This is a genomic window from Tuberibacillus sp. Marseille-P3662 (genome assembly GCF_900178005.1).
GTDB lineage: Bacteria > Bacillota > Bacilli > Bacillales > Sporolactobacillaceae > Marseille-P3662.
The window spans coordinates 1-115,343 of sequence record NZ_FXBS01000005.1 but is presented as its reverse complement, the minus strand read 5'-3'; the positions used below and the strand labels follow the sequence as shown (position 1 = coordinate 115,343).

The 115,343-nt window shown below is 41.3% G+C and carries 112 protein-coding genes, 6 tRNA genes, 4 rRNA genes, 1 other RNA gene and 1 other annotated feature (1 of these 124 running past the window's edge); of the genes, 88 read left to right on the top strand and 35 right to left on the bottom strand.

The annotated features are described in order from the left end of the window. The 12 genes from B9Y89_RS06665 to B9Y89_RS06610 form a co-directional block, all read right to left on the bottom strand. A protein-coding gene (locus B9Y89_RS06665; protein ID WP_085522458.1) for a YycH family regulatory protein crosses the window boundary here: on the bottom strand, positions 1 to 983 show its 5' portion. It extends 331 nt beyond the left edge of the window; 983 of the gene's 1,314 nt are visible here — the first part of the coding sequence; the start codon lies at positions 981 to 983; its stop codon lies beyond the left edge, outside the window. Further along, positions 973 to 2,808 (bottom strand): cell wall metabolism sensor histidine kinase WalK, encoded by a 1,836-nt coding sequence (walK, locus tag B9Y89_RS06660; protein ID WP_085522457.1) that lies wholly within the window; start codon positions 2,806 to 2,808, stop codon positions 973 to 975. Before walK ends, B9Y89_RS06665 begins: the two co-directional genes overlap by 11 nt. A gap of 7 nt (positions 2,809 to 2,815) precedes the next feature. Beyond that, positions 2,816 to 3,517 (bottom strand): response regulator YycF, encoded by a 702-nt coding sequence (gene yycF, locus B9Y89_RS06655; protein WP_085522456.1) that lies wholly within the window; start codon positions 3,515 to 3,517, stop codon positions 2,816 to 2,818. Between the two features lie 177 nt (positions 3,518 to 3,694). After that, on the bottom strand, positions 3,695 to 5,110 hold the full coding sequence (locus B9Y89_RS06650) for a M23 family metallopeptidase (protein ID WP_176222132.1): 1,416 nt from the start codon (positions 5,108 to 5,110) through the stop codon (positions 3,695 to 3,697). Between the two features lie 214 nt (positions 5,111 to 5,324). Continuing rightward, positions 5,325 to 5,397, bottom strand: a tRNA-Phe gene (locus B9Y89_RS06645). Between the two features lie 312 nt (positions 5,398 to 5,709). Continuing rightward, positions 5,710 to 5,785: transfer RNA gene (locus tag B9Y89_RS06640), tRNA-Asp, on the bottom strand. 18 nt (positions 5,786 to 5,803) lie between these two features. Further along, a tRNA-Met gene (locus B9Y89_RS06635) sits at positions 5,804 to 5,880 on the bottom strand. Between the two features lie 231 nt (positions 5,881 to 6,111). After that, positions 6,112 to 7,401, bottom strand: coding sequence for an adenylosuccinate synthase (locus tag B9Y89_RS06630; RefSeq protein WP_085522454.1), 1,290 nt, complete (start codon positions 7,399 to 7,401; stop codon positions 6,112 to 6,114). Between the two features lie 181 nt (positions 7,402 to 7,582). Further along, the gene (gene dnaB / locus B9Y89_RS06625) at positions 7,583 to 8,950 is read right to left on the bottom strand and encodes a replicative DNA helicase (protein ID WP_085522453.1); all 1,368 of its coding nucleotides are present in this window, start codon (positions 8,948 to 8,950) and stop codon (positions 7,583 to 7,585) included. A 17-nt stretch (positions 8,951 to 8,967) separates the two neighbouring features. Further along, entirely contained in the window at positions 8,968 to 9,411 is a 444-nt protein-coding gene (rplI, locus tag B9Y89_RS06620) for a 50S ribosomal protein L9 (RefSeq protein WP_085522452.1), read from the bottom strand. Then, a complete protein-coding gene (locus B9Y89_RS06615; RefSeq protein WP_085522451.1) occupies positions 9,408 to 11,390 on the bottom strand; it encodes a DHH family phosphoesterase in 1,983 nt (660 codons plus the stop codon). Before B9Y89_RS06615 ends, rplI begins: the two co-directional genes overlap by 4 nt. 15 nt (positions 11,391 to 11,405) lie before the next feature. Continuing rightward, positions 11,406 to 12,338: a YybS family protein gene (locus B9Y89_RS06610; RefSeq protein ID WP_085522450.1), complete on the bottom strand. Its 933-nt coding sequence runs from the start codon at positions 12,336 to 12,338 to the stop codon at positions 11,406 to 11,408. Positions 12,339 to 12,587: 249 nt separating this feature from the next. Here B9Y89_RS06610 and B9Y89_RS06605 point away from each other — a divergent pair, with 249 nt between their 5' ends. Then, the gene (locus tag B9Y89_RS06605) at positions 12,588 to 13,040 is read left to right on the top strand and encodes a chemotaxis protein CheW (protein ID WP_085522449.1); all 453 of its coding nucleotides are present in this window, start codon (positions 12,588 to 12,590) and stop codon (positions 13,038 to 13,040) included. An 86-nt stretch (positions 13,041 to 13,126) separates the two neighbouring features. Here B9Y89_RS06605 and rpsR read toward each other — a convergent pair whose 3' ends face one another. The 7 genes from rpsR to B9Y89_RS06570 all read right to left on the bottom strand — a co-directional run bounded on the left by rpsR (position 13,127) and on the right by B9Y89_RS06570 (position 18,603). Then, positions 13,127 to 13,348 (bottom strand): 30S ribosomal protein S18, encoded by a 222-nt coding sequence (rpsR, locus tag B9Y89_RS06600; RefSeq protein ID WP_085522448.1) that lies wholly within the window; start codon positions 13,346 to 13,348, stop codon positions 13,127 to 13,129. A 38-nt stretch (positions 13,349 to 13,386) separates the two neighbouring features. Then, positions 13,387 to 13,875 (bottom strand): single-stranded DNA-binding protein, encoded by a 489-nt coding sequence (gene ssb / locus B9Y89_RS06595; RefSeq protein ID WP_085522447.1) that lies wholly within the window; start codon positions 13,873 to 13,875, stop codon positions 13,387 to 13,389. Positions 13,876 to 13,893: 18 nt separating this feature from the next. Beyond that, positions 13,894 to 14,187 carry a 30S ribosomal protein S6 gene (gene rpsF / locus B9Y89_RS06590; RefSeq protein WP_085522446.1) on the bottom strand — a complete coding sequence of 98 codons (294 nt, stop codon included), beginning with the start codon at positions 14,185 to 14,187 and terminating at the stop codon, positions 13,894 to 13,896. A 223-nt stretch (positions 14,188 to 14,410) separates the two neighbouring features. Further along, a complete protein-coding gene (gene ychF, locus B9Y89_RS06585) occupies positions 14,411 to 15,511 on the bottom strand; it encodes a redox-regulated ATPase YchF (protein WP_085522445.1) in 1,101 nt (366 codons plus the stop codon). Between the two features lie 128 nt (positions 15,512 to 15,639). Next, complete coding sequence (locus B9Y89_RS06580) at positions 15,640 to 15,858, bottom strand: DUF951 domain-containing protein (protein ID WP_085522444.1); 219 nt, start codon at positions 15,856 to 15,858, stop codon at positions 15,640 to 15,642. A gap of 34 nt (positions 15,859 to 15,892) precedes the next feature. Then, positions 15,893 to 17,275 carry a glycine--tRNA ligase gene (locus tag B9Y89_RS06575; protein ID WP_085522784.1) on the bottom strand — a complete coding sequence of 461 codons (1,383 nt, stop codon included), beginning with the start codon at positions 17,273 to 17,275 and terminating at the stop codon, positions 15,893 to 15,895. A gap of 314 nt (positions 17,276 to 17,589) precedes the next feature. Next, positions 17,590 to 18,603, bottom strand: coding sequence for a YkvI family membrane protein (locus B9Y89_RS06570; RefSeq protein ID WP_085522443.1), 1,014 nt, complete (start codon positions 18,601 to 18,603; stop codon positions 17,590 to 17,592). Positions 18,604 to 18,700: 97 nt separating this feature from the next. Here B9Y89_RS06570 and yyaC point away from each other — a divergent pair, with 97 nt between their 5' ends. Then, complete coding sequence (gene yyaC / locus B9Y89_RS06565; RefSeq protein ID WP_085522442.1) at positions 18,701 to 19,306, top strand: spore protease YyaC; 606 nt, start codon at positions 18,701 to 18,703, stop codon at positions 19,304 to 19,306. A gap of 9 nt (positions 19,307 to 19,315) precedes the next feature. On the opposite strand, the gene B9Y89_RS06560 is transcribed toward yyaC, so the two are convergent. The 12 genes from B9Y89_RS06560 to rpmH form a co-directional block, all read right to left on the bottom strand. Beyond that, entirely contained in the window at positions 19,316 to 20,029 is a 714-nt protein-coding gene (locus tag B9Y89_RS06560) for a DUF554 domain-containing protein (RefSeq protein ID WP_085522441.1), read from the bottom strand. Positions 20,030 to 20,646: 617 nt separating this feature from the next. Beyond that, complete coding sequence (locus B9Y89_RS06555; RefSeq protein ID WP_085522440.1) at positions 20,647 to 21,501, bottom strand: ParB/RepB/Spo0J family partition protein; 855 nt, start codon at positions 21,499 to 21,501, stop codon at positions 20,647 to 20,649. Then, the gene (locus B9Y89_RS06550) at positions 21,498 to 22,256 is read right to left on the bottom strand and encodes a ParA family protein (RefSeq protein WP_085522439.1); all 759 of its coding nucleotides are present in this window, start codon (positions 22,254 to 22,256) and stop codon (positions 21,498 to 21,500) included. The genes B9Y89_RS06555 and B9Y89_RS06550 overlap by 4 nt, the downstream gene beginning before the upstream one ends. A 177-nt stretch (positions 22,257 to 22,433) precedes the next feature. Continuing rightward, entirely contained in the window at positions 22,434 to 23,291 is an 858-nt protein-coding gene (gene noc, locus B9Y89_RS06545) for a nucleoid occlusion protein (protein ID WP_085522438.1), read from the bottom strand. An 84-nt stretch (positions 23,292 to 23,375) separates the two neighbouring features. Next, the gene (gene rsmG, locus B9Y89_RS06540; RefSeq protein ID WP_085522437.1) at positions 23,376 to 24,083 is read right to left on the bottom strand and encodes a 16S rRNA (guanine(527)-N(7))-methyltransferase RsmG; all 708 of its coding nucleotides are present in this window, start codon (positions 24,081 to 24,083) and stop codon (positions 23,376 to 23,378) included. A gap of 14 nt (positions 24,084 to 24,097) precedes the next feature. Then, entirely contained in the window at positions 24,098 to 25,984 is a 1,887-nt protein-coding gene (mnmG, locus tag B9Y89_RS06535) for a tRNA uridine-5-carboxymethylaminomethyl(34) synthesis enzyme MnmG (RefSeq protein WP_085522436.1), read from the bottom strand. A gap of 29 nt (positions 25,985 to 26,013) precedes the next feature. Then, positions 26,014 to 27,390, bottom strand: a complete 1,377-nt coding sequence (gene mnmE / locus B9Y89_RS06530; RefSeq protein ID WP_085522435.1) for a tRNA uridine-5-carboxymethylaminomethyl(34) synthesis GTPase MnmE — start codon at positions 27,388 to 27,390, stop codon at positions 26,014 to 26,016. Between the two features lie 266 nt (positions 27,391 to 27,656). Next, entirely contained in the window at positions 27,657 to 28,286 is a 630-nt protein-coding gene (jag, locus tag B9Y89_RS06525) for an RNA-binding cell elongation regulator Jag/EloR (protein ID WP_085522434.1), read from the bottom strand. Next, entirely contained in the window at positions 28,283 to 29,053 is a 771-nt protein-coding gene (gene spoIIIJ, locus B9Y89_RS06520; protein WP_085522433.1) for a YidC family membrane integrase SpoIIIJ, read from the bottom strand. Before spoIIIJ ends, jag begins: the two co-directional genes overlap by 4 nt. Before the next feature lie 33 nt (positions 29,054 to 29,086). After that, complete coding sequence (gene yidD / locus B9Y89_RS06515; RefSeq protein ID WP_085522432.1) at positions 29,087 to 29,317, bottom strand: membrane protein insertion efficiency factor YidD; 231 nt, start codon at positions 29,315 to 29,317, stop codon at positions 29,087 to 29,089. A gap of 1 nt (position 29,318) precedes the next feature. Beyond that, complete coding sequence (gene rnpA / locus B9Y89_RS06510; protein ID WP_085522431.1) at positions 29,319 to 29,681, bottom strand: ribonuclease P protein component; 363 nt, start codon at positions 29,679 to 29,681, stop codon at positions 29,319 to 29,321. 103 nt (positions 29,682 to 29,784) lie between these two features. Then, on the bottom strand, positions 29,785 to 29,919 hold the full coding sequence (gene rpmH, locus B9Y89_RS06505) for a 50S ribosomal protein L34 (RefSeq protein WP_085522430.1): 135 nt from the start codon (positions 29,917 to 29,919) through the stop codon (positions 29,785 to 29,787). 511 nt (positions 29,920 to 30,430) lie between these two features. Here rpmH and dnaA point away from each other — a divergent pair. The 8 genes from dnaA (at position 30,431) to B9Y89_RS06465 (ending at position 40,462) form a co-directional block, all read left to right on the top strand. Next, on the top strand, positions 30,431 to 31,792 hold the full coding sequence (gene dnaA, locus B9Y89_RS06500; RefSeq protein WP_085522429.1) for a chromosomal replication initiator protein DnaA: 1,362 nt from the start codon (positions 30,431 to 30,433) through the stop codon (positions 31,790 to 31,792). A 180-nt stretch (positions 31,793 to 31,972) separates the two neighbouring features. Further along, on the top strand, positions 31,973 to 33,160 hold the full coding sequence (gene dnaN / locus B9Y89_RS06495; protein WP_085522428.1) for a DNA polymerase III subunit beta: 1,188 nt from the start codon (positions 31,973 to 31,975) through the stop codon (positions 33,158 to 33,160). A gap of 43 nt (positions 33,161 to 33,203) precedes the next feature. Then, positions 33,204 to 33,422 carry a S4 domain-containing protein YaaA gene (gene yaaA, locus B9Y89_RS06490; RefSeq protein ID WP_085522427.1) on the top strand — a complete coding sequence of 73 codons (219 nt, stop codon included), beginning with the start codon at positions 33,204 to 33,206 and terminating at the stop codon, positions 33,420 to 33,422. A 16-nt stretch (positions 33,423 to 33,438) separates the two neighbouring features. Continuing rightward, a complete protein-coding gene (recF, locus tag B9Y89_RS06485) occupies positions 33,439 to 34,560 on the top strand; it encodes a DNA replication/repair protein RecF (RefSeq protein WP_085522426.1) in 1,122 nt (373 codons plus the stop codon). Between the two features lie 10 nt (positions 34,561 to 34,570). Beyond that, positions 34,571 to 34,828, top strand: a complete 258-nt coding sequence (gene remB / locus B9Y89_RS06480) for an extracellular matrix regulator RemB (RefSeq protein WP_085522425.1) — start codon at positions 34,571 to 34,573, stop codon at positions 34,826 to 34,828. A gap of 30 nt (positions 34,829 to 34,858) precedes the next feature. Further along, positions 34,859 to 36,781 (top strand): DNA topoisomerase (ATP-hydrolyzing) subunit B, encoded by a 1,923-nt coding sequence (gene gyrB, locus B9Y89_RS06475; RefSeq protein ID WP_085522424.1) that lies wholly within the window; start codon positions 34,859 to 34,861, stop codon positions 36,779 to 36,781. A 35-nt stretch (positions 36,782 to 36,816) separates the two neighbouring features. Then, positions 36,817 to 39,285, top strand: coding sequence for a DNA gyrase subunit A (gene gyrA, locus B9Y89_RS06470; protein WP_085522423.1), 2,469 nt, complete (start codon positions 36,817 to 36,819; stop codon positions 39,283 to 39,285). Between the two features lie 97 nt (positions 39,286 to 39,382). Further along, a complete protein-coding gene (locus tag B9Y89_RS06465; RefSeq protein WP_085522422.1) occupies positions 39,383 to 40,462 on the top strand; it encodes an HD-GYP domain-containing protein in 1,080 nt (359 codons plus the stop codon). Here the strand turns inward: B9Y89_RS06465 and B9Y89_RS06460 are convergent. Next, the gene (locus B9Y89_RS06460) at positions 40,451 to 41,416 is read right to left on the bottom strand and encodes a YaaC family protein (protein ID WP_085522421.1); all 966 of its coding nucleotides are present in this window, start codon (positions 41,414 to 41,416) and stop codon (positions 40,451 to 40,453) included. The two genes, B9Y89_RS06465 and B9Y89_RS06460, sit on opposite strands and share 12 nt — an antisense overlap. A 124-nt stretch (positions 41,417 to 41,540) precedes the next feature. On the opposite strand from B9Y89_RS06460, the gene guaB reads away from it, so the two are divergent. From guaB to B9Y89_RS06430, 6 genes are all read left to right on the top strand, one after another. Continuing rightward, the gene (gene guaB, locus B9Y89_RS06455; RefSeq protein WP_085522420.1) at positions 41,541 to 42,998 is read left to right on the top strand and encodes an IMP dehydrogenase; all 1,458 of its coding nucleotides are present in this window, start codon (positions 41,541 to 41,543) and stop codon (positions 42,996 to 42,998) included. Positions 42,999 to 43,109: 111 nt separating this feature from the next. Then, on the top strand, positions 43,110 to 44,480 hold the full coding sequence (locus tag B9Y89_RS06450) for a D-alanyl-D-alanine carboxypeptidase family protein (protein WP_085522419.1): 1,371 nt from the start codon (positions 43,110 to 43,112) through the stop codon (positions 44,478 to 44,480). Between the two features lie 153 nt (positions 44,481 to 44,633). Continuing rightward, entirely contained in the window at positions 44,634 to 45,518 is an 885-nt protein-coding gene (gene pdxS / locus B9Y89_RS06445; RefSeq protein WP_085522418.1) for a pyridoxal 5'-phosphate synthase lyase subunit PdxS, read from the top strand. 19 nt (positions 45,519 to 45,537) lie between these two features. Next, complete coding sequence (gene pdxT / locus B9Y89_RS06440; protein ID WP_085522417.1) at positions 45,538 to 46,116, top strand: pyridoxal 5'-phosphate synthase glutaminase subunit PdxT; 579 nt, start codon at positions 45,538 to 45,540, stop codon at positions 46,114 to 46,116. 55 nt (positions 46,117 to 46,171) lie between these two features. Then, positions 46,172 to 46,394 (top strand) — a binding site (T-box leader). Positions 46,395 to 46,445: 51 nt separating this feature from the next. Then, positions 46,446 to 47,726, top strand: coding sequence for a serine--tRNA ligase (gene serS / locus B9Y89_RS06435; RefSeq protein WP_085522416.1), 1,281 nt, complete (start codon positions 46,446 to 46,448; stop codon positions 47,724 to 47,726). A 94-nt stretch (positions 47,727 to 47,820) separates the two neighbouring features. Continuing rightward, positions 47,821 to 47,913, top strand: a tRNA-Ser gene (locus tag B9Y89_RS06430). Positions 47,914 to 47,989: 76 nt separating this feature from the next. Here B9Y89_RS06430 and B9Y89_RS06425 read toward each other — a convergent pair. Next, the gene (locus B9Y89_RS06425; RefSeq protein ID WP_085522415.1) at positions 47,990 to 48,622 is read right to left on the bottom strand and encodes a deoxynucleoside kinase; all 633 of its coding nucleotides are present in this window, start codon (positions 48,620 to 48,622) and stop codon (positions 47,990 to 47,992) included. Positions 48,623 to 48,993: 371 nt separating this feature from the next. Between B9Y89_RS06425 and B9Y89_RS06420 the strand changes: the two genes are divergently transcribed. The 32 genes from B9Y89_RS06420 (at position 48,994) to rsmI (ending at position 76,208) form a co-directional block, all read left to right on the top strand. Further along, positions 48,994 to 49,194 (top strand): cold-shock protein, encoded by a 201-nt coding sequence (locus B9Y89_RS06420; RefSeq protein ID WP_085522414.1) that lies wholly within the window; start codon positions 48,994 to 48,996, stop codon positions 49,192 to 49,194. Between the two features lie 118 nt (positions 49,195 to 49,312). Then, positions 49,313 to 49,385: transfer RNA gene (locus B9Y89_RS06415), tRNA-Arg, on the top strand. A 250-nt stretch (positions 49,386 to 49,635) separates the two neighbouring features. Further along, on the top strand, positions 49,636 to 50,718 hold the full coding sequence (locus B9Y89_RS06410) for a M42 family metallopeptidase (RefSeq protein ID WP_176222131.1): 1,083 nt from the start codon (positions 49,636 to 49,638) through the stop codon (positions 50,716 to 50,718). A gap of 47 nt (positions 50,719 to 50,765) precedes the next feature. Beyond that, on the top strand, positions 50,766 to 52,382 hold the full coding sequence (locus B9Y89_RS06405; protein ID WP_085522412.1) for a sodium:solute symporter family protein: 1,617 nt from the start codon (positions 50,766 to 50,768) through the stop codon (positions 52,380 to 52,382). A 447-nt stretch (positions 52,383 to 52,829) separates the two neighbouring features. After that, a complete protein-coding gene (locus B9Y89_RS06400; protein WP_085522411.1) occupies positions 52,830 to 54,308 on the top strand; it encodes an aldehyde dehydrogenase family protein in 1,479 nt (492 codons plus the stop codon). Positions 54,309 to 54,380: 72 nt separating this feature from the next. Next, positions 54,381 to 54,545: a small acid-soluble spore protein K gene (sspK, locus tag B9Y89_RS06395; protein WP_085522410.1), complete on the top strand. Its 165-nt coding sequence runs from the start codon at positions 54,381 to 54,383 to the stop codon at positions 54,543 to 54,545. Between the two features lie 14 nt (positions 54,546 to 54,559). Next, positions 54,560 to 54,715 (top strand): YpzG family protein, encoded by a 156-nt coding sequence (locus B9Y89_RS06390; RefSeq protein WP_085522409.1) that lies wholly within the window; start codon positions 54,560 to 54,562, stop codon positions 54,713 to 54,715. Between the two features lie 193 nt (positions 54,716 to 54,908). Further along, positions 54,909 to 55,562, top strand: a complete 654-nt coding sequence (locus tag B9Y89_RS06385; RefSeq protein WP_085522408.1) for a Bax inhibitor-1/YccA family protein — start codon at positions 54,909 to 54,911, stop codon at positions 55,560 to 55,562. A 116-nt stretch (positions 55,563 to 55,678) separates the two neighbouring features. Next, positions 55,679 to 56,950, top strand: a complete 1,272-nt coding sequence (gene uraA / locus B9Y89_RS06380) for a uracil permease (protein ID WP_085522407.1) — start codon at positions 55,679 to 55,681, stop codon at positions 56,948 to 56,950. A gap of 159 nt (positions 56,951 to 57,109) precedes the next feature. Then, complete coding sequence (locus B9Y89_RS06375; RefSeq protein WP_085522406.1) at positions 57,110 to 58,576, top strand: hypothetical protein; 1,467 nt, start codon at positions 57,110 to 57,112, stop codon at positions 58,574 to 58,576. Positions 58,577 to 58,583: 7 nt separating this feature from the next. Beyond that, the gene (gene tadA / locus B9Y89_RS06370; protein ID WP_085522405.1) at positions 58,584 to 59,045 is read left to right on the top strand and encodes a tRNA adenosine(34) deaminase TadA; all 462 of its coding nucleotides are present in this window, start codon (positions 58,584 to 58,586) and stop codon (positions 59,043 to 59,045) included. A gap of 110 nt (positions 59,046 to 59,155) precedes the next feature. Next, positions 59,156 to 59,247: transfer RNA gene (locus tag B9Y89_RS06365), tRNA-Ser, on the top strand. 104 nt (positions 59,248 to 59,351) lie between these two features. Beyond that, an RNA gene (gene ffs / locus B9Y89_RS06360) (signal recognition particle sRNA large type) lies at positions 59,352 to 59,616 on the top strand. Between the two features lie 135 nt (positions 59,617 to 59,751). Next, positions 59,752 to 61,497 carry a DNA polymerase III subunit gamma/tau gene (gene dnaX, locus B9Y89_RS06355; RefSeq protein ID WP_085522404.1) on the top strand — a complete coding sequence of 582 codons (1,746 nt, stop codon included), beginning with the start codon at positions 59,752 to 59,754 and terminating at the stop codon, positions 61,495 to 61,497. Between the two features lie 19 nt (positions 61,498 to 61,516). Further along, positions 61,517 to 61,831, top strand: a complete 315-nt coding sequence (locus B9Y89_RS06350; protein WP_085522403.1) for a YbaB/EbfC family nucleoid-associated protein — start codon at positions 61,517 to 61,519, stop codon at positions 61,829 to 61,831. Positions 61,832 to 61,843: 12 nt separating this feature from the next. After that, entirely contained in the window at positions 61,844 to 62,440 is a 597-nt protein-coding gene (gene recR / locus B9Y89_RS06345) for a recombination mediator RecR (RefSeq protein ID WP_085522402.1), read from the top strand. A gap of 15 nt (positions 62,441 to 62,455) precedes the next feature. Continuing rightward, the gene (locus B9Y89_RS06340) at positions 62,456 to 62,671 is read left to right on the top strand and encodes a YaaL family protein (protein ID WP_085522401.1); all 216 of its coding nucleotides are present in this window, start codon (positions 62,456 to 62,458) and stop codon (positions 62,669 to 62,671) included. Between the two features lie 66 nt (positions 62,672 to 62,737). Continuing rightward, complete coding sequence (locus B9Y89_RS06335; RefSeq protein ID WP_085522400.1) at positions 62,738 to 63,004, top strand: pro-sigmaK processing inhibitor BofA family protein; 267 nt, start codon at positions 62,738 to 62,740, stop codon at positions 63,002 to 63,004. A gap of 352 nt (positions 63,005 to 63,356) precedes the next feature. Continuing rightward, positions 63,357 to 64,904, top strand: a 16S ribosomal RNA gene (locus B9Y89_RS06330). A 181-nt stretch (positions 64,905 to 65,085) separates the two neighbouring features. Further along, positions 65,086 to 68,009 (top strand): 23S ribosomal RNA (locus B9Y89_RS06325). A 162-nt stretch (positions 68,010 to 68,171) separates the two neighbouring features. Then, positions 68,172 to 68,287, top strand: a 5S ribosomal RNA gene (gene rrf / locus B9Y89_RS06320). Between the two features lie 544 nt (positions 68,288 to 68,831). Next, positions 68,832 to 69,062: a sigma factor G inhibitor Gin gene (locus B9Y89_RS06315; protein ID WP_085522399.1), complete on the top strand. Its 231-nt coding sequence runs from the start codon at positions 68,832 to 68,834 to the stop codon at positions 69,060 to 69,062. A gap of 55 nt (positions 69,063 to 69,117) precedes the next feature. Then, positions 69,118 to 70,590: an aminotransferase class I/II-fold pyridoxal phosphate-dependent enzyme gene (locus tag B9Y89_RS18990; RefSeq protein WP_085522398.1), complete on the top strand. Its 1,473-nt coding sequence runs from the start codon at positions 69,118 to 69,120 to the stop codon at positions 70,588 to 70,590. After that, positions 70,587 to 71,246: a dTMP kinase gene (gene tmk / locus B9Y89_RS06305; protein ID WP_085522397.1), complete on the top strand. Its 660-nt coding sequence runs from the start codon at positions 70,587 to 70,589 to the stop codon at positions 71,244 to 71,246. Before B9Y89_RS18990 ends, tmk begins: the two co-directional genes overlap by 4 nt. Before the next feature lie 16 nt (positions 71,247 to 71,262). After that, positions 71,263 to 71,592 carry a cyclic-di-AMP receptor gene (locus B9Y89_RS06300; RefSeq protein WP_085522396.1) on the top strand — a complete coding sequence of 110 codons (330 nt, stop codon included), beginning with the start codon at positions 71,263 to 71,265 and terminating at the stop codon, positions 71,590 to 71,592. 18 nt (positions 71,593 to 71,610) lie between these two features. Further along, positions 71,611 to 72,057 (top strand): YaaR family protein, encoded by a 447-nt coding sequence (locus tag B9Y89_RS06295; protein WP_085522395.1) that lies wholly within the window; start codon positions 71,611 to 71,613, stop codon positions 72,055 to 72,057. Between the two features lie 17 nt (positions 72,058 to 72,074). Further along, positions 72,075 to 73,076: a DNA polymerase III subunit delta' gene (gene holB / locus B9Y89_RS06290; RefSeq protein ID WP_085522394.1), complete on the top strand. Its 1,002-nt coding sequence runs from the start codon at positions 72,075 to 72,077 to the stop codon at positions 73,074 to 73,076. Beyond that, positions 73,069 to 73,884, top strand: a complete 816-nt coding sequence (locus B9Y89_RS06285) for a PSP1 domain-containing protein (RefSeq protein ID WP_085522393.1) — start codon at positions 73,069 to 73,071, stop codon at positions 73,882 to 73,884. Before holB ends, B9Y89_RS06285 begins: the two co-directional genes overlap by 8 nt. Positions 73,885 to 73,911: 27 nt before the next feature. Then, positions 73,912 to 74,274 (top strand): DNA replication initiation control protein YabA, encoded by a 363-nt coding sequence (gene yabA, locus B9Y89_RS06280; protein WP_085522392.1) that lies wholly within the window; start codon positions 73,912 to 73,914, stop codon positions 74,272 to 74,274. Positions 74,275 to 74,340: 66 nt separating this feature from the next. Beyond that, a complete protein-coding gene (locus B9Y89_RS06275; RefSeq protein WP_085522391.1) occupies positions 74,341 to 75,081 on the top strand; it encodes a tRNA1(Val) (adenine(37)-N6)-methyltransferase in 741 nt (246 codons plus the stop codon). Further along, positions 75,071 to 75,355, top strand: a complete 285-nt coding sequence (locus B9Y89_RS06270) for a GIY-YIG nuclease family protein (RefSeq protein ID WP_085522390.1) — start codon at positions 75,071 to 75,073, stop codon at positions 75,353 to 75,355. Before B9Y89_RS06275 ends, B9Y89_RS06270 begins: the two co-directional genes overlap by 11 nt. Continuing rightward, positions 75,327 to 76,208 carry a 16S rRNA (cytidine(1402)-2'-O)-methyltransferase gene (rsmI, locus tag B9Y89_RS06265; RefSeq protein ID WP_085522389.1) on the top strand — a complete coding sequence of 294 codons (882 nt, stop codon included), beginning with the start codon at positions 75,327 to 75,329 and terminating at the stop codon, positions 76,206 to 76,208. Before B9Y89_RS06270 ends, rsmI begins: the two co-directional genes overlap by 29 nt. Positions 76,209 to 76,272: 64 nt before the next feature. Here the strand turns inward: rsmI and B9Y89_RS06260 are convergent, their stop codons facing one another. Beyond that, a complete protein-coding gene (locus tag B9Y89_RS06260; RefSeq protein WP_085522388.1) occupies positions 76,273 to 76,551 on the bottom strand; it encodes an AbrB/MazE/SpoVT family DNA-binding domain-containing protein in 279 nt (92 codons plus the stop codon). 292 nt (positions 76,552 to 76,843) lie between these two features. Here B9Y89_RS06260 and metG point away from each other — a divergent pair, with 292 nt between their 5' ends. Further along, positions 76,844 to 78,811, top strand: a complete 1,968-nt coding sequence (gene metG / locus B9Y89_RS06255; protein WP_085522387.1) for a methionine--tRNA ligase — start codon at positions 76,844 to 76,846, stop codon at positions 78,809 to 78,811. 412 nt (positions 78,812 to 79,223) lie between these two features. Next, entirely contained in the window at positions 79,224 to 79,991 is a 768-nt protein-coding gene (locus B9Y89_RS06250; protein ID WP_085522386.1) for a TatD family hydrolase, read from the top strand. Positions 79,992 to 80,005: 14 nt separating this feature from the next. On the opposite strand, the gene B9Y89_RS19325 is transcribed toward B9Y89_RS06250, so the two are convergent. Then, entirely contained in the window at positions 80,006 to 80,134 is a 129-nt protein-coding gene (locus tag B9Y89_RS19325) for a hypothetical protein (RefSeq protein WP_254901201.1), read from the bottom strand. Between the two features lie 39 nt (positions 80,135 to 80,173). Here B9Y89_RS19325 and B9Y89_RS06245 point away from each other — a divergent pair, with 39 nt between their 5' ends. From B9Y89_RS06245 to B9Y89_RS06060, 38 genes are all read left to right on the top strand, one after another. After that, positions 80,174 to 81,352, top strand: a complete 1,179-nt coding sequence (locus B9Y89_RS06245) for a G5 and 3D domain-containing protein (protein WP_085522385.1) — start codon at positions 80,174 to 80,176, stop codon at positions 81,350 to 81,352. Positions 81,353 to 81,490: 138 nt separating this feature from the next. Next, positions 81,491 to 82,057 carry a ribonuclease M5 gene (gene rnmV / locus B9Y89_RS06240; RefSeq protein WP_139822742.1) on the top strand — a complete coding sequence of 189 codons (567 nt, stop codon included), beginning with the start codon at positions 81,491 to 81,493 and terminating at the stop codon, positions 82,055 to 82,057. Further along, on the top strand, positions 82,047 to 82,934 hold the full coding sequence (gene rsmA / locus B9Y89_RS06235; protein ID WP_085522384.1) for a 16S rRNA (adenine(1518)-N(6)/adenine(1519)-N(6))-dimethyltransferase RsmA: 888 nt from the start codon (positions 82,047 to 82,049) through the stop codon (positions 82,932 to 82,934). The genes rnmV and rsmA overlap by 11 nt, the downstream gene beginning before the upstream one ends. An 87-nt stretch (positions 82,935 to 83,021) precedes the next feature. Next, complete coding sequence (gene yabG, locus B9Y89_RS06230; protein ID WP_085522383.1) at positions 83,022 to 83,891, top strand: sporulation peptidase YabG; 870 nt, start codon at positions 83,022 to 83,024, stop codon at positions 83,889 to 83,891. A gap of 169 nt (positions 83,892 to 84,060) precedes the next feature. Further along, complete coding sequence (gene veg / locus B9Y89_RS06225; RefSeq protein ID WP_085522382.1) at positions 84,061 to 84,318, top strand: biofilm formation stimulator Veg; 258 nt, start codon at positions 84,061 to 84,063, stop codon at positions 84,316 to 84,318. A 149-nt stretch (positions 84,319 to 84,467) separates the two neighbouring features. Further along, positions 84,468 to 84,647 carry a small, acid-soluble spore protein, alpha/beta type gene (locus B9Y89_RS06220; protein WP_085522381.1) on the top strand — a complete coding sequence of 60 codons (180 nt, stop codon included), beginning with the start codon at positions 84,468 to 84,470 and terminating at the stop codon, positions 84,645 to 84,647. Positions 84,648 to 84,733: 86 nt separating this feature from the next. Beyond that, complete coding sequence (gene ispE, locus B9Y89_RS06215; protein ID WP_085522782.1) at positions 84,734 to 85,603, top strand: 4-(cytidine 5'-diphospho)-2-C-methyl-D-erythritol kinase; 870 nt, start codon at positions 84,734 to 84,736, stop codon at positions 85,601 to 85,603. A gap of 56 nt (positions 85,604 to 85,659) precedes the next feature. Continuing rightward, positions 85,660 to 86,505 carry a pur operon repressor gene (purR, locus tag B9Y89_RS06210; protein WP_085522380.1) on the top strand — a complete coding sequence of 282 codons (846 nt, stop codon included), beginning with the start codon at positions 85,660 to 85,662 and terminating at the stop codon, positions 86,503 to 86,505. After that, a complete protein-coding gene (locus B9Y89_RS06205) occupies positions 86,486 to 86,860 on the top strand; it encodes a RidA family protein (RefSeq protein ID WP_085522379.1) in 375 nt (124 codons plus the stop codon). The genes purR and B9Y89_RS06205 overlap by 20 nt, the downstream gene beginning before the upstream one ends. Positions 86,861 to 86,969: 109 nt before the next feature. Further along, a complete protein-coding gene (gene spoVG, locus B9Y89_RS06200) occupies positions 86,970 to 87,260 on the top strand; it encodes a septation regulator SpoVG (protein ID WP_085522378.1) in 291 nt (96 codons plus the stop codon). A gap of 116 nt (positions 87,261 to 87,376) precedes the next feature. Continuing rightward, positions 87,377 to 88,753, top strand: a complete 1,377-nt coding sequence (gene glmU, locus B9Y89_RS06195; protein ID WP_085522377.1) for a bifunctional UDP-N-acetylglucosamine diphosphorylase/glucosamine-1-phosphate N-acetyltransferase GlmU — start codon at positions 87,377 to 87,379, stop codon at positions 88,751 to 88,753. Between the two features lie 19 nt (positions 88,754 to 88,772). Continuing rightward, on the top strand, positions 88,773 to 89,723 hold the full coding sequence (locus tag B9Y89_RS06190) for a ribose-phosphate diphosphokinase (protein ID WP_085522376.1): 951 nt from the start codon (positions 88,773 to 88,775) through the stop codon (positions 89,721 to 89,723). Positions 89,724 to 89,923: 200 nt separating this feature from the next. Then, entirely contained in the window at positions 89,924 to 90,571 is a 648-nt protein-coding gene (locus tag B9Y89_RS06185; protein WP_085522375.1) for a 50S ribosomal protein L25/general stress protein Ctc, read from the top strand. 132 nt (positions 90,572 to 90,703) lie between these two features. Further along, positions 90,704 to 91,264, top strand: a complete 561-nt coding sequence (gene pth, locus B9Y89_RS06180; RefSeq protein ID WP_085522374.1) for an aminoacyl-tRNA hydrolase — start codon at positions 90,704 to 90,706, stop codon at positions 91,262 to 91,264. A gap of 64 nt (positions 91,265 to 91,328) precedes the next feature. Next, positions 91,329 to 91,559, top strand: coding sequence for an anti-sigma-F factor Fin family protein (locus B9Y89_RS06175; RefSeq protein ID WP_085522373.1), 231 nt, complete (start codon positions 91,329 to 91,331; stop codon positions 91,557 to 91,559). 54 nt (positions 91,560 to 91,613) lie between these two features. After that, on the top strand, positions 91,614 to 95,177 hold the full coding sequence (mfd, locus tag B9Y89_RS06170; RefSeq protein ID WP_085522372.1) for a transcription-repair coupling factor: 3,564 nt from the start codon (positions 91,614 to 91,616) through the stop codon (positions 95,175 to 95,177). Between the two features lie 119 nt (positions 95,178 to 95,296). Continuing rightward, positions 95,297 to 95,830: a stage V sporulation protein T gene (spoVT, locus tag B9Y89_RS06165; protein ID WP_085522371.1), complete on the top strand. Its 534-nt coding sequence runs from the start codon at positions 95,297 to 95,299 to the stop codon at positions 95,828 to 95,830. Positions 95,831 to 96,274: 444 nt separating this feature from the next. Continuing rightward, complete coding sequence (gene mazG, locus B9Y89_RS06160; RefSeq protein ID WP_085522370.1) at positions 96,275 to 97,753, top strand: bifunctional methyltransferase/pyrophosphohydrolase YabN; 1,479 nt, start codon at positions 96,275 to 96,277, stop codon at positions 97,751 to 97,753. A 96-nt stretch (positions 97,754 to 97,849) separates the two neighbouring features. Next, positions 97,850 to 98,122, top strand: a complete 273-nt coding sequence (locus tag B9Y89_RS06155) for an HU family DNA-binding protein (RefSeq protein WP_085522369.1) — start codon at positions 97,850 to 97,852, stop codon at positions 98,120 to 98,122. Further along, on the top strand, positions 98,122 to 98,382 hold the full coding sequence (locus tag B9Y89_RS06150; RefSeq protein WP_085522368.1) for an RNA-binding S4 domain-containing protein: 261 nt from the start codon (positions 98,122 to 98,124) through the stop codon (positions 98,380 to 98,382). Before B9Y89_RS06155 ends, B9Y89_RS06150 begins: the two co-directional genes overlap by 1 nt. Positions 98,383 to 98,583: 201 nt before the next feature. Further along, positions 98,584 to 98,892 carry a sporulation protein YabP gene (yabP, locus tag B9Y89_RS06145; protein WP_085522367.1) on the top strand — a complete coding sequence of 103 codons (309 nt, stop codon included), beginning with the start codon at positions 98,584 to 98,586 and terminating at the stop codon, positions 98,890 to 98,892. Then, complete coding sequence (gene yabQ / locus B9Y89_RS06140; protein WP_085522366.1) at positions 98,889 to 99,485, top strand: spore cortex biosynthesis protein YabQ; 597 nt, start codon at positions 98,889 to 98,891, stop codon at positions 99,483 to 99,485. The genes yabP and yabQ overlap by 4 nt, the downstream gene beginning before the upstream one ends. 11 nt (positions 99,486 to 99,496) lie before the next feature. Next, positions 99,497 to 99,880, top strand: coding sequence for an FtsB family cell division protein (locus tag B9Y89_RS06135; RefSeq protein WP_085522365.1), 384 nt, complete (start codon positions 99,497 to 99,499; stop codon positions 99,878 to 99,880). Between the two features lie 72 nt (positions 99,881 to 99,952). Beyond that, entirely contained in the window at positions 99,953 to 100,345 is a 393-nt protein-coding gene (locus B9Y89_RS06130) for a S1 domain-containing RNA-binding protein (protein WP_085522364.1), read from the top strand. 316 nt (positions 100,346 to 100,661) lie between these two features. Further along, complete coding sequence (spoIIE, locus tag B9Y89_RS06125) at positions 100,662 to 103,151, top strand: stage II sporulation protein E (RefSeq protein WP_085522363.1); 2,490 nt, start codon at positions 100,662 to 100,664, stop codon at positions 103,149 to 103,151. 90 nt (positions 103,152 to 103,241) lie between these two features. Then, positions 103,242 to 103,976, top strand: a complete 735-nt coding sequence (locus tag B9Y89_RS06120; protein WP_085522362.1) for a VWA domain-containing protein — start codon at positions 103,242 to 103,244, stop codon at positions 103,974 to 103,976. Continuing rightward, complete coding sequence (locus B9Y89_RS06115) at positions 103,942 to 104,895, top strand: serine/threonine protein kinase (protein WP_085522361.1); 954 nt, start codon at positions 103,942 to 103,944, stop codon at positions 104,893 to 104,895. The genes B9Y89_RS06120 and B9Y89_RS06115 overlap by 35 nt, the downstream gene beginning before the upstream one ends. A gap of 49 nt (positions 104,896 to 104,944) precedes the next feature. Next, entirely contained in the window at positions 104,945 to 106,354 is a 1,410-nt protein-coding gene (tilS, locus tag B9Y89_RS06110; protein WP_176222130.1) for a tRNA lysidine(34) synthetase TilS, read from the top strand. A gap of 8 nt (positions 106,355 to 106,362) precedes the next feature. Beyond that, positions 106,363 to 106,902 (top strand): hypoxanthine phosphoribosyltransferase, encoded by a 540-nt coding sequence (hpt, locus tag B9Y89_RS06105; RefSeq protein WP_441351470.1) that lies wholly within the window; start codon positions 106,363 to 106,365, stop codon positions 106,900 to 106,902. Positions 106,903 to 106,974: 72 nt separating this feature from the next. Continuing rightward, on the top strand, positions 106,975 to 108,942 hold the full coding sequence (gene ftsH / locus B9Y89_RS06100; RefSeq protein WP_085522358.1) for an ATP-dependent zinc metalloprotease FtsH: 1,968 nt from the start codon (positions 106,975 to 106,977) through the stop codon (positions 108,940 to 108,942). Between the two features lie 129 nt (positions 108,943 to 109,071). Next, positions 109,072 to 109,965, top strand: a complete 894-nt coding sequence (gene hslO / locus B9Y89_RS06095) for an Hsp33 family molecular chaperone HslO (RefSeq protein WP_085522357.1) — start codon at positions 109,072 to 109,074, stop codon at positions 109,963 to 109,965. 161 nt (positions 109,966 to 110,126) lie between these two features. Continuing rightward, the gene (folP, locus tag B9Y89_RS06090) at positions 110,127 to 110,969 is read left to right on the top strand and encodes a dihydropteroate synthase (RefSeq protein ID WP_085522356.1); all 843 of its coding nucleotides are present in this window, start codon (positions 110,127 to 110,129) and stop codon (positions 110,967 to 110,969) included. A 4-nt stretch (positions 110,970 to 110,973) separates the two neighbouring features. Next, complete coding sequence (gene folB / locus B9Y89_RS06085) at positions 110,974 to 111,342, top strand: dihydroneopterin aldolase (RefSeq protein ID WP_085522355.1); 369 nt, start codon at positions 110,974 to 110,976, stop codon at positions 111,340 to 111,342. Next, positions 111,335 to 111,865: a 2-amino-4-hydroxy-6-hydroxymethyldihydropteridine diphosphokinase gene (gene folK / locus B9Y89_RS06080; RefSeq protein ID WP_085522354.1), complete on the top strand. Its 531-nt coding sequence runs from the start codon at positions 111,335 to 111,337 to the stop codon at positions 111,863 to 111,865. The genes folB and folK overlap by 8 nt, the downstream gene beginning before the upstream one ends. Beyond that, complete coding sequence (locus B9Y89_RS06075) at positions 111,817 to 112,023, top strand: helix-turn-helix domain-containing protein (protein WP_085522353.1); 207 nt, start codon at positions 111,817 to 111,819, stop codon at positions 112,021 to 112,023. Before folK ends, B9Y89_RS06075 begins: the two co-directional genes overlap by 49 nt. A 51-nt stretch (positions 112,024 to 112,074) precedes the next feature. Beyond that, positions 112,075 to 113,061: a tRNA dihydrouridine synthase DusB gene (dusB, locus tag B9Y89_RS06070; RefSeq protein WP_085522352.1), complete on the top strand. Its 987-nt coding sequence runs from the start codon at positions 112,075 to 112,077 to the stop codon at positions 113,059 to 113,061. Between the two features lie 228 nt (positions 113,062 to 113,289). Then, positions 113,290 to 114,771 carry a lysine--tRNA ligase gene (lysS, locus tag B9Y89_RS06065; protein ID WP_441351469.1) on the top strand — a complete coding sequence of 494 codons (1,482 nt, stop codon included), beginning with the start codon at positions 113,290 to 113,292 and terminating at the stop codon, positions 114,769 to 114,771. A gap of 440 nt (positions 114,772 to 115,211) precedes the next feature. Next, positions 115,212 to 115,343 (top strand): 16S ribosomal RNA (locus B9Y89_RS06060); the annotation flags it as partial.

Genomic DNA, 115,343 nt, shown 5'->3' with positions numbered 1-115,343 from the left:
GACTGATAGGCTTCATTCATACTAAATATAGGGTAGTTATCAACATTCATTTGATAACGAACGGTCACCCTATTTTCGTATTTTTCAATACCACTATAGTGAAAATTATCTGTCCAGCCTTTACGACTATTAATATCATTGAAACTCGTTATGAGGTAGTCGCTATCCTCCGAAGTCGAATTCGTTGTTGCATTGACAAAAAACAACGTCTGGTTTTCGGTATATAACAATCGAACCCAGTCTCGCCACTTTCCATTTGTTTGCGTTACCGCATTAGTATTCGGAAATAAATTTCGGATATAATCATTAATTTTGATTTGCTTATAAAGATATTCATAAGCCCTTAACTTCATATCATCAAACTCTGGTACATAGACTGATTGATCCCCTTGAAGTTCCACCTCGGAATAAGGTTTAACCTCACCAGCATCTTTACTCAATAATGCATAATTATCCTGCAAGTTAATTTCGTTCGTTGTGGCATAAAAGGGGCGAACGTTGTTATTTTCCATAAATGCATAAACGACCTTATTTATGGATGCATCGAAATAAATTTTTATACGATCAACCAAGACATTGCCTGAAACAAGCGATTGATCATTCATTTTAAATTTAAACAAAGATTGCAGTGTATTCATGGTTATAGGTGCAGGATAAACGAGCATAATGCCCTTCTTATTATTGATTTGGCCTGAAGGTTGTTTCGGAATCAAACTTAATTTAGGCGTCAAGATCTTTGAATAAAGTTTACTGACAAGCTTTCCCTCTGTCCCATAGACCGATTGACTATCTTTAAAAGACAGTGCTTGATAAGGGTGAAAAACTTGAGACAGTTCCCGTGCTTCCGCAATAGTCGTTTGTTGAGGCTTCGTTGGCTCAATGGTTCTCACATTGCCTTTATAGGACCATAAATTCCACGTTAGCACCGTGCTTAAGATAACTAAAAACGATAGTAAAATCGTCTTACTCGTTTCACGTTTCATTCTCAAGACCCCCTTTTAATAACGGGAGGGTGAATCGAATTGTGGTCCCTTGACCCCATTGACTTTCTGCCCATATGTCGCCATCATGGGCTGCAATTATTTCCTTGGCAATAGCCAAGCCGAGCCCCGTACCGCCAAGTTTTCGCGAACGTGCTTTATCGACACGATAAAAGCGATCAAAAACTTTATCCACATTCTCTTCGGGAATACCGACACCTTCATCACTGATTGATAGGGTCACTTCATGAGAATCCTTTTCCATATCAATAGTGATCGTTCCACCATCAGGGGAGTATTTCATAGCATTAGAAACAATATTATCGATAACTTGGGTGATTTTATCCTTGTCAATGTCAACATAAACGGGTTCATCCCATAAGTTTCGCTCAAAATCAATATGTTGCGTTTTCGACATTTCGAACCGATCAACAATGTGATCTATTAAAACCACTATATCAATTTGAACTTTATGAAATTCAGTATTACTTGCATCCATTTTTGATAATTGGAGTAGATCCTTGACGAGACGTGTCATCCGGTCAACTTCATTCTGAGTGACCCCGAGAAATTTGCCTGCTAATTCTTTATTCTCAATTGCCCCTTCATCAAGGGCTTCCAAATAGCTTTTCATCGTTGTTAAAGGGGTCCTTAGTTCATGAGAAACGTTGGCAACGAATTCACGTCGTTCCATTTCAAGTTGTTGCTGTTCAGTCACATCATGCAAGACTGCAATTAAGCCTGTAATAGCACCATACTCGTTTTTTAGAACTGAAAAGTTGGCCCGGATTAATTGATTTTCATACTTAGTACTAAAATCCAAAATGATAAAATCATCATAATCATACAGGTCATCGACTTCAAATTGATCCTCAATATCTAATACATCAATAATTGAATGATTCTTAGCCTGTTGATGCTTAAGCCTTAATAATTCCTCTGAACGATTATTCATTAAATCTATGGTCCCGTCACGCGTTGTTGCAATGACACCATCTGTCATATAAGTCAGAACAGAACGAAGTCTCCGCCGTTCCGCTTCTGTCTTTGCATTAGCCTCATGTAACTTGTCCGTCATCGCATTAAAAGCAATAGCTAGTTGGCCAATTTCGTCATCATCATTAAATTGGACTTTTCGTGTGAAATCGCCTCTGGATACCGCCAATGTTTGCTGCCGCAAATTACCGAGCGGCCTTGTGATGGTCCGGGCTAATACGACACCCAATACAGCGGTGATTACTAGTGCAATACCTGTCGCTGTTGCCAAAATGCCATTTGTTCGACTTAATTCAGAGTACATGCTTTCCATGGACTTCTCTATATATAGCAACCCATATGTTTCGCCTTCACTCTTTATAGGTTTGGTTAATATGAGTAACCGCTCACCACTATCAGCATCCCGCCTAGAATGAACACTACCTTCCATTGTCAGCCGATCTTTATTAATAATCTGATTAGACGTTGATTTACCGACCATTTCTTTGTTCGAAATGTCAGAGGTTGCTAGTATTTTCCCTTTTTCAGATACGACTTGGATTTCGCCAGAACGAGAACGAATACTCGTATCATCCAATGCATCTTGGACCGCCCGCATTTTTTGTTGCATTGTTGTCTTATCAGATTGTTCCGTTTCCTTAATCGCCTCAGCAACGATATAAACCAGTTGAGTTGCCTGTTGTTTTAAAGATTCTTCAAAGCTAGATCGTGATTGCTCTTTCATCGTACTAGCAAAATAAACGCCAATTAATTGCATGGCAAGTAGAATCAGCAGCGTGTAGATCAAAACAAATTTAAACTGGATGGATTTAAAAAAACCCACTTTTTTCATAAAAACATTACTCCTGATCTGGGTTTCGTAAGTAGTAGCCAACACCCCGACGTGTCACAATCCAGGCTGGACGACTAGGATTATCTTCAACTTTTTCCCTCAATCGGCGAACGGTAACATCAACGGTTCTGACATCACCAAAATAGTCATAACCCCAAACCGTTTGTAACAAATGTTCACGCGTCATCACTTGGCCAATATTTTTGGCTAAGTAATGCAGGAGTTCAAATTCCCGGTGCGTCAGTTCAATGGGTTCGCCGCGCTTGGTCACTTGATAAGCATCAGGGTGGATCGCGAGCGCACCCACAACAATATCTTTTGTGTCATTTTCATGATCATCTTCATTATGGTGCCTGCGCAAATTGGCTTTGACCCGGGCAACAACTTCACGGTTACTGAATGGTTTGGTGACATAGTCATCAGCACCAAGTTCTAATCCTAATACCTTGTCGATCTCGGAATCCTTGGCCGTTAACATAATGACCGGCATGCTATATTTTTTTCGAATTTCCCGGCAAACTTCCATACCGTCTTTTTGTGGTAACATCACATCAAGCAGTATTAGATCAGGTCGTTCCTCTTCCACCTTTTGAATAGCTTCATTTCCGTCATACGCACATATGACGTCATAGCCTTCCTTTTCTAAGTTAAATTCGAGTATATCTGCAATGGGTTGTTCATCATCTACAACAAGAATTTTCTGTTCCACGAGATGATCCCTCCAATTTTAATACATGTCATTCCTCTATTCTATCATACGCATCCTATTAAATGAATTTAACACCCGCAAATATAAAAACATTTACATAAATAGTTCTTGCTCCCAATAAAAAATCCTTCTATATCGTGTGAGTTACAAAGAAAAACCTCTAGAAAAATCTAGAGGTTAACGGTGAACGTAATCAAGTGGATTTTGAGTACTGCCATTTTTGATGACTTCAAAGTGTAAATGGGTTCCTGTTGAATCACCGGATGTACCCATATTAGCTATCGATTGCCCCTTCTTAACCGTTTGTCCGGTGTGAACATCAATGTCTGATAAATGATTGTAGGTTGTCCGGAAGCCGTTATTATGGTCAATCACAATGCGTTTGCCATAACCTCCGCTATTGTATCCAGCCGATACAACCTCACCATTATCAGCAGCTAAAATCGAGGTTCCCATTGTGCCATCGATATCAATCCCTTTATGAAAACTTCCCCACCTTTTACCATAGCCACTCGTGATGGGGCCACCATGAGTCGGCCATCGGAAGTTCCCTGTACCACGTGACGCAATCACTTTTGTACCTTTTTCTATAATCTTCTTACGCGGCTTGGATATTACATCTTTGTTAACAGTTTTCCGTTGAACCGTTTGACCATTAACGACTTTTAATTGATAACGTACTTTTTGTTTGCCTTCTTTACCCGTTTGGACAACTTTTTCTTTCCCTTTATACATATTATCGTTTTGACGAGTCTCTGTTTTATAATCAATTGTTTCTTCTTTCGTTACCTTCTTTTTAAACGTAACGTTAACAAAAGGTTTAGGTTTCTTTACCGTGACTTTGTCACCGATATGTATGAGTTTATTCTCTTGTAATTTTGGATTCAGTTTAAGTAATTCATTAAGACTCAAGTCAAATTTATGAGAAATATCGACTAAAACATCTCCCTCTTTGACCTTATAAGTCGCTTTGGTTAAGTTTCCTTCTAATAAATAGTCGAAGGCTTGATCCGTATCTTTGATCTGTTTAATAGACGCCCGTCCCGATACGGCCTTTAACGGCTGCGAAAACTCAAGTTTTAACAGTTCCGTTCCATCTTCCAATTTAGTTTGACCCTTTTCATGTGCTTTAAGCAATGGCTCAGAGACAAAATGCTTTTTATACTTCTTAACAAGTTCTTTCGCCTTCTTTTCTGATTGAACATAGACAACTTTATCCTCACCAACCTGAACAGCACCGACATCAGCTTTAATGGTGACTTTGTTTTTGAATTGACGAAAAACTTGTTTGTTGTTGGTTTCTGCTTGAAATACTTTTTCCGGAACCAAACTCAATTTTCTTCCAGTTGTAAAATCATATTGTTGATGTTTCTTTTCAGCCTGCTTCACTTTCTTATCTATAAAACTTTTAATTAATTCAGGATTATCCATCGTTCCAATTGATTCATTGCCTAAGTAAACATGATAAACCGTATGTATATCATTATCTTTAGCAAAACTTGTCTGTACGGGAGCAAAAGCAAGAGCAGTTAAAGCAACTGCGCCCAAAGTCCATTTCGCTATCAACTTCTTAATATCATCCGTCTTCCCCATCATCCAATCCTCCCAGAACCTAAGTAGGTCCAAAGCATCATTAACCTTGCCTTTAACAATCTAGCAGTCATGGATTCTTGAAGCAAGACGATTCGACAATTTGTAACACAGATGTAGTATTATCGTAAATATGTCATAAAAAAGGCAACTCCCTAAAGGGCGATCAGTTTTGAGGAACACAAAATTGACGCACTTTGAGTGCGTCAATAATGGATGGCTCGAGACGGAATCGAACCGCCGACACGAGGATTTTCAGTCCACTGCTCTACCGACTGAGCTATCGAGCCATGATATAAGGCTAACCTTGAGTTTATTTATTTTTATCCTTATGGAGGTTCGGAATACAAAAACCGTATTCCTCAATGCTGCCTATTCACGAAGTATCGCTGTATAAAAACTGTCCTTTCCTCTACTAGTATTGCTTCGTAGCGGGCTGCGTCAGGACAACTCGTAGAATATTCGATGGAAGTAACTTAAAAAATTCGGAATACAAAAACCGTATTCCTCAACGTTGCCTATTCACGAAGTATCGCTGAGTGCTCTACCGACTGAGCTATCGAGCCAGACAATTTTGATAGATCTGCGTTAATTTATGTAAATGGCGGGTCTGACGGGAATCGAACCCGCGATCTCCTGCGTGACAGGCAGGCATGTTAACCGCTACACCACAGACCCCTATGTATTTAATAGTTATGGTTGCGGGGGCAGGATTCGAACCTGCGACCTTCGGGTTATGAGCCCGACGAGCTACCGAACTGCTCCACCCCGCGTCGTTTTAAAGATTACAGATGGTGTTGTGTCTCAGAAGTCGTTATTATTTTAACAGCGACGATAAATATCGTACCATTAACTATAAAACTTTGCAAGGTATTCATTCAAATTTTAATCTAGACCTTTATCATTCGTTATTCGAAAATGATCCTAACTGTTCGAAATTGTCCCTTAAGTGCCTCCTATTAAATGCGGCTGCCCAAACTTTTGAGCAGCCGTATGTCAATAGTCTACTCGGCGAACACACCGCGAACAAGATTGGTTTGCGAGCGATCTGGACCAACGGAAAAGAGGGATAATGGAATTTTTGTTAGTTGAGATATACGCTCGACATAGTGCCTTGCATTTTCCGGGAGTTCTGACAACGAACGCGCATTGGTAATGTCCTCATGCCAGCCGGGCAATTCCTCATATATAGGCTCACATTCGCTCAACACATTCAAGCTTGCGGGATATTCCTCAATCCGCTTGCCCTTGTAATCATAAGCCACGCAAATTTTGACGGTATCGAGCCCTGTCAAAACATCAATACTATTTAATGATAGATCAGTAATGCCACTGACACGTCTCGCATGTCCAACAACCACACTGTCAAACCAACCGACTCGGCGCGGCCGCCCCGTTGTCGTTCCATACTCCTTACCAACTTCCCGAATTTGGTCTGCTATCTCGCCATCCAATTCAGTTGGAAACGGTCCGTCTCCAACCCGGGTTGTATAAGCTTTCGCAACACCGACGACATGTTTAATTTTTGATGGACCAACACCCGAACCAATGGTAACACCGCCAGCAACCGGGTTGGACGATGTTACAAACGGATACGTGCCTTGATCAATATCAAGCATCACGCCCTGCGCCCCTTCAAACAATACACGTTTCCCTTGATCAAGTGCTTCATTCAATACAACAGATGTATCACAAACATAGCGTCGAAGAGCGTCAGCATAAGCCATGTATTCATCATAAATGGCTTCGAGATCAAAGCCATTCTCTTCATACATTTTTTCTAAAAGACGGTTTTTTTGCTGCAAATTATATTGAAGTTTTTCTTTAAAGGTTTCCGGTTCCATTAAATCGGCCATCCGTATCCCCACGCGTGCAGCTTTATCCATATAGGCAGGGCCAATGCCTTTACCTGTTGTCCCAATCTTGTTATTCCCTTTACTCACTTCATCAAGGCCATCCAATTTGATATGGTAAGGCAAAATAATTTGAGCGCGATTACTAATCCGCAAATTATCGGTTCGGACTCCCTGATTATGTAAATATTCCAACTCTTTGACTAGGGATGCTGGATTAACGACCATACCGTTGCCAATAACACATTTTTTATCGTCAAAAAAGATCCCGGAAGGAATTAAATGGAGTGAATATTTCTTACCGTTAAAAACGATAGTGTGTCCGGCGTTGTCGCCACCTTGATATCGCGCAACGACCTCCGCTGTTTCCGAAAGATAATCCGTTACTTTACCTTTCCCTTCATCGCCCCACTGTGTTCCCACAACCACAACTGAAGACATGAGAGCCCTCCTAAAAGTTCCTAATTTATTTATGATGCATTTATTTTAGCAATAGATCAAGGTATACGTCAATCAACTACCGAACATTTAAAATATCATTATATTTTATGTTCGTATTTTACTATTAAGCTCTATTTCTCTATAAAAAAACTGCCGACGATATTGTCGGCAGTTTCATAGTCTATGCACCCGGAGGTATTTGGCTTTCATCATGTTTTCGATCTAAATTAACAAACTTATTATATTCCTTTACAAATGCTAACTCAACGTTTCCTACAGGACCGTTTCTTTGTTTACCGATAATAATCTCGATAATATTTTGTTTTTCACTTTCCTGATCATAATAATCATCACGGTAAAGGAATGAAACAATGTCAGCATCTTGTTCAATACTTCCGGATTCACGCAAATCGGACATCATCGGCCGCTTGTCCTGACGTGACTCAACGCCACGAGACAGTTGAGACAATGCAATGACTGGAACATTAAACTCTCTAGCAATCGCTTTTAACGTCCGGGAAATCTCCGAAACCTCTTGCTGACGATTTTCCGATTGGCCGGATGAATTGCCACGAATAAGCTGCATGTAATCAATAAGGATCATGCCTACGCCTTTCTCTTGCTGCAGCCTCCGACATTTAGCCCGGATATCATTCACCCGAATACCTGGGGTGTCATCAATATAGATCCCCGCATTTGATAAACTCCCCATAGCCATCGCTAATTTCTGCCAATCATCTTCTTCTAATTTACCCGTTCGGAGGCGCTGAGCGTCAATATTGCCTTCCGCACACAGCATCCGCATCACTAATTGTTGCGCCCCCATTTCCAAACTAAAAATCGCCACATTCTCGTCATTCTTTGTCGCAACGTTCTGAGCGATATTTAAGGCAAAAGCCGTTTTACCAACAGAGGGACGGGCCGCTACAATGATAAGATCACTCTTTTGGAAACCAGCGGTCATATGATCCAGTTCAACAAATCCCGTTGGTATACCGGTAATCTCACCTTGACGATTTTGCAGCATTTCAATATTATCATACGTCTCAACCAATACATCTTTAATTGATTGAAATTCGGATGTGCGTTTTCTTTGCGATACATCAAGTATGGTGCGTTCGGCATCATCCAAAACCATTTCCACGTCATCATTGCGCGTGTACCCATCCGAAACAATACTCGTCGCCGTCCGGATCAATCGCCGTAGCAACGATTTTTCCTCAACAATTTTACTATAATACTCAATGTTGGCTGCGGTTGGTGATGAATCCGCTAACTCACTGATATAATCAAGTCCGCCAACTTCAGTTAAGTTATTTTGATTCTGCAGCTCTGAAGTTACAGTAATCACATCAACCGGCTCGTCTCGCTCTGATAAGTCAAGCATAACCGCATAAATACGCTGATGAGACGTCCGGTAAAAGTCCTCAGCCGCCAAATGCTCAGATGCTGTTATCATCGCTGAGGGTTCCAAAAAAATAGCACCTAGCACCGCTTGCTCAGCTTCAATATTCTGTGGTGGCGTCCGGTCAGCAAACAAATCACTCATGTTTTTCACTCCTGATTTTATTGTTCACTCACATGAACCTCCATAGTTGCGGTCACTTTCGGATGTAATTTAACAGGGATATTTGTATAACCTAACTGTCGTATCGGTTCACCAAGTTCAATTTTACGTTTATCAATTTTGATATCATAGCTTTTAAGCTCTTGCGCAATTTGCTTGCTCGTCACTGAGCCAAACAAACGACCGCCTTCGCCTGCCTTAGCTTTCAATTCTATCGTCATATCTTCAAGTCGTTCTTTTAAAGCCTTGGCTTCATCAACTTCCGCTTGAGCTTGTTCAGCTTCTTTTTGCTTTTGCTTTTCTAATTGTTTTAGATTATTTTTTGTCGCTTCAACAGCCAGGTTTTTCTTCAGCAAAAAGTTACGCGCATAGCCCTCAGACACATCTTTTGTTTCGCCCTTACTTCCTTTTCCTTTAACATCTTGTAAGAAAATAACTTTCATTCTGATTCTCCTCCCTCATCAAGGTAATCATCTATAGCCGACTTTAATTGATTTTCTGCATCCTCAAGCGTTAAATCCTCATCCAATTGCGTCGCTGCATTAGTCAAATGGCCACCGCCCTCGATGGATTCCATGATCAGCTGAACATTGACCTCACCAAGTGAACGTGCGCTAATACCAATGAGCCCGTCAGGACGTCTACATATTACAAACGATGCCTTGATACCTTCCATCGATAAGAGCGTATCAGCGGCTTGGGCAATAATCACTTGATCCAACCGGTCATCTTTGTTACCTATGGCAATGCCCATATGCCCTTGATATAACTCAGTTGTTTGAATCAACTTTGCCCGCCTGTTATAACGCTCCAAATCTTCTCGTAAAAGTTTTTGAACTAATATAGTGTCGGCCCCGTGCGCTCGTAAGTAAGAGGCCGCATCAAAAGTACGGGACCCCGTTCTTAATGTAAAGTTTTTCGTATCAACCGTTATGCCGGCTAGCAACGCCGTCGCTTCAACCATATCGAGTTTGAAATTCTTAGACTGATACTCAAGGAGCTCAGTTACTAACTCTGCTGTTGATGACGCATAGGGTTCCATGTAAACCAGGACGGGGTCCTTAACAAACTCCTCACCACGCCTATGATGATCAATGACAACGATGCGTTCAGTTTTATTCAGTAACCGGTGTTCCATCGTCATCGATGGTTTATGCGTATCAACAACAACAACCAATGTTTTTCGGGTCACTTGCTCAACAGCATCATCAGCAGATATAAATTTTGACCACAAATGGCCATGTTCTTTTATTTTATCAACTAAACGGATGACTCCGGAACCGTAATTTTCTGGTTCCACAACCACATTTGCATGCTTGTTATTGGCTTGAGCAATTTTCATGATTCCAATACAAGCACCAAGGGCATCCATATCTGGTTGTTTGTGGCCCATAATGAGAACCTGATCACTTTCTTCAATTAATTGAGTCAATGCTTGGGAAATCACCCTTGCCCGGACACGCGTTCGCTTTTCAACTGGGTTGGACTTCCCGCCATAAAACTTTACTTTACCCGAAGGTTGCTTGATCGCAACTTGGTCACCACCTCGACCAAGTGCCAAGTCTAACGATGATTGCGCCATCTGACCAAGTTCAGTCAACTCTGTTTCACCACAGCCAACCCCTATACTAAGTGTTAAAGGGATGTTATTATCTGCCGTTGCTTCCCGCACTTGATCTAAGATATCAAAACGGCTTTTTTCGAGTTCGACTAAATCATCGTGATTGAATACAGCAAAGAAACGCTCAGCCGATATTCGTTTAAGGTAAATGCCGTAGTCTGTTCCCCATTGCTTAATGCGATTCGTTACCTCGTTATTTAACCGGCTTTTCTCTTGATCCTCCATACTTTGCGTCAATTCATCATAATTATCTAAAGCGATCAGACCAAAAACCGTCTTCTCAGCATCATATTGGTTTTGCAAATTGACCAAATCAGTAACTTCAAACAAGTAGATAAGACGTTCCTCAGGTCTTAAAGTCACTTTATATTTATGTTTCTTAATATCAATGATTGCTTTATCGCTTTCCCCCGTTATAATAGGAACTAAATCCTCTGAAACCATATTGAGCGATTGCGAAAGAAGAGAATCATTGTCAGTCAATGTCCCCATGTAATGATTCATCCACTCAATGTTATGTGCTTCATTGTAGAGAATAATCCCTATTGGCATCTCTAACAGTGCCTCATCACCGACTTTTTTCACCCTATGTGATAGCGTTTGTATATATTTTTCTAGATGACGACGAAAATGGCGTTCCGACCAGCTGACAGCTATCGCTATTAAAATGAAAACAACGACACCAGCAATGCCTAACAGCCAGTGAAAGAAAAAAGATGAAAAAATAAATGCTAAAAGTAAAACACAGGGGATTACAAGATGATAACCCCGCCAGCGATCATGTTTTAATTGGTCGGACATGTCACTTACCACCAATCATTTGTTCTTATTTATTCGTTTCCTTAGATCGAATCCTAAATCAATTATACCTAATAACACCATAATATAAAGAACAGCCTGCGAAATCAAAGCCAAAACAATGGCCAAGATAGGAATCAGACGCCCCACATTTTTAGCATGAGATAGGTAGAAGACAAAAGCCACTCCTTGAATAATTAAAACATAGAAGAGCAATAACAATGTATTAATGATAATTAAGTATAACACGGATCCTTCATCAGGTTTGAATAGAATCATAATAAGAAGGACAACCATAAAAAGGTAGACCAAACTTCTAGGAAACACCCAATCCCTGAATGGCGGCCACTTTGGAAACGGTATCCCCAATTTACGTAGAACAGGCGTGTTAACCAGTAAGACAATGACTGTCATAATAATACCCGTTCCCACTAATAATAGCGGTGCTAAATTCTTAAAATGTTCAGCCTGTTCTTTGTATTCGTCCACCATCTGCGTCATTTCTTCCGATGAATAAATATCCGCAACGGTATTCATACTGTTCTTAAACATTTCTATGGAGTCATAGATGAAATTGGTATCAAAGATAATAATGGACAATCCGTAATAGAAGACCATCATGAAAACGCCAGCTAAGCTTCCAATGACTAAAATTTGCAAAGCTGTCTTTTCTCGATATATAAGCATGCCAATGACATATCCTAAGGCAGCACCAGAAAGAGCCAGCATAGCTAAAACCAATCCTGACATTACCATTGAGACGGCAATAGCAACGACCATAACCATGAATCCAGGCTTAGGTCCCCTTTTTGACGTGAAATAAATCAGCGGCAATGGTAAAAACCATACGCCTATGATACCTAATACCGGGATAAACCCAGTCACTAATAATAGGACGACGAAAATCGAAGCAGTTATTGCCCCTTCCGTCAGAATCGTTGATTGCCTCATTTTATAGCACCCCTATAAACCTGTCTCACTCAATTTTACTTTCTATCTCTCTATTCTACAACCAATGCCGACAATTAAAAATCATAAAGGGACAACGAAGTCTGTCTTAGCTTATTCTAGTCTAACAAGGATGAGTTTAAACGGTTATACCATCTGCGGTTATATTAGATTAAAACATAGAACCAGTTTTGCCGATAAAGATGTAGTAGGTTTTTAACAACCATTCTAAATTAGAAGGAGGCTACCTAATTGGCCAATGATATTGGAATGATCAAAATGATTGAATTATATATGGCTGAGCTTTCAATCGCGCTTCCTGCTGAAACGGTTTTGGAAATCATTGAGCCGAAGCAGACGCAACCATTACCAAAAACACCTCCAGCCATTGAAGGTGTATTTCACTTACGAGGTGAAGTATATGCATTAATTGACCTATACCTTATAGCAAGCGGTCAACCTCTAAGTGCAAACACAGGGAAATATATTATAATCAACCCACCGACAACATCTACTTATGCCCTTCATGTCAGCGGCGTTAGCCGGATGTTAGAATCGACTAGTATGCCGTTACAAGAATCAGTTGCAACCAACCTATCAAATATAGAGTCAATGGCCGATGGTGTCATCCAAGCCGACAATGCATCATTGCTCTTATTAAATCCTGATCATCTCTTTAATGCTATTAGGAACCAGCCTTCTTAAGACTGGTTCCTGACGATCAATGTTGCGCTACGGAAACCTAATAAAAAGCAACAGGGGAATCCCTGCTGCTTTTTATTTTGCATCTATTATTCGCTTGCGTATGGCAACAATGCCACTTGGCGTGCACGTTTAATTGCACGAGTCAGTTGGCGTTGGTATTTTGCACTTGTGCCTGTGACACGACGAGGCAAAATTTTTCCGCGATCGGAAACGAACCGTTTTAACAAGTCAACATCTTTATAGTCAATATACTTAATGTTGTTGACAGTAAAATAACACACCTTTTTACGCTTGCGTCTTCTTGCCATGGGGACTCCCTCCTTTTTCATTTATTTAAGGTCCGTATCTAAAATGGTAAATCATCATCTGTTATATCAATGGGTTTGCCATCATCAGCAAACGGATCACTATCGGACGGACGATTATTGCTGGTTTGATTCTGTTGATAGTTCGTTTGGTTATTCGGATTTGGACTTCCGAAGTTATTATTCATACCTGCCGACTGACCCTTAGAGCCTTTGGGTTCAAGAAATTGAACACTGTCGCCTACGACTTCTGTCATAAAGACTCGACGACCTTCATTATTATCAAAACTTCTTGTTTGCAGGCGACCATCAATACCGACCAAGCTTCCTTTACCAACAAAGTTAGCTGTATTTTCAGCTTGTCTACGCCAAACGACAATTTGAATAAAATCAGCTTCGCGCTCACCTTGTTGGTTTGTAAACGGGCGGTTCACAGCCAGAGTAAAATTGGCAACAGCAACGCCACTTGGCGTATAACGGAGTTCCGGGTCTTTTGTCAGACGGCCAACCAAAACAACTCGATTTATCATCAGAATCTCCCCTAAATATTAGTCTTCGCGTTCGTCTCTGATGACCATAAAACGAATGATATCATCATTGATCTTGACGCGACGATCAAATTCGTTAATGGCTTCTTCACCGGCGTTAACATATAAAACAACATAAACACCATTATGATAACCTTTAATCTCATAAGCAAGACGACGTTTGCCCATGGATTCAACTTCACGGATTTCCGCACCGTTATCCGTTAAAATTTGCTTGGCGTTTTCTTTCGTTGCATTTTCTTGTTCTTCATCCAAGTCAGGACGAAGAATATACATGATTTCGTATTTACGCACGTATGTCACCTCCCTTTGGTCTGAGCGGCCCCTTAAAGGAGCAGAGAGTGCTACTATCACTCACAGAAACGTATTATAGCATAGGAAGCCATACTTGCGCAACGAACAAACTAATGAAAACCTTGAACTAACTTTATGTTAGAACAAATGTTCGATTAAGTCAAGTGAAAAATCGGTCTAGTGAATATTCATTCGCTAAGACCGATTTAAACCAATACCTGGTTTATACATTAAACCGAAAGTGCATGACATCGCCATCCTGAACGACATAATCTTTACCTTCCAAACGAAGCTTACCATTTTCCTTAGATTGATTCATCGAACCCGCTTCCATCAAATTAGTGAAAGAAACAACTTCGGCCCGAATAAATCCTCTTTCAAAATCCGTATGAATGACACCCGCAGTTTGTGGCGCCTTCATCCCTTGCTTAAACGTCCAAGCTCGTACTTCCTTTTCACTGGCAGTAAAGAAAGTTGCGAGTCCTAGTAAATCATAACTTTCTTCAATCAATTGATCGAGTCCGGATTTGTCAATGTCGAGTTCATCTAAAAAGCTCTGCTTTTCCTCCCCTTCAAGCTCCGCAATTTCTGACTCAATTTTAGCAGAAATAACGACAACTCGTGCGCCATCCTTCTCTGCATAAGCCTTCACATTTTTGACATGTTCATTCTCTTCTCCTGCTGCAATATCCTCTTCGCTGACATTTGCAACATAAAGGATTGGCTTAATCGTCAATAGATTTAGGTGTTTGATCACTTGCTGCTCATCATCCGTTAGTTCTACTTGACGCGCTGGCTGTTCATTTTCAAACGCCTCTTGGAGCTTACTTAGTGCAGCATATTCAGCCATAGCATTTTTATCTTTCTGCTTAGCCATTTTTTCTACTCGAGCCATCCGTTTATTAACCGATTCCAGATCAGCTAAAATCAATTCTAAATTGATGGTTTCAATATCATCGATCGGATCAATTTTTCCTGATACGTGAGTGACATCGCCGTCTTCAAAGCAGCGAACCACATGGGAAATCGCGTCGACCTGACGAATATTAGCTAAAAATTGATTGCCTAGGCCTTCACCTTGACTGGCCCCTTTGACTAACCCTGCTATATCCGTGAACTCAAATGTTGTGGGAATCGTTTCTTTTGGATGGAACATTTCAGTAAGATCTGTTAAGCGATCATCAGGAACATTAACAATCCCAACGTTTGGATCAATTGTACAGAATGGATAATTGGCAGATTCCGCACCTGCCTGTGTAATTGCATTAAATAAAGTTGACTTACCAACGTTAGGTAAACCAACAATTCCGGTTGTTAATGACATCTATCATTGCCTCCCTATTCGTTCGGGCGCCTGCGATAAGGGCTCTTCTTCGTCCATTCCAATTATAGAGACAAGACAAGAAAAAGACAAGCCGGATAGGCTTGCCTAAAAATGTTTCACGTGAAACATTACTGTTCTTCTCCCGTTTCTTCAGCTCGTTCCAGGACTTTTTTAAACTTCTTTCTGAACTGGCTTCTTGGCATCATTACACTATGGCCACAACCGACGCATTTGATCCGAATATCAGCTCCCATTCGGATAATCTGCCATTTATTTTCCCCACACGGATGAGGTTTTTTCATTTCAACAACATCATTCAATTGAAACGTCGGTTTTTGCTCCGACATGATCCATCTCCTCCTTGTCCTGAGACGTTTCCAATTAAAAGGCAGTCTTTTCTTCAAGAAACGATTTTAATTCCAATATTGGCATCCGAACTTGTTCCATAGTATCACGATTACGAACGGTGACCTGCCCATCTTCTTTTGAGTCAAAATCATAAGTGATGCAATACGGTGTCCCGATTTCATCCTGTCGGCGATAGCGTTTGCCAATTGAACCTGATTCATCATAATCAACCATAAAATGCTTAGCCAGTTCTTGATAGACTTCTTGAGCTTCATCCTTCAGTTTTTTTGATAATGGAAAAATAGCCGCTTTATAAGGAGCTAATGCCGGATGAAATTGTAGAACATAACGTGAATCTTTTTCATTTAATTGTTCTTCTTGATAAGCATCAACTAAAAACGCCAAAGTAACCCGGTCAGCTCCAAGGGCTGGCTCAATGACATACGGAATATAACGGTCACCGCTCTCCTGATCAATATATCGCAGATCTTCACCAGAATACGCCATATGCTTGCTTAAATCATAATCTGTTCTAGAGGCAATGCCCCAAAGCTCACCCCAACCGAACGGAAAGTCGTACTCAAAATCCGTTGTTGCATTACTATAATGGGAAAGTTCCTCATCAGAGTGTTCATGTAAACGGATGTTGTTTTCAGTCATACCAAGAGATAGCAGCCACGTACGGCAATATTGTTTCCAATAATGATACCACTCCATCTCCTCCCCTGGTTTGCAGAAAAACTCCAATTCCATTTGCTCAAATTCCCTCGTGCGAAAAGTAAAATTACCTGGCGTAATCTCGTTCCGAAAAGATTTACCGATCTGACCGATACCAAATGGCAGTTTTTTACGCATCGACCTTTGGATACTTTTGAAATTAACAAAAATACCTTGAGCCGTTTCAGGGCGCAAATAAATTTCATCTGAACTCGATTCGGTCACCCCTTGATAGGTCTTGAACATCAAGTTGAATTGGCGAATCGGTGTAAAATCCTCAGCCCCGCATACTGGACATTGAATATGATGATCCTCAATCAACTGCTGCATCTCATCAAACGGTAAGGCATCGACAGCCTGATCGAGATTCTCTTCACCAATTTGATCTTCAATTAACTTATCCGCTCTTTGCCTTGATTTACATTGTTTACAATCCATCAACGGATCATTGAAGTTACCAAGGTGACCCGAAGCTTCCCAAGTTTTTGGATTCATTAGAATACCCGCATCGACCCCCACATTATAGGGTGATTCCTGAACAAACTTTTTCCACCAAGCTTCTTTAATGTTACGCTTCAGTTCAACGCCTAATGGACCATAATCCCATGTATTAGAAAGTCCACCGTAAATTTCTGAACCGGGAAAGATAAATCCCCGTTGTTTTGATAAGTTAACAATTGTCTCCATTGTCACAGTCATATTACTCGCTCCTTTTCTACCCATAATAAAACTCCCGCCCTAGGTCATCAACAACCTAGGGACGGGAGCTATACAGCCTCACGCGGTTCCACCCTATTTGACACGGCTGTCATCCAACCGTATCCCCTTTAGAAAAAAACAGTTCAAGAACGCCTTCCTAGAAGGACTTGATCAGGCTTTCACCATCCCCGAATCGCTATACAAGCATCACTTCAAGTACTACTTTCTCTCATCACTGTTACACGTATAATGTATATTACAAATTATTATAACCCAATCTTCCTGTGGATTCAATTTCTAATGATATTCAATTTTTAATGACCTTTTTGCATTATCGGAAAAATCAACACTGAGGCCAAAAAATAAAGATTTAGCAATCCATATATCGGGTATAGAACAGCCACTAATGTGGAGAATCCAACCATTGTCATCGGAATCATCGTTAATATGAGAATAAGAGCTAATAACCACAATGGCATGTTCACCATTTTTTTAAACCGTGTAATTAACCCAAAGACACCTGATGCCGCTGTTGTATAGATTGCAAACCAAAGCAGTGTCGACATCACAACTGTCATAACATATGGATAGGATTTTAACAAAGCAAACAACGGAATTTCATATAGCATGATCTCATTCGTCACTTGAGTCAGTGAATGATTATATAAGAAGGAAATGATACCTAATGTTAAGCCACTCCCAATACTTGCAATCCACACTTCTCCTTTTGACTTCATGTCACGTCCGATCGCACCCAAAACAGCGACCAATGGTAATATATTTAGCGCTGTGAAAGTGAAAGCCGATGGCCAATTCGCCTGATGATGCCAATCTAACTTCAAGATTTGCCCACCTACATGAGAGAATTTGATTAGAACGCTCACCAGCAATATAATCAATACTGGAATTACAACGGCATTCATCATCACCATACCCTTATTGCCCCATATAAATAGCAATACAAGCATAGAGCTTATGATCCCAATACCAATCCAAAATGGAACACCTAATACAGCTAATGACGCCCCGCCACCCGCAAGCATAATCACCGTTGTAGTATATAAATAGAGGACAATCATGCCATCATATAAAAACGTTAATTTTTCACCTAAGAGCATCTTCAAGATAGGTATGTAGTGATAGGTTTTGTATTCAAAACTAATATTCAGAATGACAAACGTTGAAAGAATAAATAAAGCTGTAAACAATACAATCGCCAATTCACTTTCTTGTCCAAAAAATTGCCATAATTCACGCCCAGAAGCATACCCTGCACCAATCATTGTACCGATGATCAAAAACATCCACTTGATTCCCGATAACCACATCTATTTAGGTCCCCTCCAATTTTCTTACCGTCTTTTAATGTATAGATCAGTGAAAATATCCGTATACTAATAGTATTATTATTGAGGAGAGTCACCTATGAATCTAAAAGACAAGTTTCGAACATTAAAAAAAGCGGACACCCGAGTTCATTACAAAGATCCCGTCTCGAAGGAACAACTAAGTAAATATATACAAAAAGCCTTATACAACCATAAGGAAGAAAACATTGCCGTTATATGTATCGGAACAGACCGTTCAACAGGTGATGCCTTAGGTCCACTTATAGGGGCAAAATTAAAACAACAGAACTCTCCCCTTTATCACATATACGGAACACTAGACCATCCTGTCCACGCCGTTAATTTACAAGATACGCTTGATGACATTAATAAACATTTAGATCATCCATTTATTATTGGCGTTGACGCATGTCTAGGTCGGTATAATAATGTCGGAACCGTTACTGTCGCCGATGGCCCCGTCAGACCAGGTGCAGGGGTAAAAAAAGAGTTGCCTCCTGTGGGCAACATCCATATTACGGGTATTGTCAATGTCAGTGGCTATATGGAATACTTTGTTCTGCAAAACACACGCCTATCCCTTGTCATGCAAATGTCTCAGCTGATCGCTGAGGGATTGCATGACGCGCTCGTAGAACGCTTCAACAAAGAGGCCCAGCCTACGATTAATGTTCGCTTTTAATATTATAAGTTACCAAATAAATTGAACCGCTACGATACAGGCACAAATCACAATACTTGGTAACAGATTGGCGGTTTTGATATTGGTCAAGTTCATCAGATTTAAGCCAATAGCGAAAATCATGATACCACCTGTCGCCGTCATTTCTGTAATAAAGTTATCTAATAACACTTGAGGAACCCATTGATGAATTTGAGTCGCAAATAGGGCAATTGCTCCTTCATAAATGAATACCGGTACTGCGCTAAAAATAACACCAATACCTAACGTTGTTGCAAATATGATCGAAAAAAATCCATCTAACATCGCTTTAGTTAAGAGGACATCATGGTCTCCTCTTAAACCACCATCTAGTGCCCCTACAATGGCTAATGCGCCCACAACAAACACTAAAGTTGCCGTTACAAAACCTTGGGCAATATTATGATTGCCACCATTCTCTCTTTTTGCACCCACTTTTTGTTCAAGCCATGTTCCAAGACGGTTCAAACCTGCTTCTAAATCTATGCATTCACCGATAGCCCCGCCAAGGGCCAAGCTTCCGATCACAATTAAAAAATTGTCGCTTTTCAATCCCATCTGTAGTCCTAATACAATCACAGCTAAAGCCATGGCATGATTCACCGTTGTTTTAATGTTATCAGGAATTTTAGAAAAACAGGTACCAATGACTGCCCCTAACATAATAGCCAAGGCATTAACGAGGGTTCCTGTAAGTACCATAAACATGACTCCTATCACTTATCTTTTTCTTAAAGACTATTTTCTAAAAGATTATTGCTTTTACACAAAATCTATAAAATGCATCGTCATATACCGCTCCGAAAATACACTACGCGCTCGCTGAGTGACCCGTGAGCCTCCTCATGCCCACACCCGGGGTCCCGGAAAAGCAATTTTTGCTTTTTGGGGTGGATTGATGTGGGTAGGATCAGCGTTGTCACAAGACGTGACGCATTTAGCTGATTATCCTTAGTATGCCCTGCGGAGTCTCACTTTGGCCACTAGTCCCGCAGGAGTCTCCGTGTACTTCCTCCGCTAGTATTGTGCTTAACAACTTCAAAACATTGATTATGTTTAATGAAATCCAAGTCATTGATTGGAGTGAAGGGCCGTCGACTCCGGCGGGAAAAGCAACAGCTGAAGACCCCGCAGGAAGTGGTTTTCTTCCGAGGAGGCTGAAGCGTTGCCCGCGGAAAGCGACTGCCCGGAACGGAAATCAACGGAGCTACCATTTCGTATTTTGGTTCAACCATGAGGTTGAAAGCAACAAAATTTACGAAAACAGCCTTTCTTAAAAAATGAAACCACTATGAGAAGTGGTTTCAACAGGTAAAATATTAAGTATCTAATAGATCTAACACGCGATCAAGATCTTCCTTTGAATAGTATTCAATTTCAATCTTACCTTTATCTTTACTTTTGGCTTGTTTAATATTAACAGACGTCCCAAACCGTTGTCTCAATGTTGATTCCTTTTGTTTCAAATTAGGGTCTAATTGGGGCTTGGCCTTCTTTGTTTCACGTGAAACAGTTTTGTTTAAAGACTGAATCAACTGCTCAAGTTGTCGAACATTCATATTCTCCTTGATCACTTTATCAACAACAGCATTCAATTTACTTTTATTCTTTAGCCCAAGCAACGTGCGAGCATGACCCATTGTTAATTGTCCTTCTGCCACTAGCTTTTGAAGAGGTTGTTGTAAGTGTAATAACCGTAGATGATTAGCTATATGTGGTCGACTTTTACCTAGCTTTTTCGCTAGTTGCTCCTGGGTTAACTCTAGTTCATCCATTAACTTTTGATAGGCATTCGCTTCTTCAACAGGATTCAAATCCTCGCGTTGAAGATTTTCAATCAAGGCGATTTCCATCATTTGTTGGTCGCTTAAAGTCTTGACAATAGCGGGAACGGTTTGAAATTTCGCCTCAAGCGCAGCCCGATACCGTCGTTCACCTGCAACGATATCATAACCTTTAATACTTTTGCGGACGATTAATGGTTGTAATATGCCATGAACTTCAATCGATTCCTTTAATTCCTGAATGGCTTCCTGATCAAAACTTTTTCTCGGCTGATAAGGATTGGGTCGAATGTCTTTCACCACTAGGTCATAAACCGAATCATTGTCTTTATATTCTGTTGCCGGAAAAAACGCACTTATACCTTTTCCCAGCCCTCTATTTGTACTCATCCATCAATCACTTCCTTTGCCAACTCTGTATAGACCTCTGCTCCTCGCGATTTAGGGTCATAAACGATAATCGGTTTGCCGTGACTTGGTGCTTCTCCTAATCGCACATTACGTGGGATCACCGTTTGATAGACTTTATCCTGAAAATATTTTTTAACTTCCTCAATAACTTGAATACCTAAATTCGTACGTGCATCTAACATGGTCAAAAGCACACCTTCAATCTCTAAATGGTGATTGAGATGTTTTTGTACAAGTCTAACGGTATTTAATAGTTGACTTAGACCTTCAAGTGCATAGAATTCGCATTGTACCGGAATCAAAACAGCATTGGCCGCCGTCAGAGCATTAATTGTTAGTAATCCAAGGGATGGGGGACAGTCGATAATTATATAGTCGTACCGGTCAGCGACTTTTTCAATCGCTCGACTTAACCGCACCTCTCGTGAAATCGTCGATACGAGTTCAATTTCTGCTCCAGCCAACTGAATGGTCGATGGTATAAGTTCCAAGTTATCCATAACGGACGGTATAATCACTTGATCTGGATGAGCATCTTCAACTAAAACATTGTAAACGCACTCATCGACATCACCTTTATCAACCCCTACACCACTGGTAGAATTACCTTGTGGGTCAATGTCCACGAGCAAGACTTTATTTCCTAGATGTGCTAGACAAGCACTGAGGTTCACCGCTGTTGTTGTCTTGCCAACGCCGCCCTTTTGATTGGCAATTGCTAAAATCTTTCCCACTTTGTCACCTACCCTTACGACACATCGACAATATTGGACTATAAATCTATTTTACCACGATTTGAATTGATTGTTATACTAGAGATAAAAAAACCTTAAGAATTTACAGCAAGCTTTCACCATAAAATCCCCGTAATTAAAAACAGGTTGACCACCGGCCACCTGCTTAAACATCCGTTATTTATTTTTCGGAATACGAATCGTAAATTGATAATATTCCTCATTATCCTCTTCGGCAGTATCAATGTTGACGCCTGTATCAGAGACCATATCAACGGATTGGCGAATCGTATTAAGGGCGATCCTCATATCCTTGCTTAAAGATACCCGCTTACTACGTTTAGGTTTAGACTTGGGCTTATCGGCCTTTTCTTTTAATTGCTGAACACGATCTTCTGTCTGTTTGACATTCAATTGTTTCTCTAATATTTCCTCTAAGAGTTTTTCCTGGCTTTCAGGGAATGCCTTCAAGCCTATCAAAGCACGAGCATGTCGCTCAGTAATATCCCGATTCAACAAAGCATTTTGGACAGATGTGGGAAGCTTTAATAATCGTAATTTATTAGCGATCGTCGATTGCCCTTTTCCAAGCTTTTCTGCAAGTATTTCCTGTGTTAAGCCATGAAGATCCATTAACTTTGCATAAGCCATGGCTTCTTCGACAGATGTTAACTCTTCTCGCTGTAAATTTTCAATTAAGGCAACAGCAGCTGTTTGCGTATCATCATATTCTTTAATAATTGCTTGAACCTGTTCCCAGCCAAGCTGCTGAACAGCCCGCCAACGTCGCTCGCCGGCAATGATTTCATACTCATCAAAACCCGTTCGTCTAACAACAATCGGTTGAATCATGCCATGTGTTTCAATCGTTTGCGCTAGTTCATCTATCCTATCGTCACTAAACATCGTCCGCGGTTGATATTGGTTAGGGATAATTTGTGCAATCGGAATCTCTTGTATCTGTTCCTGAGACAAATCATCCGTCACTTCTTCATTTTCTCCTTGCCCAAATATTTTGGAAAAAGGATGTTTCACTGACAGTCACCACCCTTAATGATCTCCCCATAAATAGTTTCGACTCAATCAGTCAAAAATCCTGCAAATGTTCCACGTGAAACATTATAACGGATTTTTAATTGGTGTCCCTGGTTTACGAGGATATTTATTAGCTGTCTTTTTCTGCTTGTTAATAATAATGATGTGCCGATGACTTTCTTCGTTTGGCAATAATAGAGGGTGAATATTTTCAACGTGACCCCCTAATAACTGAATGGCTTCATCGGCACCTTTTACTTCCTCCTTAGCGCTCGCCCCTTTTAATGATATAAACTGACCAGCAGGTTTAACAAGAGGGAGACAGTACTCACTAAGGACAGACAGTCTAGCTACAGCACGCGCAGTTACAACATCATATTGTTCCCGGTGATTGGGATGATGAGCAAAGGTTTCCGCCCGATCATGATATAACTCAACACCTTCTAGTCCAAGCTTTTCAACCAAAGTCTCTAAAAAATGAGTACGTTTTTTTAACGAATCCACAATGGACACCCGTAATTCCGGAAATACAATTTTAAGCGGGAGACTGGGAAATCCGGCACCTGCACCCACATCACATAAATGAGCGGATGAAAAAGATGGTTGAAAAAAAGCTGGTGTCATCGAATCATAAAAATGTTTGAGGTAAACCTCTTTTTCATCTGTAATAGCCGTCAAATTCATTTTTTGATTCCATTCAACTAATAAATGAAAATATGTATCAAACTGTTTCAATTGTGTAGGAGAAAGGGAAAGACCCTTCTCCTGTAAAAGATTCACAAAAGTATCCATAATCCGCCTCCCGATTATTCGGCTTTAGCCATTCTGCCCTGCTCAATATAGACCAGAAGAATGGAAACATCACTTGGATTGACACCTGAAACCCGAGAGGCTTGGCCGACAGATAATGGACGAACCTTATCTAATTTTTCTTTGGCTTCTGTTGCCAAACCATTAATTGAATAATAATCAATGTGTTCCGGAATTTTCTTCTTTTCCATACGCTGCATTTTCTCGATATCTTCCATTTGTTTCGTTATATAGCCTTCGTATTTGACTTGAATATCCACCTGTTCCTGAATCACTTCAGGTAGCGACTCTTCTGGTGCGGAAATAAGTGCAATGTCTTGATAATGAATTTCCGGCCGCTTAAGGAAATGAATCGCATTAACAGGTTCTTTTAATCGAGAAGCCCCTTTTTCTTCTAACATCGCCTGCACTTCTTCTGTCGGTTTAACGACAACCGTTTCAAGACGCTCCCTCTCTTGTTGAATCAATTGCTTTTTACGTACAAACCCTTGATAGCGTTCTTCCGAAATGAGTCCAATATCATGACCAAGCTCAGTTAAGCGCAAATCCGCATTATCATGGCGCAAAAGCAATCGATATTCCGCTCTTGATGTTAACAGGCGATAAGGTTCATTAGTGCCTTTAGTTACTAAGTCATCAATTAAAACACCGATATAGGCTTGTGAGCGTTCAAGGACAACAGGCTCTTGGCCAAACACTTTTCGTGCTGCATTAACCCCTGCCATAATACCTTGTGCTGCAGCTTCCTCATATCCGGATGTGCCGTTAATTTGACCAGCCGTAAACAGGCCAGGAATTTTTTTTGTCTCAAGTGATGGCCACAGCTGTGTGGGAACAACCGCATCATACTCAATCGCGTAACCGGCACGCATGATTTTAGCATTTTCCAATCCGGGAACAGTTCTTATCATCTCATGTTGGACATCCTCAGGCATGCTGGTTGACAAGCCTTGAACATAGATTTCATCAGTATGTCGGCCTTCTGGTTCTAGAAATACCTGATGGCGAGGTTTATCGTTAAAACGAACCACCTTGTCTTCAATGGACGGACAATAACGGGGGCCTGTCCCTTTAACTGCACCTGAATACATCGATGAACGGTTAAGATTTTGATCAACAATCTTATGCAGTTCGGGTGTTGTATAGGTGAGCCAACAAGGGATTTGATCAGTGATATATTCCGTTGTTTCATAAGAGAAGGCCCTCGGTTCTTCGTCTCCCGGCTGAATTTCTGTTTGACTGTAATCAATGGAATGACTAATGACTCTAGGTGGTGTCCCAGTCTTAAATCGAACAATATCAAAACCAAGTTCATCTAAATGATGAGCAAGATTAATCGACGACTGCATATTATTTGGACCGCTATCATAGGACAAATCGCCAATGAGCACTTTCCCGCGCAAAAATGTTCCTGTTGTGATAATGACATTCTCTGCACGATACTCAGCCTTCGTTTTTGTAATAACCCCTCTGCACTCACCATCTTCCATAATAAGACGTTCCACCATACCTTGAACCAAAGTTAAGTTATCTTCTTTTTCAAGCGTCCTTTTCATTTCCTGTTGATACAGAACCTTATCCGCTTGAGCACGCAACGCTCTTACGGCCGGTCCTTTTCTAGTATTCAATAGACGCATTTGTATATGAGTTTTATCAATGTTTTTACCCATTTCTCCGCCAAGAGCATCAATTTCCCGGACAACAACTCCTTTTGCCGGACCACCAACAGACGGATTACAAGGCATGAAAGCAATCGAATCCAAGTTCAATGTTAGCATTAAAGTCTTAGCACCCATACGTGCTGAAGCCAGTCCTGCTTCGACGCCAGCGTGACCCGCACCAATGACAATAACGTCGTAATGACCTGCATTAAAATTGGCCATGAGCTCAACCTCCTTAACTATCATTTTAATTACTTGCCAAGGCAGAATTGCCTAAACAACTGATCAATAAGACTATCCGAAACCGTATCACCGACAATTTCCCCAAGAATCTCCCAAGTTCTTCGTATGTCGATTTGTGCCATATCAACCGGTAACTCGGCCTCAATACTGCTAATCGCCTCACCTACAGCCGCGTAAGCTTGTTTCAAAAGCGCAACATGTCTTGAATTGGATACATAAGTCAAATCTTGACCTTCAATCCCCTCGGTAAAAAACAGATCAGAAATTCCTGTTTCAAGTTCATCAATCCCTTGTTCATTAAGAATCGATGTTGTAATCACAGGTCGACCATTTGCTAGTTCTTCAACCTCTTCAACGGACAGTTTTTGCGGTAAATCTGTCTTATTGACAATAATGGCCGCTTCCATGCCCTCTATAGCTTTAAAAAGTTGTCGATCTTCATCCGTTAAGGGTTCATTATTGTTAAGCAAAAGTAAAATTAAATCAGCCTCAGTTAAAACTTGGCGGGAACGTTCAACACCCATTTTTTCCACAATATCTTCCGTATCACGAATACCTGCCGTATCCACAAGTTTTAACGGAACCCCGCGAACATTCACATACTCCTCAATGACATCCCGTGTTGTTCCCGGTATTTCCGTAACAATGGCTTTATTTTCATGAACTAAGCTATTCATTAACGATGACTTCCCGACATTGGGTCGGCCGATAATAGCTGTGGCAAGCCCCTCACGGATAATGCGACCTTGTTTGGCTGTCACCAGTAGACGATCAATCGAATCTCTTACCTCTATGACTTTTTGTAAAACAGTTTGATTCGTCATTTCCTCTGCGTCATATTCTGGATAATCAATATTAACCTCTATTTGAGCAATGGTTTCAAGTAACTGCCCGCGTAATGTTTTAATTAAATGGGATAATCGCCCCTCCATTTGTTCCATGGCCACGTTCATCGCCCGGTCTGTCTTGGCACGAATCATATCCATAACCGCCTCAGCCTGAGATAAATCAACCCGGCCATTAAGAAAGGCTCTTTTGGTAAATTCACCAGGTTCAGCAAGACGAGCACCGTTGCCTAAAACCAATTCAAGCACTTGGTTCACAGACGTCACACCACCGTGGCAGTTGATCTCTACGATGGTTTCTCTAGTAAACGTCTTCGGGGCATGCATGACAGACACCATCACTTCCTCTACGACTTGGTCTCTCATCGGGTCAATCAACTTACCATAATGAATGGTATGTGACTCTACATGCATCAAGGCTTGCTTACCTCTATATATTTTATCAGCAATGTGAATAGCCTCATCACCACTGATTCTAACAATAGCAATGGCCCCTTCCCCCATTGGGGTCGAAATGGCCGCAATGGTATCTTGTTCCAACCACTTTCACCTCTCTTTAAACAATCTCTAAAGTAACAAGAGAGTTATCCACACAATATAGGAATCCTAAAGTATAAGAATATCACAAAAAAGACTGTGGATAAAGTCCCGAGATTTTCCACTTGTGGATAACATGCAGACACCCTCGTTTATCTTTCTTATCCACAACCCTGGACATTTTGAAGATCCTTTTTTACAACATAAAAAAAGCATAGTGGGATCGTAAGGTCCACTATGCGCTCCTATCACATTTTGATATTGTTTCTCTATTTATATTTTTGAGGGTAAATTATGACATAACGGTGGGGCTCCTCGCCTTGTGAAGCCGTCCGAATATCGGCAGTTCCTTGTATAGCCGAATGGATGATTTTGCGTTCAAAGGAAGGCATCGGTTCTAATCGAACAGCGCGCGACGTTTTTTTAGCTTTAAGCACCATACGTTGGGCTAACTTCCTCAGTGACGCTTCCCTTCTTTCGCGATAACCTTCAGCATCTAATGTCATCGTTATGTTTTTAGTGATATCTTTATTCAATGTCAAGTTAGCTAAAAATTGTAAAGCATTCAAGGTTTGACCTCTTTTGCCAATAAGAACAGCAATATGCTCACTTGTTAGTTCACACTGATAATGCCTTTCATTGACTTTGGTTACATGAACCTGGGCCGTGATTCCCATTAAATGAATGACCTTTTCTAAGTAATTAATAGCATTAGCAACAGGATCCGGTTTTAACAGAACTTTAACTCTGGCTGGTTTTGCACCAAATAAGCCGAAAAAACCTTTTCTTGGTTCCTCTAAAACTTGAATGTCGACATTATCTTTACTACTATTCAATGAGTCCAACGCCGATGACACAGCCTCATCAATTGACTTGCCACTCACCGTTACTTCTTTCACTTTTTATTTCCCCCTGTATTGTTACTATTGGCTTCTTTTGGTTTAGGGGCCGTGATGAAGTAAGTTTGTATGATCATGAAGAGATTACCTACGACCCAATACAATGCTAGGGCTGACGGGAAGTAGAATCCAAAAATAGCTATCATTACTGGAAAAATGTACATCATCATTGCCATCTGTGGATTGGCGTTGCCGGTGCGACCCATCATGAGTTTTTGTTGAGCGAATGTGAATAGTGCCGCAATAATTGGCAAAATGTAATCGGGTTGTCCAAGACTGAACCACAAAAATTCATGCTGTTTAATAGCCTCTGTCCGATACACTGCCTGATAGAAGGCTATCAATATTGGCATTTGAATAATAATAGGAAAACAACCAGCTAAAGGATTAACTTTATGCTGCTGAAAAAGCTTCATGGTCTCTTCCTGCAATTTCTTTTGTGTTTCAGCATCTTTGGAACTATACTTTTCTCTTAACTTCTTGATTTCAGGTTGAACTTCCTGCATCGCTTTTGAACTTTTGGTTTGTTTGATCATTAACGGTAATATCAGCAAACGAACGAGAATTGTACAGATAATAATGGCAAGCCCATAACTATTATTAAATATACCTGCAATATATGTAATAAATGCTGATAATGGGTAAATGAACCATTCATTCCAAAAACCTTCACTCTCACTTGTAATGGGTGTCTGTAAATTACCACACCCAGCCAAAACAGTTACAAGCAGCAGTAAGGTTGTTATTAAGACAATCTTTCTACGCACCGGGATGAGCCTCCTCTAAGACATCAATTGTCACTATCTATATTTGGGATGCTTGTCGGGAACAGGATCAAATCCCCCTGAATGAAAAGGTTGGCATTTCACAATTCGCTTAACTGTAAGATAGCCGCCCTTAATCATACCAAATCTCCTGAGTGCCTCGACACTATATTGTGAGCAACTCGGATAGAATCGACATGTTGGTGGTTTAATCGGTGAAATCACCTTTTGATAAAACCGAAGTAACACTATGAATAGTATTCGCATCCTACCCACCCTTGTCCGATTTTAAAAGCTTCGCTCGTTTTAACACATGATTCAAACTACTTTTAACCTGATGATAATCCATCTCATGAGTGGGCTTCCGAGCTATAATAATCAAATCGTAACCTGCCGGAAGACGGTTGTCCAACCTATGAATCACATCTTTAATGTATCGTTTAATCCGGTTTCTGGTAACAGCGTTTCCAATTTTCTTACTTACAGACAATCCCACTCGAAAATATTGTGAATGATTGTCACTATAATGTTTGTACTGATAAACAACAAATTGGCGATTGGCCATTGACCGACCATTTTTAAATACCTTTTGAAAATCACTGTTCTTTTTTAGACGTTGCATCTTTTTCATCACAAGATGTCTCCTCAGGGATTGACCAATCGACTCATCATACTTAAAGGTAACATTCATTCCTCTTTAAGTGGAAAAAAGACCACTGCAGAGTACAGTGATCTTAAGCTGACAAAGTCTTTCTGCCTTTGCGGCGACGACGAGCCAAAACTTTACGACCTTCACTTGTTTTCATACGAGAACGAAAACCGTGCACTTTTTTACGTTTCCGATTATTGGGTTGGAAAGTGCGTTTCATTTATTACACCTCCTAGAGGATCTTTAGCTGTCAATTAACTTGAAAATTGCAGTCTGGACTATTATATGAATATATATATCAAATGTCAAGATGACTAAAATGATTTCTAACCCCAATCTATTATATAACAGTGACAGATGCAATGCACACATGGTGTGGATAATTTCTTCGACACTGACTTCCTGTTAACAACAAATATCGACATTTTTTCAACAGAAAGCATGCCTGTGGATAGTTTTTCTCCACACCGCTATGATTTTGTGGACAATCCACTTTGATAATTGCACCCACGGTACTTTTTTGATAAGATGATTGTGTTTTAGCTCTTAATAACCTAAATCACTAAAATTATTTTTCCACAATTGTGGATATCGTTGTGGAAATTTATTAACACCTTGTTTATTTAATTGTCCACAGACCACGGGATAATGTCGATAATTGGATTGTTTCCTTATACAATGCCGATTATTGTCTATTTATAATTAACACTGCATTGAAGGGGGGAGATATGATGGATGATATTCATGATTTATGGAATAAAGCCCTAAGTGAAATTGAAAAGAAGTTAAGCAAACCAAGCTTCGAAACTTGGCTTAAATCAACTTCTGCTCATTCATATGAAAACAACACATTAATTATTACAGCTCCTAATGAATTTGCACGTGATTGGCTGGAATCCAGGTACTCTGACCTCATTTCTGATACGTTAAAAGATATTACCGGATCGGAACTCGACATCAAACTTATCATTCCACAAACAAACATGGACGAAGAACATTTGGAGATGGATCAGCAACACAAAAAGGCACAAAAAGCAAAGTCTCAAACATCCTATGAATCAAAAAAATCGATGCTGAATCCTAAATATACATTTGATACCTTTGTCATTGGAGCAGGTAACCGTTTTGCCCATGCAGCCTCATTAGCTGTCGCAGAAGCTCCGGCAAAAGCCTATAATCCACTGTTTATATATGGTGGGGTTGGTCTAGGAAAAACCCACCTAATGCATGCAATTGGGCATTATGTTATCGAGCATAAGCCTGATGCTAAGGTCGTCTATTTAACATCAGAGAAGTTTACCAATGAATTTATCAACTCAATTCGTGACAACAAAGCGGATGATTTTCGTAATAAATACAGGAATGTTGATGTATTACTCATTGATGATATTCAATTCTTAGCTGGTAAAGAACAAACTCAAGAAGAATTTTTCCACACATTTAATGCTTTACATGAAGATTCAAAGCAAATCATTATTTCAAGCGACCGACCGCCCAAGGAAATACCGACTTTAGAAGATCGCTTGCGTTCACGATTTGAATGGGGACTTATCACTGATATTACACCTCCTGATTTAGAAACTCGAATAGCAATTTTACGCAAAAAGGCAAAAGCTGATGGCCTCGATATATCAAATGAAATTATGCTTTATATTGCTAATCAAATTGACAGTAACATCCGTGAATTAGAAGGGGCACTCATTCGAGTCGTTGCCTATTCATCTTTAATTAACCAAGATATGAATGTTGATCTTGCTGCAGAGGCTTTAAAAGATATTATTCCATCTTCTAAACCTAAGACGATTACAATAAAAGATATTCAAATTACTGTTGGCGAACAATATCAAGTCAAACTTGAAGACTTTGGAGCAAAGAAACGAACGAAGTCAATTGCTTATCCCAGACAAATCGCAATGTATCTATCCAGAGAACTAACGGATTACTCCTTACCTAAAATTGGAGAAGAATTCGGTGGGCGAGATCATACAACCGTCATTCATGCTCATGAGAAGATATCAAAAATGCTTTCACAAGACCAAGATCTGCAAAGACAAGTGGATGATATGACAGAGAAATTAAAGTCTCCTGTTTAACCAACTGATCACAACCTTGTTGATAATCACACTTTTTGTCACACGAATTATACACAGCCTATCCACATGTGGATAGGCGTTATTTCCCTAATCGAATAAACTTATACACATATCCACCGTCCCTACTATTACTATGACGTTTTTTTAAAGATAAATAATAAATATATTAGGAGGTCCATTATGCAAGATATAGAAAATCAAAGCACGCTTGGCGACGCTCAAGTTAAATTTTCAATCGCGAAAGATCAATTAGTTAATAGTGTCAATGATATTATGAAGGCTGTCTCAAACCGGACGACCATTCCGATCTTAACAGGTATTAAAATTACAGCTGGCCATGACGGTATTTCTATGACAGGAAGCGATTCTGATATATCAATCAAATCTTATATTCCTCTTGAGGATGAAGATCATGAAAATGCCGTTGTTGATAAACCAGGAAGTATTGTTCTTCAAGCTAAAGTTTTTGCTGATATTGTTAAAAAACTACCGAGTGAATTTGTTAATATAGAAGTTGATTCGCGCTTAATGACTCGAATCACTGCAGGCTCTGCGGAATTTAACTTAAATGGTCTTGATGCTGAGGAATATCCACGATTACCAGTCATTGACGAAAATGAATCTATAAGCATAAGAACTGATTTATTGAAAAATGTTATCCGACAAACTGTGTTTTCTGTGTCCACCTCAGAAACACGACCGGTGTTAACAGGTGTCAACTGGACTATCCAAAATGGCAAACTAGATTGCGTCGCAACTGACAGCCACCGTTTAGCATCAAAATCAATAACCGTTGAAACTGGAGAAACTAATGAGCAACATTATAACGTTGTTCTTCCGGGAAAAAGTTTGAATGAGCTATCTAAAATACTTGATGAGAGTCGTGGTGACTGGGTTAATATTGTCATAACTGATAATCAGGTCCTGTTCAAAGCGAAAAATATTGAATTCTTTTCTCGATTATTGGACGGGAATTATCCTGATACAAATCGCCTCATTCCGGATGAAAGTAAAACTGATATCATTGTATCTACTAAATCTTTATACCAAGCTATAGATCGTGCTTCACTTTTAGCGAAAGAGGAACGAAATAATGTTATTAAATTCCAAACAATATCGGATCATCAAATTGAAGTGTCATCGCATTCAGCAGAACTAGGACGTGTTTTCGAAAATATTGAAGCCAAATCTATCGAGGGTGAAGCATTAAAAATTTCATTTAGCGCAAAATATATGATGGACGTCCTCAGTCGTATGGATACCCAAGATGTTCGTGTTAGTTTTACAGGAGCTATGCGGCCTTTTCTTATTCGCCCTACAGAAGATCAAGGTCTTATCATGTTAATCCTCCCCGTTCGAACTAATTAACGAGCAATGAAATTAAAATGATGATTAAGGGGGGACATAAAAGGTGGAGAGTGTTAAGCTTAAAGGAGATCAAGATTACATCACTCTTGGACAATTATTACAGTTCGAAAATATTATTACATCAGGCGGACAGTCTAAGTGGTTTTTGGCCGAGTTTAACGTCTTTGTTAACAACGAGCCTGAGGATCGGCGCGGCAAAAAGTTGTATGAAGGCGATCAAATCTCAGTTGAAAATCATGGCACTTACACTGTCATTCGATAAAAGGGGGTAAGCCCTTTTGTTTTTAAAGTCTATTAAAGTTAAAAACTTCAGGAACTACAGTGAAACATCCATCAATTTAGACAACACGATCAATGTCTTTTTAGGTGAAAATGCCCAAGGAAAGACTAATTTACTCGAGTCAATATATGTTTTAGCCATGGCTAATTCGCATCGAACGCCCCATGATAAAGAACTTATCCAATGGGGCAAAGAATATGCTAAAATAGAAGGTAGAGTTGAACGGCAAAGTGGTGACGTCCCTCTTGAATTAGTTATTTCCAAAAAAGGTAAGAAGGCCAAGCGTCACCAAATAGAACAACGGAAATTAAGTGAATATATCGGTTTATGTAACGTCGTCATGTTCGCCCCCGAGGATCTGAATTTAGTTAAAGGCAATCCAAATATCCGGCGGCGGTTTATTAACATGGAATTAGGGCAGATCCATCCCGTATATATGCATCAGTTAACACACTATCAAAAAATTTTGCAACAAAGAAACGCACTTTTGAAAGAGTTGTCCCGAAAACATCAGAACGGCGATCCTATGTTGGACATTCTTACGGAACAGTTGAATGACCTAGGGGCAGATATTGTTTATAGGAGATACCGCTTTATTGAATTATTGAGGGACTGGGCCGGCCCGATTCACCATAGTATTAGCCGGAGTTTAGAAGAACTCTCTTTGACTTACAATTCGAGTGTGGCAGACGTATCAGAAGATATGGAATTGTCAAAGATAAGGAGAGAGTATGAAAAGGCTTTCGAACGCATGCAAGAAAAAGAAATTCAAAGAGGTACCACTTTAATTGGTCCTCATAGAGATGACATGAAATTTTATGTCAATGATAAGGATGTGCAAACATTCGGTTCCCAGGGACAGCAACGGACAACAGCCCTGTCGCTAAAATTAGCGGAGATTGAACTGATTAAGCAAGAAGTTGGAGAATATCCGTTGTTATTATTGGATGATGTGTTAAGTGAGCTCGATGATCATAGACAGACACACTTGCTTCACACATTTCAAGAACGCGTCCAAACATTTATCACAACAACAAATGTCAAAGGCATTCATCATGAAATGCTACAAAAAGCTGCGTCCTTTCAAGTATCACAAGGCCAAATCCTAGCCAATTGTTGAGGTGTCGGGTATGTTCATACATTTAGGTGAGGATACAATTATTCGTACGGCAGAAGTTATTGCTATCTTTGATTATGATTTATTTAACCAAGAACAAGAGAACCAGTTATTTATTGAAAATAATAAGTTGAGTAAACGAGTTGTTGATGTTGGTGAGGCGTCCCCTAAATCAGTCATCATCACTGATGAATATGTCTATTTTTCTCCGTTTTCACCGTCGACATTAAGACGCCGGTCGGATCAATCCATTACAGAACAATCGAAATAATAGAAGACAGGTAAAGTGTAGGTGAGCGAAATGGCCGAGCAAAACATCAATCAGAACGCATATGACGAAAATCAAATACAGGTTCTTGAAGGCCTGGAAGCTGTCCGGAAACGTCCCGGAATGTATATTGGTTCAACTGGACCCAAAGGTCTGCATCATCTCATTTGGGAAGTTGTCGATAATAGTATCGATGAAGCATTAGCAGGGTATTGCGACTATATTGAAGTGACGATTACCCGTGATGGTGGTTTGACAGTGGTTGATAATGGCCGGGGGATTCCCGTTGGTATGCATGAAAAGGTTGGTCGCCCCGCTGTTGAAGTTATAATGACTGTTTTACACGCTGGCGGTAAATTTGGCAACGGTGGTTATAAAGTTTCTGGCGGATTGCATGGTGTCGGTGCGTCTGTTGTTAATGCGCTCTCTCAAGAGCTATGGGTGAAAGTGCATCGTGACGGGAAAGTCTACTATCAAGCGTACCATAAAGGTATTCCAGAAGCTGATTTACATGTTATCGGTGAAACTGAACATACAGGCACCGTCACTCACTTTGTTCCTGATCCGGAAATTTTCCAGGAAACAACTGTTTTTGAATTTGATATTCTAGCTAATCACTTAAAAGAACTCGCCTTTCTAACACGTGGGGTGAGGATGATTATTAAGGATGAACGTGAAGAGGGACAAAGTGTTGAATACCACTATGAAGGCGGCATTAAATCTTATGTTGCTTATTTAAATCGTTCAAAGGATGTATTGCATGAAGAACCGATTTTCATAGAGGGAGAAAAAGATGATATTGACGTTGAAATTGCTTTACAATATAACGATGGATTCACAAGTCAATTCTATTCTTTTGCCAACAACATTCATACCCATGAAGGCGGAACCCATGAGTCAGGCTTCAAAACGGCATTAACACGCGTCATCAATGATTACGCTAGGAAAAACCAATTATTTAAAGAAAACGACCCAAATTTGACGGGTGAAGATGTTCGCGAAGGCTTAACAGCGATTGTTTCAATTAAGCATCCTGATCCTCAGTTTGAGGGACAAACGAAAACTAAATTAGGAAATATGGAAGCCCGAACTATTACGGAATCCCTATTTGCTGATTATTTTTCTAGATATTTATATGAAAATCCAAATGTCGGCAAGAAGATTGTTGAGAAAGGTCTTATGGCATCTCGGGCACGGCAGGCTGCTAAAAAGGCTCGTGAGTTAACTCGGAGAAAAAGTGCGTTAGAAGTGTCCTCCCTTCCAGGAAAGCTTGCTGATTGTTCAACAAAAGATGCTTCACAATCAGAGCTCTATATTGTTGAGGGTGACTCAGCGGGAGGTTCAGCAAAACAGGGACGCGATCGACATTTTCAGGCCATATTACCGTTACGAGGCAAAATCATCAACGTAGAGAAAGCACGTTTGGATAAAATTTTATCTAATAATGAAATTAGAACGATTATTACCGCCTTAGGAACGGGTGTCAGTGAAGACTTTGATATATCCAAGGCTCGCTATCACAAAGTGATCATCATGACTGATGCTGATGTTGATGGGGCGCACATACGGACTCTACTATTAACATTTTTCTACCGGTATATGCGGCCCATGTTAGAGAACGGCTATATCTATATTGCTCAACCACCGCTTTATAAGATTCAACAAGGTAAAAAAGTTAATTATGTCTTTAACGATAGAGAGTTAGATCAGAAGATGCAGGAACTACCACAGAATCCTAAGCCGTCTATTCAGCGTTATAAAGGTCTCGGTGAAATGAATCCCGAACAATTGTGGGAAACCACCATGGATCCTGACAACCGGACAGTCTTACAGGTAAGTTTGCATGATGCAATGGAAGCTGATGAGATATTCGAAGCGCTAATGGGTGATAAGGTTGAACCGCGCCGTAAATTTATTGAAGACAACGCCCAATACGTAGAGAATCTTGACATCTAAGTTAAGTGTCCGCGGTACAATAGGAGGAGACGTTTATGTCGGAAAGTGAACAATCCCGGATTAAACCGGTAAATATCAGTCAGGAGATGCGAACGTCATATCTAGACTATGCTATGAGTGTAATTGTCAGCCGCGCTTTGCCAGATGTTCGGGATGGTCTGAAGCCGGTTCATCGCCGAATCTTGTACGCGATGAATGAACTTGGCATCACCGCTGATAAATCCTACAAGAAATCAGCCAGAATTGTCGGTGAAGTAATCGGTAAGTATCATCCTCATGGAGATGTGGCTGTGTATGACACAATGGTACGTATGGCCCAAGATTTTAGTTACCGTTATGAATTAGTGAACGGTCATGGTAATTTTGGTTCGATTGACGGTGATGCTGCTGCAGCGATGCGTTATACCGAAGCTAAAATGTCAAAGATATCCATGGAAATGGTTCGTGATATTAAGAAAGATACCATCGATTTTCAAGATAATTATGATGGTAACGAGAGAGAGCCATTGGTTCTTCCAGCCAAATTCCCTAATCTTCTGGTCAATGGGGCATCCGGAATTGCCGTCGGAATGGCAACGAATATTCCTCCCCACCAATTAGGGGAAGTTATTGATAGTATCTTAGCTCTAAGTAAAAACCCTGATATGGAAATATCGGATTTAATGGAGTATATTCCCGGACCGGACTTCCCTACAGCTGGTCTCATTCTAGGTCGTGAGGGGATAAGAAAAGCTTACTACACGGGCAGAGGCTCTATTTATTTACGAGCAAAAGTTGACATTCAAGAAGAAAAGAATGGCAAAGAAACCATCGTTGTTACAGAGCTTCCATATCAGGTGAATAAAGCCAAATTGGTAGAGAAAATCGCTGAGCTTGTCCGTGATAAAAAGATTGAAGGGATCTCCGACTTACGTGATGAATCTGATCGTGACGGCTTACGTGTAGTCATAGAAGTTCGTCGTGATACGAATGCCAATGTACTTTTAAACAATTTGTACAAGCATACTGCTTTGCAGACAAGCTATGGTATTAACCTCCTTGCTCTTGTCAACGGGCAGCCAAAAGTACTTAATTTAAAAGAATGTCTGGAAAATTATTTAGAGCATCAGAAAAATGTTATCATCCGTCGAACCCAATATGACCTTAATAAAGCCGAGGCCCGTGCCCATATTTTAGAAGGTCTGCGTATTGCTCTGGATCATATTGACGCTATCATACAATTAATTCGAAATTCAAAAACAACAGATATTGCCAGAGATGGTCTCATGACCAACTATGATTTAAGTCATGAACAGGCCCAGGCTATTTTAGATATGCGGTTGCAACGGTTGACGGGCTTAGAGCGTGACAAAATTGAACAAGAGTATCAAGAACTTATTGAACTCATTGCTGAACTAAAAGCGATTTTGGCTGATGAGGAAAAAGTCCTCGAAATTATTAGAGATGAGTTAACAGAGATCAAAGAGAAATACAATGACGAACGCCGGACGGAGATTACCGTTGGTTCCGATTTGATTGAAGACGAAGATCTCATTCCCCGTGAAAATATTGTTATGACTTTAACACACAATGGTTACGTTAAGCGAATGCCGCTTGATACGTATAAGAGTCAAAACCGTGGTGGACGCGGCATTCAGGGAATGGGGACCAATGAGAATGATTTCGTGGAGCAACTATTTACCACGAATACGCACCATTATGTTCTTTTCTTTACGAATAAAGGGAAGGTTTACAAGTTAAAAGGCTATGAGATCCCGGAACTTGGGCGAACTGCTAAAGGCATTCCAATTATTAATTTAGTTCAAATTGAGAAAGATGAGCATATTACAGCTGTCTTCCCTGTTGAAGCATTCACGGATGATAATCACCTTATTTTCATGACAAAGCATGGAATTACTAAACGTTCACGCCTTTCAGCTTTTAGTAATATAAGAAAAGGCGGGCTGATTGCCATCAGTCTTCGTGAAGATGACGAATTAATTGATGTCAGTCTGACAGATGGACAAAAAGAAGTGATTGTCGGTACGAAGAAAGGCTTAGCTATCCGCTTTGTTGAATCGGATGTCAGATCCATGGGTCGTTCGGCTACTGGTGTCAAAGCGATCACCTTGGATGATGATGATGATGTTGTCGGAATGGGAACGATTGAAGACAATCAGGAGATCTTAATTGTTACGAATAAAGGATTCGGTAAACGGACAGATATTAACGATTACCGTCTGCAAACAAGAGGTGGAAAAGGAATTAAAACATGCAATATCACCGAGAAAAATGGTGACATGATTGCATTAAAAACAGTCAGTGAAGATGACGACCTCATGATTATTACGACCAGCGGCATCATTATCCGTACGGCTGTTTCCGGAATTTCTAGAATGGGTCGGAATACCGTCGGGGTTAAGCTCATCAAAATGGGTGATGAAGATCATGTCGCCACTATAACTCGAATCAAAGATGATGGAGAGGCGCCGGAACTGATTGATACTGAAGGATATGAAGAATAAGCAACAGACACGGCCTATCAAAATAGGAATCAAGATCACCACTTGATTCCTATTTTTTCTTAAAGTTTGAATCTCTGTTTAAGGGGGAACAAAGTCAATGAAAGTTAAACGAGAGCATCTTATTGAAGGCTGTATTTTACAACGCGATATAATCGGGAAGTCAAGGTATCCAATCATAAAGGCTAATACAGTATTGGAACAAGAGCACTTACATGTATTAGAGGCTTTCTTGGTCCAAGATGTTCACGTTAAAGATAAATTGAAAGATGGGCAATCCTTTCAACCTCAATCACAACAGTCTGTTGGAAAACCACCATCGACCATGGGAGACGGGTCATTACGTGATCAATATATATATGCTGTTGAACAGTTTAAACAACAATTTACATACTGGGAGAGCGGTTGGCCCATTAATATATTGGAAATTAGGCAACTCATCATTCCCATTTTACAAGACTTTCTGAACAACAAAAAAACGCTATTATTACTCAATCAATATGCTAGCAAAGAAGATTATATCTATCATCATTGTGTTACAGTGGGACTCCTTTCTGGATTTATTGCTGATAAATTAGGCTATAGCTGTGACCAAATTCATTCCATAGCTGTTGCTGGTCTTCTAGCAGATAGCGGTATGGCGAAAATGCCCCCACACATTTTTAGGAAACATCGTTCACTCACGCCTCAAGAACGTGACCGGTTAAAAATGCACCCCATTCTAAGTTATCGTTTGGTAAAGAGTTTACCTACCATTAGTGATGAAATGGCATTAGCAATTTTACAGCATCATGAACGTGAAGATGGAACTGGATATCCGCATCAGTTTAAGAGCCAAAAAATTCATGCCCACGCAAAAATTATTGCCGTTGCCGATGTTTTTCACGCAATGGTCTCAGAACGTATCTATAAAAAAGGTAAGTCCCCTTTTCAGGTCTTAGAACTCATGAGAATGGATCACTTCGGTCAGTTTGAACAACGCATTCTCGATATTTTTGTAAATGAAGTCGTTAATAGTTTCAAAGGGACAAAGGTTTATTTATCAAATCAGAGGGAAGGCACTGTTGTCTTTATTCAAGCACAGTCACCGACGCGGCCTATGGTTCAATTAACAGATGGTCAAATTTTATCATTGTCGGATGATCGTTCGCTTCATATTGAGAAAATTTTAGATCATTGATTCACATCTAAACAAGTATTCGCCAACTAGTTTAGGGATTTTTTGAGAGCTAATATCAAGAAATTGTAAGATGAAGGGTTTGTCGTTAGATGCGCTTTGAGAATGCAAGTCATACCACCATTCAGTTTCATAACGGCATATCATACTTAGATTATATAGAGTTAAATAGTGGATAAAAATTTCTGGTAATTCATGGTATAAATCCTTATGTAAAGGAAGAAATGGCTCGTCTTGCATGTTCTTAAAAAATGGATAGTGCATTAGGGATGGCATAATATCATTGGAGGTCACCAAAGTTAGGTCACCTATTGTTGAGTTTTCTAATTGAAAACTCACCCCTGATTGCCGGGTCAGATAGTTACAAAATCGGTCAGGGGTCATGTGGAGAGAGTCTAGGATGCGTTCATTAACAGTCATCGTTTGCCCTTTGATATGAACGCGAATAAGCGGTTTTTGACGATTTATGCGAAGAAATAATTCTTGAATATCGGGAATACTTCTTAATAGCATACTCATAGACCACTTCTCAGCGGGAACGGCATTAAGATGAAACAATTGACTCATTCCATGAGTATACAATCCTTTCGTTTGTATTTTGACGGTATCATCCAGAAAGTCATAGTTCGCTTTTTTTCTTTTTCTAGTTGTTACACCATGGGCTAAAACATCAGTATGACTTGGATAATCAGGATCAACCGTCAGTAATAGACCCTTAATTAATTGAACAAGCCCATAAAAAAGCAGGACTGGTCGAATCTCTATTGATGAATGATCGGCATTCTTAAGGTAGTTTTGACCATGTTGTAGATAATAGCTCATTGCATTGCTGTTTTGATAACTCTTACGCTGAGCGTTTTCAATACCTAGTTTTGAATATAATTCACATAGAAATGATTGAGTAAAATGGCTTGACTGGTAAGGTATCAGAGCTTTCCATAAATGTTGCTCGCTCATCTTTTGATGTCCTCCATTATTTGAATTATAGAATTATTGGTCCCTATATTGACACCCCTGCACCGGCTTGTTAAGCTATCTATAAAAATTTCGGCGGAATCGCCGGAGAGGGGTCTTGAGCGGCATGCGAGAAGATAAATTTACAAAAGAGTCACTCACTTTTGACGATGTTTTGCTAATCCCTGCTAAATCAGAAGTATTGCCAAGAGATGTATCAACTAAAACTCAATTGACGAAAAAAATTGCGTTAAGTATCCCGTTAATTAGTGCGGGTATGGATACTGTGACGGAGGCGGAAATGGCGATTGCGATCGCTCGGCAAGGCGGCCTTGGTGTGATTCATAAAAACATGTCCATAGAGGAGCAAGCGGAGCAAGTTGACCGGGTAAAACGTTCAGAACGTGGTGTTGTTACAGATCCTTTCTATCTCACACCAGAGCATCAAGTGTATGATGCAGAGCATTTAATGGGTAAATTTCGTATTTCGGGTGTTCCGATTGTTGATGAGTTAGGTAAATTAGTCGGTATCATTACGAATCGTGACTTGCGGTTTACCAATGATTACTCCATTAAAATTGCTGAGGTGATGACAAGTCACCATTTATTAACAGCTCCTGTCGGCACCACCATTGAAGAGGCGGGCAAGATTCTCGAACAGCACAAAATTGAGAAATTGCCGTTAGTCGATGATCAAGATTTTCTGAAGGGCCTTATTACGATTAAGGATATAGAAAAAGTGATCGAGTTTCCGAATGCGGCAAAAGATAATCAGGGCCGGTTACTTACAGCAGCTGCCGTTGGGGTTGGTCAAGATTGCATGTTGCGGGTGAAAAAATTAGTTGAAGCGGGTGTGGATGCTATTGTTCTCGATACAGCACATGGTCATTCCCAAGGTGTCTTGGACCGGGTCACAGCGATTCGCGAAGCTTATCCTGACTTAGATTTGATTGCTGGAAACGTTGCAACGCCTGAAGGAACCCGTGATTTGATTAAAGCGGGTGCTGATGTGGTCAAAGTCGGGATTGGACCAGGTTCAATTTGTACGACGCGTGTTGTTAGCGGTGTGGGTGTCCCACAAATTACAGCGGTTTTTGATTGTGCGCAAGAGGCAGAGAAGCATGGTGTCGCAGTCATTGCTGACGGCGGTATTAAATTGTCAGGTGATATTGTTAAAGCTCTGGCTGCGGGCGGACATGCCGTTATGCTTGGAAGTATTTTGGCCGGTGTTGATGAAAGTCCAGGGGCTCGGGAAATTTATCAAGGCCGACAATATAAGGTCTATCGCGGCATGGGGTCAGTGAGTGCAATGGAACAAGGAAGTAAGGATCGTTATTTTCAGGAAAACCAGAAGAAATTAGTTCCCGAAGGTATTGAAGGTCGTGTTCCATATAAAGGGATGTTGACAGATACGATTCATCAACTCGTCGGAGGCCTTCGATCAGGTATGGGATACTGTGGGACCCCGACAGTTGATGACTTACGAGCAAATGCCAAATTCACGCGCATCAGTAATGCCGGTCTACACGAAAGTCATCCCCATGATGTTCAGATTACAAAAGAATCACCGAATTACTCATTTTAGTTGAAAACCAGTACAATATGATTATTTTTTGACAGGGTTCGACCCTGTCTACTTTTTTGCCTAATTCTATGATAAAATGACTTTTGGGTATGTGGAGGTGGACAAAATCAAATGTTCAAATACTTAAAGAGAACTAACATTATTGGTATCATGATCATAATGACGTTAACATTATTGGTATCGCCATTATCAGAGCACCAAGCCAAGGCAGCAGGGCCTGATATTAACGCCAAATCGGCTATATTAATAGATGCTGAGACGGGGAAAATTTTATATTCTAAAAATGTTGATACCAAATTACCACCCGCCAGTATGTCAAAGATTATGACGGAATACCTCGTGAACAAATATATTGCTGAAGGGAAATTAAAGTGGGATTCCAAAGTGACAGTTGGGGATTATGCGAATCAAATTAGTAACCAACCAGACTATTCTAAAGTCCCCCTTAGACCTGACTATCAATATACGGTTCGTGAATTGTATGAGGGCATGGCTATCAGCTCTGCTAACGGTGCTACCATCGCTTTAGCAGCAAAAATTGCGGGTAGTGAAAAAGAATTTGTGAAAATTATGAATAACACCGCTGACAAATTAGGTATGGAAAAGGCTGAATTTGTGAATAGCACGGGTCTGAACAATAGTGATCTTTTAGGAAACTATCACACAGGTAACAAAGATGACGGCAATTCGCTTTCAGCTCGCGCGCTTGCCAAATTAGCTTATCATTTTATCAATGAATACTATGTAGGTGGCAAGGCCCAGGAAATTTCCAGTACTGCTGTGAAAAATTTCAAGGCGGGTATTGAAGGCCAACCGTTTAAAATGGTGAATGTTAACTGGATGTTGCCAGGATTCAGTTCACAAACACAAAATATGTCGGCTTATGAGTATAAAGGTGTCGACGGGTTGAAAACGGGATATACCAATCTTGCGAAATATTGTTTCACAGGAACCGTTGAACAAAATGGACGTCGTTTGATCTCTGTTGTTATGGGGACTGATTCCAAATCGGCTCGTTTTCTTGAAACAAAAAAATTGTATGATTATGGTTTTAATCAATTTGAGCAAACAACGATTGTTAAAGACGGCTACCAATTCAAGGATCATAAAAATATACCTGTGTTAAAAGGCAAAGAAGATCATGTTGGTATTGAAGTGAAAGGTGATATTAAGACTGTTGTTTCCAGTGGACAAGCGGACAACTTTAAACCTGTTCTACATTTGGATCAATCCAAGTTAAATGATGACGGTGAATTAACAGCTCCTGTTAAAAAAGGTGACAAAGTGGGTTATGTCACACTGAAATACACAGGGGACCAAAAGCAAAGTGGTTATCTTTATAAAGATCAATTAAAGGCTCCTGTCGTTGTAGCTGACGATGTCGATAAAGCCAATTGGTTTGTGTTGACTTTCCGATCAGTGGGTCATTTCTTTTCTGGTCTATTTTCCAGTGCTGTTGATTTTGTTACAGGATTATTCTAGGGGATGATCTGCTTCCCCTTATGAGGATCTGCTCATAAGGGGATTTTCTTTATCTAATTGTCTTAGATACTATGGCAACAGTTTGAATTATGCGTTATGATTAACATTATGAGGAAGTCAACAGTTAGGATATCATTGCTAGGAGGATGACACATGGGACAAACTGGAACAGATCGTGTTAAGCGTGGCATGGCTGAAATGCAAAAGGGTGGCGTCATTATGGACGTCGTCAATGCTGAACAAGCAAAAATAGCTGAAGAGGCAGGGGCTGTTGCTGTAATGGCCTTAGAACGAGTACCTGCGGATATTCGTGCGGCAGGTGGTGTCGCCAGAATGGCTGATCCATCCATTGTAGAAGATGTTATGAATGCCGTTTCCATTCCTGTTATGGCTAAAGCAAGAATTGGTCACATCGTTGAAGCACGTGTTTTAGAGTCAATGAATGTTGATTATATTGATGAAAGTGAAGTATTGACGCCAGCTGATGATCGGTTTCATATTAACAAGCGTGATTACAAGGTGCCGTTTGTCTGTGGTTGTCGTGACCTTGGTGAAGCGACGCGCCGCATTGGTGAAGGAGCTTCAATGCTACGGACCAAAGGCGAACCAGGTACAGGCAATATTGTTGAAGCTGTCAAGCATCTTCGGTTAGTCAATGCACAGATTCGCGAAGTTCAAAATATGTCAGAAGATGAGCTTATGACTAAAGCCAAAGAGCTAGGTGCACCGTACGATGTTCTGTTAGATGTTAAAGAAACCGGACGTTTACCTGTCGTCAACTTTGCGGCCGGCGGTGTAGCGACACCAGCTGATGCGTCACTAATGATGCAACTGGGTGCTGACGGCGTGTTTGTTGGATCAGGTATATTTAAGTCACAGAATCCGGCTAACTTTGCAAAGTCTGTTGTTGAAGCGACAACACATTTTCAAGATTATCAGTTAATTGCTGAGTTGTCTAAAGGATTAGGAACAGCTATGCCAGGTGTTGAGATGTCGACACTTGATGCTTCAGAAAGAATGCAAGAACGCAGTGAATAAAGGTTAAGGTTGATGGTAAATGACAGTTAAAATTGGTGTTTTAGGATTGCAAGGAGCCGTTCGTGAACATATTTGGGCATTAGAAGCTTCGGGTGCAGATACTGAAATTGTGAAACGTCGTGATCAACTAGAAGGATTGGATGGACTCGTTATTCCCGGCGGTGAAAGCACAACCATGCGACGGTTAATGGACCAATATGATTTGTTTGAGCCCGTTAAGGCTTTTGCTCAGGACAAGCCTGTGTTTGGTACTTGTGCTGGTTTAATCTTAATGGCCAAACAAATTGAGGGGCAAAAAGGGCCGCATTTAGCATTAATGGATATCAATGTCCGCCGGAATGCGTTTGGCCGTCAACGTGACAGTTTTGAAGCGGAATTAATCATCGAAGGGGTTGCTAACAATTTCAATGGTGTATTTATTCGCGCCCCGTACATTCTTGATGTTCAAGAAAGCGTCCAAATCTTATCGAAATATGATGGAAAAATTGTTGCTGCAAGGCAAGGCGACTTTTTAACCGCAGCCTTTCATCCAGAATTAACAGATGACAAGCGGCTACATGCGTATTTTGTTGATATGGTACAAGCAAAGATGTCATAGGAATAACTTGACTTTAATTTGTGAATCATGTAAGTTATTAAAACAAAAAAATGTCTGAATGATGAAGATGGGAACAAGTAATAAGCATTCTCTTTTGTATAGAGAGCCGGTGGTTGGTGTAAACCGGACAAAGGAACTTATGAATCCATCCCTGAGTCGAAGTGCCGAAATTGAAAGTAAGCATTTCCGGTCCGGTCCGTTATCCGGCTGAGCGGTTTGTCTTTTTGAATGCAGCAAACAATCAGGGTGGCAACGCGGCATCAACGTCCGTCCCTTATAAGGGGGTGGGCGTTTTTTATATGTAGCCTATTTGACAGGAGGAATATAACATGTTGGATTTAAAATATGTTCGCCAGAATTACAATGAAGTCAAAGACAAGTTATTGAAACGGGGCGAGGATCTAAGTGATTTTCATAAGTTTCAGGAGCTTGATGCCCGGCGGCGAGAATTGATTCAAGAAACAGAGGAATTAAAAGCTAAGCGAAATGAGGTTTCTCAAGAAATTGCGAAACGAAAACGTGATGGTGAGAATGCAGATGATCGTATTACAGAGATGCGTGAGGTCAGTCAAAAAGTTAAAGAATTAGATGAATCACTGCGACAAGTGGATGATGATCTGCAAACATTAATGCTGTCTATTCCGAACATTCCTCATGATAGTGTTCCAGTAGGTGATGATGAGGAAGATAATGTGGTGGTCCGGACGTGGGGTGAGATTCAAGAGGAGCCATTTGAAGTCAAACCACACTGGGAAGTGGCCACAGAGCTGGGCATTTTGGATTTTGAATCGGCATCTAAAGTGACCGGTAGCCGGTTTGTTTTCTACAAAGGTATGGGTGCAAGGTTGGAAAGAGCGCTGATTAGTTTTATGATGGATCTTCACTCTGAAGAACATGATTATACAGAAATGCTGCCACCGTATCTTGTAAATCGTGGAAGCATGACAGGAACGGGGCAACTGCCGAAGTTCGAAGAGGACGCTTTTAAGATTAGAGAAGAAGATTATTTCTTAATTCCAACTGCCGAGGTGCCAGTCACGAATTATCATAGTGAGGATATGATTGATGGTGAAGCCTTACCGTTTGCTTACTGCGCTTATAGCACAAATTTCCGTTCAGAAGCAGGATCAGCCGGCCGGGATACGCGTGGTTTGATTCGCCAGCATCAATTCAATAAAGTAGAACTTGTCCGGTTCGTGAAGCCTGAGAATTCCTATAACGAACTTGAGAAGCTTACAGGTCATGCAGAGACTGTTTTACAAAAGCTTGGGCTGCCTTACCGAGTGATGAGCATGTGTACCGGAGACCTCGGGTTTACAGCTGCTAAAAAATATGATTTGGAAGTCTGGCTGCCAAGTTACGATACTTATAGGGAAATTTCATCTTGCAGTAATTTTGAGGCCTTTCAAGCGCGACGGGCTAATATTCGTTTCCGTCGGGATCCAGGGACAAAGCAAAAGCCTGAATTTGTGCATACACTGAATGGATCTGGTCTTGCTGTTGGGCGAACGGTTGCCGCAATACTGGAAAATTACCAACAGGAAGACGGTAGTGTTGTGATTCCAGAAGTATTGCGTCCATATATGGGAAATAAGGATAAGCTTAACTAATTATGACACAATATAATTGTGTAAAAAATAAAATTTTAATGGCGGGGCTTGCACAGGGTTAAGACATATGATATAGTATTAATCGTGTCAGCAAGGAGGAGTACCCAAGTTCGGCTGAAGGGAGCGGTCTTGAAAACCGCCAGGGGCTTCACGGCCCGCGGGGGTTCGAATCCCTCCTCCTCCGCCATATTAAAAAAAACACGCACAATTTGGAGATACGGACATTAGAAAGGCCATTCCTTGGAATGGCCTTTTTTTAATATCTATATCAATTCGGAAATTTTTTTTAAAATCGATTGTCTTGAATGGGAATCATGAATTAAATCGTAATCACCAATATTAATTTCAAGAACAGGACAGATATTGAATTGATGGATCCACTCTTCATAACGTTCGAATAACTGTAACCAATAGGCATCCGGTGTGCTTTGTTCCGATGGTCGACCTCTATTCTTAATTCGATCAATAATGTCATTGGGGTGGCTGGCGGTTAGATAGATCATAAGATCCGGATGCTTGAAATCGGGATTTTCCACCATACTGTTATATAAATTTAAGTAAGTATGGTATTCGAGTCCATCGATGTTACCGTCAGCATAATGCAGTGCTGTAAAGATGTCTTTATCTTCGTAGATGGAACGATCTTGTACATAATGACCGGGGTTTTGACGCATATTTGTCTGTTGCTTAAAACGTTCTGATAAAAAATGAATTTGCGTATGAAAGGCCCATTTTTTGAAGTCTTGATAAAAGTGTTCTAAATATGGGTTGGACTTTGGATTTTCAAATACGGATTCATAGTTCATATGTTCGCTAATAGCTTGTACCATGGTTGTTTTACCGACACCAACGGTTCCGGCAACGGAAATGATGTGTTGTTGATTAGTGTGATTCATAATGATTTCGCCCTCTCAGCAATGTCTCGATAAGTTGTCCATGGTTTATTTTATAACGTCATGAAGGTAAAATAAACAGGCATGATTTGATTCTAAGATTTTGGACATACTATAGATGTGCATGACTAATACCGTTGTTTGACTAAGGTATTCTCATGTGGTATTCTATAACAAACCAATTACATATTTATGTAAGCAAGTTGTCGGAAGTAAGAAGGTAAGGCCTGCACCAGAGTGGGACGTTTTTTACTCCTACACTTGGTGGAGGATTTTTTGCTTTTACTGAAAGTACAATACTCCCTTATGTAAAGTGTAAGAGGTTTGGAATATTTATTGCGTATGACCGCGCAAAGTATAGGGAGGCAACACTCATGCAAAACGGAACAGTAAAATGGTTTAACGCCGAAAAAGGCTATGGCTTCATCGAGGTAGAAGGTGAAAACGACGTATTCGTTCACTATTCTGCCATTCAAGAAGAAGGTTTCAAATCCTTAGAAGAAGGCCAAAGCGTCGAATTTGAAATCGTACAAGGCGAAAAAGGCCCGCAAGCAGCCAACGTCGTTAAATTGTAATAGAGAAGCCAGTGAAGCGGCTCAGCTGAGTTGAGCCGCTTCTTTCTGTCTATGGAACCAACCCCTTTTCAAAATAGGGCAAAGTTTTGTATAATGATTATCGTGTCATCAAAAATATGGCCCCGTAGCTCAGGGGATAGAGCGTAGGTTTCCTAAACCTTGCGTCGCAGGTTCGAATCCTGCCGGGGCCACTACAAAAATACTGTTACACCAAGGATTTGCGAATGGATCGCAAATCCTTTTTTTAATGGAAAAAAGTGAATTGCAACCGAATGAATCAACTTATGGAGCGATAAATAAATTAATTAAATATTTTCGTTATCATTGATGACATTTATGACTGATGTGGAGCATAGAATGCTACTTTCTAATTTTATTATTAACCTATTATGAAAATGGACAAGAGAAACTTTTTTAAATCTTAACGGGGAGGCATTAATGATGACGCATTTGAATGATTCAATTCGAAACAAAGTAGTGGATCGACTTCCGGAAATTTTATCACTTCATGGGGTTTCAGGACGTGAAGAGCAAGTGCAATCCTATTTAACCAAGGAATTAGAATCCTTAGCAGATTCTGTAACTGTTGATCCATTGGGAAACGTCATTTCGCATATAAAGGGTAATGGCAAGCAAAAGTTGATGGTGGCAGCACATATGGATGAAATTGGGTTAATGATCAAACATATTGATCAGCGGGGATTTCTATATTTTGAGACGATTGGCGGAATCAGATCTCAGAATCTCTATGCCCGGGAGTGTGAAGTATTGACACCCAAAGGAAAGGTGCCAGGAATCGTTAATAGTATTCATCCGGGACGTCCTCTTGCCGATGAGTACATTCCGGATGCCAAAGACTTTTTTATTGATGTGGGCGCCAATAATCTAGCAGATATTGAAAATATGGGAATTGAAGTCGGGCAGTCTGTAAAATTCATTTATCAATTTCAACAACTTAACAATAAAGTAGCCGGTACAGCCTTGGACAATCGACTTCTTGTATTTATCCTGCTTGAGGTATTAAAAGTGATGAAAAACGAAGACCAAAATAATATCCCAGACTTGTACCCAGTTTTTACGGTTCAAGAAGAGGTGGGTTCAAGAGGTGCCCAGACAGCTACTAATCAAATTAAACCAGATTTAGCAATTGCTCTCGACATTACAATGGCCAATGATCTACCAAAGATTCATGAAAGTGAGCATATTGCTGAGGTGGATCGAGGGCCTGGTATTAAAGTGGTGGATAATATTAGTCGAGCTATGTTGGGGTTGATTGTTTCCGATACCATTGTAAAGCAAATGAAGGATATTGCTCATTCACATCATATTCCTTATCAGCTTGAAGTGCAGTCTGCAGGTTCAACAGATGGAGCTACGATTCATAGAGAAGGAAATGGGGTTCCCACAGGTGGCATTTGTTTGCCGACTCGTTATGTTCATGCTTATGAATTGGCTTCCATCGATGACACTGTTCATATGGCAAACCTTTTGTATGAGAGTATAAAAACATTGAAGGTGTATTGATCTTATGCTAGGAACAAGTATACAAAATCTTATGAGAGGTGTTTATAATGGATTGGACTTATTTAATACCCGCTTCTTATTTGGTGCTGATGTTAATTATTGGTTTTGTTATTTCTAAAAGACAGCAGTCACGTTCAGATTTTTATGTTGCGTCAAATAAAATGAACTCGGGTATTTTGTTTGCAACGATTTTTTCAACTGTCGTTGGAGCAAATACGTATATGGGGTTCAGCGGGCAAGTCTATAACTTTGGATTTTCAAGGACATGGATGCTGGTAGCGGCAGGTTCCGCATATTTTTTGCTATTTTTTATAGTTGGCAAAATCAGAAAAATCGCACAAAAACATGAAGTCTTTACCCTACCTGATTTAATGGAATTAAGATATTCTAAATCTGTAGCATTATGGACAACGGTTTTCTCACTTATTGGATTAATTGGAGGTGCTGGAGGCAGTATTCTTGGGATTGGAACAATTCTTCATTCAACCATTGGCATAAATATTAATACAGCTATTTTAGTAACCTCAGTGGTAACGATTGTTTATACTGCATTTGGCGGATTGATGGGGGTTGCTTGGACGGACTGGGTTCAATCCATTATTATGGTTGGCGGATTAATTCTTGTTATCATTTTCGGATTGCAGGCTCTTGACCCAGAAACGAACATGGTCCATTCAGTGACTCATGCAGCTGGAGCGTTACAAGATGCCCTCGGTTCCCACACGCTCAATTTCTTGGAAGGGGCTACCTTCTTTATGGTCATTGGCTGGTGGTTGACGTTTTTGCCTCTTAATACCATATCACAAACGCAAATCCAACGAGTCTATGCGGCCAAGAATGAAAAAATTATTCAACGTATTAGTTTGTTAATGATTATATTTGTTGGCTTATTCATGAGTTTCAGTTTGGCGCTTGTAGGTATATTAGGAAGTTCACTTATGCCGCAATTGGATAACCCTGAGGCTGTTTTTCCGATGTTAGCCCTTCAAGTCATCAATCCATGGATTGGGATGGTCATTGTAACCGGCATTATAGGAGCGGCAATGTCAACTGTGGATTCTAATCTTCTTGGAGCATCGATCCACGTGTCACGTGATCTCTATGAGCGATATAAGAAAGGAAAAAGTGAAACAATTAATGAAAAAACAGGTATTAATTTATCGCGATTATCAATTGTTGTGATTGGTGGTATGGGCACGATAGCCGCCATTCTTACGCCTTCCATCATGCAGTTGCTTTTAGGTACGATGCATATTTTTGCCGGGGCTACTTTTATTCCTGTATTGGCGGGGATTTATTGGAAGAGAGCCAATTCGAATGGGGCCATGTCCGGAATTCTTTCTGGAGGAATTGTAACTATTATTGGTGAAATCATGCAATGGCCACATACAGTTATTATTGGCATTGTATTCTCTCTTGCCGGTGTGATTATAGGTAGTTTAGTTACAAAAATGGAGCCGGAAAAGGCAACGCTATTCCAGTTCAAAACGATGACCCAGCGGGATTATCCCTTTTTCGTCGCCATCTGTCTGTTCTTTGCGTTGTTTCTGATTGGACTGACTCAACTTGCATTATGGCCAATCCTCATTACTTTAGCAGTTATTGGGTTAACAATTGGTTTAATTCTTATGGCGGTCTATGCCTTGCCGGATAGAAAAGGTTGATAAACGTAATATTTTGGTTTTTTGCCAACCCTAAAATGGTTAAAGTAGTATATTCTCAAGCTTAATAAAACGAACCAACATGCGTTTGCCTTTTCTGAAGGTTTACTTACCACTAAGCTACTTGTAGGAAAAGGGAGCTCATTTTTGGATTATATTTTTAGGTTTGTAATTACTAACCAAGCTAATCAGGTTGATATTTTAAGTCCATTTTAGTTTGAATTTTTTAATTTATTTTAGTTAGATACACAAATGGTTCATTTGGCTTTAAGTTATTTATTCAAAAATGATGGGTTGTCCGAATCGGCACTATGCTGTCTTTTCTTGTCGTTCTATGTTGAATTTAAACACATTTCCCCGGAAATAATCGAAGGTTATTCTTTATTTTCGGAAGGGTTCTCATAGCTTGTGAAGAAAGTGTTATATGAATCATTTCTGAGGAGGGATTTTGTGGTACAAACGTTACAAATCAATGAGCGTCTGGAGAAATTCCTAGTAGGCACGAAAAAGTTGTATATCAATGGTCAATGGGTCGAATCGGCAACAGGGAAGAGTTTTGACACGTTAAATCCAGCAACAGGGGAAGTCCTTGCTACTGTGAGTGAAGCGGGTGAAGAAGATGTTGATCGTGCGGTAAAAGCAGCGAGAAAGGCATTTGATGACGGCCCATGGTCAAAAATGAGTGCTGCCTCAAGAAGTCGATTGATTTATAAGTTAGCGGATCTCATGGAAAAACATCAAGAAGAGCTGGCTCAGCTTGATACACTAGATAACGGAAAGCCCATCAGTGAAACATCGGCGGCAGATGTGCCGTTAGCTATTGAACATTTTCGTTACTATGCGGGTTGGTCAACGAAAATAGTTGGTCAAACCATCCCCGTTAATGGTCCATATTTTAATTACACGAGACATGAACCAGTTGGCGTCGTCGGTCAAATCATTCCTTGGAACTTCCCGCTGTTAATGGCGGCTTGGAAACTAGGTGCGGCGCTGGCGACGGGATGTACCATTATTTTGAAACCGGCGGAACAAACCCCGCTTTCAGCGCTTTATCTCGCTCAGCTGGCTGAAGAAGCTGGATTTCCGGAAGGCGTTTTGAATGTGATTCCTGGATTTGGCGAGACGGCGGGATCCCCGCTTGTTAAGCACCCTGAAGTTAATAAGATTGCTTTCACAGGATCGACGGAAATTGGTCAATATATCATGTCAGAAGCTTCAAATACACTTAAGCGCGTAACATTAGAATTAGGTGGTAAATCACCAAATATCATTTTACCAGATGCTGATATGACGAAAGCCGTTCCTGGAGCAGTGTCTGGCATTATGTTTAACCAAGGACAAGTCTGCTCGGCGGGATCGAGAGTGTTTATCCAAAAGAAATCGTTTGATAACGTTGTTGCTGATTTGGTTGATTACTCTAAAAATATAAAACAGGGACAAGGACTGCATCCCGATACGCAAATGGGTCCTCTTGTATCAAAAGAACAGCAAAACCGTGTGCTGAATTACATTAATAAAGGTCAAGATGAAGGGGCGGAACTTTTAACGGGCGGTCAGCATTCCGATCAAGGTTATTTTGTTGAACCCACCGTCTTTGCGGATGTGGGTGATGATATGTCAATTGCCAAAGAAGAAATTTTCGGCCCAGTGGTTACGGCTATGCCGTTTGAAGACTTAGATGAAGTCGTCGGTCGGGCTAACAACTCTGAGTACGGTTTGGCAGCTGGACTTTGGACAGAAAATGTCCGTTCTGCCCACTATGTGGCCAGCAAACTTAAGGCTGGAACAGTATGGGTTAACTGCTATAATGTATTCGATGCTGCGGCGCCATTCGGTGGCTTTAAGTCATCAGGTATGGGTCGTGAAATGGGATCTTATGCCTTAAACAACTATACCGAAGTTAAAGATGTTTGGATTAACATGAATTAATTCATGTTGAATAACAATGCATCAATGAACATAATCTAAGCGTACCCCAAAGTGAAAGGTGGATGAAGGCGATTGGTCGATCGAGGGGAAAAACAGTATCCGGTTCAAAATGAAAATTCCATTCAACCGAGAGCTAAAGCTGAATTTTCATCCAAACGTGCCAATGGTACAACAAGAACTCGTCCGCAAGAGCGCATGTACTTGTCGAACCAAGTCAGAAACCACCATCATGAGTAAAGGGGTGACAACTCTTGGGTAAAGGTAAATCCAAAGCCTTCGCTGAACAATTTAAATCACCAAGAGCTAATCCGAAAAGGGCCTCTAACCAGGTTAATGGTGAAACGGCGCCAACTCAGCAAGATAAAATCATGGCGATTTACACACAGACACGTGTACCGTTTAAATAGGCCTTTAAGAACAGGGGAGCTGAGTTTGACTCGGCTTCCCTTTTCTACATATTCGTGATATCATAGTTAAAATATTTAACATTCACATTGAAACAAGGTAATATGAAGATGTATGAGTGAAACTTTTTTATCATACATTCGTACAAGATATATATAACGATAAAAAATCATGATTTTGAAAGGAAGGTCATTGATGAATACATTTGAAATGGCGCCTGAACAGGCACGCGGGCACAGTCCTTATTCAAAACTGTTTGGTGCCTTCTTCATGGCGTTTTTGGTCGCGGCCTTGGGTATGTACTTGGGACAATATCTCCCAGTTGGTATGTATTTGCCATTAGCCATTCTTGAGATTGGCTTAATCATTGCAATGATTTTTGCCCGAAAGCGCAAGTCTATGAGTTACGGACTTATGTACGCTTTTATGCTGGTTTCAGGAGCAACTTTATATTTTGTTGTGGCACAATATGCCAGCTATTATGGCGCTGGTTTGGTTTTCAGAGCAGCAGGAGCAACAACTATTGCTTTTGGTGGTATTGCGATTTATTCGCTTGTTAGCAAACGGGATTTCCGCTTCTTGGGAAGCTTTCTTATGGTCGGCACCTTTGCCATCATCGGTATGATGATTTTACAGATCTTTTTTCCAATTACGCAAACCGCTCAATTGATTATGTATGGTTTTGGTATCTTGCTTTTCGTAGGTTGGACGCTTTATGATTTCAGCCGCTTAACGAACCAGGGTTTCACTGAAAAAGAAATTCCGATGATTGTGGTCGCGATTTATTTAGACCTGATCAACTTGTTCCTATTCATTCTCCGATTCATGGGGATTCTGTCAGAAGACTAATACAAGAGATCTGTTGACCCGTTTTCGAACGGGTCTTTTTTAATGCTTTTTGTTGGTTGGTAATGTAGGTTATAATAAGTAAGATTGTGTTGAAATGGATCGAAGGAGGGGAAAATATGTCACAGCGTGTGATTCAGGTTGATGAGCGACCGTCCTTAAAGGAAACAGTTCCTTTAAGTCTGCAGCACTTATTCGCAATGTTCGGTTCCACTGTCTTGGTTCCGGTGTTATTTCATGTGGATCCAGCGACCATTTTACTTATGAACGGCATAGGTACGCTTTTATATTTACTTATTACTAAAGGGAAGATTCCGGCTTACTTGGGATCGAGCTTTGCCTTTATTTCACCTGTTTCGGTTGTGCTTTCGGGCGGAGGTTATGCTGAGGCTCTAGGAGGATTCATCGCGGTTGGTGTCATTTTAATGATTGTGGCGTGGGTCGTAAAAATGGCAGGGACGAGTTGGATTGATGTTGTCTTTCCACCTGCGGCAATGGGGGCTATTGTAGCTGTCATTGGTTTGGAACTTGTTCCAACGGCTGCTGAGATGGCTGGTATTATTCCGCCAGCAGGAGCTAGCGCTGATTGGCAAGCGGACCCGACAGCAGTGACCGTATCTCTTTTAACGCTTGGGATTACGATTGTTGGCTGGGTGACGTTCCGTGGTTTTCTTAAAATCATACCCATTCTGATCGGCATTATTTGTGGTTATATTATTGCTTACATTGCTGGACTTACATCCTTAGGAACGACAGTCGGACAAGCTGAATGGCTGACACTGCCAACGGTTTATACTCCGGAATTTAGCTGGCATAGCATCCTGATTATTTTACCAGCGGCACTTGTTGTCATTCCTGAACATATTGGCCATTTAGCTGTGACGGGTAATATTGTTAAAAAGGACTTAACAAAAGATCCGGGACTATCGCGCTCATTGTTTGGTAATGGAATATCAACGTTTATTTCCGGATTTGCTGGGTCAACACCGAATACAACATATGGGGAAAATATAGGGGTCTTGGCCATATCAAAGGTTTATTCGACATGGGTTATTGGTGGTGCTGCCATATGTGCGGTTATTTTATCATTTGTTGGAAAACTATCAGCCTTAATTTCTGCCATTCCCGACCCTGTCATGGGCGGTATTTCTTTACTCCTGTTTGGTGTGATTGCCTCATCGGGTATCCGGATGTTAGTGGAATCTCAAGTGGATTATGATAAACCTCAGAACTTAATCTTAACCTGTATTGTTCTTGTTGTTGGCATTAGTGGAGCATCTGTTAACATTGGGTCAGTTGAATTAACTGGAATGGGCTTGGCAACCATTGTGGCCATCATCTTAAGTGTTCTATTCAAACTCTTTGATGTGTTAAAAGTATCGAATGAATAAAGGTCTTAATAGGGTTGCACAAATCATGTGCGGCTCTATTTATTTTTTTAAAGGGAAAAACAAGGCTGGACGCGAATGATTATATTATAGGATAGGCAGAAAAAGACAACGGTCGACATGTTTCACGTGAAACAATCTTCACATATAGGGTGATTAAGGGTGAAAAAGAAATTGGGGGTACTGGTCATTGTCTTAATTGGATTTATTATATATATACAATTAGATCAATATCAAGATACCCATTTTAAAGTTGATGAACAGACGTTTAATGTTAAAGACGATATGCAGCAAGTGATGGCCCCGTATTATAAGGTCAGACCTAATTTAAAGCAGGCCGATCGTTATAACATTGTTAATGATGTTAATAAGGAAATTCGCTTAACTAACCAACGCCGCACATTGACGATAGATAAAGTTTATCTAGGTCCCAATTCTTTTTTTATGCTGTATCATTTTAATCTTCTTAAAACAGATAAAAAACTTAAAGCTATCCCTAAATTAAAAGTGGATAAAATTAAGTATCATCTCAAAAATGGGGAAACATTAGACGTGATGTTTGATCAATCCATTGATATGTCTGAAAATGGTCAATCTGATATCGAGGAACCAACGACTTATCAACACAAGGTTTACAAAGGGTTAATGGGTCAGGTTGATTTAAATTTGAATGATTTAATGGAAAATACCACTAATCAACCGGATGTGAGTTATAGTGATTATATCAAACGGATGAAAGCAGGTTTTAATCAGGTTAAGAATATTACTTTAGTTGATCCTGTTATTAAAAACAAAGACAAGAACGACTCGTTAGATGACTTGAAATTGGATGCGGATTATAATGTGGATAAATGGCTGATTCAAAAGCGTGATATTCACCAACAAATCAACATTGCCTCAGGCATCGATGTTAAAATTAAAAAATGGGTGCACAATTATAACCAAAGTTATTTCACCTATTCATTAACGGATGATAGTAACCAGTTATCAAGAGTCATGCTTAAAGTGAACACAGACAGTAGTGAAAGGGCACGGCAGTATCCAGTTGTTCCGCAACAGGATGGACAAATACCGTTGTTTCATCAAGGGCCACTAGGGACGATCTCTTTTAAACCAGTCAGCTACTTTATGAAGTCAGAAAAAGCGTTTAGCGGTTCGCTTACGAAAAAACAACTGAAGAAAATATCATCTGGTGCTGAGATTGATGTGGTTGATAAAGAATTATTTAAGATCAGTGTTAAGAAAGCTAAAACACCCCAAGCCGAGTTGTCGGTCAAATTTGACTATACAAAGGGAGAGACTTTGAAAGCGGCTGATAGCAACGTGTATATAGGTGGCCTTATGGCTTACCCTCAATATCAAAATAATAAACAGCAACATGAATCAGGGTCATTTAGCCATATTGGACAAAATCAGACTGTTCTTGATCTTAAAGATGCTAATGGAGAAAGAGTAACCTCATATGTAATCACACAAACATCGAGTAATGGGTATGATATTGATTTGCTTGATAAGGACCCATTGAAAAAGTTAAATGGCCTTAAATTAAGGTTTATTAACATGTTAATCAAAAAAGGACTTCCGGATGCTAAAACTGTTAATATTTCAACTGAACAATTAAAGGACTGACAAACTGATGACCGACTACGATTTTTTTATGGATAAGGCAATTGAAGAGGCGAAACGTGCTGAAGCAGTGGAGGAAGTCCCAATTGGTTCGGTTATCGTCAAGGATAGCAAAGTACTGGCCTCTGGATATAATTTACGGGAGTCGACTCAGCAGCCGACGGCTCATGCCGAATTGTTAGCTATTGAGAAAGCAAGTCAGCGATTGGGCACTTGGCGGCTAGAAGACTGTGATCTTTATGTCACCTTAGAGCCATGTCCGATGTGCGCAGGGGCCATTTTGCAGTCTCGCGTGGGGCGGGTTATATTTGGTGCATCAGACCCCAAGGCAGGTTGTTGCGGCACCTTAATGAATTTACCAGAAGATGGTCGTTTTAACCATGTGACTGAGGTCATTTCGGGCGTGAAGGCAAGTGAATGCGCTGGGCTTTTAACAAGTTTTTTTAAGAAACTTAGGGAAAGAAACAGTTAGCCTTTTAAAAATGCTTGTCTCCGTTAGTCTGGTATGTTAAGATGATTGATGTCACGTTGATGACTTGCATGGAACTAATGCAAGTAACCGTTGATATGACGGTGTTATACGGAGGCGTACCCAAGTTGGCTGAAGGGGGCTGACTCGAAATCAGCTAGGGCGTTCACGCGTCGCGGGGGTTCGAATCCTCTCGCCTCCGCCATTTTTACACAAGGCATCTATAATTTACCAGTTGCTTTGATGTAATAAGATGGGTTATACTGAAGAATGCGCCATTGAGCGCACCTAACAATGTTATCAAAATTGCCGTGCTAGGCGGGGAGGTAGCGGTGCCCTGTACTCGCAATCCGCTATAGCGAGGTTGAATGCCTTCCCAAGGCCTTGTGTTTGCGGGGTCTGCCTTGAGTAAGTGGTGTTGACACCTGGGTCCTGCGCAATGGGAACCTACGAACCCTGTCAGATCCGGAAGGAAGCAGCAGTAAGTGGGATCTTCCATGTGCCGCGGGGCTGCCCGGGTCGAGCCAACTGCTCATGAAGCGCCCGTGAATGCAGGGTCGACGGAAGGGCACGGCATTGAATACATAATATAACAACCGCTGGCATGCTTTGCCAGCGGTTTTTTATGCTTGAAGATGTTAAAGGTTTTGAATTCAATATTTGATATAGGTATAATGGGAATTAACAGACGATTGATGGAGGGGTAAGCATGGGGTACCAAGCCTTATACAGAATGTTTCGTCCGCAAACATTTGCAGATATGGCCGGTCAAGAGGCAATTACGCAAACATTGCAGCATGCGCTTCTTCGTGAGAAATTTTCCCACGCTTACCTTTTCAGCGGCCCTAGAGGGACAGGCAAAACCAGCGCCGCTAAATTGTTTGCGAAAGCTGTCAATTGTGAACAGGCACCGGTGGCCGAACCGTGTAATGAATGCGATGCTTGTCGAAGTATAACCAACGGTGACTTATCTGATGTTATCGAAATGGACGCAGCATCAAATAATGGTGTTGATGAGATTCGTGACATTCGTGAAACCGTTAAATATACTCCAAGTGTTGTCAGATACAAAGTCTACATCATAGACGAAGTGCATATGCTGTCACCAGGTGCGTTTAATGCCTTGTTAAAAACTTTAGAAGAGCCACCTAAGCATGTTATCTTTATTTTAGCCACAACGGAACCGCATAAAATTCCGTTGACAATCATATCACGTTGCCAACGGTTTGATTTTAAACGCGTTTCGATTGAAGCAATTGTTGATCGTCTCAAACACGTTTCTGATGAACAGAGTATTGATGTTGAAGACCAATCGTTACAATTAATAGCTCAAGCGTGTGAAGGCGGTATGCGTGATGCTCTAAGCATTCTTGATCAAGTGGTTGCTTTTAGTGAAAATAAGGTGACGGTCGCCGATGTTCGGTCGGTGACAGGGATGGTTTCTCAAGAGTTGCTGGCTAATGTTGTTGAATCCATTCGAGATGGTGAAACACCAACAGCTATACAGGCTGTTAACCGTTTAGTGGCGGATGGTAAGGATCCTGAACGTTTTATTGAAGATTTAATTTTTTATTACAGGGATATTTTATTGTATCAATCAGCCCCGGAAATGTCTGAGTTATTGACACGTACGGGTGCGGATGATCGATTTAAAGAAGTGGCAACAACGGTTAAGGCACAAGAGATTTACCAGATCATTCATCGTTTGAATGATACCCAACAAGAAATGAAGTGGACCAATCATAGCCGAGTATTTTTAGAGATCGCCATGGTAAAACTGTGCCAATCACAAACGGAATCCCGTCCTGTTGCGGAGTCATCCTCTCCGGATGTTGAAGCCTTGCAAACAAAAGTGCAGCAACTAGAATCAAAAATTGAACACTTACAAGATCGACCTGTAACCGCTCAAGATCAGCGGCCGTCTCAAAGCCGGTCAACTTCTCGGCAAACAGGTCGTAAGAATGATAAAGGTTATAATGTTCGTTCTGGTCACCTAAAAGAAGTCCTCAATCAGGCGTCTAAGCAACAGCTAAAAGATCTCAGGTCTAATTGGGCTGATATCATGGAGCGAGTAAGGAAAACCAACGTTGCTGCTCATGCTTGGTTGTTAGAAAGTAAGCCTGTCGCGAGCTCTGATCATGCCTTTTTGCAAGCTTTTAAGTATGACTTTCACTGTCAAATGGTAGCTGAAAATAAGAATGATGTTTTGGATATGGTTGAGGCAATTGTTCAAGAGATCACGGGACAAGGGAAGAAAATGTATCCTGTTCCGGCTGAACAGTGGGAACAAACCAAACAAAATTATATTGAAGAAAAGGAATCAAAAAAAGAGGGCCAACAACCTGATCAATCAAGGGATACTGAAAACCAAAGTGTGGAACAAGACAACCGTGACCCCGTAATTGCTGAGGCAGAAAAATTGGTTGGGTCTGACTTACTGGAAATAAAAGATTAAATTTTAAGGAGGTTTTCATATGCGTGGAGGCAATATGAATAACATGGCGAAACAAATGCAAAAGATGCAGAAGAAAATGGAAAAGGCTCAAGAAGAATTAAAGGATGAAACTGTCGAAGGGTCCGCTGGTGGCGGTGTTGTAACTGTCCAAGCCAACGGACATAAAGAAGTGACCAATATTACAATCAAAGAAGAAGCTGTTGATCCTGATGATGTTGATATGCTGCAGGATTTGGTATTAACGGCCGTTAATGAAGCGCTAAAAAGTGCTGATGAATTATCCAATGAGCGAATGGGTCAATTCACAAAAGGGCTGAATATTCCGGGCTTCTAGGAGGCAGCTTAGATGCAATACCCTGAACCGATTGCAAAATTAATTGATAGTTTTATGAAATTGCCAGGCATTGGGCCGAAAACAGCGGTACGTCTGGCTTTTTTCGTTGTTGATATGAATGAAGATGATGTCATGGAATTTGGGCGTTCACTGGTTAATGTCAAACGACAACTTGTCTATTGTTCGGTGTGTCAGAATATTACTGATAAAGATCCGTGTCACATTTGCGGTGATACTCATCGTGATCGCTCAACCATTTGTGTTGTTCAAGAACCGAAAGACGTAACAGTCATGGAGAAAATGAGGGAATATACGGGTCAATATCATGTCTTACATGGGGCTATTTCCCCTGTCGATGGCATTGGCCCCGAGGATATTAAGGTTAGCGAATTAATTAAAAGATTGGAAGATGAAGGGGTTAAAGAGATTATATTGGCCACTAATCCGACGATAGAAGGAGAAGCAACAGCTATGTATATTTCCAAACTGGTTAAACCAATAGGTGTTAAGACCTCACGAATTGCTCACGGTCTCCCTGTTGGTGGCGATTTGGAATATGCGGATGAAGTCACATTATCAAAAGCTCTTGAGGGACGCCGAGATTTGTAGATAGGTGGGATATGGGTGTTGTTTCGTAAGAAGGGGAGAATCCGTGAACAACTTAATGATCAGTTGCTCCATACATTGAATGATTGTAAAGAGCAATGGTATCAACAAAAACATTTAATTGACCGAAGCATCGATCCCTCACAAGAAGTGATTTGCCAATTAAAGATGGCTGAATTAAAATATTTGTTTTTATTAAAAGAAGCTAAACGTCATAAAATCACATTAAAATAGCATATTAAAGTTCTAAAAAAGACAAGCCTCCCATATATTTTTACAAAAACGGGGAGGTTTTTTATAATGGATCCGGTTGTCGTTATTTCAATTATTGTTAGTTTGGTAGCAATTTTACTATTGGTCGGTGCTCCTTTTAAACCATTTCGATATATAGGCAAACTGGCTGTGAAATTAATGATTGGCGCCTTGCTGTTATTCTTGCTAAATACTTTTGGAACTCATATAGGGATTCATGTTCCTATTAATGCGATTACCACTGGGATAGCAGGGGTACTAGGGATTCCTGGTATTGCGGCAATGGTAGTGATTAAATACAGCATTTTGGTTTGAGGAAAAAATTAGATGCAACTAACCCCTTGTTAAAGTGGCTATATGTGTTACAATATTAATTGTGCTTGCGACAGAGCCGCGAGCTAAAGGCAAAGCATCATAGACTTTGAAACAAGCTATTGACAACAGTTTAATTAAATGGCATTATATTATATGCTGCTTTTTGAGGAAAAATCCATTTAAACAAAAGTTGTTGACATCATAGCTGATACTTACTATAATATGAAGGTCGCTTTGATGAGCAACGACATGAGCGAATCGATAGATTGCTCTTTGAAAACTAAACAAAAACTCAAGCGCTGTTTGGAAGGAACCTCTTTTCAAACATAGCCAAGGGTCAAACGCAACAACTTTTATGGAGAGTTTGATCCTGGCTCAGGACGAACGCTGGCGGCGTGCCTAATACATGCAAGTCGAGCGCGAGATATTCTATGATTTCTTCGGAGTGATTAGGATGGATCGAGCGGCGGACGGGTGAGTAACACGTGGGTAACCTGCCTGTAAGCTCGGAATAACCCCGGGAAACCGGAGCTAATGCCGAATGTGATCATCGCACCGCATGGTGCGATGAATAAAGACGGCTTTGTCGTCACTTACAGAGGGGCCCGCGGCGCATTAGCTTGTTGGTGAGGTTAAAGCTTACCAAGGCGACGATGCGTAGCCGACCTGAGAGGGTGATCGGCCACACTGGGACTGAGACACGGCCCAGACTCCTACGGGAGGCAGCAGTAGGGAATCATCCGCAATGGACGAAAGTCTGACGGTGCAACGCCGCGTGAGTGATGAAGGTCTTCGGATCGTAAAGCTCTGTTGTCAGCGAAGAACAGGTGCCATAGGTAATGATGGCGCTTTGACGGTATCTGACCAGAAAGCCCCGGCTAACTACGTGCCAGCAGCCGCGGTAATACGTAGGGGGCAAGCGTTGTCCGGAATTATTGGGCGTAAAGCGCGCGCAGGCGGCTTCTTAAGTCTGATGTGAAAGCCCGTGGCTCAACCACGGAGGGGCATTGGAAACTGGGGGGCTTGAGTACAGGAGAGGAGAGCGGAATTCCACGTGTAGCGGTGAAATGCGTAGAGATGTGGAGGAACACCAGTGGCGAAAGCGGCTCTCTGGCCTGTAACTGACGCTGAGGCGCGAAAGCGTGGGGAGCGAACAGGATTAGATACCCTGGTAGTCCACGCCGTAAACGATGAGTGCTAGGTGTTAGGGGGGTCCAACCCCTTAGTGCTGAAGTTAACACATTAAGCACTCCGCCTGGGGAGTACGACCGCAAGGTTGAAACTCAAAGGAATTGACGGGGGCCCGCACAAGCAGTGGAGCATGTGGTTTAATTCGAAGCAACGCGAAGAACCTTACCAGGTCTTGACATCCTCTGACAACCCTAGAGATAGGGCGTTCCCCTTCGGGGGACAGAGTGACAGGTGGTGCATGGTTGTCGTCAGCTCGTGTCGTGAGATGTTGGGTTAAGTCCCGCAACGAGCGCAACCCCTAATCTTAGTTGCCAGCATTCAGTTGGGCACTCTAAGGTGACTGCCGGTGACAAACCGGAGGAAGGTGGGGATGACGTCAAATCATCATGCCCCTTATGACCTGGGCAACACACGTGCTACAATGGGCGGCACAACGGGCAGCGAAACCGCGAGGTTCAGCGAATCCCTTAAAGCCGCTCTCAGTTCGGATTGTAGGCTGCAACTCGCCTGCATGAAGCCGGAATTGCTAGTAATCGCGGATCAGCATGCCGCGGTGAATCCGTTCCCGGGCCTTGTACACACCGCCCGTCACACCACGAGAGTCCGCAACACCCGAAGTCGGCTCCGGCCGCCGAAGGTGGGGCGAATGATTGGGGTGAAGTCGTAACAAGGTAGCCGTATCGGAAGGTGCGGCTGGATCACCTCCTTTCTAAGGATATAAGAACGATACATGGACTCGCGTTTGCGAGCCTGAACCTACCGACAGATTGTCGGTGATGATCCTTGACTATGCTTCAGCGCTTGATGAGTTTTGTTTGGTTTTGAGAGAGGAATCTCTCAAGTTGTGCCTTGAGAACTGGATAACGAAGGTAGAAACAAAGCATCTCATAGGTTAAGCTATGAAGAGCGCACGGTGGATGCCTTGGCACTAGGAGCCGATGAAGGACGGGACGAACACCGATATGCTCCGGTAAGCTGTAAGTAGGCTTTGACCCGGAGATTTCCGAATGGGGCAACCCGCGACCCTGAACGGGTCGTATTCATATCTGAATTCATAGGGTATGAAAGGCACACCTGGGGAACTGAAACATCTTAGTACCCAGAGGAAGAGAAAGCAAACGCGATTCCCTGAGTAGTGGCGAGCGAAACGGGACCAGCCCAAACCAAGAGCGAGTCTCTTGGGGTTGTAGGACACACCATCACGTGGCAACGGTATAGATGAATCGGCTTGGAACAGCCAGCCAAAGAAGGTAATAGCCCTGTAATCGACATGCCGGATGACACGGGTGTGGATCCTGAGTACGGCGGGACACGAGAAACCCCGTCGGAAGCTGGGAGGACCATCTCCCAAGGCTGAATACTCCCTAGTGACCGATAGTGAACCAGTACCGTGAGGGAAAGGTGAAAAGCACCCCGGAAGGGGAGTGAAAGAGAACCTGAAACCGTGTGCTTACAAGTAGTCGTAGTCCCCTTCGGGGGGATGACGGCGTACCTTTTGTAGAATGGACCGGCGAGTTGCGATCACAAGCAAGGTTAAGCTGAAGAGGCGGAGCCGCAGCGAAAGCGAGTCTGAACAGGGCGTATGAGTTTGTGGTTGCAGACCCGAAACCGATGTGATCTACCCATGGCCAGGGTGAAGTCCAGGTAACACTGGATGGAGGCCCGAACCCACGTATGTTGAAAAATGCGGGGATGAGCGGTGGGTAGCGGTGAAATTCCAATCGAACTCGGAGATAGCTGGTTCTCCCCGAAATAGCTTTAGGGCTAGCCTCGAGGGAAGAGTCTTGGAGGTAGAGCACTGATTGAGTGCGGGGTCCTCACCGGATTACCAAATTCAGTCAAACTCCGAATGCCAAAGACTTAGCCTCGGGAGTCAGGCTGCGAGTGATAAGATCCGTAGCCGAGAGGGAAACAGCCCAGACCACCAGCTAAGGTCCCTAAGTATACGTTAAGTGGCAAAGGATGTGGCGTTGCCCAGACAACCAGGATGTTGGCTTAGAAGCAGCCATCATTGAAAGAGTGCGTAATAGCTCACTGGTCGAGTGGCGCTGCGCCGAAAATGTAACGGGGCTAAACGTATCACCGAAGCTGTGGATGACGTTGTCATGGTAGGGGAGCGTTCTAAGGGCATTGAAGTCAGACCGGAAGGTCTGTTGGAGCGCTTAGAAGTGAGAATGCCGGTATGAGTAGCGAAAAGAAGGGTGAGAATCCCTTCCGTCGAAAGCCTAAGGGTTCCTGAGGAAGGTTCGTCCGCTCAGGGTTAGTCGGGGCCTAAGCTGAGGCCGCAAGGCGTAGGCGATGGACAACAGGTTGAAATTCCTGTACCACCTGCCGCCGTCCGAGTGACGGGGGGACGCAGGAAGGCAAGGCCAGCGCACGGATGGAAGCGTGCGTTCAAGCCGTAAGGCTGATGGTGAGGCAAATCCCGCCATCTTATAGTCAAGCGGTGATGAGGAGGGAATTTAAGTACCGAAGGGCCTGTACCTACACTGCCAAGAAAAGCCTCTAGCGAGGCGGTAGGTGCCCGTACCCAGAACCAACACAGGTAGGCGAGGAGAGCATCCTAAGACGCTCGGGAGAACTCTCGTTAAGGAACTCGGCAAAATGACCCCGTAACTTTGGGAGAAGGGGTGCTCGTCCGGGTGATGAGCCTGGATGAGCCGCAGTGAAAAGATCCAAGCGACTGTTTACCAAAAACACAGGTCTCTGCTAAACCGAAAGGTGACGTATAGGGGCTGACACCTGCCCGGTGCTGGAAGGTTAAGAGGAGCTGTTATCCCTTTCGGGAGAAGCAGCGAATCGAAGCCCCAGTAAACGGCGGCCGTAACTATAACGGTCCTAAGGTAGCGAAATTCCTTGTCGGGTAAGTTCCGACCCGCACGAAAGGTGCAACGACTTGGATACTGTCTCAACGAGAGACCCGGTGAAATTATAGTACCTGTGAAGATGCAGGTTACCCGCGACAGGACGGAAAGACCCCATGGAGCTTTACTGTAGCTTGATATTGGGTATCGGTATCGTTTGTACAGGATAGGTAGGAGCCAGAGAAACCGGAGCGCCAGCTTCGGTGGAGGCACTGGTGGGATACTACCCTGACGATTCGGATATCCTAACCTAGAACCGTGATCCGGTTCGGAGACAGTGTCAGGTGGGCAGTTTGACTGGGGCGGTCGCCTCCTAAAAGGTAACGGAGGCGCCCAAAGGTTCCCTCAGAATGGTTGGAAATCATTCGTAGAGTGCAAAGGCATAAGGGAGCTTGACTGCGAGACCTACAAGTCGAGCAGGGACGAAAGTCGGGCTTAGTGATCCGGTGGCACCGCATGGAAGGGCCATCGCTCAACGGATAAAAGCTACCCTGGGGATAACAGGCTTATCTCCCCCAAGAGTCCACATCGACGGGGAGGTTTGGCACCTCGATGTCGGCTTATCGCATCCTGGGGCTGAAGTTGGTCCCAAGGGTTGGGCTGTTCGCCCATTAAAGCGGTACACGAGCTGGGTTCAGAACGTCGTGAGACAGTTCGGTCCCTATCCGTCGCGGGCGCAGGAAATCTGAGAGGCGCTGTCCTTAGTACGAGAGGACCGGGATGGACACACCGCTGGTGTACCAGTTGTTCCGCCAGGAGCACAGCTGGGTAGCTAAGTGTGGCCGGGATAAGTGCTGAAAGCATCTAAGCATGAAGCCCCCCTCAAGATGAGATTTCCCATGGCGTTAGGCCAGTAAGACCCCTTAGAGATGATGAGGTTGATAGGTCCGGTGTGGACGCGTGGTGACACGTGGAGCTGACGGATACTAATCGGTCGAGGGCTTATCCTAATTGAGATGCGTTTCTACTTTCGTTTCTAGTTCTGAAGGCGCAAGCCTTTAATTACATAGCATGTTTGTTTGTATAAGCGAGGATGTTATAGTGGTCAAAAGGATGTTCAGCTAAGAACGTCACGTCCTGTGACAACACTGAACTGACTCACATCCTGTGAGCCCGGTGGTGATGGCGAAGAGGTCACACCCGTTCCCATCCCGAACACGGTCGTTAAGCTCTTCAGCGCCGATGGTAATTGGGGCTTTGCCCCTGTGAGAGTAGGACGCCGCCAGGCAAAATAATGTTAAGGGGTTGTTCCATTTTGGGACAACCCTTTTTTTATATGATCGATGATCATCGACTTTTGTTACTTAGTTCTAAGAAAGCCGCCTTTTCCTCCCCTTTTTGCTCCTTACTTTTACTGAAATGTTCCCTAACTTAAATTTTCTTCATGTTGCATGAGGCTCGCGGATTACCCGTGAAAAGCGAGCAATCTTTTCACTACAACAATATAGTGAAAAGGCAACAAAGTATATGAAAAACAGCCTTTGTTAATGAAAATATGCTTCTAATCAGTTATTTTATGATACATAGATCGTAATATAAGGCAGATCATGGAGGCAATGTCACTCCCACAATCAGAATTGATGTACCGATTCTTGGAAGTCGCGCATTGATGGAAGCTTATCGAGTTCCAGTTTCAAGTATTATGTTTTTAGTAATAAATGATCACTGTACAGGCACTCTCATTGATGTTTAGGCATATAAATAATAATAAATTGCTCATTGTTATGAATATATTTTCAAAGAATTGGGCAATATGCTACTGGAGGTGACCGATGATGGCGATGATAGAGAATCAATCGGCGCAAGAATCTTGTATCGTGTGTGAACGAACAGATCGTGTTGGTATCCATATTTGTAATCAACTCATTTGTGATGAATGCCAAAGAGAAATCGTTTCTACAGATGTTGATGATGACCAATATAAGTATTTTGTGCAACGACTAGCAAAACTTGAAGTGAAACGAGACAATGTTATAGAAACAGTGGGTAGCAGATGCCATTAGGACGTCTGCTTTTTTCTTTTGTGAATGTATATGAATGATGTGATAAAATAAAACTATGAAAATATCCAGTGATGATCATCATAGTCAAAAGGACGCACCATTATTTCAAGCATTAAAAAGGTTTAGTTCACAACAACCGATCTCCTTCCACGTACCTGGACATAAGAACGGTAACGTATTTCCTGATATAGGAAGAGGCTATTTTAAAGAACTTTTACCGATAGATGTAACTGAACTTCAAGGATTAGATGATTTACATCAGCCAGAAGGCATTATTGCTGATGCCATGACCTTGCTCAAAGATTTTTACAATACACACAAGAGTTATTTCCTAGTGAATGGAACGACAGTTGGTAATCTGGCGATGATTATGGCTTTATGTGAACATGGATCTCAAGTGCTTGTCCAGCGTGATAGTCATAAGTCCATATTTCAGGCATTAAAATTAGCTAACCTAGATCCTGTCTTTATGCCTCCAATTGTTGATAAAGACCTGGATTTGCCCACGGGTGTTGATAGTGACCAAGCCATACAATGGATTCAAGATTATCCTGATGCTCAAGCAATCATATTGACGACACCTAATTACTTTGGTTTTTCAAGAGATTATACAAAGCTATTTACCTATGCTCGACAAGCGGGCCTTTATATTTTGGTAGATGAAGCTCACGGTGCTCACTATAAGGCAAGTTCAGCCCTTCCTTTGTCGGCATTGGATATGGGAGCTGATGTCGTGGTGCAATCGGCACATAAGACACTACCGGCCATGACGATGGGGTCCTACTTGCATATAAATAGTACCAATATTCCAGTTGGTAATATTGAAACCTATTTGAGTATGTTACAATCATCAAGCCCCTCTTACCCGATTATGGCATCGCTTGATTTAGCACGATATTACGTTGCTAACATTACTGACAATGAGATAAGCGAGATGCTTAACAATATTGAGCTGTTTAAGCAGCGTCTTAATAGCATAAAGAATATTCAATTGCTAGGGGTTTCCGATACAGTCATTGCAACAGATCCTCTGAAAGTCCTTATGAGCTATCAGGGCTGTTCAGGGACACATCTGCAAAAAGTATTGGAGAGTTATCATATCTATACGGAAATGGCCGGAGAGGATTATGTCGTACTTGTCTTCCCCCTTAGCCCGTTTAATAGTGATCAAGTGATGGCTTCCATTCAAAGCGCCTGTGATGATATTAAGCAAAATCATGCTTTATATCAATCTCAATATCAAGAAAAAATGGATGATAAACCTAGAAGATTAGCGTTATCATATCATTCACAGGAACAGACAACCACTCATTTAGTGTCGTTGGATGATGCTGTTGGTCAAATCGCGGCTGAGACGATTATCCCTTATCCGCCGGGTGTTCCCATGGTTTTACAAGGAGAAAGGATTAGTCAAACCACCATTTTTAAAATTAACCAATTAATTCAACAAAATAGATATTTTCAAGACAATAAGAATATTGCCCATGGTGTGATTAACGTCTATAACATGGATTATAAAGGGGAATGAATGTGAAAGGATTATTCATTACGTTTGAAGGACCGGATGGCTCCGGCAAGTCGACACAAATTAAATATTTAAAGCAATACATTGAATCGCAAAATCTATCATATTTATCAACAAGAGAACCGGGGGGAACCACGATTAGTGATGCGATCAGAACGGTACTCTTGAATCCGGACCATACCTCTTTAACGAATGAAACGGAAATATTGCTATATGCCGCTTCCCGGGCGCAGCATGTTGAAGAATGTATCAAACCGGCACTTGACGCTGGTAAAATTGTGATTTGCGACCGGTTTGTTGATGCATCCGTTGCCTACCAAGGTTATGGTCTTGGAGTTCCGGTCACAAGGATAAAAGAAATTAATGCCTTTGCTGCTAAAGGATTAATCCCTGACCGAACTTATCTCATTGATATTTCCCCTGAAGAAGGTAGAACGCGTATGGAAGCCAGGGATGATAGGGAATATGAGATGTCCTTAGACCGAATTGAACAAAGAAAACTTGAATATCATAAGAGAGTGAGAGAAGGATTTCATCACATTTATAGAGAAGACTCAAACAGAATTTGTTGGGTCAATGGTCATCAGCCGTCCGACATGATTTTTGAGGAAATTAGAACTGATTTTCAAAATTATATTCAGTCTTATAAAAAAATTTAAAAGGTGTGAGTCCACTATGAAGCTTGTAATGGCTGTTGTGCAGGATAAGGATAGTCACCGTTTGTCTTCGGCTCTTGTTGACGCCAATTTTAAAGCGACAAAATTAGCGTCAACAGGAGGATTTCTAAGGTCAGGTAATACCACCTTTATGATTGGTACATCTGAAGAACACTTTGATGACCTTATGGATGTTATTAAGGAAAATTGTGAAAGCAGGGAGCAGATGGTTGCTCCGGTATCTCCGATGGGCGGGAATGCAGACTCATATATTCCTCACCCTGTTGAAGTTGAAGTCGGCGGTGCCACAGTATTTGTCTTGTCTGTTGATGACTTCAAACAATTTTAACGAAAATAGGAGCCAATTATGGATGTTAAAATACAGAAAGACCGTCGCCCTTTAACTGAGAATAAGTCGAAGCCTGGGAGCACGAGTACGGTGACAATGGCTCAAACATTTGAAGATGTGATGAAAACTAATATTCAAGCGCGACATACAGCCTCCTTAGATGGCATGATTGCTGATATAGAACAGCAAGGGCGCCGGTTATCACGTTCACGGACGATTCGTGATTTACAAATATATAAACAATTGATTCATCGTTTTATACAAAATATCGTTGATTCAGGTCTGACCGTTGAAAGCACTCGAGCATGGCATCATGCAAGCGGACAGATGCAAACGTTAATCAAGCAAATCAATGAACACCTTGTGCTGCTTACCGATCAAGTATTCCAACATGAGGCATCATCTATAGATATGCTTGATAAAATGGATGAAATCAAGGGGATGCTTATTAATTTATATCAATGAAAGTGTGATGATAACCCATGGGTTGGCAAGCTATTTCAGATAAGCAGCCGGTAGCCGCGAGAATTTTAATGAATGGAATCCGGAATGATCAGCTGGCTCACGCCTACCTTTTTGAAGGGGTTCGTGGAACGGGGAAGAAACAGACGGCTTTAATGTTGGCACAAGCCTTTTTTTGCTCAGAGACAGAAGGGGTTCATCCATGTGGTTACTGTCGGGATTGTAAACGGATTGAAAGCGGAAATCATCCCGATTGTATGACTGTTTCTCCAGAGGGACGATCCATCAAAAAAGAGGCCATTTCTGAGCTTATTAAGGAATTTGCTTACAAGGGTATGGAATCAAAAAAACGAGTGTTTGTTATTGAGGCAGCTGATCGTATGACGACCCAGGCAGCCAATAGTTTATTGAAATTTATAGAGGAACCACAATCACAAACCATAGCCATTTTACTAACGGAAAATCAACATTATTTGTTAGACACGATCGTTTCAAGATGTCAAATTCTACAGTTTTCATCCATTCCAAATTCCGTTATCAATACCATGCTTACACAAGAGGATATTGGAGAGTCATTAGCAAGACTGGCCGCTGCCATGACTAATGATGTCCATGATGCTAGGGAACTTTGCCATGATGAATGGTTTGCAGAGGCGCGAACAGTCGTGCTACACTTAATGGAAGAGCTGATGACTCGTCCCAAACATGTGATGATGGTGGTGTATGAGACATTCACTGACCACTTTGGTAACGCTGAGAAAGCTCATATAGGATTGGATATGATCCTCCTATGGTATCAAGATGTATTAAACATTCAAACCGAACAATCCGACTATTTGGTGTTTCAAGATAAATCCGATTTGCTCAGCCGCCTGGCACTGCAAATACCTTTAACAAAGACAGCCGAATCAATGTCAGTCATTTTAGAGGCTAAAAAACGGTTGGATGCTAATGTGAATCCGTTGCAAGTATCTGAACAACTCGTTTTTCGACTCCAAGGGGGGCTTGGAACCTATGTATAGTGTTGTCGGTATTCGATTTAAAAAGGCCGGAAAAATTTATTATTTTGATCCGGGCGAATTCGAAATATCTAAGGAAACCAACGTTGTTGTGGAAACGACCCGAGGCGTGGAATATGGCTATGTGGTTATACCGAATAAAGAAGTTGACGAACAAGATGTTGTGCTTCCGCTGCGCAAAGTGATACGGGAAGCGACGGATCGTGATAGTGAACAAATGGTTCAAAATCAAGCTGACGCAACTGAAGCATTAGATGTCTGTGCGAAGAAAATCAATGAGCATCAATTAAATATGAAATTAGTTGATGCTGAGTATACGTTCGACCGAAATAAAATCATTTTCTATTTTACGGCGGACGGACGTGTCGATTTCCGTGACCTGGTTAAAGATTTGGCAGCAATTTTCCGGACACGAATCGAACTTCGCCAAATTGGTGTTCGAGATGAAGCAAAAATGTTAGGCGGTATTGGTCCGTGTGGACGAATGCTTTGTTGTTCGACCTTTTTAGGTGACTTTGAACCGGTGTCGATTAAAATGGCAAAAGACCAGAATTTATCACTTAATCCTACTAAGATATCAGGTGTCTGCGGTCGATTAATGTGTTGTCTAAAATATGAAAATGACCAATATGAAACGGCAAAACAAGAATTGCCTGACATTGGTGATACAATTCAAATTGAACATGGCCAAGGTCATGTTGTCGGTTTGAACCTGTTGGAACGTTTGATTCAAATTGAATTGAATGAATCAGGAAAAGTGATTGAGTACTCTATGAATGAACTTATAGATGAAGGTGCACTATCGTCTTAAGCCACTAAGCATTGAGGTGGATGAAACTTGGAAAAAAAGGATATTTTTTCACAAGTCATACGATTAGAAGAGCAAATCGGGAGTTTGCATCAGGAACTTGGTGACTTGAAAGCTCAATTAGCTGAAGTATTGGAAGAACGCCAACATTTAAAAATTGAGAACCGCAATTTAAGGCGGCATATTGACCAAAAGCAAGAAGAAGATGTAGATCAGGGCGTCAGTAGTAATGAAGGTAAAGTGCAGTACGCAGCAAAGCCTGCAGTGGGTGAAGGATACGATAATTTAGCACGTATTTATCAAGAGGGTTTTCATATCTGTAACTTACATTACGGAAGCATTCGTAAAGAAGGCGATTGCTTATTTTGTTTATCCTTCTTAAATAAACGATAGCTCTTCCTTTTAGGAAGGGCTTTTTTTACACTTATAGTCTAAGATATTCTCCGAAAAGGTGAGATGATGGTTCAGTTAGAAGCAGATGAACGGGTTGACTACTTATTTAATAGCCCGATGAAAATTATACAAAGTGATGATATATTTTCATTTTCTTTGGATGCGGTGCTTTTGTCTAAATTTGTATATGTCCCGATTAAGCGTGGACATATACTTGATCTATGTACAGGTAATGGAGCAATTGCTTTATTATTAACGGAGCGAACGAATGCTCAAATTACCGGTATTGAGATTCAAGAGCGTCTTCAATCGATGGCAGAGCGGAGCATTAAGATGAATCAGCTTGAACACCAAGTTAACTCAATCCATGCTGATGTCAACGATGCCGTTAAACAACTCATCCCCCACAGCTATGACATTGTCACATGTAATCCGCCATATTTTCCTTATAAGGCTGATTCGGACCGGAATACGAAACGTCATTTGGAGTTGGCTCGACACGAAGTTGCTGTGACCTTAGAAGAGATTGTGTCGATTAGTAGTCAACTTGTCAAAGGCAAAGGGAAAGTGGCCTTTGTGCATCGACCTGAACGACTTTTGGATATCATGAGTGTCATGAGGCGAGAAGGTATCGAACCCAAACGGTTGCAATTCATTTATCCAAAGCAAGGTAAGCAGGCTAATATCATGCTGATTGAAGGCATTAAGGACGGCAATCCAGGATTAAATCTATTACCCCCGTTATTTGTGTATAATGAACAAGGTCAATATACCAAGGAGTTGCTTAACTATCGTTATGAAAAGTAAACATTATATCTATATTATAGAGTGCCATGATGGCACGTTCTATACAGGCTATACCAATCGGTTAGAAAGACGGATTCAAGCGCATAATGAAGGACGAGCCGCCAAATATACACGGGGGAGAACGCCGGTGACTCTCAGGTATTACGAAACATTCACGAGCAAAACGGAAGCAATGAAGCGGGAGTATGCGATCAAACAATTGACCAAACTTGAGAAAGAACAGCTGATCAGAAGGGTTGACGACCATGTGGATTCAAAACAGTTATCACAATGACAGGTCACCAGGAGTGCTATATCTTGTTCCCACACCCATTGGCAATCTTGAGGATATCACTTACCGGGCGTTAAATATTTTGCAGACAGTAAAATTTGTGGCTGCTGAAGATACAAGACAAACGCTAAAGCTTTTCAGGCACTTTCAAATTGAGCAGAGACTTGAGAGCTATCACGAACATAATAAGCACAAAAAAGGGGAGCAACTATTGCAAAGGCTCTTGACAGGTGATTCTTTAGCTTTGGTTACGGATGCTGGACTTCCCGCGGTTTCTGATCCGGGTGAAGATCTTGTCAAATTGTGTGTTCAAAACGAAATTCCTGTGATTCCCCTTCCTGGTGCTAATGCGGCTTTACCAGGATTAATTGCCTCGGGCCTTTCGACAGAGCATTTTACCTTCTATGGATTTCTGCCTAGAAAGAAGAAGGAACGTCGGGCAGAGCTCGAGCAAATGACGACCTTCACATATACCTTTATTGTGTATGAATCGCCTTATCGTCTTAAAACGACATTAAAGGATTTATATGAGTATTTGGGTGACCGGGATGCAGCCGTTGTCAGAGAGTTAACGAAAAGATATGAAACATTTATTCGTGGAACGCTGAGTGAGCTAGCAGGCTGGGCTGAACAGCAAGAAGAAATTAAAGGTGAGTGTATGGTAATGGTTGCGGGCGGATCGACCCATCCCGCCGAATCCCAAGATGACCAATGGTGGGTCTCGTTAAGCCTTGAAAACCATGTGCTTCATTATGTCCAAATCAAGGGCATGAGTCAAAAGGACGCAATCAAGACCGTGGCTTTAGAACGCGGTTTGCCGAAACGTGATGTTTATAATACTTATCATAAAAATTAAGTCCCTGCCATATATGGCAGGGACTTAAAACATTGCTGTTAGAACCACTCGAGGTTCTGTTCTGCTATTTGCTTAAATGACCTTCAAGCTCTTTAAGCAATTGTTCTGCACCTTCACGGCTTAATACAAGGTTACCGCCTGCAAGTGTCAGATTATCATCAGAGACCTCACCGGTAATTTGGCAGGTCATGCTTGGCTTGTACTTTTTCAAAACAATTCGCTCATCGTCGACATAGATTTCTAGAGCGTCTTTGACATCAATGCCAAGCGTTCTGCGTAGTTCGATCGGTATCACGACACGACCAAGTTCATCGACTTTCCTTACAATCCCTGTGGATTTCATAGTATTACTCCTCCCCCAGACTTCTCCATCATGATTCGACATAAAAGTCACCTTTATCGTACCAGTGTTTCCCAAACCCGTCAATGATTTTCACTCTAAATATTACGATTATAGTCTATTTTTTCAATCATTTTTGTTACTTAACTATATGTTCTTATAATTCGACGCAATTCCGTCTAAAATGGGGGTAGAAGTTCTGGGTCCTTTCTTGACATAATGTATCGAGATTAGTATATTCTTGAAAAAGAGACGGACTGAAGTTCTGCCTGTGAAAAGCGGAGGAGGATGCTAAATGGCGGAAAACAAAAATACTTTTTATATTACTACCCCAATCTATTATCCCAGCGGACGTCTACATATTGGACATGCCTATACGACCGTTGCTGGTGATGCGATGGCCCGTTATAAGCGATTGCAAGGATTTGATGTGATGTACCTTACGGGCACGGATGAGCATGGGCAAAAGATTGAACGAAAAGCTGAAGAGAAGGGGGTTTCTCCCCAAGCTTACGTCGATGATATTGTCAGTAGTATCCAAGCTTTGTGGAAAAAGCTCGATATTAGTCATGATGATTTTATTCGTACGACCGAAACCCGCCATAGAACAGCGGTGCAGACGATCTTCAAAAAACTTGTTGATCAAGGTGACATTTACCTTGATGAGTATGAAGGCTGGTATTGCACTGATTGTGAATCCTTTTATACCGAACGGCAATTGGACGACGACAAGTGTCCAGACTGTGGTCGGCCGGTTGAAAAAGTCAAGGAAGAGTCGTATTTCTTCCGCATGAGTAAATATTCGGATCAACTTTTAAAATTTTATGAGGAAAATCCTGGGTTTATACAGCCTGAGTCTCGAAAAAATGAAATGATTAATAACTTTATTAAACCGGGTCTAGAGGATTTGGCAGTGTCGAGAACGGCATTTGAGTGGGGGATCCCCGTTCCAGACAATCCTAAGCATGTCGTTTATGTCTGGATTGATGCCTTAACGAATTATATTAATGCCTTAGGATATGGATCTAATAACGATGCACTCTATCAAAAATTTTGGCCCGCAGATGTCCATTTAATGAGTAAAGAGATTGTGCGCTTTCATACCATCTATTGGCCGATCATGCTCATGGCTCTTGGAGAACCTTTGCCGAAAAAAGTTTTTGCCCATGGTTGGTTGTTAATGAAGGATGGAAAGATGTCGAAGTCAAAAGGCAATGTTGTTCATCCTGAACCTATTGTTGATCGCTATGGTCTTGATGCATTGCGCTATTATTTACTTCGTGAAGTGCCTTTTGGCTCTGATGGTGTCTTTACGCCGGAAGCCTTTGTGGAGCGAGTTAATTTTGACTTGGCTAATGATCTTGGCAATTTGCTTAACCGAACCGTGGCCATGGTCAGTAAATATTTTGATGGAACCATTCCCGCTTATAAGGGGAATGTAACCGCCTATGATCAGGAACTTAAGACATTTGCTGAAGAAACTATTGTTAAAGTTGAAAAGCAAATGGAAGAGCTCCAATTCTCTGTGGCCTTGTCACATCTCTGGGAATTAATTCGCCGGACCAATAAGTTCATTGATGAAACGGAACCGTGGAAATTAGCTAAGGATGACAGTAAGAGAGACCATCTTGCATCAGTGATGGTTCATTTATCGGAGTCATTGCGGAGCATTGCTGTTATGTTACAACCCTTTATGACATCAACACCGCAGAAAATATTTAGTCAACTAGGTGTTAACGATGATGCCTTGAAAAATTGGGATAGCTTGAAGACTTTTGGGGTGAGTCATGGTAACTGGCAGGTTCATAAAGGTCAACCGTTGTTCCCGCGCTTAGATGTTGAAGAGGAAGTCCAATATATTCTTGATAAAATGCATGGAAATGGGTCTTCAGGAACGGATGATCAAAAGGAAAAGCAACCTGAAACGTCGGAGGAACCAGCTATTGATATCAATGACTTCGGGAAGGTTGATTTGCGCGTCGGAACTGTTATTGATGCAGAACCTGTGAAGAAGACAGATAAGCTTTTGAAGCTCCAACTTGATATGGGAGCTGGACAAAAGCGGCAAGTTGTCTCGGGGATTGCTGAGCATTACCACCCAGATACTTTAGCGGGCCAAAAAGTCATTGTTGTCGCCAATCTTAAGCCGGTTAAATTACGTGGGGAAACTTCCGAAGGCATGATTCTTGCTGGTGAGGAAGACGGCGTATTAAAATTAGCTTCTGTTGACGAGACGTTACCGAACGGAACCAAAATTAAATAAATGGGTTGGGGCGGGGTAATGATCCGTCCCAATTTTTTATTTGAATAAGTCAATTTCATAAATGCTTATATGCATCATTGATCCGAACAATCAAACGGTCTAATGTATTAATGTTTGTCAATTCAGCGCGTTAACATCGTTGGTTGAAACGGCAGGCGGCGACTCCTGCGGGAATAGCATGAGTCTTGAGACCCCGCAATGCGAAGCATGAGGAGGCTCAAGCCATGCCCGCGGAAAGCGTCCGCCTAGAGTGGAAATCAACAGGCCAAGCACACTGACAATGTTTGGGTTTTTTGCTTTAGTCTTGAATTATGAAATTGACTTGAATAAGTCAATTTAATTGAATTGAAATGTTTTTGTTGTTTCATAGTCATAATATCATGTTAGAATAACAAAATTGTGAGGGATTTTTATGCTATTTGATACACATACGCACATTAATGCAGAGGAATTTAAAGAGGATTTTGATGATGTTCTAGAACGAGCGGACGACGCAGGTGTTACTAATATGATCGTTGTCGGCTTTGATGAGCAGACGATTCAGGATGCTGTGAAGATCATTGAAACCTATGATTATATTTACGGTGCTGTTGGTTGGCACCCTGTTGACGCCATTGATATGACAGACGATCATCTGCGCTGGATAGAGGAGCTAAGTCAGCATCCCAAGGTCGTTGCTATAGGTGAAATGGGTCTGGATTATCATTGGGATAAGTCTCCAGCAGACGTGCAAAAAGATGTTTTTAGAAAACAAATTCGCTTGGCTAAAAAGGTAAATATGCCAATTATTATTCATAACCGTGAAGCGACCGACGATATTGTCCAAATCCTTCAAGAGGAAAATGCAGAGGACGTTGGCGGTATTATGCATTGTTATAGTGCTGATCTTGAGACAGCCAAAACCTGTCTGGATATGAACTTTTATATCTCTTTTGGCGGGCCTGTCACATTCAAAAATGCTAAGCTTCCAAAGGAAGTGGCTAAGGAAATTCCACTTAATCGATTGCTAGTAGAAACTGATTGTCCGTTTCTCAGCCCCCATCCGTATCGGGGTAAACGAAATGAGCCGGCACGGGTGAAACTCGTTGCCGAACAAATTGCAGCCTTAAAAGGGATCAGTTATGAGGAAATTGTACAAATAACTTCCGACAATGCTAAACAATTATTTAGCTTGAAATAAAACACGGCGAGCTATTAACCGATATATTTCGGCATAAGCAGCCCCATGATTGTTGTCGAAAGCGTCACCCGGAAGGAAAGATGTCGAACGGTTAATGGTTTGCCATCTATTAAAATGTGGTTATAATAGTCACTGTATCTCAAAGCAGATATCCTTACTCGGTTACTCTTAGGAGGGATAAGATGCGACCTGTTCAAATCAAAGCAACCATCTCGGTCTTAACTTTTGGTTTGCTCACGTTTGCGTTCTCTTACATAACGTATGCGGCTACGGCAAAAACTATGACTCTAGTAAAAGACGGGGAAACTATCCAAATGAATACACATGCAGATACTGTTGCTGATGTTTTGCAAGATTACGGGATAACAGTGGACAAGCATGATAACGTCAGTCCCAGCTTAGATCAGCCCATATTGGATCACATGACGGTGGCTTGGGATCCAGCTAGTGCTGTTACGTTTAAGCAAGATGGTAAGCAAAAAACCATTTGGACAACTGCTGATACCGTGGGAGTGTTTCTAAAAAAACAAGATATTGATATAAATGGCAAAGATATTGTCAAGCCAGGAAAGCAGGCAAAAATAAAAGATGGGATGACGGTTGCTTTCAAACCTTCGTTCCAATTTAAGTTGAAAGTCGCTGGCAAATCTAAAAAAATGACGGCAACCAAACAGACGGTTAAGTCATTTTTAACTCAAAAAGGTATTGACTGGGATAATAATGACCGTATCGAACCAGGGCTTGATCACAAACTTAAGCCAGGTATGAATGTCAATGTTGTTAGAGTTAATAAGGTGAACAAAGTCAAATATGAGACTGTTGCTCATGACGTTGTTAAGCGGCCTGATCAGGATATGGCAAAAGGGAATACGAACGTCATTTCTGATGGCCAAAAGGGCAAGAAAGCCAAACACTATACTGTGATCAAAGAAAACGGTAAAGTGGTTAAGCGTCAATTAGAGAAAACGAATTTTGTCAAAAAAACCAAACCAAAAATTGTTGCTTATGGAACGAAGGAGTCGCAGCCTGTCCAAGTCTCTCATAGTAAGAGCAGCAAGGGCAGTGATAATAGTAAAACAATGTATATGGTCTCCACAGCCTATACAGCGAATTGTAACGGATGTCACGGCACCACAGCGACGGGTATTAATTTAGAAAAGCACCCAAACAAGAAAGTCATTGCCGTTGATCCCAGTGTAATCCCATTGGGAACTAAAGTTTATGTTGAAGGCTATGGTTATGCTGTTGCCGGAGATACGGGCAATGCTATCCAAGGCCGTAAGATTGATGTGTTTTTCTCCAATCAATCCAAAGCAAATCAATGGGGCGTTAAACGGGTTAAAGTTAAAGTGTTAAATTAGACAGTGCAGCGAGTGTCTCACTCCTGCACTTTTTTTATGGAGTCTATATATATGACGAATAGGATTACAAAAAAGTTTCAGATTGTCATAAAAAAAGTTAAAATATATAGCAAACGATATTTTTTATTGGAGCGAATAATGGTGTATATCAAGGAAATGATTGTTGTTGAAGGAAAAAGTGATACCATAGCTATTAACAATGCTGTTCAAGCTGATACGATTGAAACGAACGGTAGCGACGTCAATGATCGATTGATTCGAGTGATTAAACGGGCCCAGCATAAGCGAGGGGTTATTATTTTCACGGACCCGGATATACCGGGTGAAAAGATCCGCAAGGCTATCAGTCAACAAGTACCAGGATGCAAACATGCCTTTATCACAAAACAGCAGGGCTTCAAGGGCCGGCATCAGAGTTTAGGCATTGAACATGCGACACCTGATATTATACGTCAATCTCTGGAAAATGTTTATACGGAATCCACCCATCCGGAACCCTCTGTTTCTTATAATACGCTAATAGAGAACGGTTTGATTGGCGGCAGAAAGTCCAAGATCCGGCGTGAGCGAATCGGTGAGATTCTTAATATTGGTTACACGAATGGCAAACAATTTTATAAAAGGTTAAGGGCTTTTCACGTAACAGAGATCGAATTTGAGAGCGCCTTAAAACAAGTGCTTCAGGAGGAAGACAATGAGTGCTAGAGAGAAATTAATCGCAAATCCTAAGAAAACAAAAAAATTATTAGCAAAACATCATTTGGTACTAAAGAAGAGCCTGGGCCAAAACTTTTTGATTGATGAGACGATTTTGGATCAAATTGTTGATGCAGCAGGTGTTGATGAAACCACAGGCGTGATTGAAATTGGCCCAGGGATCGGCGCTCTAACCCAAGTGCTTGCAGAAAAGGCGGACCGTGTGTTGGCTTTAGAAATTGATCAACGGCTTAAACCATTACTTAAAGAAACATTGCATGACTACCCTAATGCGACTGTTCATTTTGCCGATGTGTTAAAAGCAGATATGAAAAACTTGATTGAGCAAACGTTTCGACCTGAAAGTAAAATCATAGTGGTTGCTAATCTTCCTTATTATGTGACAACCCCTATTCTTATGAAGTTATTAACGGAAAATCTCCCGGTTTCCAGCGTGGTCGTTATGATTCAGAAGGAGGTTGCTGATCGGATGGAGGCGGACCCGGGAGATAAAAGTTATGGCAGTTTATCTGTGGCCGTTCAATATCACTCGGAACCGAAAGTCGTTATGAACGTTCCTAAGACCGTGTTTGTACCGCAACCCAACGTTGATTCGTCCGTGATCAAACTGGATATTAGGAAAGAAAAACAAGTTGACGTCTCCGATGAGGACTTCTTTTTCAAAGTTGTTAAAGCCAGTTTTGCCCAAAGGCGCAAGACATTGTTAAACAATTTAATGAATAATTTGTTATCTAAGGACGACAAACCTTTAATTGTGGATTGTCTAAACAAGGCTAGTATCGAACCATCGAGACGCGGAGAAACTTTAACGATTTTTGAATATGCCAACCTCAGTGCCTATCTTCAAGCCCACCTCCACAAGTAATCGTGGTCATCAAAATCTGCCTTCGTGCATATAGTGGTCATAAGGCTGTTTTTTGCCGATCCTTCACAAACATCAAGGAGGATATCCATGGCTATTCATGAAGGTGACATTGTTGCACGCAAATCATACGACGGCGATGTGTTCTTTCGCATCGTCACCATTTATCATGATCGCGGGATTGCCGAGCTTTCTGGGGAGGACTTGCGTTTATATGCGGATGCACCGCTTGATGATCTCGAGTTGGTCAGTGAAGAAAAACGGAAACAGAAAGAGCGGCGATACCAGCAACTTGAACACGATTCAAACCGCCTGTTTCACCAAGATTACCAATTACTAAAATCGAAGCGTGAATACACATCATCGAATGCCTACCGTGCATCAGTTCAACACTTTGAAATGCCGGGGCGTGTCCTCCACATAGATGGTGATCCTAATTACTTAAAAAAATGTCTTCGTGTCTATGACAAATTAGGAGTTCCTGTTATCGGTAAACATGTCAAAGAAACAGACATGCCGGATGCTGTCCCAAAATTAGTGAAACAAGTGCGCCCTGATATCCTAGTATTAACAGGTCATGACGCCTATGTTAAAAGTAAAGGGCCGACTGATGATATCAAAGCCTATCGTCATTCTAGCCACTTTATACGGACGGTTAAAGAAGTGCGCTACCATGTTTCTCATTTGGATCAACTTGTCATTTTTGCCGGTGCGTGTCAATCTCATTTTGAAAAGTTAATACGAGCAGGTGCTAATTTTGCAAGCTCACCTTCAAGAATTAATATTCATGCACTTGATCCCGTTTATTTGGTTGCCAAAATTAGTTTTACCTCATTTACGGATCAAGTTCATGTATGGGATGTTGTTAGAAATACGATGTCAGGAACAAAAGGACTCGGTGGTGTAGAAACCCGGGGAATCCTTAGAACAGGTATGCCTTATCATGACCCGCCCCAATAACTCTTTGAATCATATTCAAATGAATGCTACATACAAATATTGGGCACTCTATATCTAGATTTAATAATTGACAGCATCGGCGCTTGATTGCTATAATTTGATGTTTATTTGACAAATCAAGTCGAAAAGTGTTATAATTTGGTTAACCTTAAACGAGGTGGGTTATACGATGCCAAAGACCTTATTGGATATTAAGAGCTCTTTAGATGAAAAAGTTGGAGAGAAATTAACACTTACAGCCAACGGTGGTCGACGCAAAACCATTCACAGAGAGGGCGTTCTGGAAGAAACTTATCCATCCGTTTTTATTGTACGACTGGATGAGGAACAGAATGCTTACGAACGTGTATCGTACAGCTATACTGATGTGCTGACTGCAACCGTTGAATTATCTTTTTCGGGAGAGGCAGCAGTAAGCGGGCAGTAGGACGTTACGTCTCACTGCTTGTAAGTTCACAGAATTTAGATTAAGCTAATGACATACTTAACTCACAGTTATACAAAAAACAAGAACATAATTTTTGCCCCCTAAACAAATACTAAAGACTGCTCAGTACATGAAGGGGGTTGTCTGTAATGGGGAGACGACGCAGTATTATGTCTGACCAATTTAAAGATGAAATAGCCAAGGAATTGGGCATTTATGATACCGTTCAACAAGAAGGGTGGGGCGGTATTAGAGCTCGTGATGCGGGTAATATGGTCAAGGCGGCTATTGAAATGGGTGAAAGGCAACTAGCTGACAAAGATAAATAAGTGTTACTGAGCAAACCGGAGGCTTGTCCTCCGGCTTTTTACGTTTTATGATGTTATCAGAACATCAATTGAAGCAGGTGAAAAAATTGAGGATTGTTGAAAAGGCACCGGCGAAGATTAATCTTTCGCTAGATGTTTTACATAAACGTGATGATGGCTATCATGAAGTCAATATGATCATGACAACCATTGATCTATCGGATCGCATTGAAATCATTGAACAACCCACCGATGATATTAATATCGTCTCTTCAGCTACCTTTATTCCTGAAGACAGGAGAAATTTAGCTTTTCAAGCAGCGGAACTCATTAAGCAAAACTATAACATTAATCAAGGCATTAAAATCAACATTAACAAACATATTCCTGTAGCTGCGGGGTTAGCTGGTGGCAGCAGTGACGCAGCCGCGACGATCCGAGCTTTAAATAAATTGTGGGATTTGAACATGTCAACAACAACAATGATGGATCTTGCTTCACAAATTGGATCGGATGTTAGTTTCTGCATTAACGGCGGTACAGCGCTGGCATCAGGGCGAGGAAATGATATTCAGCCGTTACCTAGTCCGCCCTCGTGTTGGGTTGTTTTGGCTAAACCAGATCTATCGGTGTCGACAGCTGAGGTCTATGGCGGTTTGAATTTAAATCAAGCCGATCATCCTAATGTTTCGGCTATGGTTCGTGCCATTGAACAGCAAGATTATAGGCGCATGTGTGCCTTGATGGGAAATACGCTTGAAAATGTGACGATGCAGAAGTATCTTGAAGTCAAACAAATTAAGGAGCACATGATTCGTATGGATGCTGACGGTGTCCTTATGTCAGGCAGCGGGCCCACGGTATTTGGCTTGATTCGTCATGAATCCCGGGCGCAGAGGATTTACAATAGCCTAAATGGTTTTTGCCATTATGTTCATGCGGTTAGATTATATGGTGCGCAATCTGCTCTTGATTAAATACGAATAATTGTTTAATATTTATATATAAATATTCGTGTTTTAGGTGGTGGCTTATGAAAATGAAGCGAAGTGGTCGATTAGTGGATATGACCCATTATCTTTTGAGTCATCCCCATGAGGTTGTTTCACTATCGTTTTTTTCTGAACGATATGAATCAGCTAAGTCCTCGATCAGTGAGGATTTAGTGATTGTTAAGCAAAATTTTGAAAGCCAAGGGGTAGGTTGGTTAAAAACGATTGCCGGTGCATCAGGCGGGGTGATATATGTGCCTTTTGTTCAAAAGGCACAAGCAGCTGCATTCCTCAAGGATTTAGAAGAACAATTAGCGAGCGGTAACCGGTTACTTCCCGGGGGTTATTTATATATGACGGATATCCTCGGTCAGCCTGCTTTTATCCGAAGTATTGGACAGCTTATAGCCTCAATCTATGCGGGTGATTCGATTGATACCATTATCACAGTGGAGACAAAAGGCATCCCATTAGCGTATGCAGTAGCGTCACAGCTTAATACGCCGGTTGTCATTGCCCGTAAAAGCAGTAAAGTGACCGAGGGTTCAACGGTCAGCATTAACTATGTGTCAGGTTCAACGAAACGGATTCAGTCGATGGTCTTACCAAGAAGAAGTTTAACGCCAGGTGCTCGTGTCCTTATTATTGATGATTTTATGAAAGCGGGCGGAACGATTCGAGGCATGAAAAATTTAATCCAAGAATTTGATGCGGTGGTGGCTGGTGCGGCGGTTTTAGTTGAAACCAAAGAAGAAGATAAGTTGGTTGATGACTATGTGTCGTTGTTAAAGTTATCTATATCTGAAGGTGAACAATTATCGATTGAAAACGGCAGTTATTTTAACTATTATAAGGAGGTCAATTGGCATGAAAACGACTTATACTAATCAGGCTCCAGAGGCTGTGGGCCCATATTCTCAAGGGATGGTCGTTAACAACATATTTTATAGCTCAGGGCAAATCCCCTTAAAACCTGATGGGACTATGGAGGATCACCATTTGGAAGCTCAGGTCCATCAAGTCTTTGCTAATATTAAGGCCGTTCTAGAAAGTGCAGGGGCATCGCTAGAAACAGTCATCAAAACCACCGTTTTCATTACAAATATGGGTGACTTCTCGGTGGTTAATGATATTTATGGGCAATATTTCACCGATCATTTGCCGGCCCGTTCATGTATAGAAGTCTCACGTCTACCAAAAGGTGCCGCCGTTGAAATGGAAGCAATAGCCTTAGTAAAATAGTCCGTTTAAAATTTTTCGACTTTTTTTCATATTCAATGCAGGAATTTCAATGTTTTTGTTGAAACATTGTAATAGTCTCTAATATATGGGAAAAGGTGGTGCCTAATAAATGGAAATAACTGATGTCAGACTGCGACGAGTAAACACGGATGGTCGCATGAGAGCTATTGCATCAATTACCATTGATAACGAATTTGTTGTCCATGACATTCGGGTGATTGATGGGAACAATGGCATGTTTGTGGCGATGCCAAGTAAGCGAACTCCGGATGGTGAATTTCGTGATATTGCCCACCCGATTAATTCAGGGACACGTGAAAAAATACAAACCGCGGTATTAGATGAATACACCCGTGTTGGTGGGGTTGAATCGGCTTATGAAGAAGCCGGAGCTTCATAGTTTTTTCTGTTAAAAAAGGAACCTATTTTAGGTTCCTTTTTACTGTATTCTTGAAAAAATCGTTGCTTTAAGCTATATTCATTAGTGGATTGACAAGTTGGTTTGGAGGTTACCTCATGTCGAATAGATTTGCTGTCATTTTAGCAGCGGGGCAAGGGACGAGAATGAAATCAAAGTTATATAAAGTCCTCCATCAGGTTTGTGGAAAACCGATGGTTCAACATATTGTTGACCAAGTAGGGACGCTTCCCTTTGAAGATATTGTAACGATTGTGGGTCATGGCTCTGATCAGGTGCAAACACAATTAGGTGACGCAACACAATATGCCGTTCAAACGGAACAACTGGGGACGGGTCATGCTGTCCAGCAAGCGGCGCCTATTCTAGCAGCAAAGGAAGGGACAACGGTGGTCCTGTGCGGGGATACCCCGCTGGTAACAGCTGAGACGATTGACCAGCTTCTTACTTACCATGAGCGCGAGGAAGCGGCTGCAACCGTGTTGACCACTTTTCAAGATGATCCAACGGGTTACGGTCGTATCGTCCGTCAAGATAATGGTCGGGTTGCACGTATTGTTGAAGAAAAAGATGCTCATGCATCTGACAAAAAAATTACGGAGATTAATACCGGGATCTATTGTTTTGATAATCAAAAATTATTTCACTCACTACAGGAAGTAAATAATGATAATGTTCAAGGGGAATATTACTTACCGGATGTGATTGAAATTCTGTGTCAAAGGCATGAAAAAGTTTCGGGTTATAGCGGTGGTTCAGCGCAAGAAACCATTGGTATCAATGACCGCGTGGCTTTAGCTAAGGCAGAACGATTGATGCAGAAGCGGATTAATGAGGCACATATGCGCGCGGGGGTCACGCTTATTAATCCTGACGATACTTATATATCGACTGATGCTAAGATTGGTTACGATACTGTGATTTATCCAGGTACGGTGATTAAAGGGAAGGTCACAATCGGAGACGACTGTGAGATGGGTCCTAATTCTGAAATCATGGATAGTGACATTGGTAATGGAACAGTCATCAAACAATCCGTAGTTTCAAAGAGCACTGTCGGTGATCACGTGAATATTGGACCGTTCGCTCATATTCGGCCACAAAGTACATTGTCTAATGACGTCAAGGTGGGGAACTTTGTTGAGGTTAAAAAATCGACAATAGGTGATAGCAGTAAGGCTTCACACTTGAGTTATGTCGGTGATGCTGAGATTGGTCGTGAGGTTAATCTAGGTTGTGGTTCAATCACTGTTAATTATGATGGTCAGAATAAGCATCTGACAAAGGTTGGCGATGGTGCTTTTGTTGGCTGCAATGTGAATTTAGTTGCGCCTGTCACTGTCGGTAAAGGTGCTTTTGTCGCAGCTGGTTCAACGATTACTGATGATGTCAATGAGCATGATTTGGCGATTGCCCGTTCAAGGCAAAGTAACAAAGAAGGCTACGCGACGAAACTGAATCAAAAGAAACAATAACACAATGGAGGCCCTTCGCATGGCAAATTATTTGGATCCCAATTTAAAGGTTTTTTCTCTGAATTCGAACAAGGACCTTGCCGAAGACATTGCCAAACATATCGGTATTAATTTAGGGAAATCCTCGGTAAAAACGTTTAGTGACGGTGAAATTCAAATTAACCTTGAAGAAAGTATTCGTGGTTGTGATGTCTATGTTATCCAATCAACGAGTGAACCTGTCAATCAACATTTGATGGAACTTTTAATCATGATTGACGCCTTAAAGAGAGCATCTGCAAAAACAATTAATGTCGTACTTCCATATTATGGTTACGCTCGTCAAGATCGGAAGGCACGGGCAAGAGAGCCGATTACAGCTAAGCTGGTGGCCAATTTGTTAGAAACGGCCGGGGCCACCAGACTGATTACCACAGATCTTCATGCTACACAAATTCAAGGATTCTTCGATATTCCAGTCGATCAGTTGCTAGGTGTACCTATTTTATCCGAGTATTTTGAGAGTAAGAACCTTGATGATATCGTCATCGTTTCACCGGATCATGGCGGCGTCACTCGTGCCCGGAAAATGGCTGATCGTCTCAAGGCGCCAATTGCTATAATTGACAAAAGGCGACCCAAGCCAAATGTCGCTGAAGTGATGAATATTGTGGGTCAGATTGAAGGAAAAACGGCGATTATGATTGATGATATTATTGACACTGCTGGAACCATTACTCTGGCTGCTAATGCTTTGATCGAAAATGGGGCAAAAGAAGTCTTTGCTTGTTGTACACACCCCGTTTTGTCTGGGCCTGCTATTGAACGTATTGAGCATTCAAGCATCAGCGAACTCGTGGTTACGAATACAATTCCATTGCCGCAAGAGAAAAATATTGATAAAGTCACTCAATTATCTTTTGCGCCTTTGCTGGGTGAAGCTATTATCAGGGTTCATGAGAAACTTTCCGTTAGTAAGCTGTTTGATTAAGTGATTGATGATTGTCGCTGTTTTTAAGCCAATTTGAACTGACAGGCTATTTTGAACCCTAAGTTTTAAATGGTATAATAATTGGGAATGGTAGATGTAGAAAGCGAGCACTTCCCCGCTTCGCTAAGCATAATGATATCATTTTAGCAAGGAAGTCTACTCGGGCGTACTCAAAATGATTTTTAAAGGGAGTGTCTGTTTTGGTAACAGAACTAAAAGCAACGTCTAGAGACCATTCCAGCAAATCAATGACAAAAAAGATCAGACATCAAGGACAGATTCCTGCGGTTGTCTATGGACAAAAAGCGGATAATACAGCTATCGCTGTATCTGAAAATGAAATGACCCGAATTTTTCAAAGGGTGGGTCGAAACGGTGTTCTCCGGTTAGATATTGATGGCGAACGGCAATATTCCGTGATGGCCCACGATATTCAAAAGGATCGTTTAAAGGATGAAATGATCCACATTGACTTTTTACAAGTTGATATGGATACCGAGATGGATTCCGTCGTTCCTGTTCACACAACAGGTGATTCTCCGGGTGAAAAAGAAGGCGGCATTCTACAGCATTCACTTAATGAATTGAATGTAAGGGCCAAGCCAGCCGACATTCCAAGTGTCATTGAAGTTGATATTTCCGAATTAAACATCGGTGACACCGTGCAAATTTCTGAATTAACAGTTTCAGGAAATTATGAGTTGCTGGATGATCCCGAAGAGCCTGTTGTCACCATTATTCCTCCGGGCAGAAACGTTGAGGATGAAGATGATGAAGGAACTGATGGGACAGAAGTGATTCAAGACAAAGGTGAAGAAGTTCAAGACGGTGAACAAGATAACCAATAAAATGGACGAGCAGGCGTAACCTGTTAGGTTGCGCCTTTTTAGTATAAATTTTTAGCATTGATAATAAACTGTTTTTAAAGATACGCTAAAAGCCAGCAAAACCTCTTTAAAGGACTAATAGGAGTGGCAACAATGAAATTAATAGCGGGGCTGGGCAATCCCGGGAAAAAATTTGAACATACGCGGCATAATATCGGATTCGACATTATTGACCACATTTGTGATGCACACAATGTGACCTTAACGAAGACCAAATTTAATGCCCTTTTTGAAAAGACAACTCTAGGTAATGAAGATGTTGTTCTTGTTAAGCCTTTAACTTATATGAATTTATCAGGTGAAGCGATTGCACCGTTGATGAATTTTTATAAAATCCCGTTAGATCAGTTATTAGTCGTTTATGATGATTTGGATTTACCTGTAGGTCGACTTCGACTCAGACAAACGGGTGGTCCTGGAGGTCATAATGGTATCAAGGACATTATTGCCCACCTAGGCTCGCGTGATTTTAAACGCGTGCGTGTAGGGATTGGACGTCCAGATGGTCAACATAAGGTTATCGATTATGTTCTCAAAAAGTTTGATGCAGAACAACAAAGTCAAATCGATGATGTCATTGACCGTGCAGCGAATGCTTCCTTCGCTTGGTGTGAAAAACCCTTCAACCAAGTGATGAATGATTTTAACCAATGAATAAGACCGCTTATGAGTGCCGATACTATTCCTAGCCAATGAATGAAGCTGGGAGGCGGAAATAATGGACATTTTTTATAATTGCAGGCACTGCGGTGTTGGGATCGGGCAAATTAATGGGCAACGCTTTTCTACCCATCAATTAGGATTTGATCAGTTATCCAGCGAAGACCGCCAAGACATGGTACAATATGATCAATTAGGGAATGTTCATGTCTCAGCGATTTGTGAAGACTGCCAGGAGGCATTGGAACGAAATCCACATTTTCATGAATTAGATTCATTTATTCAATAAAGGCTTTGGTCACCCGCCAAGGCATTTTGTTGTTTCTAAGGGAGGAGCGTCCTGATGGAGGGACTGAAGCAATATTTTGCTCAAGAAGTTGCGGAAATAGATACAGTTATTGATGGATTTGCTGACGGAATGAACCAGCAGCTTGTGGCTGGACTGACAAATGCATCAAAATCGTTATGGATCGCTTCACTATTTGAAAAGCGGTCTAAGCCGATGGTTGTGGTGACTCACAATCTTTATCAAGCACAGAAATTATATGAAGATTTAGAAGAGTTGTTGGATCAGTCATCCGTATACCTTTATCCTGTTAATGATTTAATTGCTTCTGAAATTGCCGCTCAGAGCCCTGAACTGCGTTCTGGGCGGTTAGAAGTGCTAAATTTTTTAGCATGTGGGGGACGCGGTATCATTATCGCTCCGATTGCGGGCATGAAAAGGCTTTTGCCGCCCAAAGAATTATGGAAAAAAAGTTTGATGCCCTTCCAATTAGGGGATGTCATTAATATTGACCATATCCTGGAACAATTGAATGCCTTGGGTTATGAACGAGTAACGATGGTATCCGCACCTGGTGAATATAGTGTTCGCGGTGGTATTATTGATATTTTTTCATTAACAGATCAGAACCCGGTTCGGATTGAATTGTTTGATGACGAAGTTGATTCAATTCGTTATTTTGATAGTCATACGCAGCGGTCACTAGATCAGCTTAAGTCCATTGAAATTGGTCCGGCAAAAGAAATGCTTTTGTATTCGGATCAATACCAACATGCAGCTGAAGCTTTGGAGGGCCAGTTAGCGAAGACGCTTAAAAAGGTGAAAAGCAAAGAAGTTAAGGAACAGTTGACAGAAAAGATAGGCTATGAGATTGAACAATTGAAGGAAGAGCAGTTTTTTCAAGGCGTGGGAAAATACACATGCTTTTGTTACGATCAGCCAGCGACGCTATTAGATTATGTTGATTCGAACACGTTACTTGTTATGGATGAAATTAGTAGGATTCAAGAAATGGCTGAGCGTCTTGATCGCGAAGAAGCTGAATGGAAGACAGCGCTGATTGAAAAAGGTGAAGCGACGACAGACGTCACGCTTTCAATTGAGTGGGATGACTTTTTATCAGCTAGCCGGCATCCGATGCTTTATTTATCTTTATTTTTGCGGAACAATCCTAACATTCATCCGCAAAATGTGATGAACATGAGTTCCCGTTCTATGCAGAGTTTTCATGGACAGATGAATGTGTTAAATAATGAATGTCAGCGTTGGCAGAAAAGTGGCTATGCAGTAGTCTTTTTAGCTTCTGATAGTCAGCGGGCTGAACGTATGGCCAATATTTTGGAAGACTATGATATCAAGGCACAATTGGTAGATAAGCAATCGTATCCGGAGCGAGGAACAAGGCAAATTATCCCTATGCCATTAGCGGCTGGGTTTGAACTCCCGGAGCAAAAATTAGCCGTTATTACCGAAAGCGAAGTGTTCGCCAATAAGGGCAAGAAAACAAGAACCCCACGAAAACAAAAGGTGTCTAACGCGGAACGCCTTAAAGACTATAATGAGCTTAAGGTGGGTGACTACGTTGTCCATATTGACCATGGAATCGGGAAATATATAGGCATCGAGACGCTTGAGGTTCATGGTGTTCATAAAGATTACTTGCAAATTCATTACAAAGGCAACGACAAACTGTATGTTCCCGTTGAAAATATTGATCAAGTACAAAAATATGTTGGCTCTGAAGGTAAAGAGCCGAAGTTATATACATTAGGCGGCAGTGAGTGGAAAAAGGTTAAAAATCGGGCAAAATCCTCTGTTCAAGATATTGCTGATGATCTTATTAATTTGTATGCCCAACGCGAAGCGAGTCGAGGTCATGCCTTTGAACAAGATAGTTCGGAGCAACAGGCGTTTGAACAAGCCTTCCCTTATCCGGAAACAGAGGATCAGTTGCGAGCTGTAACTGAAATCAAAGCCGATATGGAAAGTGTTCGTCCAATGGATCGATTGTTGTGTGGTGACGTGGGTTATGGCAAAACTGAAGTCGCTTTACGTGCTGTATTTAAAGCCATTGCAGAAGGCAAACAAGTCGCTTTTCTTGTACCGACAACCATTTTAGCGCAACAGCATTTTGAGACGACACGAGAACGTTTTTCTGATTTTCCTGTTAATATCGGCATGCTCAGTCGTTTTCGTTCACGAAAGGAACAAAATGAGACGATTAAGGGTTTGGAAAAAGGTACGGTCGACATGGTGATCGGAACGCATCGTTTATTATCTAAAGATATTAAATTCAAAGACCTCGGTTTGTTGATTGTTGATGAAGAACAACGATTTGGCGTTACTCATAAGGAAAAGATTAAACAATTGAAATCCAATGTCGATGTGTTAACTTTGACAGCCACACCCATTCCGAGAACGCTCCATATGTCGATGCTCGGGGTCCGTGATTTATCAGTCATTGAGACACCACCCGAGAACCGCTTTCCTGTGCAAACCTATGTGACGGAGCATAATGGCGCGTTGATCCGTGAAGCCGTTGAACGAGAATTGGGGCGCGGTGGACAAATTTATTTTCTATATAACAAGGTGGAGTCAATTGTGCAGATGGCCGAACATATTTCTACGTTGGTGCCTGATGCACGCGTTGCTTTTGCCCATGGGCAAATGAAGGAAACCGAGCTTGAAGCAGTTATGTTGGATTTCCTAGAGGGTGCCTATGATGTGCTGGTCAGTACAACGATTATTGAAACTGGCGTGGACATTCCAAATGTGAATACACTGATTGTTCACGATGCAGACCGTATGGGATTGTCACAGTTATATCAATTGCGCGGGCGTGTCGGCCGTTCTAATCGAGTGGCCTATGCTTATTTCACGTATCAGCGGGATAAAATCATGAATGAGGTTGCCGAAAAGCGACTTGAAGCCATTAAGGAATTCACCGAATTAGGATCGGGTTTTAAAATTGCTATGCGTGATTTGTCGATTCGTGGTGCTGGAAACTTACTTGGTGCCGAGCAACATGGATTCATTGATTCTGTCGGCTTTGATCTCTATTCAAAAATGCTTAAGGATGCTATTGAGGAAAGGAAGGCCGGATCTGCAGAGTCTTCTGATGAACAGCCGGGAATCGTCTCCGGAGATAACAATGTAACAATTGAAATTGATGCTGATGCCTATATTCCTGAGGCATATATCAGTGATTCCCTACAAAAAATAGAGATGTATAAACGGTTTAAATCTGTTGAAACCATGAAGGACATTCAGGATCTTGAAGATGAGATGATCGATCGGTTTGGGGATTATCCTCGTGAAGTTATAGACTTATTTAAAATTTCTCGTATGAGAGTCTATGCCAATGATCTGTATATCGAGTCCATTAAACGCGTAAAAGACCAATTTATCGTGATATTTAGCGAAGCGGGATCGGAACAAATCGATCGTGTAGCTTTATTTCAGACCGTAAGTGATTTAGGAAGACATATTGGTTTGGGCGCTGACAATCAAAAAATAAAGTTGACAGTCAAAACGAATGCTCGGGAGCATACAAGTCAGCAAATTGAACAGCTGGCGAATGTTTTTGAGAAAATATACAAAAGCCAACGGAAAGCGGCATAGACACCAAAAATTTTATAAGAATGTATAGAATGGGTAACGACGCAAATAATATGGGCAGGAAAACATGGCATCTTCTTACATCATCAGATAACATATAACCTGAAAGTGAGGCATCTAGAATGAAAGCAACTGGAATTGTACGTCGTATTGATGATTTAGGTCGCGTCGTTATCCCGAAGGAAATCAGACGCACTTTACGTATTCGTGAAGGTGATCCGCTTGAAATTTTCGTTGACCGTGAGGGTGAAGTCATCTTAAAAAAATATTCACCCATTAGTGAGTTAGGTGATTTTGCACAAGAATATGCAGAAGCGTTAGCCGAACATTCCGGCCATCCTGTATTTATATCTGATCGTGATGCTTTAATAGCGATTGCTGGTGGTTCAAAAAAGGAATACTTAGATAAAAATGTGAGTTCAGAAGTTGAGACAATCATGGAAAATCGGCAGACCGTTAGGGTAACAGATGGAGGCGCACTGGTTGAGGGAAGCCAAGATCAGGCAGGTGCATATGTTGTTGCTCCGATTGTGGCTAGTGGTGACCCTATTGGAGCCGTTTGTCTAGTAGCTAAAGAACAAACAGAACTGAGTGAAATTGAAGAAAAGCTGGCTAATACAGCCGCTGGATTTTTAGCACGACAAATGGAGCAATAAATTGAGACTGGGACAAATCTAAAACAGAATACTTAAAAGGCGAACAATAAGATATGAAAGCAAGGTCTAAGCGTAGTTAAAATACGAGACGCCTTAGAATATGCTTCTTTGGACTGCGACGAAGCATCTTGCTTCTCTGAATGAGCTTGAAGATGCAGGAGCACGAGCCGAAGATCCACTTGGTTAAGTGGTTTTCTTGACCAAGTTAGCTGAGGCCGTGCCCGCGGAAAGCGCCGTATGTTGACGAAGCGACGACAGGAATGCCATTTTCAACAAATAATCCGAACTGATTAATCAACAAGTTCGGATTATTTTGTGACCAATATACTTTTGTTCCATCCTCTTTAAGTGCCTAAAGGCTTCCTTAGTTTATTTTTGAAAAGATTATGGTTATACTGGAGGGTAAAATAAGGCAAGTATTTTGACGTGATAAGGATGGGTGAAATGGCGGGGACAATTAACATTGTTGGTTTAGGTGCAGATGATATCGAACAGTTGTCAATCGGTATATATCGTTTATTGCAACAAAAAGGTGATATTTATGTAAGAACGGACAAGCACCCTGTGGTAGACCAATTAAAGCAAGATGGTGTTAGGTGTCAAAGTTTTGATTCGGTTTACGAGCAGTATGAGAATTTTCCTGAAGTGTATGAAGCGATTGCCCAGGAATTGCTGGAGACAGCTCAAGGACAAGAGATTATTTATGCTGTCCCAGGACATCCCCAAGTCGCTGAAAGGACGGTCAAGCTCTTGCAGGAGTGGTCTGAAGCTTACGACGTTGTGATCCATATTCAAGGGGGTCACAGTTTTATCGATCCAATGCTTACGGCTTTAGGGATTGACCCTATTGAAGGCTTTTCCTTAATGGATGCTATGTCACTTGAGACCGATCAACTACCCTTACAGCAACATATGATTATTTGCCAGGTTTATGATGCGATCATTGCGTCAGAAGTAAAGCTCAATTTACTCGAACATCTTCCGCCGGATTATGAAGTTACGATTGTGACAGCTGCGGGTGGCCAGAATGAACAGGTCATTAAGGTGCCGTTGTCTAAGTTAGATCATGATTTCACGACAGACAATTTAACGAGTGTGTATGTGCCACCAGTGTCTAATGAGCGTTACTTGTACCATACATTTGCCAAGCTGCGACAAGTGATAGGGACCCTTAGAGGGCCGAACGGCTGCCCGTGGGACAGAAAGCAGACGCACGAATCTTTGAAACCGTATTTACTAGAAGAAGCCTATGAAGTGATAGATGCCATTGATGATGAAGACGATGAACATATTGCAGAGGAGCTAGGCGATGTGTTGTTGCAAGTGATGCTACATGCCCAAATCGGGGAAGATAACGGTTATTTTGCTGTTGACGATGTCATTTATGGACTTACGGAGAAAATGATTCGCCGCCATCCCCACGTATTTAGTGACGGACAAGCAGACACAGCTGAAGATGTGATGCAAAATTGGGATGCGATTAAAGCCAATGAAACGAACAAACAACATCGGTCACATGGTTTGCTTTGGGATGTAGGTAAAGCTTTGCCGCCACTCAATAAGGCTTTTGAATATCAAAAGAAAGCAGCTAAGGTTGGCTTTGATTGGTCCGAAGATGAACCTGTCTGGGCCAAAGTTTATGAAGAACTCGATGAAGTCAAACAGAGCTTGATGGATTCTCATGAGTCTACGCTTGATGAATTGGGGGATGCATTGTTTGCTTTGGTCAATGTAGCCCGCCACTATAACATTCATCCAGAAATAGCCTTACAACGGACAAATAAGAAGTTTTATGAGCGATTTTCATATATTGAAAGATATGCCGAGGAACAAGGTGTGAGTCTATCATCCATGAGTTTGGACAGAATGGATGAGATATGGGAGGAAGCTAAGATATTTTTAGCAAAAGAAGCAGGAGAATAAGTTTTAATAGAGAATACTTTTTGGTAGAATAGTTAAAAGCTCGCAAGCCAACAAAAATGGCAGCATGTACAGATGTGCCAAGGAGGTATTGATAAGATGAATAAAAATGAGATGGTCAATAATATTGCAGATGAGACAGGTTTAGCTAAGAAAGATGTTGAGGCAGTGGTGAACGGTGTTCTAGATGAAGTTGCCGATGCGTTAAGCAATAACGAAAAGGTTCAGCTGGTTGGATTTGGAACATTTGAAGCACGCGAACGTTCAAGCCGAAAAGGTCGCAATCCTCAAACAGGAGAGGCCATTGATATTCCGGCTTCAACTGTGCCTGCTTTCCGTCCTGGTAATAAATTGAAGGAAGCTGTGAAGTAATGCGAATTGATAAGTTTTTAAAGGTCTCGCGTTTAGTGAAACGAAGGACTGTGGCCAAAGAAATGGCCGCACAAGATCGATTGCTTGTTAACGATCAACCGGCTAAAGCAGGTACGAATCTCACATTAGGTGATGAAGTCACTATCCGCTACGGTCATCGCGTATTAACGGTGAAAGTGCAGCATTTGCAGGATACAGTCAAGAAAGAGTCGGCGGAAGACTTGTATGCAATTATCCGTGAAGAATCCATTAATGCTTAAAGCCCCTCTATCATTTTGATGGAGGTTTTTTGGCTCGCAAGAAGTGAGTCCGTTCAGTGTTCTCACACTCAGGAGATGTTTCTAGTTGAACGCTCCCTTTGTGATCAATTTTCTTACGTTAGTTGAAACTATCTTTTAAAGAAGCTTGTTCTAAATGGATCATTACCCTCATAGCAATAACATTAGAGAGGGGGATGGACATTGGAACAATATTACCCAAATCATTCATTAGATAAGGACAGGCATCAGCCTAATCATGATATTGTCATGAAGGGCCGAAAAAATATTGAAATCACCGGTGTTAAGCATGTGGAGAGTTTTGATCATGAAGAGTTTTTGCTGGAAACCGTGATGGGATACCTTGCTGTTAAGGGCAGTCAATTGAAAATGCAAAACTTAAATGTTGAACAAGGCGTTGTTGTCATCGAGGGAAAAGTATCGGATATCAGTTATCTCGATGAGCAATATGGAGAACAAGGTAAAGGGTTCTTCAGTAAGCTATTCAAATGACACTTTCAGAGCAATTTACAACCTTACTTGCTATGACTGCCATGGGTGGGTGGTTCGGTCTATCGTTAGCCACCTACCACCGCTTTGTGAATCCTAAACACCGTCGTACGATAACACTATTTGTGAGTGATATTCTCTTCTGGATCATCCAGGGTCTACTCGTCTTTTGGGTCTTGCTTGAATTGAATGAAGGCCAGATCCGCTTCTATTTGCTATTGGCATTAGGTGTTGGTTTCTCTGCCTATAAAGCATTATTAGAGGGAATCTATAAGAATTTATTGGAACGTTTCATATCAATTATTGGGCATATTATCGGCTTTTTTAAACGTTTGCTATACCATTTAATCATACAACCTACCATATTCCTATTGCAGCTTTTGCTGAATTTAGGTAAGATAATAAGTAGATTTATCCTCGCTGTTGTACTATTTATTTTATCTGCCGTTTATCTGCCGTTTAAATGGTTATTTCGATTGATCATCCCTGATTATTTGAAAGTCAAAGCAACGAAATGGCTGAACCAGTTGATGTCATTTTTAACGACAATCAAAAAGCAATTACAGAAGGTCATACAATGGTTTAAACCAGATTAGGGGTGTTTGATTTGGGTATAGCAAGTAAAAAACAACGGGTAGCCCACATCCGTTCAGATTATACGCATGAATTGCAACATATGGATGAATTGCGACGTAAACGCCGCATAGGTCTAATCAGACGTTTATCCGCCTTTTTTATTCTTATGTTACTCGTCATTGGGAGTATGGTATCTGTCCTTGATTCAAGAATGGAGCAGTTAGACGCTAAGAAACAAAACAAAGAACAACTTCAAGCGAAATTAGATGACGCCAAACAGCATAAAACTGCATTAAATCGGGAAATTAAATTGTTACATGATACGGATTATATTGGGCAATTGGCCCGTAAGGATTACTTTCTGTCTGATGACAATGAAATCATCTTCTCCTCCGTGGAAAATGACAATCGTTGACAGGCTCAAATTCATATATATATAATAAAATTAATTATTACATTTTCAGGTTTTAGGAGGAGCATTGCTTTTATGACAATCGAAGCAGGCAACAAGTTGGAAGGAAAAGTGTCAGGCATTACACGTTTTGGGGCGTTTGTTGATTTGCCTGGCGGTAAGACAGGACTTGTTCATATCAGTGAAGTTGCTGATCGCTATGTGAAAGATATCAATGACGTTTTATCTGTCGGTGACCAAGTAACTGTTAAAGTGCTCAAAGTTGAGGACGATGGCAAAATTGGTTTATCGATTCGTAAAGCTGTTGATCGTCCCAAATCAAAACGTGGGGGCGGACCTCCTCGGCAAAAGAAACAAAGCTTCGAGGATAAAATGAACCGCTTCTTAAAAGACAGCGAAGAACGTCAATCGGCACTGCGCCGACAAGACGATTCCAAGCGCAATAATCGTGGCGCAAGAAAGTCCTAACTTGTTGCCGTTTGTTATAATGAGATAGATAAGAACTCACTGCCCATGAAAAGGGTCAGTGAGTTCTTTATTTTTATTCAAATTTTTTCAGGGTCAATCTCCTCGCTGTTTTGACAACTTGTTACACTGTTTTCCGGTTAGGCCGCCATCATTATTATTGAAAAGTGAATCTTTTCGCTAATGTTTTGCTTTTTTGACAATCCATCTTGAAAATCGTCGAAGACTTTTTTAGTCTTGTCTTCTTGTTTTGACAAAATGTGTAGTCATCCTATGGTTTAATGAATCATACAATAATTATTTACGGGTGGTGCATGGGATGATACATAAATTGGAAGATAGCAACGTTGCACAGACTTATACGAATAAACCAAGCAGGCACTACTTACAGCAATGGGTTCAGTTCGTAAAAAAAACCGTTATGAATGTGTTAGGGCGGTGGGAAACATTATGTCTGGTGGTTGGATTGTTATTAGGTCGTGCCGTGATTTTATCGGATATGGCTCCCTTTATTACGCCCTTCTTTGCAGCGGTATTTCTATTAAAACCGGACAAGCGTTTACTTGCCTTTGTTAGTTTGGTGGTAGGGGCCTCGACTGTGGATCTTTGGCAAGGTTTATTTGCTTTTTCGGCCATTGTAGTCTTTGTTCTCGTTCGGGCATTTGTGGTTAAAGTGATTAAGAAGGAAGAGTACCAATTGCTTCCCTATGTTGTCCTTCTGAGTACAGGTATGACACGGGCACTGTTCACGTATATACAAAGCGGTCAATGGCTTATCACAGATACCATTACCGCTTTAATTGAGGCCGGTTTAAGCTACCTTTTGACGCTGATCTTTTTGTACAGTTTACCTTTAATTGGATCCAAAATTCGAAAAAAGACGCTAAAACATGAAGAAATGATCTGTTTTATGATTCTGCTAGCGTCCATTTTGACAGGGACGATTGGCTGGGCTGTCTACGGTGTTCCAGTCGAGCAAGCGTTATCCAGATACTTTATTTTAGTGTTTGCATATATAGGTGGTGCAGCTGTTGGATCAACGGTGGGGGTTGTCCTGGGGCTCATTTTAAGCCTTGCCAATGTCACGAGTCTTTATCAAATGAGTCTATTGGCTTTCTCCGGTTTACTGGGTGGCCTTTTGAAAGAGGGTAAAAAACCAGGGGTTAGCGTTGGTTTAATGATTGGGACGCTGTTAATTGGTTTGTATGGTAATGGCTATCAGCAGCTTACAAGCACCACGCTGACTTCCCTTGCTGCTGTTTTCTTATTTTTATTAACGCCCAAGTCCGTTTTTAAGTCGATCGCTATCTATGTGCCCGGGACCCAAGAGTATGATTCACAGCAACAACAGTACATGACAAAGTTGCGCGATGTGACGGCTAAAAGAGTCGAGCAATTTTCATCATTGTTTCAGGCTTTATCCAATAGCTTTTCACATTCGAGCCATTCACCTGATGACCATGATTCAAATCATGAAGTGGATCTATTCTTGAGTCAAGTAACGGAGAAGACATGTCAGACTTGCTTTTTAAAAGAACAGTGTTGGGTCAAGAAGTTTGATCAAACCTATGATTACATGACAGAAATGATGTCAGAGATGGGAGAAACGGGGGCGATCCAGAGTCCTAAATTGAAGCGGGAATGGCGCAAGCATTGTGTGAAGCCTGAGCAAGTGATTCAAGCCATGCAGCAGCAATATGACAAATATGATGAACAGCAAAAGCTAAGGCAGAAAGTCAATGATAGTCGAAGGTTGGTTGCTGAACAACTATTTGGTGTTTCTCAAGTGATGGGTGACTTTGCTGATGAGATTAAAAGAGAACGCGATACGCATCAACAGCAAGAGGATCAAATCATTGAAAAACTACGGGATATTGGATTAGATATTGAAAATGTTGAAATATATAATTTGGAAGAAGGGGCCGTAGACATAGATATGACGATTCCTTCTGATTATTACGGGGAATGCGATAAAATAATTGCCCCAATCTTGTCGGACATTTTAAACGAAACGATTGTTGTTAAGAATTTAACCGATTCAGCGTTTCCAAACGGATATGGTCAGGTAACGTTTGGTTCAGCTAAGGCTTATGTGATTGACACAGGAGTTGCTCATACAGCCAAAGGAGGCGGCTGGATTTCTGGAGATAATTACACGACATTTGAATTGGGTGTTGGTAAATATGCAGTTGCGATCAGTGATGGCATGGGTAATGGAGAACGGGCCCATGTTGAAAGTCAAGAGACGTTACAACTGCTTTCTAAGGTTTTAAAGTCAGGGATTGATGAAACGATTGCGATTAAATCCATTAACTCTATTTTATCCTTGCGTTCTACTGAAGAAATTTTTTCTACACTCGATTTAGCCCTAGTGGATTTGCAGGATGCTGGAGTTAAGTTTCTGAAAATTGGTTCACACCCAAGCTTTATCAAACGAGGTCAACAAGTCAATATGATTGAAGGGAGTAACCTTCCAATGGGAATTATTCAAGATTTTACAGATGTAGAAGTTGTGGGTGATCAACTTAAAGCTGGCGATCTATTGATTATGATGAGTGATGGTATTTTTGATGGCCCCAAGCATGTTGAGAATAAAGAAATTTGGATGAAACGAAAGATTAAAGAGATGGAGACAGATGAACCACAAGAAATCGCTGATTTATTGTTAGAAGAGGTGATACGAACTAAAGGTGGAGAAATTGATGATGATATGACGGTTGTTATTTCGAGAATTGAGCATCATATTCCTAAATGGGCAGCGATCTCAACTTACACAAACGGACAGCCCCTATCAAGAAAAGCTCAGTAAAATCTATCGGTGGTGACAGGAGTCTAGTAAGGATGGTATAAACCCTCTCTCTTTTGGCGAGGATGATAGTAGAAGAGAGGGGCTGATGGTATGAATAAAGGAACATTAAAGCAAATCTTATTAATTACGGATGGATGTTCAAATCAGGGTGAAGATCCATCAGCAATAGCAGCCTTGGCTAAGGAATATGGGATAGCTGTAAATGTGATTGGTGTAGTAAATGATGACCAAACGGCAGATGGCGGCATTGAAGAAGTGGAAGATATCGCTATGGCAGGTGGCGGTATTAGCCAAATTGTTAAAACCAAACAACTTTCACAAACGGTACAGGCAGTGACCCGACAGGCGATGACCCAAACTATTAAAGGAGTCGTTAATCAAGAGTTACAACAGATTCTCGGGGAAAGTGAAGATATGGAAGATTTGCCTCCAGAGAAGCGGGGGAAGGTCATGGAAGTTGTCGACGATATCGGTGAAACCTCTAATCTTGAGGTGTGTATCCTTGTTGACACAAGTGCCAGTATGGATAACAAGCTTCCGACGGTTCAAGATGCTTTAATGGACTTATCCATTAGTTTGAATTCCAGGGTTGGCAAAAATCAATTTTGCCTTTATACATTTCCCGGGAAACGTAAACCGATCGATCAAGTCCTATCTTGGACCCCCAAGATGGATGCGATTCATAATGTATTTTCTAAGTTGGCCTCAGGTGGTATCACGCCAACAGGTCCGGCAATTAAAGCAGCCTTGAATCAATTCTCAAAACAAAAACGGAAAGGGTTTATCTCCGATGACGACGATTTCATTGAAGAATCAAGCTCTTAAAATTCCCCCGGGAACCATTGTTATTGGAAAATGGCATCAAAATCAATATCAGATTATCAAACCCCTGGGTTACGGTGCCCAGGGGACTGTCTACTTGGCCAATTCCGATTACGGCCGTGTTGCTCTCAAGTTCGGAAATGATAACTCAACCATTACTTCGGAAGTCAATATTTTAAAGTCATTTAGTCATGTTCAAGGCGAAGCTCTCACTCCCAAATTGTATGATGTCGACGATTGGATCACGAACCGCGGGACGTTATCTTTTTATGCTATGGAATATATTAATGGGACATCCTTGACTGAATGTATAAAAGTTCGTGGATTTGAATGGACAAGCGTGTTCGCTTTACAATTACTTAAAAGTCTTCATCGTCTTCATGAAGAAGGTTGGGTATTCGGTGATCTAAAACCTGAAAATCTTATTGTCACCTCCCGACCGTTAAAGGTGCGGTGGCTGGATGTCGGTGGCGTTACCAGGATCGGCCGCAGTATTAAAGAATATAGTGAGTTCTATGATCGAGGATATTGGGGATTAGGTGATCGTAAAGCTGAACCGAGTTATGACTTATTTGCGGTAGCCATGATTGTGATTCATGCAGCAACGATGAGGCATCCTCAAAAAGGTCATCGCCCTTCCCAAGAGTTGATGACCATTATTCGAAATGAGCCCAAATTACTACCCTATGAAACGATACTTCTGAAGGCGATAAATGGACAGTATTCTTCAGCAGCTGACATGCGTCATGAATTTGTCACATTAATAAGTGAAACTAAAACGAATGAGCAACGTAAACCGGTGTACGGTCATCAACCCAATCGGTCGCGGTCAAAAAAGAAAAAAGAATGGAAAGGGACGTTGGCCTTAGTGCTGACATTGACGTTTGCCTATGTCCTATACATAACTTTATTTATCATGTAGAGTTTCTAGTAGAGAATAAGTATTTTGTTTGACGAAGGAGTCGCATGAATTGAAGTCCAGTCTTGATGCCTTCATAAAAAAACATCGATTGCTAGCAAAAAACAGTACAGTCGTTGTCGGTGTTTCCGGCGGTCCCGACTCGCTGGCACTTTTACATTACTTACATGTAAATCAATCTTTGTGGCATATTAATATTGTTGCTGTTTCTGTAGACCATATGCTTAGAGGGGAGGCCTCAAGGCAAGATGTGAATTTTGTCGCCAAATTTTGTGATCAGCATGACATTTTATTTGAGGGTCGATGCATTGATGTTAATGCCTATAAACAAGAACATCACTTAAATACTCAGGAGGCAGCTAGGGAATGTCGTTATCATTTTTTCCATGAAATGATGATAAAATATAATGGAGACTATTTAGCTTTGGCCCACCATGGTGATGACCAAGTGGAAACGATGCTAATGCGGCAAGTGCGTGGCAGTTTTGGCCAATCGAAAGCAGGTATCCCTTTTAAACGGTCGTTTGCTGATGGTTTTATTATTCGGCCAATGTTAACGGTTGATAAGGAAACCATCCTCGCCTATTGTGATGAACATGGGTTAGAACCGAGAGAGGATCCCAGTAATGATGCTGATACCTATACAAGGAACCGATTTCGACATCATGTTTTACCGTTTTTAAAATCAGAGAACCCCAAAGTCCATCATCGGTTTCAGCAGGATAGCGAAATGATGGCTTCTGACGATGCGTATCTTACCGAATTAGCGCAAAATGTCTTGCAAGAACTTGTCATGTATAAGGATAGTCATAGTGTTATCATTTCAGTTCATCAGTTTATAAAGACCCCCATTCCTTTACAACGACGATTGATTCATCTAATATTAAGTTATCTGTACAATCATACATACCAGATTCAATCTGTTCATATTGAAAATATCTTTGGTTGGTTGCAAAGTGCGTCAGGTTACAGTGAACTGCATCTACCTAAGGGTGCTGTTTTGATTATCTCTTATGATCGACTCATTTTCAACTTGGGTTGCGATGTGGATCCTCAAACCGATTATCATATAAAGGTTAATATCCCGGGTATCACTAACACACCTGTAGGTTATGTAACCGCCAGCAGGCATCAGGATTTAACCGAGCTGCCAAAAGATCGTGAATCGTTGGTTGTTGATTATGAGCAATTGACCCTTCCTTTGTATTTAAGATCAAAAAAGGATGGAGATCGAATTCGATCTAAAGGTTTGAACGGGACACAAAAGGTGAAAGATATTTTTATCAATCAAAAAGTTGAATACCAATTAAGAGGTCGGTGGCCGTTATTGGTGGATGCCAATGATAAGATACTGTGGTTACCATTATTGAAGGAAAGTGAATGGGCCGTACCTGAACACCATACCAAGGAGGTTCTTGTTTTTAGCTATATGCCAACTGGTATTTTTGGGAGGATTACATAATCATGATGATGAGAGAAGACATGCAGGACATACTATTTACGGAGGAAGAAATTCAGTCTAAGATCGTTGAACTTGGCACGGGGTTATCCACTGAGTATGAGGGGCGCTTTCCATTAGTCATTGGTGTGTTAAAAGGCGCGATGCCTTTTATGTCAGATTTGATCAAAAGAATGAGTGTTCATTTAGAAATGGACTTTATGGATGTCTCGAGCTATGGTAATTCCACTGTTTCTTCTGGTGAAGTGAAAATTGATAAGGATTTAAACACTTCTGTTGAAGGGCGCGACATCCTCATTGTCGAAGATATTATTGACAGCGGTTTGACGCTACACTACCTTGTTGAGCTTTTTAAGTATCGGAAGGCAAGATCTATAAAAATTGTAACGCTTCTTAATAAGCCTTCCGGAAGACAATCAAGCATAGTGCCTGATATTGTTGGTTTTACGGTACCCGATGCTTTTGTTGTTGGATATGGTCTTGATTATGCTGAAAAATACCGTAATCTTCCATATATAGGGGTGTTAAAACCCGAAATTTATCAAGAATGATATTGCTTGTGACATATAATTGGATTGTGATACTATAAGACATGGTTCCTTTTTCTTGGGAGGAGGTCAGGGATGAATCGTATACTGAAAAACGGGTTAGTATATGTGTTTATATTTATAGTTATTATTGGGATCGTCAGTTTCCTAAGTGGGCCTAATGAAAAGGTCAAGGATATGACGTTTTCTGAGTTCTCTCAGCATCTTGAAGATGGTGATATCGAATCGATGACGCTTCAACCCAATGTTAGCGTCTATAAGGTTCAAGGGAAGTTAAAGTCGTATGAGGATGAAAATACAACTTTTAAGACACACATCCCTTTTAATGAACAAACGGTTAATCATGTAACAGAAGTTGCCAAACAGACGAAAGTTAAATTCAAACCTCCTGAACAAACGAGTGGTTGGGTCAGCTTTTTTGTCCAACTCATTCCCTTTGTTATCTTGTTCATTCTGTTTTTCTTCTTGCTAAATCAATCTCAAGGCGGCGGTAGCCGTGTGATGAACTTTGGTAAAAGTAAAGCCAAACTTTTCTCTGAAGAAAAGAAAAAAGTTCGTTTTAAAGATGTGGCCGGTGCCGATGAAGAAAAGCAAGAACTTGTTGAAGTGGTTGAATTCCTAAAAGATCCGCGCAAGTTTGCCCAATTAGGTGCACGTATTCCTAAGGGTGTCTTACTTGTTGGCCCTCCTGGTACAGGTAAAACTTTACTAGCACGTGCTGTGGCTGGTGAAGCAGGTGTTCCATTTTTCTCGATTAGCGGTTCCGACTTTGTTGAAATGTTTGTTGGTGTGGGTGCTTCGCGTGTGCGTGATCTTTTTGAGAATGCGAAGAAGAACGCACCATGTATTATATTCATTGATGAAATTGATGCTGTCGGTCGCCAACGTGGAGCAGGTCTAGGCGGTGGACACGATGAACGTGAACAAACGCTTAACCAATTGCTTGTTGAAATGGACGGCTTCGGTGTTAATGAGGGCATTATCATTATTGCCGCAACTAACCGGCCTGATATTCTTGACCCTGCCTTATTACGTCCGGGTCGTTTTGATCGGCAAATCCCGGTTAACCGCCCTGATGTTAAAGGTCGTCGTGAAGTTTTACAGGTGCATGCTAAAAGTAAACCTCTAGCAAAAAGTGTTGAGTTAGAGACAGTGGCTCGTTTAACGCCTGGTTTTTCAGGAGCAGATTTAGAAAACTTACTTAACGAAGCCGCGTTGGTCGCAGCTAGAGTTGATAAGACGGAAATTGATATGGAAGATATCAACGAAGCCGTTGAACGTGTCATCGCTGGTGTATCTAAGAAAAGTAAAGTTATTTCCGAAAAAGAACGAAAAATTGTGGCCCATCATGAATCCGGTCATACGATCATTGGGTTAACCCTTGATAGTGCGGAAGAAGTACACAAAGTGACCGTTGTCCCAAGAGGTCAAGCTGGTGGTTACGCTGTACAATTACCTCGTGAAGACCGTTCTCTTATGACTAAACCTGAGTTGCTTGATAAAATTGTTGGTTTACTTGGTGGACGTGTGGCTGAGGAAATCATCTTCGGTGAAGTCAGCACAGGCGCTTCTAATGATTTCCAAAGGGCAACATCAATTGCACGCAGTATGGTCACTGAATATGGTATGAGTGACAAACTGGGACCAATGCAATTTGGACAAAATCAAAACAGTCAGGTCTTTTTGGGCCGTGATATTCAAAACGAACCCAATTATAGTGATTCGATCGCCTATGAAATTGATGCGGAAATTCAACGTATTATCAAAGAAAGTTATGATCGTGCCAAACAAATCCTTACTGATAAGAAAGATCAACTTGAACTCGTTGCTCAAACGTTGCTTGAGGTTGAGACACTTGAGGCTGACCAAATCAAGGAACTTGTTGAAACAGGTGAGTTGATTGAATCAAGCTCTGAACGGCATCGTAAAGATCGAGATTCCGATGTTAAGGTAAACATCAACAAGAAGGATGAAGAGGAAGTCGAAGATACGCAGACGGAATCATCTGATGATGAATCGGATGATGAAAACAAAAAAGACTAATAAAGAAGGTGCCTGAAATTTGGGGCACCTTTTTTATGGCTTGTTACTTGCTATGGCTGAAGCCTATTTGGCAGGAATATCATTTTCTATATCAGTGAATATTAATTCAATAAGAGGTGTTTAATAAGTATGGGTGATTATTTAGTTAAGGCGCTTGCTTTTAACGGTCATATTCGTGCTCAAGCGATTATTAGTACGGATATGGTTTCGGAAGCCCAGCGTCGTCACAATACATGGCCGACGGCATCTGCCGCCATGGGACGTACGATCACGGCTGCGACAATGATGGGGGTCCAGTTAAAGGGTCAAGATAAATTAACGGTTACTGTTGAAGGTGGCGGACCCATTGGAGTGATTATAGCCGATGCAACCTCTGACGGAGTTGCACGTGGCTACGTTACCAATCCCCAGGTGCATTTTGATTTAAATGAGAAAGGGAAATTGGATGTTGCACGTGCCGTTGGCAATAATGGTCATTTAAGTGTGGTTAAAGATCTTGGTATGCGTGAGAATTTCACAGGCCGTGTGCCGCTTGTTTCCGGAGAAATTGGCGACGATTTCACTTATTATTTTGTACACTCAGAACAAATTCCGTCAGCGGTCGGTGTCGGCGTGTTAGTGAACCCAGATAATACGATTAAAGCATCGGGCGGTTTTTTGATTCAGGTTTTGCCTGGCGCACCTGATGATATTATCAATCAAGTTGAAGAACGATTAACACAAGTTAAACCGATATCAAAAATGATCGAAGAAGGCCTGACCCCAGAGGATATATTGACAACGTTATTTTCAAAAGATGATGTTCAGTTTATCGATAAAATGGGTGTAACGTTCGAATGTACTTGTTCAAAGGAACGACTCAGCAATGCTCTTTTAGGAATGGGTCCTGATGAACTTCGCTCAATGATTGATGAAGATCATGGTGCTGAAGCCAGTTGTCATTTTTGTCGAACGACTTATCATTTTAGTGAGTCAGAGTTAGAAGATATTTATCAAAGAGCCAAAGACACATTGGAGTCGTAAGGAAAACAACGGGCCGAGGCCGGTTGTTTTTCTCATAACAATTGCCATAAAAATTATCCATTTGCTTAAACAAAGATAGAGTGTAAACTATTTCAGTAGAGGGAATATAATAAGGAACGTCGACTGAGCACGTTCCGTGCAAAGCAATGAGGTGAGGCGTAATGACTTTACAGATTGAAGGCAACCAGTGTTTAACATTACATCATGGGCGATATTTGCCGTTAGGAGAAAGAACACTTGTGATGGGCATTTTGAATGTGACACCTGATTCTTTCTCTGATGGGGGTTCGTATGATCATGTCAAAAATGCGGTGAGTCATGCTCAGGAGATGATAGCCCAAGGAGCTGATATCATTGATATTGGCGGTGAATCGACCCGCCCAGGTGCTGATTTTACCCCATTAGATATTGAGCTAGAGCGTATTCTTCCGGCGATAGCAGCTATACGAGAATTCACAGACATCCCCATTTCTATTGACACATACAAAGCTGAGACAGCTAGACAAGCGTTAGAAGCAGGTGCTGACATTATCAATGATGTATGGGGAGCAAAGGCTGATCCGGCTATGGCTGAAGTAGCTGCTAACACCCAGGCCCCGATCATTCTAATGCATAACCGCCATGACAAAAATTATCAAGATTTATTAACGGATGTCAAAGATGATCTGCAGGCAAGTATATCCTTGGTTCAGGACGCGGGCGTGGCTGATGATCGCATTATCCTTGATCCAGGGATTGGTTTTGCTAAAACGTATCATGATAATCTTGAAGTTATGCGGCGGCTTGATGAATTTCATCAATGGGGTTATCCCGTTTTGTTAGGGACGTCACGCAAATCCTTCATTGGACAAACCCTCGGCACAGATGTTAGTGATCGCCTTGAGGGAACAGGGGCGACGGTTTGTTTAGGTGTTTCTAAAGGGTGCCAGATAGTACGCGTACATGATGTGGGTCCGATTAAGAAAATGACAAATATGATGGATGCTATGCTTCTAAGGGGTTGATGGTATGGATAAAATTTTTGTTAATCAAATGGCCTTCTATGGTTATCATGGTGTTTTTTCAGAGGAGAAGGACCTTGGGCAAAAGTTTATCGTTGATGTGGTTCTTGAAGCTGATTTTTCACGAGCCGGTGCCACTGATAATTTGAATGATACTGTTAACTATGCCGAGGTGTATCAACTTACAAAAGAAATGGTTGAAGGGGAGCCATTTAATTTAATTGAGGCTCTTGCCGATCGAATCGCCTCGCAAATTTTATCTCGGTTTCACATGGTGCAAACTTGCCATGTTAAGGTGATTAAACCAGATCCACCTATTCCTGGTTATTATGAGTCTGTTGCTGTTGAAGTTTGCCGGGGGCGAGATGATGAATAATCATACGAGTTACATAGGCATCGGTTCAAATATGGGTGATAGAGAGGAATATATCAGACGTTCATTGCAACTATTAGAGGATGATAAAAACATTATAATAGGTAACTGCTCGCCAATTTACGAGACATTACCTTACGGGGACGTCCCTCAGGACGACTTTTTAAATATGGTTGTACAAGTCCGTACTTCCTTGCTGCCCGAGGAACTATTGGAAGTGACTCAAGGGATAGAGCAGAAATTGGAACGGAAAAGGACCATTCGTTGGGGTCCTCGGACTATTGATCTTGACATTTTACTTTTTGACGATAAAATAATTAAATTAGAAAATTTGATGATACCGCATCCTGAATTGACGAAGCGCCTTTTTGTGATTAAACCATTGCGCAACATTAATGCTAACCAAACCATACCTGGGACTGACCAAATAATTGATGATGTATACAACACGTTTAAAGAACATAAGGGAGTGCGTTTATGGAAGCAGAACAATGGGGCAGGAGAATCCGGTCTTTTCGAAAACTAAAAGGATTTACGCAAGTTGAATTAGCAGAGAAATTGGGGATTTCTCTGTCAATACTCGGAGAAATAGAGCGTGGCAATCGATTACCAACAGATGAACAGATTCAACATGTATCTGGGATTCTTAATGTATCCGTTGATGACATTGCTAATTTCAAATAGGCGCCTTAAGGTTAGAGTGCGTGAACAGATGTTTGTAGGAAAGGTGATTAGATGTTAAAAATAGGGGATATTGAATTAAAAAATCCTGTTGTTTTAGCACCAATGGCAGGTGTGTGTAATCCGGCGTTTCGCTTAATCGCAAAGGAATTTGGTGCAGGCCTTGTGTGTGCGGAAATGGTTGCTGATAGGGGTATTGTTAATCAAAATAAAAAGTCATTGCAAATGCTGCATGTCGAGGATCGTGAAAAACCGATGAGTCTACAAATTTTTGGGGGCTCAAAGGATTCTTTGGTTGAGGCTGCAAAGTATGTAGATCAATATACCAATGCTGATATTATAGATATTAATATGGGGTGTCCTGTACCTAAGATCACAAAAACTGACGCTGGAGCCAAATGGTTACTAGAGCCGGAGAAGATTCATGAAATGGTGTCAGCCGTTGTTAAAAATGTTGGCAAGCCTGTTACGATCAAAATGCGTAAAGGCTGGGATGATAATCACATCTATGCTGTTCAGAATGCACAAGCTGCTGAGCAAGCGGGAGCTCTGTCTGTTGCCCTTCATGGTCGAACAAGGGTGCAAATGTATGAAGGTGAAGCGGACTGGGCAATTTTGAAAGATGTTAAAGATCAAGTCAACATTCCTGTTATAGGTAACGGCGATGTCGCAACACCAGAAGATGCGAAAAAGATGCTGGAATTAACTGGTGTTGATGGTGTGATGATTGGCCGTGGAGCCTTGGGCAATCCTTGGATGCTTTATAGAACGGTTCAATATCTTGAAACAGGAGACATTCATGGAGATCCTTCCCCTCAAGAAAAAATAGATGTTTGTCTGTTGCATTTAGACCGATTAGCCCAACATAAGGGTGAAGCCATCGCTGTCAAAGAGATGCACAAACATGCAGCGTGGTATTTGAAAGGTATGCGAGGTAGTAATAATGTTAGAAAGAAAATTAACCAGACGGAAAATGCCGCAGATTTAAAAGCGATTTTATATGATTATATTGAACAAATGGATGTAGAGCATGCTTCATAACCGCTGGAAGAGTTGACATTGTGATCGGGTTTATCTATAATTTCAATATATGTAAACTGCCGGTGCGACGCTGGCAGTTTTTTATTGACCTATTTTAATGATCTCACTATAGTGATAGGATATATAAATAGAGCGTGAATTCACAGTTATTTGATTTTATATATTGGGTCACATAGGGATTCGTATAACTGATGATTACTTAAGGAGTGAGAAACAGTGAGTCAAGATATGGATTGGAATGATCAACTGAAGGCCCGGCGGGACAAGCTCAATGATTTATATGATCAAGGTGTCCATCCCTTTGGTGATAAATTTGAACGGTCTCATACCGCTCAGGATATGGTTGATCAATTTGATGGTTATTCTAAAGACGAATTGACTGAAAAAGAGTTTCCGGCAATGGTTGCTGGCCGGATTATGACAAAGCGAGGAAAAGGGAAAGCCGGCTTTGCCCATATCCAAGACTTGACTGGTCAAATTCAAATTTACGTACGAAAAGACCAAGTGGGTGACGATCAATATGAAATTTTTAAGGATATTGATATCGGTGACATCGTCGGTGTTAAAGGAATTGCCTTTAAAACAAAGGTCGGAGAACTAAGTGTCAAAGTCCAAGACTTCGCTATTCTAACGAAATCTTTACGGCCGCTCCCTGACAAATTTCATGGTTTGAAAGATGTTGAGCAACGTTACAGGCAGAGATATCTTGATCTCATCATGAACCAGGAAGTTAAAGAGACGTTTATGATTCGAAGCAAAATTCTTCGCTATATGCGTGAATATTTGGATGACAGGGGATTTCTTGAGGTTGAAACACCGACCATGCACAGTATTCCAGGCGGGGCATCGGCTCGTCCCTTCATTACTCACCATAATGCTTTGAATATTCCATTGTATATGCGAATTGCAATTGAATTACACCTCAAACGGCTCATCGTGGGAGGGCTGGAGCAAGTTTATGAAATCGGTCGGGTTTTTCGAAATGAAGGCGTGTCAACACGGCATAACCCCGAATTTACCATGCTGGAATTGTATGAAGCCTTTGCTGATTTTCATGATATTATGGATTTAACGGAAAATCTGATCGCTTATATTACAGAGAAAGTCCATGGGACAACGACTATTTCTTATGGAGAATATGAAGTTAATCTTGCTTCTCAATGGAAACGAGTTCATATGGTTGATGCAATAAAAGAACAAACGGGTGTAGACTTTTGGAAGGAAATGAGCGATGAGGAAGCTCGACAACTAGCGAAGGAACATAGTATTGATATAAAGGATCATATGACGTTTGGGCACGTCGTCAATGAATTCTTTGAACAAAAAGTAGAAGAAACCTTGATCCAACCAACTTTTGTTTTTGGACACCCTGTCGCTATTTCTCCACTTGCTAAGAAGAATGATCATGATCAACGTTTTACGGATCGATTTGAATTGTTTATCGTGGGACGCGAACATGCGAATGCATTTAGTGAACTGAATGATCCGATTGATCAACGTCAACGTTTTGAAGCACAGGTTCAGGCTCGAGATGACGGTGACGATGAGGCCCATATGATGGATGAAGATTTCCTAGAATCACTAGAATATGGGATGCCTCCAACGGGAGGTCTTGGTATTGGCATTGACCGTCTTGTTATGTTATTAACAAATTCTTCGTCTATAAGGGACGTATTATTGTTCCCGCAAATGCGTAATAAAGATGATTAAACACCAGATTTGGGGAGGTATCCTTCCCAAATCATATGGTATTTCAGATTAATGTTGACAAAGCAAACGATTGATAATACAATTAATTTTGTCGCTCTTAAAGCGATGAAGATTTACTTGAAAATAGATGTTGACAGTTCTTCAAAAGCTTGGTATATTGATTATTGTCGCTTTTGAAACAGCACCGATAAGCTACGCAAACGTATTGACACAAGCAATTAAAATTGATACAATAAAAAACGTTGCTTTTTAGTTAACGCAAATATTGCTAGAAAAAGTTGTTGACATCACAGTTGATTCTTGATACAATATAAAGGTCGCTTTAACGAATATCGGCGTTAGCGAATCGACAGATTGCTCTTTGAAAACTAAACAAAAACTCAAGCGCTGTTTGAAAGGAACCTCATTTCAAACATAGCCAAGGGTCAAACGCAACAACTTTTATGGAGAGTTTGATCCTGGCTCAGGACGAACGCTGGCGGCGTGCCTAATACATGCAAGTCGAGCGCGAGATATTCTATGATCTCTTCGGAGTGATTAGGATGGATCGAGCGGCGGACGGGTGAGTAACA

Excerpts from the sequence above, each read along its gene's own strand:
- B9Y89_RS06460 (WP_085522421.1), bottom strand. The coding sequence starts at position 41,416 with ATGAGCGAGCAACATTTATGGAAAGCTCTGATACCTTACCAGTCAAGC.
- guaB (WP_085522420.1), top strand. The coding sequence starts at position 41,541 with ATGCGAGAAGATAAATTTACAAAAGAGTCACTCACTTTTGACGATGTT.
- B9Y89_RS06410 (WP_176222131.1), top strand. The coding sequence starts at position 49,636 with ATGACGCATTTGAATGATTCAATTCGAAACAAAGTAGTGGATCGACTT.
- B9Y89_RS06385 (WP_085522408.1), top strand. The coding sequence starts at position 54,909 with ATGAATACATTTGAAATGGCGCCTGAACAGGCACGCGGGCACAGTCCT.
- B9Y89_RS06205 (WP_085522379.1), top strand. The coding sequence starts at position 86,486 with ATGAAAACGACTTATACTAATCAGGCTCCAGAGGCTGTGGGCCCATAT.
- B9Y89_RS06260 (WP_085522388.1), bottom strand. The coding sequence starts at position 76,551 with ATGAAATCCACAGGGATTGTAAGGAAAGTCGATGAACTTGGTCGTGTC.
- B9Y89_RS06450 (WP_085522419.1), top strand. The coding sequence starts at position 43,110 with ATGTTCAAATACTTAAAGAGAACTAACATTATTGGTATCATGATCATA.
- dnaB (WP_085522453.1), bottom strand. The coding sequence starts at position 8,950 with ATGAGTGATTTGTTTGCTGACCGGACGCCACCACAGAATATTGAAGCT.
- pdxS (WP_085522418.1), top strand. The coding sequence starts at position 44,634 with ATGGGACAAACTGGAACAGATCGTGTTAAGCGTGGCATGGCTGAAATG.
- B9Y89_RS06220 (WP_085522381.1), top strand. The coding sequence starts at position 84,468 with ATGGGGAGACGACGCAGTATTATGTCTGACCAATTTAAAGATGAAATA.
- ftsH (WP_085522358.1), top strand. The coding sequence starts at position 106,975 with ATGAATCGTATACTGAAAAACGGGTTAGTATATGTGTTTATATTTATA.
- ychF (WP_085522445.1), bottom strand. The coding sequence starts at position 15,511 with ATGTCATTAACAACCGGAATTGTTGGTTTACCTAACGTTGGTAAGTCA.
- B9Y89_RS06245 (WP_085522385.1), top strand. The coding sequence starts at position 80,174 with ATGCGACCTGTTCAAATCAAAGCAACCATCTCGGTCTTAACTTTTGGT.
- tadA (WP_085522405.1), top strand. The coding sequence starts at position 58,584 with ATGACCGACTACGATTTTTTTATGGATAAGGCAATTGAAGAGGCGAAA.
- hslO (WP_085522357.1), top strand. The coding sequence starts at position 109,072 with ATGGGTGATTATTTAGTTAAGGCGCTTGCTTTTAACGGTCATATTCGT.
- spoIIE (WP_085522363.1), top strand. The coding sequence starts at position 100,662 with ATGATACATAAATTGGAAGATAGCAACGTTGCACAGACTTATACGAAT.
- folB (WP_085522355.1), top strand. The coding sequence starts at position 110,974 with ATGGATAAAATTTTTGTTAATCAAATGGCCTTCTATGGTTATCATGGT.
- lysS (WP_441351469.1), top strand. The coding sequence starts at position 113,290 with ATGGATTGGAATGATCAACTGAAGGCCCGGCGGGACAAGCTCAATGAT.
- yabQ (WP_085522366.1), top strand. The coding sequence starts at position 98,889 with ATGACACTTTCAGAGCAATTTACAACCTTACTTGCTATGACTGCCATG.
- B9Y89_RS06190 (WP_085522376.1), top strand. The coding sequence starts at position 88,773 with ATGGCAAATTATTTGGATCCCAATTTAAAGGTTTTTTCTCTGAATTCG.
- B9Y89_RS06580 (WP_085522444.1), bottom strand. The coding sequence starts at position 15,858 with ATGTCGGAGCAAAAACCGACGTTTCAATTGAATGATGTTGTTGAAATG.
- rsmG (WP_085522437.1), bottom strand. The coding sequence starts at position 24,083 with ATGGATACTTTTGTGAATCTTTTACAGGAGAAGGGTCTTTCCCTTTCT.
- remB (WP_085522425.1), top strand. The coding sequence starts at position 34,571 with ATGTTCATACATTTAGGTGAGGATACAATTATTCGTACGGCAGAAGTT.
- B9Y89_RS06570 (WP_085522443.1), bottom strand. The coding sequence starts at position 18,603 with ATGTGGTTATCGGGAATCAAGTGGATGTTTTTGATCATCGGTACAATG.
- B9Y89_RS06150 (WP_085522368.1), top strand. The coding sequence starts at position 98,122 with ATGCGAATTGATAAGTTTTTAAAGGTCTCGCGTTTAGTGAAACGAAGG.
- spoVG (WP_085522378.1), top strand. The coding sequence starts at position 86,970 with ATGGAAATAACTGATGTCAGACTGCGACGAGTAAACACGGATGGTCGC.
- veg (WP_085522382.1), top strand. The coding sequence starts at position 84,061 with ATGCCAAAGACCTTATTGGATATTAAGAGCTCTTTAGATGAAAAAGTT.
- B9Y89_RS06630 (WP_085522454.1), bottom strand. The coding sequence starts at position 7,401 with ATGTCTTCAGTTGTGGTTGTGGGAACACAGTGGGGCGATGAAGGGAAA.
- B9Y89_RS06335 (WP_085522400.1), top strand. The coding sequence starts at position 62,738 with ATGGATCCGGTTGTCGTTATTTCAATTATTGTTAGTTTGGTAGCAATT.
- rpmH (WP_085522430.1), bottom strand. The coding sequence starts at position 29,919 with ATGAAACGCACTTTCCAACCCAATAATCGGAAACGTAAAAAAGTGCAC.
- serS (WP_085522416.1), top strand. The coding sequence starts at position 46,446 with ATGTTGGATTTAAAATATGTTCGCCAGAATTACAATGAAGTCAAAGAC.
- B9Y89_RS06270 (WP_085522390.1), top strand. The coding sequence starts at position 75,071 with ATGAAAAGTAAACATTATATCTATATTATAGAGTGCCATGATGGCACG.
- B9Y89_RS06650 (WP_176222132.1), bottom strand. The coding sequence starts at position 5,110 with ATGGGGAAGACGGATGATATTAAGAAGTTGATAGCGAAATGGACTTTG.
- walK (WP_085522457.1), bottom strand. The coding sequence starts at position 2,808 with ATGAAAAAAGTGGGTTTTTTTAAATCCATCCAGTTTAAATTTGTTTTG.
- B9Y89_RS06075 (WP_085522353.1), top strand. The coding sequence starts at position 111,817 with ATGGAAGCAGAACAATGGGGCAGGAGAATCCGGTCTTTTCGAAAACTA.
- tmk (WP_085522397.1), top strand. The coding sequence starts at position 70,587 with ATGAATGTGAAAGGATTATTCATTACGTTTGAAGGACCGGATGGCTCC.
- holB (WP_085522394.1), top strand. The coding sequence starts at position 72,075 with ATGGGTTGGCAAGCTATTTCAGATAAGCAGCCGGTAGCCGCGAGAATT.
- B9Y89_RS06575 (WP_085522784.1), bottom strand. The coding sequence starts at position 17,275 with ATGACTGTGACAATGGAGACAATTGTTAACTTATCAAAACAACGGGGA.
- B9Y89_RS06300 (WP_085522396.1), top strand. The coding sequence starts at position 71,263 with ATGAAGCTTGTAATGGCTGTTGTGCAGGATAAGGATAGTCACCGTTTG.
- glmU (WP_085522377.1), top strand. The coding sequence starts at position 87,377 with ATGTCGAATAGATTTGCTGTCATTTTAGCAGCGGGGCAAGGGACGAGA.
- ssb (WP_085522447.1), bottom strand. The coding sequence starts at position 13,875 with ATGATAAATCGAGTTGTTTTGGTTGGCCGTCTGACAAAAGACCCGGAA.
- dnaN (WP_085522428.1), top strand. The coding sequence starts at position 31,973 with ATGCAAGATATAGAAAATCAAAGCACGCTTGGCGACGCTCAAGTTAAA.
- rnpA (WP_085522431.1), bottom strand. The coding sequence starts at position 29,681 with ATGAAAAAGATGCAACGTCTAAAAAAGAACAGTGATTTTCAAAAGGTA.
- dnaA (WP_085522429.1), top strand. The coding sequence starts at position 30,431 with ATGGATGATATTCATGATTTATGGAATAAAGCCCTAAGTGAAATTGAA.
- B9Y89_RS06555 (WP_085522440.1), bottom strand. The coding sequence starts at position 21,501 with ATGAGTACAAATAGAGGGCTGGGAAAAGGTATAAGTGCGTTTTTTCCG.
- pth (WP_085522374.1), top strand. The coding sequence starts at position 90,704 with ATGAAATTAATAGCGGGGCTGGGCAATCCCGGGAAAAAATTTGAACAT.
- recR (WP_085522402.1), top strand. The coding sequence starts at position 61,844 with ATGCAATACCCTGAACCGATTGCAAAATTAATTGATAGTTTTATGAAA.
- B9Y89_RS06560 (WP_085522441.1), bottom strand. The coding sequence starts at position 20,029 with ATGGTACTTACAGGAACCCTCGTTAATGCCTTGGCTATTATGTTAGGG.
- B9Y89_RS06115 (WP_085522361.1), top strand. The coding sequence starts at position 103,942 with ATGACGACGATTTCATTGAAGAATCAAGCTCTTAAAATTCCCCCGGGA.
- B9Y89_RS06295 (WP_085522395.1), top strand. The coding sequence starts at position 71,611 with ATGGATGTTAAAATACAGAAAGACCGTCGCCCTTTAACTGAGAATAAG.
- B9Y89_RS06120 (WP_085522362.1), top strand. The coding sequence starts at position 103,242 with ATGAATAAAGGAACATTAAAGCAAATCTTATTAATTACGGATGGATGT.
- B9Y89_RS06420 (WP_085522414.1), top strand. The coding sequence starts at position 48,994 with ATGCAAAACGGAACAGTAAAATGGTTTAACGCCGAAAAAGGCTATGGC.
- mfd (WP_085522372.1), top strand. The coding sequence starts at position 91,614 with ATGGAGGGACTGAAGCAATATTTTGCTCAAGAAGTTGCGGAAATAGAT.
- B9Y89_RS06285 (WP_085522393.1), top strand. The coding sequence starts at position 73,069 with ATGTATAGTGTTGTCGGTATTCGATTTAAAAAGGCCGGAAAAATTTAT.
- B9Y89_RS06130 (WP_085522364.1), top strand. The coding sequence starts at position 99,953 with ATGACAATCGAAGCAGGCAACAAGTTGGAAGGAAAAGTGTCAGGCATT.
- B9Y89_RS06315 (WP_085522399.1), top strand. The coding sequence starts at position 68,832 with ATGATGGCGATGATAGAGAATCAATCGGCGCAAGAATCTTGTATCGTG.
- B9Y89_RS06175 (WP_085522373.1), top strand. The coding sequence starts at position 91,329 with ATGGACATTTTTTATAATTGCAGGCACTGCGGTGTTGGGATCGGGCAA.
- gyrB (WP_085522424.1), top strand. The coding sequence starts at position 34,859 with ATGGCCGAGCAAAACATCAATCAGAACGCATATGACGAAAATCAAATA.
- B9Y89_RS06250 (WP_085522386.1), top strand. The coding sequence starts at position 79,224 with ATGCTATTTGATACACATACGCACATTAATGCAGAGGAATTTAAAGAG.
- uraA (WP_085522407.1), top strand. The coding sequence starts at position 55,679 with ATGTCACAGCGTGTGATTCAGGTTGATGAGCGACCGTCCTTAAAGGAA.
- rnmV (WP_139822742.1), top strand. The coding sequence starts at position 81,491 with ATGGTGTATATCAAGGAAATGATTGTTGTTGAAGGAAAAAGTGATACC.
- B9Y89_RS06275 (WP_085522391.1), top strand. The coding sequence starts at position 74,341 with ATGGTTCAGTTAGAAGCAGATGAACGGGTTGACTACTTATTTAATAGC.
- folK (WP_085522354.1), top strand. The coding sequence starts at position 111,335 with ATGAATAATCATACGAGTTACATAGGCATCGGTTCAAATATGGGTGAT.
- hpt (WP_441351470.1), top strand. The coding sequence starts at position 106,363 with ATGAGAGAAGACATGCAGGACATACTATTTACGGAGGAAGAAATTCAG.
- gyrA (WP_085522423.1), top strand. The coding sequence starts at position 36,817 with ATGTCGGAAAGTGAACAATCCCGGATTAAACCGGTAAATATCAGTCAG.
- B9Y89_RS06465 (WP_085522422.1), top strand. The coding sequence starts at position 39,383 with ATGAAAGTTAAACGAGAGCATCTTATTGAAGGCTGTATTTTACAACGC.
- dnaX (WP_085522404.1), top strand. The coding sequence starts at position 59,752 with ATGGGGTACCAAGCCTTATACAGAATGTTTCGTCCGCAAACATTTGCA.
- rplI (WP_085522452.1), bottom strand. The coding sequence starts at position 9,411 with ATGAAAGTTATTTTCTTACAAGATGTTAAAGGAAAAGGAAGTAAGGGC.
- B9Y89_RS06425 (WP_085522415.1), bottom strand. The coding sequence starts at position 48,622 with ATGAATCACACTAATCAACAACACATCATTTCCGTTGCCGGAACCGTT.
- rsmA (WP_085522384.1), top strand. The coding sequence starts at position 82,047 with ATGAGTGCTAGAGAGAAATTAATCGCAAATCCTAAGAAAACAAAAAAA.
- yabG (WP_085522383.1), top strand. The coding sequence starts at position 83,022 with ATGGCTATTCATGAAGGTGACATTGTTGCACGCAAATCATACGACGGC.
- rsmI (WP_085522389.1), top strand. The coding sequence starts at position 75,327 with ATGTGGATTCAAAACAGTTATCACAATGACAGGTCACCAGGAGTGCTA.
- rpsR (WP_085522448.1), bottom strand. The coding sequence starts at position 13,348 with ATGGCAAGAAGACGCAAGCGTAAAAAGGTGTGTTATTTTACTGTCAAC.
- B9Y89_RS06405 (WP_085522412.1), top strand. The coding sequence starts at position 50,766 with ATGGATTGGACTTATTTAATACCCGCTTCTTATTTGGTGCTGATGTTA.
- dusB (WP_085522352.1), top strand. The coding sequence starts at position 112,075 with ATGTTAAAAATAGGGGATATTGAATTAAAAAATCCTGTTGTTTTAGCA.
- mazG (WP_085522370.1), top strand. The coding sequence starts at position 96,275 with ATGGCGGGGACAATTAACATTGTTGGTTTAGGTGCAGATGATATCGAA.
- yidD (WP_085522432.1), bottom strand. The coding sequence starts at position 29,317 with ATGCGAATACTATTCATAGTGTTACTTCGGTTTTATCAAAAGGTGATT.
- B9Y89_RS06615 (WP_085522451.1), bottom strand. The coding sequence starts at position 11,390 with ATGTCCGACCAATTAAAACATGATCGCTGGCGGGGTTATCATCTTGTA.
- B9Y89_RS06155 (WP_085522369.1), top strand. The coding sequence starts at position 97,850 with ATGAATAAAAATGAGATGGTCAATAATATTGCAGATGAGACAGGTTTA.
- pdxT (WP_085522417.1), top strand. The coding sequence starts at position 45,538 with ATGACAGTTAAAATTGGTGTTTTAGGATTGCAAGGAGCCGTTCGTGAA.
- B9Y89_RS06610 (WP_085522450.1), bottom strand. The coding sequence starts at position 12,338 with ATGAGGCAATCAACGATTCTGACGGAAGGGGCAATAACTGCTTCGATT.
- spoVT (WP_085522371.1), top strand. The coding sequence starts at position 95,297 with ATGAAAGCAACTGGAATTGTACGTCGTATTGATGATTTAGGTCGCGTC.
- B9Y89_RS18990 (WP_085522398.1), top strand. The coding sequence starts at position 69,118 with ATGAAAATATCCAGTGATGATCATCATAGTCAAAAGGACGCACCATTA.
- B9Y89_RS06350 (WP_085522403.1), top strand. The coding sequence starts at position 61,517 with ATGCGTGGAGGCAATATGAATAACATGGCGAAACAAATGCAAAAGATG.
- mnmG (WP_085522436.1), bottom strand. The coding sequence starts at position 25,984 with ATGGCCAATTTTAATGCAGGTCATTACGACGTTATTGTCATTGGTGCG.
- metG (WP_085522387.1), top strand. The coding sequence starts at position 76,844 with ATGGCGGAAAACAAAAATACTTTTTATATTACTACCCCAATCTATTAT.
- folP (WP_085522356.1), top strand. The coding sequence starts at position 110,127 with ATGACTTTACAGATTGAAGGCAACCAGTGTTTAACATTACATCATGGG.
- purR (WP_085522380.1), top strand. The coding sequence starts at position 85,660 with ATGAAAATGAAGCGAAGTGGTCGATTAGTGGATATGACCCATTATCTT.
- yyaC (WP_085522442.1), top strand. The coding sequence starts at position 18,701 with ATGAATCTAAAAGACAAGTTTCGAACATTAAAAAAAGCGGACACCCGA.